Origin of the sequence: Xanthomonas sp. BRIP62415, assembly GCF_003993515.1 — a bacterium.
Taxonomy (GTDB): Bacteria; Pseudomonadota; Gammaproteobacteria; order Xanthomonadales; family Xanthomonadaceae; genus Xanthomonas; species Xanthomonas euroxanthea.
On the sequence record NZ_QEZH01000034.1, the window covers coordinates 115,344 to 211,953 of the forward strand.

Annotated in this window: 80 protein-coding genes, 1 tRNA gene and 1 pseudogene (1 of these 82 running past the window's edge); 33 read left to right on the forward strand and 49 right to left on the reverse strand. The window is 63.7% G+C overall.

Annotated features, from left to right (window positions below; all coding sequences use genetic code 11):
* The 4 genes from EO141_RS18955 to EO141_RS18970 all read left to right on the forward strand — a co-directional run.
* A protein-coding gene (locus tag EO141_RS18955) for a MarR family winged helix-turn-helix transcriptional regulator (RefSeq protein WP_104582845.1) crosses the window boundary here: on the forward strand, positions 1-421 show its 3' portion. It extends 44 nt beyond the left edge of the window; 421 of the gene's 465 nt are visible here — the last part of the coding sequence; its start codon lies off the left edge, out of view; it ends in the stop codon at positions 419-421.
* 36 nt (positions 422-457) lie between these two features.
* A complete protein-coding gene (locus tag EO141_RS18960; RefSeq protein ID WP_127169955.1) occupies positions 458-1,642 on the forward strand; it encodes an FAD-dependent monooxygenase in 1,185 nt (394 codons plus the stop codon).
* Positions 1,643-2,054: 412 nt separating this feature from the next.
* Entirely contained in the window at positions 2,055-4,166 is a 2,112-nt protein-coding gene (locus EO141_RS18965; RefSeq protein ID WP_127169956.1) for a methyl-accepting chemotaxis protein, read from the forward strand.
* 385 nt (positions 4,167-4,551) lie between these two features.
* Positions 4,552-4,956, forward strand: a complete 405-nt coding sequence (locus EO141_RS18970) for a hypothetical protein (RefSeq protein WP_127170006.1) — start codon at positions 4,552-4,554, stop codon at positions 4,954-4,956.
* Between the two features lie 10 nt (positions 4,957-4,966).
* On the opposite strand, the gene EO141_RS18975 is transcribed toward EO141_RS18970, so the two are convergent.
* Complete coding sequence (locus EO141_RS18975; RefSeq protein ID WP_206514824.1) at positions 4,967-5,395, reverse strand: hypothetical protein; 429 nt, start codon at positions 5,393-5,395, stop codon at positions 4,967-4,969.
* Positions 5,396-5,686: 291 nt separating this feature from the next.
* Complete coding sequence (locus tag EO141_RS18980; RefSeq protein ID WP_104582839.1) at positions 5,687-5,980, reverse strand: hypothetical protein; 294 nt, start codon at positions 5,978-5,980, stop codon at positions 5,687-5,689.
* A gap of 545 nt (positions 5,981-6,525) precedes the next feature.
* Here EO141_RS18980 and EO141_RS18985 point away from each other — a divergent pair.
* Both EO141_RS18985 and EO141_RS18990 read left to right on the forward strand, forming a co-directional pair.
* Positions 6,526-7,077 carry a CPBP family intramembrane glutamic endopeptidase gene (locus EO141_RS18985; protein ID WP_104648573.1) on the forward strand — a complete coding sequence of 184 codons (552 nt, stop codon included), beginning with the start codon at positions 6,526-6,528 and terminating at the stop codon, positions 7,075-7,077.
* Between the two features lie 118 nt (positions 7,078-7,195).
* On the forward strand, positions 7,196-7,570 hold the full coding sequence (locus tag EO141_RS18990; RefSeq protein ID WP_127169957.1) for a nuclear transport factor 2 family protein: 375 nt from the start codon (positions 7,196-7,198) through the stop codon (positions 7,568-7,570).
* 139 nt (positions 7,571-7,709) lie between these two features.
* Here the strand turns inward: EO141_RS18990 and EO141_RS18995 are convergent, their stop codons facing one another.
* Positions 7,710-9,503, reverse strand: a complete 1,794-nt coding sequence (locus EO141_RS18995; RefSeq protein ID WP_127169958.1) for a PAS domain-containing methyl-accepting chemotaxis protein — start codon at positions 9,501-9,503, stop codon at positions 7,710-7,712.
* A gap of 315 nt (positions 9,504-9,818) precedes the next feature.
* A complete protein-coding gene (locus EO141_RS19000) occupies positions 9,819-10,895 on the reverse strand; it encodes a catalase family protein (protein ID WP_127169959.1) in 1,077 nt (358 codons plus the stop codon).
* 291 nt (positions 10,896-11,186) lie between these two features.
* Here EO141_RS19000 and EO141_RS21450 point away from each other — a divergent pair, with 291 nt between their 5' ends.
* Entirely contained in the window at positions 11,187-11,825 is a 639-nt protein-coding gene (locus EO141_RS21450) for a DUF6766 family protein (protein WP_164739322.1), read from the forward strand.
* Positions 11,826-12,062: 237 nt separating this feature from the next.
* Here EO141_RS21450 and EO141_RS19010 read toward each other — a convergent pair whose 3' ends face one another.
* From EO141_RS19010 to EO141_RS19025, 4 genes are all read right to left on the reverse strand, one after another.
* Positions 12,063-12,872: an OBAP family protein gene (locus tag EO141_RS19010; RefSeq protein WP_127169960.1), complete on the reverse strand. Its 810-nt coding sequence runs from the start codon at positions 12,870-12,872 to the stop codon at positions 12,063-12,065.
* 39 nt (positions 12,873-12,911) lie between these two features.
* Positions 12,912-15,503, reverse strand: coding sequence for a DNA ligase D (gene ligD, locus EO141_RS19015; protein ID WP_127169961.1), 2,592 nt, complete (start codon positions 15,501-15,503; stop codon positions 12,912-12,914).
* A gap of 13 nt (positions 15,504-15,516) precedes the next feature.
* Positions 15,517-15,693, reverse strand: coding sequence for a DUF3606 domain-containing protein (locus EO141_RS19020; RefSeq protein ID WP_104582953.1), 177 nt, complete (start codon positions 15,691-15,693; stop codon positions 15,517-15,519).
* A gap of 164 nt (positions 15,694-15,857) precedes the next feature.
* The gene (locus tag EO141_RS19025; protein ID WP_104582833.1) at positions 15,858-16,367 is read right to left on the reverse strand and encodes a ferritin-like domain-containing protein; all 510 of its coding nucleotides are present in this window, start codon (positions 16,365-16,367) and stop codon (positions 15,858-15,860) included.
* Positions 16,368-17,398: 1,031 nt separating this feature from the next.
* Between EO141_RS19025 and EO141_RS19030 the strand changes: the two genes are divergently transcribed.
* From EO141_RS19030 to EO141_RS21900, 3 genes are all read left to right on the forward strand, one after another.
* Positions 17,399-20,500: a DEAD/DEAH box helicase gene (locus EO141_RS19030; protein ID WP_206514827.1), complete on the forward strand. Its 3,102-nt coding sequence runs from the start codon at positions 17,399-17,401 to the stop codon at positions 20,498-20,500.
* A 109-nt stretch (positions 20,501-20,609) separates the two neighbouring features.
* Entirely contained in the window at positions 20,610-21,407 is a 798-nt protein-coding gene (locus tag EO141_RS19035; protein WP_127169962.1) for an NYN domain-containing protein, read from the forward strand.
* Positions 21,408-21,606: 199 nt separating this feature from the next.
* On the forward strand, positions 21,607-21,975 hold the full coding sequence (locus EO141_RS21900) for a hypothetical protein (RefSeq protein ID WP_127169963.1): 369 nt from the start codon (positions 21,607-21,609) through the stop codon (positions 21,973-21,975).
* A gap of 45 nt (positions 21,976-22,020) precedes the next feature.
* On the opposite strand, the gene EO141_RS19045 is transcribed toward EO141_RS21900, so the two are convergent.
* Positions 22,021-23,619: a MobA/MobL family protein gene (locus tag EO141_RS19045; protein ID WP_127169964.1), complete on the reverse strand. Its 1,599-nt coding sequence runs from the start codon at positions 23,617-23,619 to the stop codon at positions 22,021-22,023.
* Between the two features lie 258 nt (positions 23,620-23,877).
* On the opposite strand from EO141_RS19045, the gene EO141_RS19050 reads away from it, so the two are divergent.
* The gene (locus EO141_RS19050; protein WP_127169965.1) at positions 23,878-24,132 is read left to right on the forward strand and encodes a hypothetical protein; all 255 of its coding nucleotides are present in this window, start codon (positions 23,878-23,880) and stop codon (positions 24,130-24,132) included.
* 148 nt (positions 24,133-24,280) lie between these two features.
* Here the strand turns inward: EO141_RS19050 and cho are convergent, their stop codons facing one another.
* The 5 genes from cho to radC all read right to left on the reverse strand — a co-directional run bounded on the left by cho (position 24,281) and on the right by radC (position 28,452).
* A complete protein-coding gene (gene cho / locus EO141_RS19055; protein ID WP_127169966.1) occupies positions 24,281-25,144 on the reverse strand; it encodes an excinuclease Cho in 864 nt (287 codons plus the stop codon).
* A 370-nt stretch (positions 25,145-25,514) separates the two neighbouring features.
* On the reverse strand, positions 25,515-26,927 hold the full coding sequence (locus EO141_RS19060) for an XVIPCD domain-containing protein (protein ID WP_127169967.1): 1,413 nt from the start codon (positions 26,925-26,927) through the stop codon (positions 25,515-25,517).
* Entirely contained in the window at positions 26,920-27,195 is a 276-nt protein-coding gene (locus EO141_RS19065) for a hypothetical protein (RefSeq protein ID WP_127169968.1), read from the reverse strand. Before EO141_RS19065 ends, EO141_RS19060 begins: the two co-directional genes overlap by 8 nt.
* Positions 27,196-27,711: 516 nt before the next feature.
* Positions 27,712-27,903, reverse strand: a complete 192-nt coding sequence (locus EO141_RS19070) for a hypothetical protein (RefSeq protein WP_127169969.1) — start codon at positions 27,901-27,903, stop codon at positions 27,712-27,714.
* A 69-nt stretch (positions 27,904-27,972) separates the two neighbouring features.
* Positions 27,973-28,452 carry a DNA repair protein RadC gene (gene radC, locus EO141_RS19075; protein WP_127169970.1) on the reverse strand — a complete coding sequence of 160 codons (480 nt, stop codon included), beginning with the start codon at positions 28,450-28,452 and terminating at the stop codon, positions 27,973-27,975.
* A 309-nt stretch (positions 28,453-28,761) separates the two neighbouring features.
* Between radC and EO141_RS19080 the strand changes: the two genes are divergently transcribed.
* From EO141_RS19080 to EO141_RS19095, 4 genes are all read left to right on the forward strand, one after another.
* Positions 28,762-29,517 carry a hypothetical protein gene (locus tag EO141_RS19080; protein ID WP_164739323.1) on the forward strand — a complete coding sequence of 252 codons (756 nt, stop codon included), beginning with the start codon at positions 28,762-28,764 and terminating at the stop codon, positions 29,515-29,517.
* 707 nt (positions 29,518-30,224) lie between these two features.
* Complete coding sequence (locus EO141_RS19085; protein ID WP_127169972.1) at positions 30,225-31,622, forward strand: site-specific integrase; 1,398 nt, start codon at positions 30,225-30,227, stop codon at positions 31,620-31,622.
* An 88-nt stretch (positions 31,623-31,710) separates the two neighbouring features.
* Positions 31,711-32,355, forward strand: coding sequence for a DUF6338 family protein (locus tag EO141_RS19090; RefSeq protein ID WP_058563000.1), 645 nt, complete (start codon positions 31,711-31,713; stop codon positions 32,353-32,355).
* A gap of 219 nt (positions 32,356-32,574) precedes the next feature.
* Positions 32,575-32,931, forward strand: a complete 357-nt coding sequence (locus EO141_RS19095) for a hypothetical protein (RefSeq protein ID WP_127169973.1) — start codon at positions 32,575-32,577, stop codon at positions 32,929-32,931.
* 3 nt (positions 32,932-32,934) lie between these two features.
* On the opposite strand, the gene EO141_RS19100 is transcribed toward EO141_RS19095, so the two are convergent.
* From EO141_RS19100 to EO141_RS19110, 3 genes are all read right to left on the reverse strand, one after another.
* The gene (locus EO141_RS19100) at positions 32,935-33,435 is read right to left on the reverse strand and encodes a hypothetical protein (protein WP_234878398.1); all 501 of its coding nucleotides are present in this window, start codon (positions 33,433-33,435) and stop codon (positions 32,935-32,937) included.
* 72 nt (positions 33,436-33,507) lie between these two features.
* Positions 33,508-33,897 (reverse strand): hypothetical protein, encoded by a 390-nt coding sequence (locus EO141_RS19105; RefSeq protein WP_127169974.1) that lies wholly within the window; start codon positions 33,895-33,897, stop codon positions 33,508-33,510.
* Positions 33,897-34,805: a hypothetical protein gene (locus EO141_RS19110; RefSeq protein WP_241236690.1), complete on the reverse strand. Its 909-nt coding sequence runs from the start codon at positions 34,803-34,805 to the stop codon at positions 33,897-33,899. Before EO141_RS19110 ends, EO141_RS19105 begins: the two co-directional genes overlap by 1 nt.
* A gap of 102 nt (positions 34,806-34,907) precedes the next feature.
* Here EO141_RS19110 and EO141_RS19115 point away from each other — a divergent pair, with 102 nt between their 5' ends.
* From EO141_RS19115 to EO141_RS19120, 3 genes and pseudogenes are all read left to right on the forward strand, one after another.
* Entirely contained in the window at positions 34,908-35,261 is a 354-nt protein-coding gene (locus EO141_RS19115; RefSeq protein WP_256359922.1) for a helix-turn-helix transcriptional regulator, read from the forward strand.
* Positions 35,262-35,350: 89 nt separating this feature from the next.
* Positions 35,351-35,497, forward strand: a pseudogene (locus EO141_RS21745) (DUF4236 domain-containing protein); the annotation flags it as partial.
* Positions 35,498-35,641: 144 nt separating this feature from the next.
* Entirely contained in the window at positions 35,642-36,484 is an 843-nt protein-coding gene (locus tag EO141_RS19120; protein ID WP_241236694.1) for a hypothetical protein, read from the forward strand.
* A gap of 24 nt (positions 36,485-36,508) precedes the next feature.
* Here the strand turns inward: EO141_RS19120 and EO141_RS19125 are convergent, their stop codons facing one another.
* Genes EO141_RS19125 through EO141_RS19135 form a run of 3 tightly spaced genes read right to left on the reverse strand, consistent with a single transcriptional unit; the run spans position 36,509 to position 39,927 of the window.
* Positions 36,509-38,443, reverse strand: a complete 1,935-nt coding sequence (locus tag EO141_RS19125; protein ID WP_127169977.1) for a hypothetical protein — start codon at positions 38,441-38,443, stop codon at positions 36,509-36,511.
* Positions 38,444-39,253 (reverse strand): PP2C family serine/threonine-protein phosphatase, encoded by an 810-nt coding sequence (locus EO141_RS19130; RefSeq protein ID WP_127169978.1) that lies wholly within the window; start codon positions 39,251-39,253, stop codon positions 38,444-38,446. It abuts the gene before it with no gap.
* A complete protein-coding gene (locus tag EO141_RS19135) occupies positions 39,253-39,927 on the reverse strand; it encodes a VWA domain-containing protein (protein ID WP_127169979.1) in 675 nt (224 codons plus the stop codon). The genes EO141_RS19130 and EO141_RS19135 overlap by 1 nt, the downstream gene beginning before the upstream one ends.
* A gap of 158 nt (positions 39,928-40,085) precedes the next feature.
* Between EO141_RS19135 and EO141_RS19140 the strand changes: the two genes are divergently transcribed.
* Together EO141_RS19140 and EO141_RS19145 are read left to right on the forward strand one after the other, a co-directional pair.
* Positions 40,086-40,700, forward strand: coding sequence for a hypothetical protein (locus EO141_RS19140; protein ID WP_127169980.1), 615 nt, complete (start codon positions 40,086-40,088; stop codon positions 40,698-40,700).
* Between the two features lie 286 nt (positions 40,701-40,986).
* Positions 40,987-41,202, forward strand: coding sequence for a hypothetical protein (locus tag EO141_RS19145; RefSeq protein ID WP_127169981.1), 216 nt, complete (start codon positions 40,987-40,989; stop codon positions 41,200-41,202).
* Here EO141_RS19145 and EO141_RS19150 read toward each other — a convergent pair.
* The 5 genes from EO141_RS19150 to serS all read right to left on the reverse strand — a co-directional run bounded on the left by EO141_RS19150 (position 41,199) and on the right by serS (position 46,570).
* Entirely contained in the window at positions 41,199-41,777 is a 579-nt protein-coding gene (locus EO141_RS19150) for a hypothetical protein (protein ID WP_127169982.1), read from the reverse strand. The two genes, EO141_RS19145 and EO141_RS19150, sit on opposite strands and share 4 nt — an antisense overlap.
* Positions 41,778-41,818: 41 nt before the next feature.
* Complete coding sequence (locus EO141_RS19155; protein WP_164739324.1) at positions 41,819-43,312, reverse strand: site-specific integrase; 1,494 nt, start codon at positions 43,310-43,312, stop codon at positions 41,819-41,821.
* 83 nt (positions 43,313-43,395) lie between these two features.
* Positions 43,396-43,485 (reverse strand) — tRNA-Ser (locus EO141_RS19160).
* A 323-nt stretch (positions 43,486-43,808) separates the two neighbouring features.
* Entirely contained in the window at positions 43,809-44,825 is a 1,017-nt protein-coding gene (locus tag EO141_RS19165; protein WP_016903391.1) for a LysR family transcriptional regulator, read from the reverse strand.
* A gap of 464 nt (positions 44,826-45,289) precedes the next feature.
* Positions 45,290-46,570 (reverse strand): serine--tRNA ligase, encoded by a 1,281-nt coding sequence (gene serS / locus EO141_RS19170; protein WP_104582831.1) that lies wholly within the window; start codon positions 46,568-46,570, stop codon positions 45,290-45,292.
* Between the two features lie 111 nt (positions 46,571-46,681).
* Here serS and EO141_RS19175 point away from each other — a divergent pair, with 111 nt between their 5' ends.
* Together EO141_RS19175 and EO141_RS19180 are read left to right on the forward strand one after the other, a co-directional pair.
* Positions 46,682-47,347, forward strand: coding sequence for an energy transducer TonB (locus tag EO141_RS19175; RefSeq protein WP_164739325.1), 666 nt, complete (start codon positions 46,682-46,684; stop codon positions 47,345-47,347).
* Positions 47,348-47,587: 240 nt separating this feature from the next.
* The gene (locus EO141_RS19180) at positions 47,588-48,166 is read left to right on the forward strand and encodes an energy transducer TonB (protein WP_127169984.1); all 579 of its coding nucleotides are present in this window, start codon (positions 47,588-47,590) and stop codon (positions 48,164-48,166) included.
* A gap of 156 nt (positions 48,167-48,322) precedes the next feature.
* On the opposite strand, the gene aroA is transcribed toward EO141_RS19180, so the two are convergent.
* From aroA to serC, 3 genes are all read right to left on the reverse strand, one after another.
* Entirely contained in the window at positions 48,323-49,636 is a 1,314-nt protein-coding gene (gene aroA / locus EO141_RS19185; RefSeq protein WP_127169985.1) for a 3-phosphoshikimate 1-carboxyvinyltransferase, read from the reverse strand.
* A 126-nt stretch (positions 49,637-49,762) separates the two neighbouring features.
* Complete coding sequence (gene pheA, locus EO141_RS19190) at positions 49,763-50,965, reverse strand: prephenate dehydratase (protein ID WP_104648569.1); 1,203 nt, start codon at positions 50,963-50,965, stop codon at positions 49,763-49,765.
* Positions 50,966-51,032: 67 nt separating this feature from the next.
* Entirely contained in the window at positions 51,033-52,118 is a 1,086-nt protein-coding gene (gene serC / locus EO141_RS19195; protein ID WP_127169986.1) for a phosphoserine transaminase, read from the reverse strand.
* A gap of 178 nt (positions 52,119-52,296) precedes the next feature.
* Between serC and msrP the strand changes: the two genes are divergently transcribed.
* Together msrP and msrQ are read left to right on the forward strand one after the other, a co-directional pair.
* Positions 52,297-53,265, forward strand: a complete 969-nt coding sequence (gene msrP / locus EO141_RS19200) for a protein-methionine-sulfoxide reductase catalytic subunit MsrP (RefSeq protein WP_024940184.1) — start codon at positions 52,297-52,299, stop codon at positions 53,263-53,265.
* 152 nt (positions 53,266-53,417) lie between these two features.
* The gene (msrQ, locus tag EO141_RS19205; protein ID WP_104582827.1) at positions 53,418-54,074 is read left to right on the forward strand and encodes a protein-methionine-sulfoxide reductase heme-binding subunit MsrQ; all 657 of its coding nucleotides are present in this window, start codon (positions 53,418-53,420) and stop codon (positions 54,072-54,074) included.
* Here msrQ and EO141_RS19210 read toward each other — a convergent pair.
* The gene (locus EO141_RS19210) at positions 54,016-54,825 is read right to left on the reverse strand and encodes an FHA domain-containing protein (protein WP_115676699.1); all 810 of its coding nucleotides are present in this window, start codon (positions 54,823-54,825) and stop codon (positions 54,016-54,018) included. The two genes, msrQ and EO141_RS19210, sit on opposite strands and share 59 nt — an antisense overlap.
* Before the next feature lie 174 nt (positions 54,826-54,999).
* Here EO141_RS19210 and EO141_RS19215 point away from each other — a divergent pair, with 174 nt between their 5' ends.
* The 3 genes from EO141_RS19215 to EO141_RS19225 all read left to right on the forward strand — a co-directional run bounded on the left by EO141_RS19215 (position 55,000) and on the right by EO141_RS19225 (position 57,248).
* Positions 55,000-55,275, forward strand: coding sequence for a polyhydroxyalkanoic acid system family protein (locus EO141_RS19215; protein WP_102596972.1), 276 nt, complete (start codon positions 55,000-55,002; stop codon positions 55,273-55,275).
* A 181-nt stretch (positions 55,276-55,456) separates the two neighbouring features.
* Positions 55,457-56,011 carry a phasin family protein gene (locus EO141_RS19220; protein ID WP_104582825.1) on the forward strand — a complete coding sequence of 185 codons (555 nt, stop codon included), beginning with the start codon at positions 55,457-55,459 and terminating at the stop codon, positions 56,009-56,011.
* Positions 56,012-56,243: 232 nt separating this feature from the next.
* The gene (locus EO141_RS19225; protein ID WP_127169987.1) at positions 56,244-57,248 is read left to right on the forward strand and encodes a restriction endonuclease; all 1,005 of its coding nucleotides are present in this window, start codon (positions 56,244-56,246) and stop codon (positions 57,246-57,248) included.
* 41 nt (positions 57,249-57,289) lie between these two features.
* Here the strand turns inward: EO141_RS19225 and hutC are convergent, their stop codons facing one another.
* Together hutC and EO141_RS19235 are read right to left on the reverse strand one after the other, a co-directional pair.
* Positions 57,290-58,027, reverse strand: coding sequence for a histidine utilization repressor (hutC, locus tag EO141_RS19230; RefSeq protein ID WP_104582823.1), 738 nt, complete (start codon positions 58,025-58,027; stop codon positions 57,290-57,292).
* Between the two features lie 40 nt (positions 58,028-58,067).
* Complete coding sequence (locus EO141_RS19235; protein ID WP_164739326.1) at positions 58,068-59,438, reverse strand: formimidoylglutamate deiminase; 1,371 nt, start codon at positions 59,436-59,438, stop codon at positions 58,068-58,070.
* Positions 59,439-59,498: 60 nt separating this feature from the next.
* Between EO141_RS19235 and hutI the strand changes: the two genes are divergently transcribed.
* From hutI to hutU, 4 genes are read left to right on the forward strand one after another with little or no spacing between them, the layout of a single operon-like run.
* On the forward strand, positions 59,499-60,704 hold the full coding sequence (gene hutI / locus EO141_RS19240; RefSeq protein ID WP_104648457.1) for an imidazolonepropionase: 1,206 nt from the start codon (positions 59,499-59,501) through the stop codon (positions 60,702-60,704).
* Between the two features lie 13 nt (positions 60,705-60,717).
* Positions 60,718-62,259 carry a histidine ammonia-lyase gene (hutH, locus tag EO141_RS19245; RefSeq protein ID WP_127169988.1) on the forward strand — a complete coding sequence of 514 codons (1,542 nt, stop codon included), beginning with the start codon at positions 60,718-60,720 and terminating at the stop codon, positions 62,257-62,259.
* A 13-nt stretch (positions 62,260-62,272) separates the two neighbouring features.
* The gene (gene hutG / locus EO141_RS19250; protein WP_127169989.1) at positions 62,273-63,133 is read left to right on the forward strand and encodes an N-formylglutamate deformylase; all 861 of its coding nucleotides are present in this window, start codon (positions 62,273-62,275) and stop codon (positions 63,131-63,133) included.
* 16 nt (positions 63,134-63,149) lie between these two features.
* A complete protein-coding gene (gene hutU / locus EO141_RS19255) occupies positions 63,150-64,817 on the forward strand; it encodes a urocanate hydratase (protein WP_127169990.1) in 1,668 nt (555 codons plus the stop codon).
* Positions 64,818-64,964: 147 nt separating this feature from the next.
* On the opposite strand, the gene EO141_RS21750 is transcribed toward hutU, so the two are convergent.
* Positions 64,965-65,360: a hypothetical protein gene (locus tag EO141_RS21750; RefSeq protein WP_241236691.1), complete on the reverse strand. Its 396-nt coding sequence runs from the start codon at positions 65,358-65,360 to the stop codon at positions 64,965-64,967.
* 45 nt (positions 65,361-65,405) lie between these two features.
* Positions 65,406-66,260 (reverse strand): hypothetical protein, encoded by an 855-nt coding sequence (locus tag EO141_RS21755; RefSeq protein ID WP_241236692.1) that lies wholly within the window; start codon positions 66,258-66,260, stop codon positions 65,406-65,408.
* Here EO141_RS21755 and EO141_RS19265 point away from each other — a divergent pair.
* Positions 66,253-66,981: a hypothetical protein gene (locus EO141_RS19265; RefSeq protein ID WP_127169991.1), complete on the forward strand. Its 729-nt coding sequence runs from the start codon at positions 66,253-66,255 to the stop codon at positions 66,979-66,981. The genes EO141_RS21755 and EO141_RS19265 overlap by 8 nt on opposite strands.
* Before the next feature lie 225 nt (positions 66,982-67,206).
* Here EO141_RS19265 and EO141_RS19270 read toward each other — a convergent pair whose 3' ends face one another.
* From EO141_RS19270 to ligA, 6 genes are all read right to left on the reverse strand, one after another.
* Positions 67,207-69,684, reverse strand: a complete 2,478-nt coding sequence (locus EO141_RS19270; protein ID WP_127169992.1) for a membrane-bound PQQ-dependent dehydrogenase, glucose/quinate/shikimate family — start codon at positions 69,682-69,684, stop codon at positions 67,207-67,209.
* 194 nt (positions 69,685-69,878) lie between these two features.
* Positions 69,879-72,590, reverse strand: coding sequence for a DNA gyrase subunit A (gene gyrA / locus EO141_RS19275; RefSeq protein WP_127169993.1), 2,712 nt, complete (start codon positions 72,588-72,590; stop codon positions 69,879-69,881).
* 209 nt (positions 72,591-72,799) lie between these two features.
* Positions 72,800-73,864, reverse strand: a complete 1,065-nt coding sequence (mtnA, locus tag EO141_RS19280; protein WP_104582814.1) for an S-methyl-5-thioribose-1-phosphate isomerase — start codon at positions 73,862-73,864, stop codon at positions 72,800-72,802.
* 1,001 nt (positions 73,865-74,865) lie between these two features.
* A complete protein-coding gene (locus EO141_RS19290) occupies positions 74,866-75,552 on the reverse strand; it encodes a DUF3011 domain-containing protein (RefSeq protein WP_104582813.1) in 687 nt (228 codons plus the stop codon).
* Between the two features lie 168 nt (positions 75,553-75,720).
* Complete coding sequence (gene epmA / locus EO141_RS19295; RefSeq protein ID WP_127169994.1) at positions 75,721-76,683, reverse strand: EF-P lysine aminoacylase EpmA; 963 nt, start codon at positions 76,681-76,683, stop codon at positions 75,721-75,723.
* The gene (gene ligA, locus EO141_RS19300) at positions 76,680-79,181 is read right to left on the reverse strand and encodes an NAD-dependent DNA ligase LigA (RefSeq protein ID WP_127169995.1); all 2,502 of its coding nucleotides are present in this window, start codon (positions 79,179-79,181) and stop codon (positions 76,680-76,682) included. Before ligA ends, epmA begins: the two co-directional genes overlap by 4 nt.
* A gap of 177 nt (positions 79,182-79,358) precedes the next feature.
* Here ligA and EO141_RS19305 point away from each other — a divergent pair, with 177 nt between their 5' ends.
* Complete coding sequence (locus tag EO141_RS19305) at positions 79,359-80,483, forward strand: pyridoxal phosphate-dependent aminotransferase (RefSeq protein ID WP_119129116.1); 1,125 nt, start codon at positions 79,359-79,361, stop codon at positions 80,481-80,483.
* A gap of 181 nt (positions 80,484-80,664) precedes the next feature.
* On the opposite strand, the gene zipA is transcribed toward EO141_RS19305, so the two are convergent.
* The 10 genes from zipA to EO141_RS19355 form a co-directional block, all read right to left on the reverse strand.
* Positions 80,665-81,396, reverse strand: coding sequence for a cell division protein ZipA (gene zipA, locus EO141_RS19310; RefSeq protein WP_127169996.1), 732 nt, complete (start codon positions 81,394-81,396; stop codon positions 80,665-80,667).
* Between the two features lie 56 nt (positions 81,397-81,452).
* Complete coding sequence (gene smc / locus EO141_RS19315; RefSeq protein ID WP_127169997.1) at positions 81,453-84,956, reverse strand: chromosome segregation protein SMC; 3,504 nt, start codon at positions 84,954-84,956, stop codon at positions 81,453-81,455.
* Between the two features lie 208 nt (positions 84,957-85,164).
* Complete coding sequence (gene rplI / locus EO141_RS19320; protein WP_016904199.1) at positions 85,165-85,614, reverse strand: 50S ribosomal protein L9; 450 nt, start codon at positions 85,612-85,614, stop codon at positions 85,165-85,167.
* A gap of 240 nt (positions 85,615-85,854) precedes the next feature.
* On the reverse strand, positions 85,855-86,085 hold the full coding sequence (rpsR, locus tag EO141_RS19325; RefSeq protein ID WP_005991243.1) for a 30S ribosomal protein S18: 231 nt from the start codon (positions 86,083-86,085) through the stop codon (positions 85,855-85,857).
* 11 nt (positions 86,086-86,096) lie between these two features.
* A complete protein-coding gene (rpsF, locus tag EO141_RS19330) occupies positions 86,097-86,531 on the reverse strand; it encodes a 30S ribosomal protein S6 (protein ID WP_006451585.1) in 435 nt (144 codons plus the stop codon).
* A gap of 879 nt (positions 86,532-87,410) precedes the next feature.
* A complete protein-coding gene (locus EO141_RS19335; RefSeq protein ID WP_127169998.1) occupies positions 87,411-92,408 on the reverse strand; it encodes an FkbM family methyltransferase in 4,998 nt (1,665 codons plus the stop codon).
* The gene (locus EO141_RS19340) at positions 92,408-93,178 is read right to left on the reverse strand and encodes an ABC transporter permease (RefSeq protein WP_127169999.1); all 771 of its coding nucleotides are present in this window, start codon (positions 93,176-93,178) and stop codon (positions 92,408-92,410) included. The genes EO141_RS19335 and EO141_RS19340 overlap by 1 nt, the downstream gene beginning before the upstream one ends.
* Entirely contained in the window at positions 93,175-94,113 is a 939-nt protein-coding gene (locus EO141_RS19345) for an ABC transporter ATP-binding protein (protein WP_127170000.1), read from the reverse strand. The genes EO141_RS19340 and EO141_RS19345 overlap by 4 nt, the downstream gene beginning before the upstream one ends.
* A gap of 27 nt (positions 94,114-94,140) precedes the next feature.
* Entirely contained in the window at positions 94,141-95,811 is a 1,671-nt protein-coding gene (locus EO141_RS19350) for an MBL fold metallo-hydrolase (RefSeq protein ID WP_206514825.1), read from the reverse strand.
* 12 nt (positions 95,812-95,823) lie between these two features.
* On the reverse strand, positions 95,824-96,610 hold a 787-nt coding region (locus EO141_RS19355), incomplete at its 5' end, for a phosphopantetheine-binding protein (RefSeq protein WP_164739327.1).

Genomic DNA, 96,610 nt, shown 5'->3' on the forward strand with positions numbered 1-96,610 from the left:
ACCGGGGTATCTGGCCAACCATGCTGCGCGGGTCTTCAATCGCCTAGTGGATGCGCAACTGCGGCCGCACGGCATGTCGCTGGCACTGATCGGGCCGATCATGCTGCTGTCCTGGAAAGGGCCGATGCTGCAACGCGACCTGGTGATCGCCTCGGCCGTGAAGCAGCCGGCAATGGTGGCCCTGCTGGACAAGCTGGAGGGCCTGAAGCTGATCAAGCGCGCCCCAACGCCGCAAGACCGCCGCGCCGCGGTGGTGTCGCTCACGCCTGCCGGGCGCAGGATCGCCGAGATCGGCGGCAGGATCCTGACCGATCTGAATGCCGATGCGCTGAAAGACTTCTCCCCCGAGGAGGCGCAGCAGACCGTCGCGTTCATGCAGCGCCTGATCGCCAACCTGGAGCAGCGCGACCAGGGCATGTAATATCACCTCTGATATTAATTCTTCGGGTGATCTGTCATGCCGCGTCGCATCCTCATCACCGGCGCAAGTGTCGCCGGCAACACCGTGGCGTGGGCACTGGCCCAACAAGGCCTTGAGGTCACCGTCGTCGAGCAGGCTGAACAGTTTCGCGATGGCGGCCAGAACATCGACGTGCGCGGCGTCGGCCGCGAGGTCCTGCGGCGCATGGGCCTGGAGCAGGCCGCACTCGACCACGGCACCGGCGAGGAAGGCACCGCCTGGGTCGACGAACACGGCCACGCGGCGGCGACCTTCAAGACTGACGACATCGACGGCGATGGCCCGACCGCGGAACTGGAAATCCTGCGTGGCGACCTCGCCCGCCTGCTCTATGCGGCCGCCCGCCAGCACGTGGAGTATCGGTTCGGCGACCGCATCGCCAGCATCGCCGACGACGGCAATGCCGCCACCGTCCACTTCCAGAGCGGGCACAGCGAGCGCTTCGATGCCGTCATCGTCGCCGAAGGAGTCGGCTCGGCCACGCGCGAGCTGCTGTTTCCCGGCGAGAACGCGCCGCGCTGGATGGATCTGACCATCGCCTACTTCACCATCGCACGCACCGCCGACGATGACCGCCTGTGGCGCTGGTATCACACCACCGGCGGGCGCAGCATCTCCTTGCGCCCGGACCGGCACGGCACCACGCGCGCCATGCTCTCGCTGCAGAAAGCCTCAGAGGGCGAACAGGACTGGGACGTGGCGACCCAAAAGGCCTACTTGCGCGAACGTTTAGCCGACGCCGGCTGGCAGGCGGCGCGGGTGCTGGACGGCATGGACAGCACCGAGGATTTCTACTTCGACGCCTTGCGGCAGGTCCGCATGCCGCGCTGGCACGCCGGCCGTGTCGTGCTCACCGGCGACGCGGCCTGGTGCGCAACCCCGCTGGCCGGCATCGGCGCCACCCTGGCGGTCACCGGCGGCTATGTCCTGGCCAACGAGATCGCACGCGCCGCAACGCTGGAACAGGCGTTTGCCGCCTACGCCGCGGCCATGCGGCCGATGGTCGACCAAGGCCAGGGCGTGCCGAAGATCGGCCCACGGCTGATGAATCCGCACAGCCGGCTTGGCATCCAGCTGTTGCACGGCGCACTGAAATTCGCCAGCCAACCCAGCATCCAGAACATCGCCACCAAGCTGATGACGCCGTCGATGCAGGCGCCGGACCTGTCGCACTACGACTGAACCAAATGGATCAGTGGCTGCGCTGCCATGGCGGCAGTGCGCGTGCTGAGCTCCACACCGGCCATCGGCCGCAGTTCCCTTGCAGCGGCCGCCTCCCCGCGCCACCCCTCATCGAGCTGGATCGGCGTATCTCCTGAGGCTGAGAGGCGCCGCAGCGCGTCACTTCGGCCATGCCCGCCGCTTGCGACCTCGCCCGCCCTGGACCGGCGCCAGCGCGAGGCCAACCGTGGATGAATCCCTCCGGCCAGACGGTTTCATTTCCGATGGCCGAAGCCGCTAACGAACAGGTCGAGACATCCTTCGTGCAGCGGCAACGCTGCCGGCCCCATCGGTGTCCCGGGCGCATCGCCTCCCAGCTGTTGCTGGGATTCTCCCCGCTCTTCCGCTCGCCGGATCACCGATCGAACTTCCCATGCCCCTGCTTTCGAATCTGCGTATCGGTCAGCGCCTGGCCCTCGGCTTCCTCGCGATCATTGTCCTGATGGTGCTCCTCACCATCGTCGGCATCCAGCGCGTGCGCAGCATCGACCAGCAGCTCACCGCCATCAACGAAGTGAACAGCGTCAAGCAACGCTATGCGATCAATTTCCGCGGCAGCGTGCACGACCGCGCGATCGCCCTGCGCGATGTCGTGCTGCTGGACGACCCGGCAGACCGGCACACGGCAGAGCAATCGATCGACAAGCTCGCCGCGGACTACGCCCGCTCCGCCAAGCCGCTGGACGACATGATCGCGGCCTCCACGGACGCGGAAGAAAAGGCCATCCTGCAGCGGATCAAGGCCATCGAGCAGCGCACCATGCCGTTGATCGCGCAGGTGCGTGCGTTCCGCAATGGCGCCGACAAGCCGCATGCCGAGCAACGCCTGCTGCAGCAGGCGCGCCCTGCCTTCGTCGCCTGGCTGGCCAGCATCAACGCCTTCATCGACCTGCAGGAAGCCAAGAACCGCGCGGCTGCCAAGGATGCGGTCACCACTGCGCGCGGCTTTGCGATGCTGATGGTGGTCTCTACCGTCATCGCCCTGCTGCTGGGCGCAACGATTGCGTTGTTGCTGACCCGCAGCGTGGTGCTGCCGTTGCGGCAATCGCTGCGGCTGGCCGAACGCATCAATGACGGCGACCTGCGCAGCCAGGACCTGCCCACCGGCAAGGACGAATCCGGCCAGCTGCTGCGCGCCATGCAGCAGATGCAGCGCCGCCTGCAGGATGTGATCTCCGCCCAACGCAGCATGGCGGCCCGCCACGATGCCGGCGAGATCAGCTACCGCACCGACGCCCAGCAGTTCCCCGGTGAATACGGGCACATGGTGCAGGACACCAACGCCCTGGTGCATGCGCACGTGCAGACCCAGCTGCGCATGACCGAGGTCATGGGCAGCTATGCCATCGGCGACCTGGCACCGGAAATCGAGCAATACCCCGGCGAAAAGGCCGCCATCACCGCCACCATGCAGCAGGTCAAGCAGAACCTGCGCGCCATCAACGCGCAGATCCAGCAGCTCACCCAGGCTGCATGCGCCGGCAACTTCGCGCTGCGCGGCCAGCCGGAAAAGTTCGAGCACGACTTCCGCCTCATGGTCGAAAACCTCAACACCATGATGGCCACCTCCGATACCAACCTGGCCAGGTTTTCAGACCTGCTGCGGTGCATCGCCGATGGCGACCTGACCGTGCGTATGACCGGCAACTTCCACGGCGTGTTCGCCTCCATGCGCGACGATGCCAACAGCACCGTGCATCGCCTGACCGACATCGTCACGCACATCCAGACCACCTCCAACAGCATCGGCTTTGCCACCGAAGACATCGCCAGCGGCAACCAGGAACTGTCCCGCCGCAGCGAACAGCAGGCCGCCAGCCTGGAAGAAACCGCCGCCTCGATGGAAGAGCTGACCTCCACCGTCAAGCAGAATGCCGAGCACGCCGGCCGTGCCAATCAGCTCGCGCTGGGCGCCGCCGCCATCGCCTCGGAAGGGCGCGACGTGGTCGGCCAGGTCATCGAACAGATGTCCGGCATCGAGGCCTCGTCCAGGCGTATCGCCGACATCATCTCGGTCATCGACGGCATCGCCTTCCAGACCAACATCCTCGCCCTCAATGCCGCCGTCGAGGCCGCACGCGCCGGCGAACAAGGCCGCGGTTTTGCCGTGGTGGCCTCGGAAGTGCGCACCCTCTCGCACCGCTCATCGGACGCCGCCAAGGAGATCAAACGCCTGATCGACGACTCCGTGCAACGCGTCGCCGACGGTGCAACGTTGGTGCACAAGGCCGGCACCACCATGGGCGAGGTCGTCACCAGCGTCCAGCACGTCACCGACATCATGGGCCACATCTCCGCCGCCTCGCTGGAACAGGCCGGCGGCATCGAACAGGTCAACCGGACCATCGCCCAGATGGACGAAACCACCCAACAAAACGTCAGCCTGGTCGAAGCGGCAAGCACCGCCGCACGTTCGCTGGAAGCGCATTCGACGCAACTGACGCGGGCGGTCGAGGTGTTCAAGGTCAATGCGTCGGTGATCTAACCGGGCGGATAGCGTGGCCTGCCGCCGGTCCGGACCAGAGCCGACGTGCAGCGATTGGTGATCGGCCAACCTGCGCCGCCCGGCGCCGGATGGCCGCTCGGGTAAAGGGGGAAAACGACAACGGCAATCGCACGGGGATGCCGGGACGAGGTGGATCGGCCGCTGATGCGCTGGTTCATGACATCCCGGCTCGCCGGGTCACACAGTGCCGTTGCCAGGTGCACAGATCAGTCGGCCCGCCTTCGCTGCCAGCGCTCGCACACTGCTGGCGCCTGCGCGAGAGCACCACGGCGAAGTGACGCCACATCGCCGTGATGTGATTGCTACCCAGGTGCAGCTCGCCGAACATCAGCTTTTATTTGGACAACATGCGAGCATGACCGCCATGCAACGTATCCGCCTCTTCCGCAGACCAATACTTGTAGCGCTTCTGGCCGTTTCACTTGCCGGATGCGCGGCAGCTGGCTCCATCACTGCACGGCCCATCGAAGGCCCGGTACGGCTGGGAGACATCGCGGCGGTCGATGGCCCCAGGGTACGTCCCGACCGCGTCATCGAAGACAGCCGTTGCCCGGCCGAGGTGCAGTGCGTCGTGGCGGGCCGGTTGATCGTCAGGGCAACCGTGCTCGGCGGGGGCTGGTCCAAACAGATCGATCTCACGCTTGGCGTGCCGGTGGCTGTGGCCGATGGCCAGTTGACGTTGGTCGACGCCACTGCTCCACCAGCAGACTCGGCAACGGCCTCCGCATCCGACATGCGCTTCACCTTCCGCTTTCAGGGTGGCCGTTAATCACACTACTTCAGACCCTCGGCGATGCAGCACGAACACGGGGTCCTGCAGGTGCCAGCACGTCATCCAGCGCTGCTCGTAGCCGTTGAACCGAGGCATATGCCTGCTCTCGCGTTGCAAAGCTCGAGAATCCCATGAGCAAACCGCCCGTCGATGAGGGCCGGATTCGCCACCTGCTCAATGCCTGAAGTGGCAGTCCGTGGGATTGGGCGGCCTGCGCCAGCAACGCATCACGTTGCCCTGTCGCGGGATAGGCCAGCACCTGGAGTCCGCCTGCCTGGGGCTGGATCGCCATGCGGGAACCAAAGATATCGGTGAGCGCATCGACCAGATAGCTGAGCCTCTGACTGTAGAGCGCGCGCATCTTGCGCAAGTGACGGGAGAAGTGCCCTTGCTCCATGAACTCGGCGACCGTGGCCTGTGAAACGAAGGATCCCACGCCGCCAAGCTGCCTGGCTGCATCGGTGAAAACGTTCGATCTGGGCCTTGGGGACAACCAGATAGGCCATCAATGCAGGTTGCCCGCGATGCCTGGCACTGCAGATAACCCATCAAGGCACGGAATGGGAGCTTGCCGGCCGGCAGGAGCCTGATCGGCACACGGTTGCAGTAGCTGCTCACCGTTGCCTTCGCCGATCCAAGCGCGACGTACGGCTCCGCTATGCACCGCGTCGCCAAGTGCCGTGCATCAAGCACGGGCATCGCAAGCGCGGCCTGGTCGCGATCCCAGCTAGGATTGACCTCTGGCCTGGGGAAAACAGCGCTCCATTCGATCCGTCCACGCTGCCAGCTGCTCGAGCGTATACGCCTCGATGGGCTTTGCCATTGTCGACGCGGCTTTATGTTGTGAAGCAGTTGCAATCAACGACGAAGAAAGGCGATCCCAGCAACGCATGAGCAGCACGGGAGATGGATGCGAAGCAACCACTGCCTCAAGCACCGCACCTTGAGCCACCCTTGCTGCCTGCAGGTCGCTCAACGCATCCACAACCGCTGTCATCCATTGCTCGTTCAACTGCTCCATACCTGTCAACAACGCTGTGGGAAGCGCATAGCGTATCCGGATCCACAGGCTATTGGTGGCGCCATGTGTTCCTCGTTGCAAACACAGCTGAACCAGCAAGGTGATGCGGGGTTCAAGCAGAGCGTTGGCCCGACATACGTCTGCAGGCACCGGTGGCCGGCGCAGTCGCTGCGGCATAGACCCATCGCGCGAAGAGATACATGCCAGTGCTACACCGGGCGGGCGTGTTGATGATCGACGCCGGCTGACTGCCTGCGTCATTGGCCGGCCCCATGACGGTGACCGGATCATGGCCGAGACCCTGTCCATGCACCATCCCTCTTCGCAGATAGCAGCCCATGCCCTCTGGCACAGGACGCTTGTCGCTCCTGTTGCTACCGTTCAAGGACCTACTCGATCCTCCTTCCAGCATGTTTCAACAAGGCGACGCAACCGCATATCCCCGCCCGGGCAGTCCTGCGCTGGGACATCCTTTGGCACGCATCGCAGCGATCGCAGTCATCCTCGCGCTGGCGCACTACCGCTGGTTGCAGTTTCCCTGGCGGATGCCGGTGGTCGGCGTACTCGGGATCGCGTTGGTCTGGCTGGAAACGCGCTCGCTGGGTGCCTGCGGACTGCAGCGCCGGCCCTTTCGCGCCTGGCTTGGTTGGACACTGCTGCTGCTCGCGCTCGTCATCGGCTTGGTCAATCCGTTCGTGCAACCGCTGATCGATGCCCTGACCGGGACCAAGGCCGATTACAGCGGCTACGGTGCATTGCGTGGCAACTTCAACGCGGCCGCCCAGCTGGCAGGCGGTGCCTGGCTCAGCGCCGCGCTGGGCGAAGAACTGGTCTTCCGTGCGTTCTTGATGCACCACCTTGATCACGTGCTGGGCCGCTATCGTGGGGGCCAGGTGATGGCGGCAGTGGCAGGGGGAGCACTCTTCGGCGCGATGCACCTGAGCCAAGGTATCTCGGGGGTGCTGCTGACCGGGCTTGTCGGCGCCTTGTTTGGCTATGTCTACCTGCGATCAGGACGCAACCTGTGGGCGACGGTCCTGGCGCATGGGTTGATCGATACCTGGGGCATTGCGACGCTGTACCTGGGCTGGTATTAGGAAGCACGCCCCCTGATCCGCTTGCTCCAGTGCTTGACTGCCAGGAGTCCTTGCCACGTCGTCCGCACCTGCTGTGCGATGGCGACTTGCCTTTCCGACATGAGCAGATTGCCCAGACATGACCACCGATACCGTGCTCTCGATCGTTCAGGCGCAGCTGGACGCCTACAACGCCAAGGATATCGACGCATTGCTGGCGACCTATGCCGACGATGCCGAGCATTACACCCTGCACGGCCCCCGACTGGCGAAAGGACACGCCATGCTTCGCGAGCGCTTTCTCGCCCGCTTTGAAGAGCCGGACCTGCATGCGCGGCTGTTGTCGCGGACCGTCGTCGGCAACATCGTCGCCGATTCGGAGCTGATCACCCGCAACCTTGCTGACGGGACCAGTCTTGTTGAGATGCTCTGCATCTACGAGGTGGCCGATGGAAAAATCCAGAGGGCCTCATTCGCTACCGGCGCACGCATTGCCACTGCACCTGCGCGATGAAACATCCCAGGCGAGCGGTTTGCACCGTGCGCCTTTTCAGGCCGAGCGTAAAAAAGCCACCGACTGCATTCTGGTCTTCAGCGCACCGCCCTGCATCCCGGCATCGCCAGGCCGCAGGGCGGCGCACTGGCTGCATGCGTCATGCAGCCAGTGCGAGCTTCGCCTTGCCACTGACGCTGCGTGAACTGTTCGCAACACTCTCCACCAGCGCGGTCGCCTGATCTTCCAGCGCGCGGGCCGACGATGCCATGGTGTCGACGAGCGCGGAGTTTTGCTGCGTGGCCGCATCCATCTGGGAGATCGTTTGATTGATCTGCTCGATGCCGGCGCTCTGCTCGTGGCTGGCCGCCGCAATGCCACCCATGATGTCGTTGACCTGCCTCACCGACGACAGCAGCTCTTCCATGGCCTTGCCCGCCACGTTGACCTGCTCCGCGCCCTGCCCCACCTTCGCACCCGAATCGGCGATCAGGTCGCGGATCTCCTTGGCGGCCATGGTGCAGCGCTGAGCAAGGCTACGCACCTCCGAAGCAACGACCGCAAAGCCGCGTCCCTGCTCGCCTGCCCGCGCCGCTTCCACGGCCGCATTCAGGGCAAGGATGTTGGTCTGAAACGCGATGCCGTCGATGACGGTAATGATTTCGCCGATCTTGCGCGATGACGCCTGGATCGCTGCCATCGTGCTGACCACCCCATTGACCAGCTCGCCGCCATGCAGCGCGGTCTCTGCGGCCTGGCTCGCCAGCAAATTGGCCTGACGCGCGCCTTCGGCGTTCTTGCGAACGATGCTGGTCATCTCCTCCATGGAACTTGCGGTTTCCTCGAGGGCGGCCGCCTGCTGTTCCGTGCGCCGTGACAGGTCATCGTTGCTGCGCACGATATCGCCTGCCGCGTTGCTGAGCGTGTTTGCCACCTCGCCCAACTGACGTCCGGCTTCCACGTCCATCAACGCGCCCACCGCGCGCAGTGGCGTGCCATCTGCCGCGCGCTTGGTCAGACCGCGTGCGCGGAACCAGCGGTACTGGCCGTTCTTGAGCTGCAGGCGATACTCGATGTCGAAGTTGGTGCGGCCACTGCGGTCGTTCAGATGCGCTGCGAACGCATTCAGAGAACGCTCCTTGTCTTCCGGGTGAAGCCGTGACGCCCAGCTATCGAGCACATTGGGGAACTCCTGCTCGGACTCGAAGCCAAGCAGGTGGCGGAACTGCTGCGACCACCAGAACTCGTTGCTCGGATTGATCGGGTCACCCGCGATCACGCTCATGTCCCACAACCCATCGCTGAGCATCTGCGAGCCGAGCTCGAAGCGCGTCAGCGTGATGTCGAGGAACTGCTCCCGCTCACGGCGCTCGGTGATGTCGGTGAGCGACCCGGCCACACGCAGCGGCAGGCCTTGCGCATCGCGCTCGGTCGTGCCGAATGCGCGGAACCAGCGGTATTCGCCGGACTTCAGGCGCAGGCGGTTTTCCACGTCGTAGGGAGTGCGACCACTGCGATCGGCAAGGTGCGCCGCGAAGGCATCCAGCGTCGGCTGCTTGTCGTCCGGGTGCAGGCACGCGACCCAGCTGTCCAGGACATTGGGGAAATCCTGTTCGGACGCAAAACCCAGCAGCCGGCGCATCTGCGGCGACCACCACACCGGGCTGTCCGGATGCGTGGGATCTCCGCCGATGACGCCGATATCCCAGAGCCCGTCAGTGGTGCCGCTGGCGACCAGTTCGAAGCGCCCCTCCAGATGGCGCAACGCGGTCGTCGCCTCTTCCGCCCGGGCCTGTGCCAGATCGCGCTCCTGTTGCGCCGCATGCAGGGACTCGGCCAGCTTCCTGAGAAGCAGAGCCGGCCCGTTGCTCGGCCATTGCGCAGTGCCGCCGTTCAACGTGGCATCAACCGCTTTGGTCAGCGCGTCCACCTTGTGGCTGTCGGAGAAAAACATGGCGACCTCTGCTACTTGCGTTAGGGATGCGTCCCTAGCGGCAGCGATCGGTCCTTCTTGAGAGTGATGTCTCGATCTGACAGCCCGGATGGGTCCAGCATTCAGCTGGACGCGACCGGCAGCGCTGGTGAAGGGGGCTATTACCAGCAACTTCTCGCCACGCGGGGCCGGGCCAACCCCGGCACACCACGTGGACTGACGTCGTCGTCCATCTTTTGCGAGTTCTCAAACACTCCTGGCTGGCAGCTGCAGTCCGAGGCACGCAGACCACGCGGAGGCATCGGCGCCACACGGCAAGGTCAAGCAACGACCGCGCTAGACGCCAGTTGGCTCGTGGATCGGGCAGCGATTGAACTCGGCGCGGAATCGGCGTGATGCTGCCATCACGACACGGCGCGCCCGGTTGATGGCGCCCAGCGGCCGGTGAGCGGCCAAGGCATGCCACGGCGAGAAGGCGATGCGGTCTTCCAGCCGTTGCGAGTTCTCCCCGTCCCAGCCGGCCTGGCGCTCGACGACCACACGCGCCACTGCGACAAAGGGGCTGATGGATTGCGGCCACTCCGTCGAGGCATCCTCGACCGGCATCTTGTCCACATCCCGGCACAGCTGCACGCGCAGCTCCCACTCGGCGGGGCTGTCCAGGGTGCTGATGGCGTGATGAACGGCATCGCGTTGCGCGTCCTGGGAGTCGCCCACGTCTTCACCATCCAGTGCGAGGAGATTGCTGGACACCGGCGCAAGCGAGAACTTGGCGATATAGCGGCCGTAGAGATACGGCACCTGCGAAAAGAAGGTTTCGCCCAGCGGATGAATCTGCGGCTGCCCGCCCAGCTGCTTGATGCTGCCACTTCCCGCGCCGATCTTCTCAAGGCTGTTTTCCACCCCTCGAAGCACTTTTGAGAGCGCTACCTTGGCACGCGGCGCCTTCTCAGTGGTCGTCGCAAGAACACGAAAATTACGCAGAAAACCGTCAGGACCCGGCGTGGTGAAGGAAGGGCCATTGACCATCAAAAAATCCTGACTGTGCTTTTCGTCTCCACCCTCCACGCGCTCGCCACTCACGCCCAATACCTTCAACGCCAACGCACGCGGAGTCGAAACCGCATCGCTCAACTGTTCTGCAGGCGGCGACGACAAGCGGATATATGAATCGTATTGCCCGGGTTCTGCGAACAGGCCTTGCCGTAGCTCTTCTGGAAGATTGCTGAACACGGTGAGTTTGGCGGTCAGCAGGCCCTGCCCCTTCGCATGGACCGCGCGGTGCGCATGCCCCTCCTTCTCAGCCACGGTCGTTGCCATGTCAACGAACAACGCTTCCAGGGAACGGATGGTTTCCTGCTCACTGACGCTGGGCGTTTCCAGATCGGGGCGGTATTCGACGGGCGGGTTCATGCGGTTCCTGGCTTTATGGCTGGTAAGGCCACTGTGCTACACGCCCTGTTTACGCCCCGTCGAAACCAACAAGCGGATCAACGGTGGATGCTGCGCATGTCGCCTGTCCCGGCCGCCACCGATGGGCGCTCCTGCCCAAGCCCGCCATGCTCACCGACCTGATCAACGCGGCAGGGTTCCCAGATCCCGGCGTGCCCGTTGAGGGGCGGCACGCGATGCCGCTCCTTCACGAATTCCTGCGCTGGCGGGACTAACGTAGGATCGCTCGCTTTACCTCTAGGGCGTATGGGCATGTGGAAACGAAATGGCTTATCGATCGTGCTCCTCTTCTTGCTTCTCTGCTTCTTTGCAGGCCAGGTGTGGACCGGCTTCCTGGCACACAATCAAGAACTCGCTGATACACACCGTGCAACATTGGATCTGTGGAACTACCTGCACAGCGGGCACTTCGTCAGCGCCACCTTCGAGAACTGGGAAAGCGAGTTTCTTCAGATGGGCATGTATGTCCTGCTGACCGTCAGCCTCCGCCAGAAGGGCTCGGCTGAATCACGCCCCTTGGACGAAGCTCAGGAAAAACAGCGCATCGAGGCTGGAACGACGCCTTGGGCCGTTCGCAAAGGTGGGATCTGGAAGACCTTGTATGGTCATTCCCTGGCAATTGCCTTCGGGGCCCTGTTCCTCATGAGCTTCTCCTTGCACCTGGCAGGCAGCTGGCGTGCGGAAGTGGATGAGCAGGTGGCGCTTGGACAGCCCGCCCCCACGTGCTGGGAACACCTCTGGAGCAGCAGCTTCTGGTTCGAGTCCTTCCAGAACTGGCAAAGCGAATTTTTGGCTGTGCTTTCATTGGTCATCTTGACCATCTTCCTACGCCAGAAGGACTCGCCTCAGTCAAAACCACTGGCCGCCCCGCACAGCCAGACGGGCGATTGAGGGAGTCAGGCCGTCCCGCTTTGCTGATCATCCACATGTCCCTGTCTTGTCACTTTGCCGGGGCCAGCAGGGGTAGATAAAACGCGCAGAAGAGCCGCGTTTACGAGATCCGCTTCATGCACGATGGTCCGGGCTTGGACCCGCGTCACCCAGCGGCCCCTATCAACAGACTGCAAGCACCATGCGAGCGGAGCGTGCGCCGGGTGTGGCCGACCACGCCCGCCCAGGCCTCCACAGCTACCGGTGGGTCGAACCATTGGACGTCGCGTTCTCCTTCCGATTGGAGGGCTGCTTATCCCGGCTCTCGGCTCCGTGCGCGTGTCCACTGCTTGGGTCCTGGATTTGGATCACCGTCCCCTGTTGCCAGGCGTCTGCCCCCGGATCTATGTTCGGCACGGGGATATCGGCGCGACGCTTTCGCTTGTCCTCGCTACTGACGCCAAGCCGCGCATCGCGAGTGGCCACCATCTCCGGGTTTGCTTGACCATCGGCAGTGAAGCCCATCATCAGCTGCGGCATGCCTCGCGGAAGGTCCTTGTCCAAGTCGGTGTGCCAGGTGTGCCAGGTTTTCCCGTACGTGCGGATGAGCTTTTCCATGAGTTCATGCTCGGCCATCTCCGGGATCCCTGGCGCGACCAGCTGCCCCGATGTCACCTCCTGGACGTGGCTATGCCAGAGCGCCTTTTCCTGCTCAGGCAGGCCCGCGAACAGCTTCTCGCTGATGATGTACTCCACGCCCATGAGCTTGGCGTCTTTCACATTGCCATCGTAGATGGTGCACTGGATGACATCCTCATTGAGGATTGAGCAGTAGTGATGCGCCTCCATCTGCGCCTTTATCTGACCATTGTAGAAATGAAAGCCGTCCAGGTAGGCGTTGACGGCATCGATCGGCGGCCGATCCTGCATCACTGCCGCACCTGTTTCCAGGGCCTTCGTCTTGGCCGTTTCCTCCGCTCCGGGCGCTTGAACACTGGACTCGGTGTTTCCGCCCCCGCACGCGGTTAGGGCGACGGCTGCCGCAGCGGATAGGATGGATTGACGCATCGGTTCTCTCCCAAATCAGTATCGAGGCAGGCGGCCAGGTCAGGCGTCTTGCGCCCACCGGGCCAGGTTTTGCTGGATCGTGTTGATGTCCGCCCAAGGATCTTTCTTGCGTCTGGCCAACTTCGCCGGCACGTCCTTCATGGTGAACGCGTCCGCACGGGTCAGCTTGGCAAGCTCGCTCCAGGCGATGGGCATGGCCACCGGGGCGCCAGGGCGGCCGCGCAGGGAATACGACGCGACCGCTGTCGCCCCGCGGCCGTTACGCAGGTAGTCCACAAAAATGCGTTTGTTGCGAAGGCTCTTGGTTGACGTGGCCAAAAAACGGGTCGGCTCCGATTGTGTCAACGCGTCGGCAAACCCCTTGGCAAAGCGCTTGGTCAGGTCCCAATCGCATCCCGGGTTCAACGGCACCACCACGTGCAACCCCTTCCCTCCTGACACCCGCAGGAACGACGCCAGTTCCAGCTGTTCGAGCAGCTTGCGGATATCTACGGCTGCCTTTTTGACTTCGGAAAAGGGCACGTCAGGGCCGGGATCCAGGTCAAAGACGACGCGGTCGGCCCGGTCAGGCGCTTCCGCGTGGCTGCCCCACGGGTGGAACTCCAGCGCATTGAACTGCACCAGCTCAAGCAGGCTTGCGGCGTCCCTGACCACCAGGTAGTGGGCGTTGATCCCGCTGTCTTCTTTCAGCCGTACCGCATCCACGAGCTCCAGGCCGGCGGTGTGGTGCTTCTGGAAGAAGCACGGTTTGGCGGTCCCGCTGGGGCACCGGATGATCGACAAGGGGCGGCCGATAACCTCGGGCAACACGTGGTCGATCACGGCGGTGTAGTAATCCCATACGTCCTGCTTGGTGGCCTTGATGTCAGGAAAGATCACCTTGGTCGGACTGGACAGCCGAGGGGGCGTGCGGCCTTGGGTTCCTGTCGGGGCCGTGCTGTGCTTTGCAGCATTGCCGTTCTTTGAATCGCTCTTGAGCTGCTTGCCAAGGCTTTTGAGCTTGGAGGCGTCGACGGGCTCATCGACTGCGGCAGCCCTGTCGGAGTCCGCCAAATCGGCCACATCCTTGTCTCGCCTGACCGCCTTGAGCGAGGCCTGGCGCAGCAGTTGCTGCCCGCCGATGCCGCGATAAAACACCTCCACCACAAACCTCGGCTCAAACCACGTGGCCGAGCGAAGGTCGGTGTCCTTGGTGGGAACATGAGCACTAGGCGTCTTTCCGCCGGCTTGGCCAACCAGTTGGCCCACCTCGTTGATCAGCGCCTCGGAAAAGCCCGAACCCACCCGCCCAACGTAAAGCCAGCCGTGCTTGGGGTCGGGCTTGGCCAGGAGCAACGACCCGAACCCCGTGCGGCTGCCCTTGGGCGCCGTGTAACCCACGACGGCAAACTCGTCGCTGGCCAGCTGCTTGGTCTTCTTCCAGTCCTCGCCCCGGCCTGCGTGATAGGCGCGGTCTGCACGCTTTGAGATGATGCCTTCAAAGTGGCGCTCGCCAGCCAGCCGGTAGGCCGATGCCCCATCGCCCTCGATGTGGGAGCTGAAGGCCAGGTGCCCCGGGCTGCCCTTCAACAACTCCTGCAGCAGTTGCTTGCGCTCCAGCAGGGGCGCATCGGCAATATCCACCCCGTCGATGTGGAGCAAATCGAACAAGACATACGCCAACGTGCCTTGCCGTTCCCCGGACAGGGTGGCCTGGAGGAGGTTGAAGTCCTCTTTGGTGCCGTTGCCGGCGATGAGCTCACCGTCCAGCGCCCCTGACGTCAGCCCGAGGGCAGCGACGGCATCCCGGATTTCGGGAAGCTTTTCGGTCCATTCCAAGGCATTGCGGGACCAAAGGCGCACCTCCCCGTCGGCAATGGTGGCCAGAATGCGGTAGCCATCCCACTTGATCTCATGCACCCAGTGGTCGCCCTGGGGTGGGGCATCGCCGAGCTTGGCCAGCTGCGGTTCGAAGGGACCCTCTGGCGGCTCGGCTTTTTTGGCCTCGGTCAACGCGGCGGCCTTCTTCGACCAATCCTTGCGACGGCCCTTCTTTGGCAGGGCCACGGCTGTGAGCTTTTTCTTATCGGCCTTGCCAGCCCCTGCCCGCTTCAGATCTTCAGCAGGCGGCGAGGCGACGTCGCCCAAGAGATCATCCGCTTCCACGTCGCCGGCAAAGGCATCGTCCTCTTTGAAGAGAAGCCATTGCGGCTGCTTGGCCGGCTTCCCTGACCGAACCAGGTGCCAGCCGCCCTTGAGCTTGGTGCCGAAGAGCTCGAAACGCAGATGTCCCTTGGCGAGTTGGGCCTCCGGGTCGCCCGACGTAGCCCACACCCCATGGTCAAACTGGGCGACGTGGCCGCCACCGTATTGCCCCTTCGGAATCTCGCCTTCAAAGGCGGCATAGTCCACGGGGTGGTCTTCGACCTCCACCGCCATGCGCTTGACCTTCGGGTCGTAGCTGGGCCCTTTGGGAACGGCCCAGCTCTTGAGTGCATCACCGACCTGGAGCCGGAAGTCGTAATGACGGCGGCTGGCATGGTGAAGTTGCACCACGAAAATCGCCCGTTGCCCTGATGGCAACACCTTTCCCGGTTCGGGTTCCCTGGTCTTGTCGAAGCTCCGCTTGCGGCGGTATTCGGTGAGGGACATGCCCTACTCCCGGTTACTTGCCCAGGTGCCTACGCACGGCCGCCGCGGTGGGGCCGACAGCCTTGACCGCCGCCCGAAGCTCCTCGGCGCTGACGCCCAGGGCCTTGGTCCAATACTGCAGCTCGTAGTCTTCATTGACGTTGATGCGATCGCGATCCGGACTACCCGCGTTATTCTTGTCATCGGTCATGGTGACCTCCTCGATGTGTAGCGATCTGCCATCGTGCCGGTGCTGCCTATTACGGTGCTCGCTCTCTGAAAGTTCGGCACCCATGCCTATCGCAGAACCTGGAATGTGGCGCAGAGCAGCGCCCCGGCGGAACGGCCGCCAGGGCGCCGATGGGGATCCAATGGTTACTTCTTTGCCTCGACGCCCGGCGTTGCATCGCGCACCAGGAACTCTTCGGTGAGTTCCGGCAGGTGGGTCGCGAGCCAGTCGGCCATTGCTTCCTCCTGAACCAGAATCTGCTCGCACACCCGTGCCGTTTCCGGGTCGCCGGCGGTCTTGGCCGCAGCGATCAGCGCGGTGTAGGACGCGATTTCGAAATGTTCAAAGACATAGCCGGCCATCGCGCCTTTCACGATTTCGTCCGATGCGGTCATCCCACCCACCGCCTGGCCAAGCGCTGCCATCTTGCCCATCACGTCCTTGATCGTGGAGGGAGAACCGCCCAAACGCTTGATACACCCCTCGAGCAGCTCTCGCTGGCCGATCGTTTCCTGGATGTGCTCTTCAATCCGCGCCTTCAAGACGGGGTAGTGCTCAATGCGGGACGCCTGGCCCCTCAACATGGTTTCGGCCTGCTGCTCCATCGCATGGGCATCGCGGAGCCAATCAAGCAGGTTTTCTCTGGGTTCGGCCATGAGGATATCCTCGTTAGATCAGGGAAACTGCACCCTATCCAGCCAAACATTGAGGAAAAGCGATGTTGAAGTGACGGCGGAGCGAATCCTCGCAACGAAGCGTCGGTTACGGACGTAGCAGCGTGAAGTTCCGAGATTGCGCGCTGCACGTCATCAAGCCGGCATCAGGCAGGTACTTCGCCTTTTCCCCTACCCGCATGACCCAGGCTCTGGATCGATTTCTCCGGCCCATACATCAAGCCGGAACGGGAGGTCGCCCTCGACCAACATGCCAACTATTCTGGTCCCGTCTGCTACGTGCTCGCCCTCGCGCATCGCGTTTTGTCCATGGGCTCGGTTCCATGCTTTACGACATGCTGGCCACCAAGCTCAAGCATGCTCGGGCTACCCGGGAGGACGTCGACACGATTACGGGACACTCCGAAGATGAGGAATGCACATGCGAGCGCTTTCTCTGCATGCTTCCTGCATCCCAATCGACCCCATCAGGATCTTAACTTCAAATCAGTGATTTAAGAGTCGATGGCGGAGAGAGTGGGATCGGATCACCTCCGACCTAAGCCCTTCTCACCGTTGCAGAAAGCCTGCGTGGCAGGTTTCCTTTCAATGTTTCCTCGATCATAGCCTCCACATCGGACCGATTGCTAGCGCTCGCTTGCTGTTGCAGTAGATCGACGCTAACGCTGACTGCCTGCGTAAACTGACGTAGCCATATCACTACCGAGTCAAGGATGAGCCGCCCCCATCTTTCCAGTTCCATCGATCAGCTCGAGGAGCTGTTTTCAACCTCCCAGGATGCCCCCCAGGTCCTCCTGGCCATAGCTACCGAACTGGGATTTAGAAGAACGGCCCGAGCCAAGGAGCTTGAGATCGAGGTCATGCAGACCTTGGCTCGCTTGAGCCCGGTAGCTGGGCAAGAACGTCCTGCGCCACCATCGCAGGCTGAAGTTGCCACTGGAGACCGGGAGCGGCCCTGGTCTCCACCTGACTTGTCACACCTCCCAAAAACTCATGCCAATCGCCCTAATGATGTGCTCGCTGCATGGTCTGCGTTGGAAGTGCTGTCACCGCAAACGTATGACCGCCCTAGCGACCTGGCGAAGGGGGACCGCGCCATCGTTTCCATCAGCAATGGCCACCTGCCTTGGGACAGAGGCCCTGCGAGCTCACGACCCAAGCAAAAAATCTATTTCCATATCGTTTTGGCGACCATTCCTGCCGCGCCCGCTTTTGCTGCATTGATCGACCGCTTCAAAGACTCCCGTCTTGAACGCCCGAGCGTTAAAGGTGACATTGTTCTTGCCTCGTTGCTTGTGGACAAGGGAGGAATACTTGCTGGAGAGACACCCGTCTCGCTGTCCGCGTTCGGATGGGGCTTGCCTGTCGCCCTGGGAGGATCGCTCAAGGACCTGGCTGCCTGGACCCAACAAGAACCGCGGCTGATCGAAGGCCTCACCAAGCAGTTGGGCGTTTCATCAACAGAGACTCCAGTTCCACTGACGTGGGAAGCGCTCCAACGCGCCTCCTCCTGGCTGGTAGACACCCTTGGGTTATCCGGACACCAAGTTAGCGGTCCGACATTCGCAGTCGCTCATTACCTCTACTACACGTTGCGGATTGTTCCAGATCCTCTTCTTCTCAATAGCTTTTACCTGCGCGACTTGGCCAAGGCACGAGAGATCGCCAACAAGGGCGAACTCCCAAAGGCGTTGTGTCTCTATCTTGGCAGCCAGAAGCCAGCAGCACGACGGGACTTGTTGAGAGACGATGCCGCCCTGGAAGGTTCGTTGGCTCCAGCGGGTGTGCCGCTCGGTCGATGGCCCACCCTCGCATCGCATACCCCTGCCCTGTTGCAGCAGGCTGCCGTCAACTCAGCCGGGCGTTTGTCGGGTAGCTCCGGGATTTTGGGTGTCAATGGCCCGCCTGGGACGGGGAAGAGCACCCTACTGCGGGACATCGTGGCGGATCTGCTGACTCGCCGGGCCACAGCCATGTGTGCGTTCACCGACCCAACCCAAGCTTTTAAAGTGAGTTGGACAAAGAGAGCCAAGGGAGAGACGCAGGAGCTTCACTCGCTGGATGACAGCTTGCGGGGATTCGAGATGATCGTTGCCAGCTCGAACAACAAGGCCGTCGAGAACGTCAGTGCAGAAATGCCATCGCTGCAAGCGATCCCCGGCGATTCCCCTCTACGCTATTTCGCGCCATTGGCGTCTGATCTACTGGACCGGGAGGCATGGGGGTTGATGACAGCAGTCCTCGGCAATGCATCCAATCGTTCCGTATTCCGAAAGAAATTTTGGGGAGACTCGCCACGCTCCCTTGAACGCTACCTCAAACAGGTCAGCGGCATCGCACCGCGTGAAGACGGGTCTCCCGAGGGCCTGGCCGAACTTTGCAGTGCGCCATCTACTCCAAAGGAGGCCCAAGACCGCTGGGAGCATGCTCGAAAGCGTTTCAAGCAACTCTCCAGTGCGTGCTCCACGCGGTTGTCTCAGCTGGAAAGCTTGCGACGCGCCTTGATCCAACTGCCCAAGCTGCGGGAAGACGAGAAGGAAAAACGCCAACAACATCTGGAGGCATCCAGTCATGCAAACCAGGCACAGTCGCTGCTTGCTGCCTTGGTTCGAGATACACAGACCGCAACTTTGGCGCTACAGCTGTGTGAGACGGCGCTGTCCGATCATGCGCAAAAGCGACCTAGTTTTTTCAGTCTAAGGCGTCTTTTTGGTGCCCAGTCCGCCAAATCTTGGGAGGTCACGCATGGGCCTCTCAAACATCAGGCTGACATCGCAAAGACGGCGAAGGGCGTCGCTGTAGAAGCCCAATCCAAGGCAGATGGTTTGGCGCGGGCAGCTGGGCAGCAAGCAGTGATTGCTTCACAGGAACTCGAAAAGGCCCGTAAGAAACGCGAAGCGACGGAGCAGCAGTGCCACGAGGTGCAGATCGGCGCTGGAGCTCACGTGCTGGACGATCATTTCCTTTCACTGCCACACGAGCAGAAGCAGCTGGCCGTGCCCTGGCTGGACAGTGAGCTACAGAAGCTTCGAATGGAGGTCTTCGAAGCAGCCATGGAAGTGCATCGGGCCTTCATCGACGCAGCAGCAAAGCCCCTTCTCCATAACATCAACGCCTTGGTCGGAGGAAACTTCAACATTTCACCAGACCGACAGCACTTGAGCGGACATCTATGGAGCAGCTTGTTCCTGGTCGTGCCGGTCATTTCAACAACGTTTGCTTCCGTCGAGCGAATGTTGGGACGTCTTCCCCAGGAAACCTTTGGCTGGCTGCTGGTGGATGAAGCAGGGCAAGCGACGCCGCAAGCAGTCGTAGGTGCCCTGCTTCGATGTCAGCGAGCAGTGGTCGTCGGCGATCCGCAGCAAGTCGAGCCAGTTGTTCCGCTTCCTGACGTGCTGACTGCCGCCGTCCTTCGCGAGTTCGATGCTGACCCAGACAAATTCGGCGCCCCGAATGCGTCGGTCCAAACCTTGGCCGACGAGGCTGGCGACTATTGCGCCACGTTCGATACGGCCGGCGGATTCCGAACGGTGGGATCCCCCCTCCTCGTCCACCGTCGCTGTGCGTCGCCGATGTTCGACATTTCCAACACGATTGCTTATGGCGGGCTGATGGTCCAGGCAAAGCCTCCCAAGGGATCAAACATTCGAGATGTCTTGGGCGCCTCCCATTGGATAGATGTGATTGGAAGTGCGCGGGACAAGTTCTCGCCTGATGAGGGTCAGCAGCTTCTGCTACTGCTTAAGACGTTGCGAAACAACGCGATTCTCCCTGACCTCTACGTCGTCACGCCCTTTGTCGCCGTTCAAGATGGCCTTCGAGAGATGGTGAAGCAGGACGGCGTCTTGCAAGGCTGGGTGGACAATGCCTCCAAGTGGCCATCAGAGCGGATTGGCACCGTCCATACCGTCCAAGGCAGAGAGGCGGAGGTCGTCATCATCGTTCTGGGGGCCCCGGATCCTGGCCAAAATGGTGCCCGGCAATGGGCCGGTTCGACGCCGAATCTGCTCAACGTCGCAGTCACCCGAGCCAAGGAAGCCGTTTACGTGATTGGGAATCGCTCACTATGGTCTGGCGCCGGGAAATTCAGTGCGTTAGATCTAAAACTTTGCTGAGCGAAGCGCTTGAGGCTTGGTCTTCGTGGACGTTGGTGCCCCGCTCCACGCGCCCGATGAGCAAACCAGTATGGACGCACGGATTATTTTTTAAGGGGAACGCGCAAAGATGAGCAACCCACTACTTCCGCATGAAGCTCGCGTGGCTGTATTAGTCGACTGCGACAATGTGCCAACCGACATCGTGGAGCACGCGTTGCTCATGGTGGCCCAGTTCGGTCGGGTCGTGCTGCGGCGTGGCTACGGTAACCACAACATCCTCGCCAATAAATGGCAGGAGGTCCTGGTCCGCCAAGCATTCACCCCGTGCCTTCAATACCAATACGCCTCCGGCAAGAACACGGCTGACATCGCCCTGGCGCTAGATGCCTTGGAAGCACTTTTCGATAGCCGGGCCGACACGTTCTGCCTGGTGACCAGCGACTCGGACTTCTCCTACCTCTGCCGCAAGCTCCGGGAGCGCGGCGCTACGGTCTTCATCGTGGGCGAGCCCAAGACCCCGGACGCCCTGCGCAATGCCTGCGACCAGTTCTTCGAATGGGACCGGACGGCCAAGGAGGTGGCGGCACCCGAAGTCCAGGGCAATGGACTTCCTGTCCTGAAATCGGAGGCAACGAAAGAGGAAGCGCCCCGCGTAGAAGCCAAGCCACTACCCAAGCGCCGCCCGCGGTTCTTGGTAGAAGCCGTGACCCTGCTGACGGGTGACACCTCCGAGGGCAAGGTAGGACTGTCGGCGCTGGGCCAATACCTCAAACGAACCGATCCATCCTTCTCACCCAATGTCCACGGCCACTCCGGCTTGCTCAACATGGTGAAGACCTACGACCTGCTGACAACGCAGCGGGAGGAGACGGGCGATTGGTCGGTTAGCATCGCGCACAAGCCAGAGCCCGCCGATACGGCGTGAACGCCTCAGCGGACCTTGTGCCTCCACAAACGAAAAATCGGGGACACCAACCCAGTTGGAAACGCCCCTATTATTCAAATGGCATACCTGCAATCGAATTTCTTCGCGTATTCAAATTTGTGAAGCAGGGCTCTAAGCGAGCTCTTGCGTAAGAGCGACTAGCTGCTTGGATGAGTGCTTACCCAACACAGGAGCACCCATGCACCACCAAACGCAAATCCAAGTCGCTAGCCGCCTCCTTGGCCACCTCCTTCAGCAGCGCACCACGCGCCTTCCCCCTAACGAAGTAGAGGACATCCAATACGCGCTCGACTTGGCTGCCGAGTTGCTGAGGCTCGGCGGGCCAGGACCGGCCAGTCAAACCCAGGCGTCAGCCATGGCACCTTCTCAACCCATCCTCGTCAAACGAGCGGCCGTGGATCGCAGCGTCGTGCCGACCATGCCCGCGTCAATCGAGGAGTGGCGAGAGGCCCGCAAGAAGAAGAACAAAGACAGCGTCCCCCGCCCTAAAGAGCCCATTGGGATTGAACGCATAGACCTGCGTCCTCGCCCTCGCGCCTGCCGCTAGGGCACAAGGAAGAAAGCCCCGCATCTGCGGGGCTTTCGATATCCATCAGGGCCGCGGCCGCCGGCGTGTTGGTTGCGGCACTGGCATCGGCGCTAGCGCTGGCATCGGGGAGAGCGTGGGCACTGCTGGGGCAGCGTTGATCGGCGCAACAGAGCGAGGAACGGAATCGAACTCTGGACTGGCAAGCATCGCCTCGCTCCACTGCTCCACCTGAGCGGCGCGGGCCTCGATTTCATTCTCGTCGTCGTTCCACCGCTGCTCGGAGACCGCTGCCCGGGCTGTCGCCAGTTCGGCTGTTCGTTTTTCCAGCACGGCCAACCGCCGTCCTCGTCGCGTTTCCCATTCTTGAGAGGACCACTCGCCATCGGGCCGAGGATGGTCGCCGTTGAACTGCTCCCATGCCTGCTCAGCTAGGTGGAAGAGCTTCTCGGCACGCCCCAAGGCGCTGGTTCGTTGGGCGAACTTCACCACGCTGCGCTTGAGGCGGCCCAGTCGTTCGACCAACCCATCAAGCCCTCGGCGAAGGTCGACGTTGTCGACAAACGTCGCCGTTTGCGCCGTCCGCAACAGTCGCTGAGTTGCCACCAGCATCAGGTCGGACCGAGTCGAGAGGATCTCTGCCAGGTCACGAGCCGCTTCCATGACCAACTCACCGATGGAGCGCATTGGTCGAGGTTCCCTCTCTTCTGCAGACCAACCAAGTGCTTCGGACAGGCGCATGCCTCGAAGCCCGTGGATTTCCAATCCAGGCAAAGAAGTCGGGAGATCGTTTCTGGAGCCAGCCCGGCGTCGACGGTCACGCTGCGCTTGGTCGTGGCTATGGCCAATAGAATTTGGAATTGCCCTGCCCTCCTGCTCGGCTTGCGCGAGCAACCGTTCGAAGGCCTCTTCGTTTTCTCGAACGATGCGCGCGTTCTCGGCGCCCAGCTCTGTAAGCACGCCCCGGCGTTCGAGGGCGGAGGCCGCTTTGCCCATGTGTTTCGTGGGCTGCCGGGACAGCACCATGGCTTCGGCCCAGTTACCGCGAGCCAGAGCTTCCTCGGCTTGGACCTCCAGGCGGCGATGGTCGACCCGGGCATCGATTCCCGCGGCTGCCAAATGCGCGTTGATGGTCGAAGCCATGGTTTGGCGGACCCACTCGATCTCAATCTTCCCCGACGCTCCGCCGTCCAACTCCCTCGTTTTTTCTGCAAAACCATCGCTGGTCAACCTGCGCGTGGTGGCCAGCAGATGCACGTGGTGGTTCAGCCCATCCCGTGAGCCCGGGGAGTGGATGCTGGCTTGCACAGCAAACCCGTAGCGGGCGACCAGGGCTTGGCCGATGGCCATGGCGAGCGCGGACCGCTGCTCGTCGTTGAGCTCATGGGGCAAGGCGACCTCGAACTCGCGGGCCACCACCGAGTTCTTGCGGTTCTCCGCCGCCTCGGCTTTCGGCCAGAGCTCTGCGGGGACGAGTGCCCATGCCGGGGCATCCTCGGGGGCCAGACACTCGGACGCGACCACTCCACCGCGGCGGCGGTAGTCGTGGCGCTGGCCGGTGATGTGATCGATGAGAAGCAGCCCACCGCGATAAGCGGCAGCGGCGACAGCGGAATCGCTGCGGGAACGACTAAAAACTTTGACGCGAGAGTGGTAGATGGCCATGCAGAGCTCCAGATGAGGTTGCTCCCTTTATGCCGCGGCTTTTGATTTGCGCAAGCGCTTCGCGCTTGGGGGTCCGGGGGCGTAGCACCTGGCGCGCGCTATGTCGCAGACATTGCATCAGTGCGCTCTTGCTTCTTTCTTTTAAGCCTCGTTTTTCAGGCTTTTCGATTTTCGAAGCGGCCGAAATTCGAGACCACCTCAACGCTTGACGCGAGCCGTTTTCCTGATTGACTCATTTCCAAGCGACAGGAGAAACGCATGACCGCAACGAATCACTACCGAGACCAAATTCAGCGGGCCACCGAGCGCTTAGCACAGCTGCAAGCGAAAGAGCTTTTAGCCAACCAGCGCCGCGAAGCAAAGGCGCAGGAAACAGCAAGGCGCGAAGAGATGAGACGGCGGCAGCGAGTGGCTGACCTAATCTTCCAGACGGGTGCACATGCACTAGACGAGGCAGAACTGGAAACGTTGCTGCTCAATCACATGAGGGACCGGGCAGGCTTGCTCCACTAACCTTGCCCTATCAAGTCAGCTTTTTTGCAAGCCACCCAATGCTCGCCCATAGTCATCCGAGGCCCTTGCTCCTGCTGGACGCTCCCCGGCTGCATCGGTTCCATGACTTGCCAACGGATCTGGCCCTGCTTGATAGTCCGGAAGAGCTCTACGAGCCAAGGACGGTGATGGCGTGAAGTCCCGACTCTATCGCAGCCCTGATGATCCTGTAGCTGTCCCGGTCGAAGCCCAACGGCTCGCCTTTCAGCTTCCTGGCCGCCGTCAGTGTCGTGACGGTGCCCAGGTAGTGCCAGGCATCCAGCACGTGGAGCTGGCGCAAGTTCTCGCCCTTCTCTTCCAACGCAATCCGGCCATGAAAGGGCCAGGTTGAAAGCTCTAGACGAATGAGTGCAGCACGTAAGCGCTCTTCGTGCTCATCCAGGGTCTCACTTCCCGAGCAAGCGCCCGCGCATCGCTTGAGCATGGCGCGAAAGCATGGGCGGCCCAAAGGCAGCCGCTCGAGCCCTACCAGGGAGTAACAGAGCCGGTGGTCATCGGCGATGCGCCGCAAGCTTTTTTGAGCGGACTGCGGGCTGGAGTAGAGCCCGTAGAGCATCGGTGAGGAGGTCACGTCGTATTCCGCCGAGTGAACGATAGAGACCTCGCCCCGATAGAGGCGGATGGAGAACTGCCGCGGGACCTTCCGAAGCAGCTTGTTGTAGAGCGGCATCTGACGCTTGACCATTTGCGCCTCCAGCAAACGTGCACCAACGTCGCCTGCCATGGAGATACAGGAAACCGAGGTCGTTTGACGAAGCAGTGAGGCCTCTTCCGGGGTGCGGCAATGGTCCATCACCCGGGTGCGCACGTTGATGCTCTTACCGACGTAGAGCGGCAACAGGCCTTCCTTCCCGTGAAAGGTGTAGACCCCTGCTGTTTTGGGAAGTGCTTCCACGCAATCGCGTAAATGCTCTGGGTAAGCGTAATCGAAAACATCGGATGCGCGACGGGCGCGCCTGGCACTACTGGGCATGCGGTGTTGTGAAGGCGGTGATGTAGGGGTGACACTCTGGTGCAACGCCGTCTCAGTCTGTGCGACTGCACTCTGTCCCGCCCGCATCGATCCACTCCGAGCTAGCCTCAGCGTAGCCATGTTCAGCAGAACCTTGATGCAGGGACGCCACCAATCAAGTTAGCGGTAAAGCATCAAAGCGCAGCGGGTCTGGTGCTACTGACGGCTGGACCAGTTCAGCCACGGCATCTCAGACATTCCTAAGAACATGCTTTAGATATAGAGCGGGGCAAGGAGAGCCATCTATCAACAACCAGCCTGCCTCTTCGACGCCGTGCGGCGGATAGGAAGGACATTTCTCAATTGAGCCATTCGAGAACGCTCCGCGCGACTACATCGTCATCCTTGGTCCCTGCTCCTGTTGAACGTTTTGCTGCTGCGTCTGTTCGAGCGCCTGCTGGCGGACCTGGTTCTGCTGAATGGTTTCAGCCTGCTGCAGATTCTGCTGGGCCGGCTGCTGGGAGGCTTCTCGTCCATCGACATGGGCATGGAACATGGGCGCGACCCCCACCCCATGTGGAGCGTAGACCGCAAAGACGTTGTGCGCCCCATCTCGGCCTAAGCCCCCGGTGACTTGGTCCACACGTTTCAACAGCGGATCGTCCACCTGCTGCCTGTAGAGCGACGCCGACACGTTGCGGCTCTCCTCGTCGTTCCAGTTGCCCGTGCCTTTGACCCAGTCGTGGATGCGGGCATAGGTCTGATGGTCGGGGTGAGCGGGATTGTCTGCCAGCACCTGCGAAGGTGACCGAAGCGATGGGGGCTCAATGTCCGGGCGATGCTGCGCTGTGCCCAGTTGGCGCACCTCCACTTCCCGCTGCTGACCGTGGGAAGTATCGACGAACCCGAACGCTTTGCCCTGCCCGCCCAAGTTCAGTCCGGCTCCCTCCAGCTTGGCCGTATCGGTGCCGAGCTCTGCGAGGTTGTAACCCAGCCGCGGCAAGGCCTGGGTCGTCGAGCCTGCGCGATCTTTTAGCAACGCAGCCCCTGCGCTCACAGGGTAAGCCGCGTAGTAGCCGGGGTAGTTAGCCGTGCCTTGGCGCCCCATGCTGCTGTCGCTTCTATCGAAGTGGCAAACGGCAACGGCCTCCACAGCCGGGTTGGAAATGCTGTTTCCCGTCCGCTGAAGTCCGCGCTCGTCCAAATGGATGCCTGGCTCAAGCTTTCCGTCTTTCACGCAAGCGGTTGTCGGCTCGACGCGACGCAGAAACTCGGCCTGGTTGAACTCTCCCGTAGTCGTCGTCACTCGACTGGCCACGGAATTCATGCTCACCAACTCGGCCAAGGCTTCGTTCTGCCGAGCGGACGCCACGTATTCCTTGGACAGCGCCGTGGCATCAACGACCGACTCGCCGTATTGGATACCGTCTTTAAGCGCGGCATCGAGCTTGAACACAAAGGTGTTCAAGGAAACCTGCGCCGACGGCGCCATCAGCGCATGCCCAGTCTCGTGCCCCAACGTTCCCGCCAACATGTCTAAGCGGTCGGACCGAATGGACGGCGCGAAAATCGAGGTGTTGATGCTGACGGTGCCCGTCCTGTCATCGTAGTGCCCGCCCTCGTTCGGACGGTTGGACACTTCCAGGCGACGGAGGGTGCCCAGATCGATGGCTTGGGTCATGACCGAAGCAAGGTAAGGCGAAGTATCTATGGCTTCACGGAGGTCACGCATCGCACCTTTGGGGAGGCCCGGCTGCCGCTCCAGGTCCTGGAGCAACCGGTCAATGTCGCGCTGATCAGCCATCACGCGGCTCCATTTCGAGCCTGACCCGCGAAACGCAGTGTGGGTCCTCGTGCTTGTCCGTGCTGACGACAACATACAAGCCAAGCCCGTCTGCGAGTGCTCGCTCAAAGTAGACCGTCGGTTTGAAGCCCACCGCGTTCTTGGTCACACCGAACCCGGCTGCAACCAATGGGTCATGCAGTGATTTAAACGACAGGTCGCAGGCCTCGGACGGCCGCACGGTCAGCTCGATGGTGTGCCCAGGATGACGCGCGTAAGGCTTCCACACAGCGAACTCATAGTGCCCCGCACCTAGTGCGCCCTGGAGCCCTGTGCGCCGCCCTTGACTGTCTGGCGTCACCTCAAGCCCTGACACGTGCGCAACGTGAGCCGGGGCCATGGCTGCTCTGGTTTCGAAAGATTTGGCCATTCGAACGATGGCCTCGACCAATGCACCTGACGTTAGCGCCGGGCCTTGCGGCAATGGTGGGTAATCGCCAGACACCACAGCATTGGGAGCGGCTCGCCGGGTGGCCTCGTCTGCAGCCCTGTCCGCACTAGCAGCGGCTTTGTCTTGCTCGGAGCGCACATTTGCGGCGCTAGGGGGATGTCGTCCTTCCATTGTTTTCTCCTGATTGCCTTGGCTACTCGCCGGCCCTTGAGCACAGGCCATCGTCCCTAACGAAAGAGTAAGCACGACAATGCTGCGAATCAGTAACCGCAAGCTGAGCCTCCGTGAGTGCTCGATGTGCTTCGTTGCCACCAGAGTCTAACCGTCGGGTGCGGCGCGCGTCCCAGAATGGAATCACGCTCTCGGATCACTGGCACCATCAGCACCGTCTACGACAGCGAAGTCACTCACCAGCCATCCGTAAGCATCGCTAAGCGCATCGGCGATGTCTTCTTCGCTCGCGCATTCGACCGTGGCTTCAGTGGGCAATTTAGGACGCTTGCCATCGGTCTCCCAGACAATGCCTTGCACGTGAAACGCCGTCATTCCTGCTCCATGGATGTGGATCTGCCTTGGCAGTCTAGCTTCGGCAGGCGGCACAGGTGAAGGGGCGGACTATGCCCACCCCCTGCTGGCCAAGCTGACGCTCCTCTGGCCACCGATGACCAGGTGGTCGAGGACCCGGATGTCCAAGAGGCCCAGCGCTTGCTGCAGGCGCTCGGTGACCTTGCGGTCCGCTTCGCTGGGCTCCGGATTGCCCGAAGGGTGGTTATGGAAAATGATGAGCGCGACCGCGTTGAGCTCCAGCGCGCGCTTGGCGACGACCCGGGGGTGAACTTCGCAGGCATCGACGGTGCCGGAGAACAGGTGCTCGGTCGCGAGGATGTGGTGCTTGTTGTCGAGGAATACGGCGCCGAAAACCTCGTGCGGCAGGTGAGCGCAACGGGCGACCAGGTAGCTGCCGGCCTGCTCCGGGTTGTGGATCCGGCCTTGGCGCTGAAGCCGCCCTTCGAGGATGTGGGCAGCAGCTAGAAGAATCCCTTCCTCGTCCATCTGAAGTTGATACTGGACTGCTCGGTCTTGGGTGCGCTTCATAGGTTCTTCTCCACCAGCGCGTTGTGCGCCTCGTGGGAACCGACAGGCGAAGCGTCCGGCCCTACCGCACCCGAGAGCGAGCACCGCGCAAGCGGCGCGCAGCGGAGGGCCGCAACAAAGCGCCAGCGACGAGGAGGAGGCTTGTCCTTGTGGTCGGGACAGCGGAGCTAAGGTCCCTTAAGAGGTTCAGCGCTGAGAGGACAAGGCCAATGGCGCAGTCCGTCCACCAGCCGCTGACACCCAACGTATGGACGCATGCAGGGCAGGATTGATGGGGCTAGCATCAATGCCTTCGCACGTGGAAGTCATATGACCGCCCCTCTCTTGGACGTGAACAACCCGGCCAGTTGGCCCGAAGGGCTTCAACAAGCCATTGAGAGACTGCGCCCGGTGTTCAGGGCTTGGGAGCAAGACCTCCCCGAGAAAGCAGCAAAAACGTTCGATGAGGCGATGCAGCAACTCGGCGACGTCTTGAGTCCGTTCGCCATTCGCGGCTTCCATTTCACCCGCCTGACGGATTGCGAGGCCGAGAAGATACGAAGCACGGGCTTGAAGGCGCTGGGCCCTGACTTCATTGAGCGCCGACTTGCGGCTCAAGTCGAGCAAGGCACCCTAACCGCGGACCAAGCTGCACGCCTCCTCAAGACCAATCAAGTCCGGGACGCCAATCGCGTCGGGAAGGCTTGGTTCTGCTTCTACCCACCCTGTGACACGCACGAAAGCGGCGTGAGGCCTCTGCTGGAGCACTGGGGAGGCGAAGCGCTTTACAACCTCAACGCCCGAGATCCCGTTCTCGGTCCGGTGCTGCGCTCTATTGGCAGGCCTGCCCTAGTCCAAGCCCAAGTCCCAGCCATCTATTTGCGAAACAGCTTCGGTCTAGCCGCGGCGGTTTACCAAGCAGATCTGGCCACCTTTGGCATTGAGACAAGAGACGCCCTGGGTCGGTTTGAGGATTACAGCCGGTTCGATCTCGAGCCCGACCGAATCGAGCACATCTTCCTTCACCCGCATGCTGATTTCGTTCGGCTAACCAAAAGCCACAGGTGGTCTTGGACTCCACGATAACGTCACACCTCAGACCAACGCTTAGATCCGGACGACGCGTTGCTTATGATTTCAGGGCCGTCGCGGCTGAATCTCAACGGGCGTCCCGGGCCTCTACGCCATCGCTGACAGCGCTTACCAGAGGGTGTCAGAGGCCAGGTAGTTAAACTACCCGGTCAGAGAGGGTGCAAGGACAGCGCCCCCTCCGATTAGCAGGCCTCAGCTTCCTTTTTTGTGCTTGTGAGGTTTGAGCTCAGGCGTGTTTCCAGGCGTATCTTTATTGTCGCGTCGACGTTGATCGGGCTTCCCGGTAGAGGGCGCAATCGGCTTAGGGCCAGGCTTAATCGGCATAACTTGACTCCTGCAGGATGGGGACCAACCGTTTAAAGCTGCGGCGGAGCCTCCATACATGTCAAGTTAAACTAACAAAAATTTAATGGCGTTTAGTTTTCATTCATTTTTACGTTAGGATATATGCCGATTCCGACGGCCTCTGATTTTTTAAACAGTATGGTTTTGACTACGCAACCGCGAACAACTACCCCTTTAAAACCCTTGCTGCGCATAGGTTCTGTCAAACGAAATAGATCGGATCCGCAGGCCGAGGAAGAACTCCACTTGGTCGTCCCTGGAGTTTGCATCAGGAAATAAAAAGCTGTTCAATTTTGATTGACGTTTGAGCGGTTCGTCGTATCCCTACTTCCATTGTAAACAATGGAAGCAACGCAGTGACTCATCCACTTGACGACATCATCAGCAGTTACATCGATACACCCAACGGCGGCCTTGTCTTGGAAGGGATCAAGATTGGCCGAGTAAAGTTCGAAAAGATCACAATCACCAACCGTGAGGGCGCGTTCAATGCCCAGGACCTTATCAACACGGTGTTGAGCAAGACTGCCCGCATCCGGAGTGGCAAGCATGGCACGCGATACGCCGAGCTGCTGCCACCCGGCAGCCCTGCACGCCTCCTGTCTATCGAGATCGAAGACTTCTCATTACACCAGCGCCGTCGTTACTTGAAATCCGCCGCCGTCAAGGACTATGCCCGGACCTTAAACCTGCTCCTGCTGACGTGCGGCGACATCCCGGTTTCTCGTATTGACCACACCCATGTTGAGCGCCTGTGGGACCTCTTGCGATGGGCACCCTCCGCTTTGCTGCAGGATCCCAAACTGCGCGCAATGACGGTCGACCAAGTGATTGCGCTGGGCCAGGCCACCGGTGTGCAAGGCGTGTCTCACGCAACACTCAAGAAGCACAACCTTTGCCTGACCAACTTCTTCCGACGCCTGGTGGCTACCCGCGCTATTCCTGGAAACCCCATGACGGCGATGGGGAAGATCAAGAAGAACCTAGTGACCGACCCAAACCGTGGCAAAAAAGCCGAGCGATTTTTGGAGGAGGCAGAACTTCAGAAGATCTTCGACCCCAACGCGTTCGTCGCTTGGGCCAAGAAATGGCCCCATCGCTGGTGGTGCCCCATCTTGGCCCTTTACAGCGGCGCGCGTGTCAACGAAATTGCGCAACTCAAGGTCCACGACATCGTGAACGAGAACGGGATCTGGTGTATCGCTATCCAGCTCACGGTCGACGACGACTTGGCAGGCAACGAACACTTCCAGACACGCCAGACAGTGAAAGGAGCGTCGGCCCTCCGTCGGATTCCCATCCATCAAGCGGTGCTTGATGCCGGCTTTCTCGACTTCATCAAGGACATCAAGGCATGTGGCCATCCGCGGCTGTTTCCCCATCTCTCTGCGGGCGTCTGCGAGGCGTCGGGTGAAACGAATGCGCGCTACAGTCAAGGCTTAGTCATCCAGTTCAGCGCCTACCTCAAGAAGCTAGGCTTCGGCAAAGGGCTTGGTTTTCATGCCTTTCGCCACACCCTTTCCACCAAGCTCAAGCATGCCCGGGTTCCTCAGGAAGACGTGGCCACGATTACGGGACACTCCGAGAACAACCGGTTCCCTGTGTTGAACCTCTATCAGACCACGGAGAACCCCGAAGAGCGGGCCCGCCAGGTGGCGGCGCTCCAACGGTTCAACCCACCGGTCGTGCTTCCGAAATACGAGCGCGGTCAGTTCAAGAAGCAGCTGGGCAAGGATGCGAAGTTCTACCCGTAGTAGAGTCGCACACATAAGATTGGGCGTTGGACCTTGCAGTCATACAGGTAGTTCAGGTTTGCGGCTTAACTGGAGCGTGACAACAGAGATGGACAACCTGTTTTCCCAAGCGACGCCGCTGCTGATGTTCCTCCTTCCCGGCTTCCTATCAGCTTGGATCTTCTACGGTCTCACTTCACACCCCAAGCCCAGCCAGTTTGAGCGCACGGTCGAGGCCTTGGTCTTCACTTTTGTCGTCCACGGCGCTACGAAGGTCCTCAAGATCGGGCTTCTTGCGGCCGGCAAAATACAGAGTTTCGGGGTCTGGACCAGTGACTCTCAGACAATATGGTCGATATTATTTGCTGGCCTACTGGGCGTTGGGGTCGCCGCCGCGGTCAACAAGGATACGTTTCACTCTTGGCTGCGCGGCCGAGGTTTCACTTCTCGGACATCGCATCCAAGCGAATGGTTCTGCGTCCTTGATTCGAACCCAGCCTTCGTAATCCTTGAGCTCCAAGATGGCCGCCGGCTCATGGGGTGGCCAAAAGAGTGGCCCGTAAGCCCATCCATTGGACAGTTTTACATTCAGGAGCCTGCCTGGATCACCGAAGGTGGAACGTTGGTTGAACTAACTACCCTCGATGGCATAATCATTCACGCAACCGATGTCCGCTGGGTCGAAGTATTTCCTAAAGAGACGATTGAAGATGACAAATCTGCGAAAGGGCTCGAATCCTCCGCCGCCGGGTAGGCAGCACGTCTTTGACAATGCCAACCCTCCAACCCGTAGCGCGCGGCCAGCGCCGCCGCCGAACCCGCCGCCGCCGCCAAAGAAGCCATGAAAACTGCGCCCCAAAGCCCCGTATTGGGGCTATTTGCCGCTGAAGGGCGTGGACAGATCTGGCCGCTATGAAGAGCTGCCAGCCATTGCTGTGCAGCACTTCTACGTCGCGTCGACCGGTATCCCTTGATGAGTAGCTATACCTTAGAAGATCACGCCAGAGCAGCTGAAGCTCTCTCTTTGTTAAGAACAAAGGAAAACAACTACTCGGGCAACAACCCCAACAAGTTCCGCGCAGACATTGAAAGAGCTAGGGCCACCCTGATCGCAATCGAACTCGCACTAAAAGAAGACGGCACTCTTCAGCGGACTCCAGAGGAGGACCGCGATGCTCAGCTCGACCTAGCGTTTCCAAACGCCCAGTCCAAAGAGGTTGTCACTTGGCAGGGCAAGCACTTCATGAAGTGCTTTACGCCTACAAGCAAGAGCCTTAGCGGAAAGACTGTTTTCGGCTGGAAACCATATTGGAAAGAGCTCGAAAGCTGATAATCAGGCTGGTGGCACGGTCGTGCGATCCCACGCCCGCTTCGCCCAGCCCACGATGAGTGTGGGCACCACGATGACAGGAAGCCCCCACAGAAACGCGACGTAGAAGGCAGCGGTAGCGAGCTCATAGTAGACCGGATGCTCCGCAAACTTCCAGCCAAGCACGGCACAACCGAAGACGATAGCAAGCCCCAATCCGCCGCCCACGAGCGCCCCTTTCAGAAACCCGCCTTTGCGAAAGTAGGGAATGTGGCCGGTCCTGACGTGCCAAGCCCAGACATGCTGGGCACGAATGTGCAACATCAGGCAGAACACCAGGAAGCCGGCGATCAGCAGCCCGCCTGCGCAGTAGACCAAGCCCATCAGCTGTTGGGTTTTGAAAACAGCGTCGAGGCCTGCTCCAAACAAAAGCATGCCCAAAGGCCCGAGAATAACGCAGGGTAGGATCATGGCAGCCGGCCCGGTCGGCGCATAAAGCCGCGGGTAGTTCGCTTGGTGGTTCATTTCTTTTCCTCTGGTAGAAGCAACACCAAGCGGCGTCACGGCAACCGCCTGGCAACTGGTTGCCCAAGGGGGTCAGCCCGCAGAAGTTCCGTTATCGCTCACGTCGACCAATTCCCAACCTTCGCCCGCCGGCCGAAACTTCATCGTCATCTTCAGGCGCATTTCCTTAGCCTTCGGCGTCGTGGGCTGCCCGCCAATGAAGCCCAGTGCATCGACGATCCCGGAGACCCGGCAGTCCTGGTCACCGTTGGGCAGTTTTGTGCAAGAAATCTTCAGCCCGCTCGCTTCCTTGACTTCGAACCGCCAAGTCCGCTGAAGCGTTGCCTGCCTCCCCTGCTCGGTAAAGAACCGATCTACCGCTTTGACCGCGTCCTCCTTGCTCGGCGCATGCTCTGCATTACAGGCCGACAAGCCCAACGCCAAGAAGCACGCTGAAATCCAAACACGTTGAATGGTCCGCATCACGACTCTCCCTTCTTCTGTTTGGTCAGGTCCACGCCGATGACCTCGTTTCGGTAACCCACCTGGACACGTTCGACGTCCACCTCAGCGCGCGGGCCTCCGTTCTCCAACCAGACCCGCTTGACGCTGAAGATGACCAGATCGTCCTTCGCATCCCTGCCCTGCCGGAACAACCCGGTTGCCTCGCTTTCGCTCATGTGGATCGGAAGATGAAAGTGCCCGGCATGCTGGGGCGTCCAAACAGATCGCTCACTGCGAGCACTGGTCGGGACAAACCCCTCGCCCGTGATGCCCTCTACCTGGAATCCGGTGATCCAAGGAATCGGCACGTAGATGTCCAAGATGCCGCGTTGCCGGTCATAGGACGGCTGGTCCACGATGTTGGGGCGAAGAGCAAAACGCTGGATGCCGCGGAAGCGTTCGGCCCGTGCATCGAAGGCAGCGCCATACTTGCGCTCGATGGCTTGCGGCTGCTGTGCGGTGATGCCATTCGGGCCATTCCGTTTTGTATCGATCAGCCACTCGCCATAAAAACACTGCTCGCGCTCGGCCTTGCTCAACCGGTAGCTGGATCGCGTCGATGCAATCAGCCTCGCGTCACACGTGTGGTAACCCGCCGAGGCCGTGGACGCCAGCCCGGCTCGGATGTGTTGCGCGCCCGCTAGTTCGTCCTGGTCGAGGTCCCAGTAGGTGCCCACCGGGTCGAGATAAGGGCTCTTGGTCCTCTCCGTTGATGCCTGCGGAGCCCCGGTGATGGCCCGCCCAATCTGCTGAAGAAAATTCCCCCTGTCCTGCGCTTGCGCTTGCACTGCCATGCTTGCTGCCAGGACGCACGCGCCCATGACCGCTGCCCACTGCCTCTTCATGCCCTGCTCCTTGCGCTCGGTTGCGACATACTTACGTGTCACGTAGAGTCTACCCGTGGCGTAAGGCTTCCGTCATGCTGTTTAGATGCCTGCACTGCATCGATTCAGCCTGTGAAGCCCGCCACTCCCGCCCCCCGGGATGTCGTGGCCGCGCGCCTGCGCCAAGCCCGCGAACGACGGGGCTTGAGTCAGCGCGAGGTAGGGATGCGAATGGGCCTGGACAAAGACACAGCGTCAGCTCGGATATCCAGATATGAATCTGGAGCCATGTCTATCAGCCTTGAGGCATTGTTTGAGATGGCCGAAGCGCTTGAAGTGCCGCCCGCTTTTTTATTGGCCAGCAGCCCTGGCATGGGCGACGCAATCATGGCACTGGGGGAGCAGAGCCATGGTCAGCAAGAGCAACTGGCAAAGGTCTTGGTGGCGCTATCTAAGCTGGAGCCCAAGGTGCGTGCTGCGCACGTCCAGAAGCTACTGAAGCCAAACGCTGACGACTAGCGGAACCATCGAGGCGCCCCGAACCAGCTGCGACAGCGGAGCCACGTGCTATACAAGCATCTGGCACGGAGGCCTTGGGGGGCCTGAGCATGGGACTTTATCTACGTAAAAGCGTGAGGGTTGGACCTCTGCGGTTCAACTTGTCAAAGGGCGGAATTGGCGTCTCAACTGGAATCAAGGGGTTCCGAGTCGGAACTGGTCCGCGGGGCAACTACGTGCACATGGGAGCGGGTGGAATCTTCTACCGCGCAACCTTTCCTTTGGGAGCGACACGTTCTCGCCCGGGGACCCCACTCGGCCCCATTCGTCCCGTCTCTGGCGCCCAGCCCTCTCCAGCGTCACCCCGACAATGGCCTGAGATTTCGCGCACACATGGCCCGATGGTCGACATAGATTCGGCCGACGCGACCACGATTGTGGACTCGTCCTCGCAGGCGTTGCTGGAAGAGCTCAATGCAAAGAAGAAGAGATGGCGAATTTGGCCAGGCGTCGCTGTGGTTTCGGCACTGGTGCTTTTGATTGCGACTGGCAACGAAGCACCAAACTGGGCGCTGGTCATGCTGGCTTTCTTCAGCATAGGAGCCATCATCGCAGCGCATTTGAAGGACCAACTTCGGAAGACGGTAGTTCTGATGTATGAGCTGGACGAGCCGATGGAGAAGGCGTTGGAAGCACTCCACGCAGGAGCCCAAACCATGGCCTCCGCTTATGCCACGTGGCACGTGTCCTCCCACGCCAAGGTCTTCGACCGGAAATACCATGCTGGGGCGGGAACCGTTGTTGACCGCAAGCCAACACGCTTTGCCTCAGCACCGCCCTCATTTGTCAAAACGAACATCAAGACCATCGCCGTCAATGTCGGAGCCCAGGCACTCCATTTTTTCCCGGACCGCGTTCTGATCTACGACGTGAATGGCGTTGGCGCGGTAGGCTACAAAGAGCTACAGGTGCTGGTGTCATCCACTCGCTTTATTGAGGATGGCAGCGTTCCGCGTGATGCAACAGTTGTGGATAGGACGTGGCGTTACGTCAATAAGAAAGGAGGCCCTGACCGCCGCTTCAAGGACAATCGGGAGCTGCCGGTATGCCAATACGAAGAGGTCACCCTGCGCAGCGACACCGGCCTCAACGAGCTACTACAGATTTCTCGTCTAGGATCAGCCGCTGGGTTCGCCTCAGCTATTGCGGGCCTATCCCGAGTCATTCCTAGGGAGCTGCCCTAGCTATCCCCTCTGTCAGCAATGCTTTTAAAGAACCCCGGCAGCCCTAGCGTCCGCTGTCCTCTGTGAGAAATCTTCCACCGCGGCACTCATGGCTTCCTCCAAAGACCTGCGACGAGCCATCGCGGCCTGTCGCATCTGGAGAATGGCACTGCGGCCGGCCACTAGGTCTGCCTCGATTTGGGCCCTTCTTGCTTGAATGGTTCGATCCAGATCCGCGACCTGCCTGGGGTCGATTGCTGAGTTCGGGTTGAAGTGGAATCGTGCCTCTTTTTCCTGCCGCCACTTCATAAGGCGGTCGGTCAGCGCGGGCCCAAACCCCGGAACGTTTAGAACCGCATTGCGATTCACATCTGCTGCCGTCTCGATGCCAAACGATTCCAGCATGACTTTCTTCGCCGCCCCAATGCCCGGAATGGTGGCTCGCTCAATCTCGAACTGATCCAAGAACTGTTTGCGTGCGATCTGTTCGCGATTGCTGGACAGCGCTCGATAACGCTTTTCTCGTTCCGCCTGCAGACCGGCATGCTCATCCCGCAGCGGACGAAGCTGATTCTGCTTCGCCTGGAGCTGAGTGTCCGCTTGCTCTTGCTTCCATCGAGCGACGAGACCGTCGTATTGGGCTTTCGCTTGCTGATAGCCGGACGTCAGTGGCGCTAGATCCGCGCGGCCACGGCTATTGACCCACGCGCCCATCGCCCAGCCCAGACACGCCCACACGGGGGCTAGCACCGCAGAAAGCGCGATGCCAAGCACCACAATAAGCAGCCCCACCAGCCACCCGGTCGTTTTCCAGAAGGTGTGCCTGCGGCCCAATGCTTGAATCTTGGGATTGGCAGGCACTGCCTTCACCTGATGCAGCGCGTGCATGGGTGGCAACACTGCCGCCGTGATATCTCGCCAGATCGCATCCAGGTTGAAGGGGCCTGAGGCCAGCTTGGGGATGACGACAGCTGCACCGCCAAAGAGCGCAATACCTGCGCGTTCAATCGGGCACCACGGACACTCAGTAAGCCCATCGAAATAGAAATGGGACGGCCTGGAAGAACACCGTTTGAAGTGCTGCTCCAGCTTCGTCAGGGCCTGGACCCAATCTTCTGCCTTCGGCCTCCCACCAGGCTTCGCCCCGTCGAAGCCAAAGGCTTTTTCCCAAAGGCCTGCAACCCAAGGCGACGCTGCGGCCGGCGACGCACTGAGCGGCGGAGGCTGCATGCGGGTGCGCGTAGTGTCTTTGCCGTAGGCGTAGCGGAACTCAGGGATCGCCTTTTCGATTGGCATGTCGCCCGGCCCACTGTATCGGCCAGCAAAGGGATGCCGACCGTTCATGAGCATCTGAAAAATCAGGACGGCCAGGCCGAAGTTGTCGTGGTTGGCGGTGCGTGTGACTTGTTTGAAGGCCTTTCCGTGGAGCTCGGGCGGTGTGAAGTCCTGGACGCCGACCTCACAGAGGAAGGTGCGCCCTTGATGCGAAATCTGGAAGCTGTCTGTGTCAATCAGCTTCACGGTCGCATCCGGTGACACCCGCACACCGCCGTGATTGACGTCACCAACCAAGTGACCTGCTTGGTGGATAACCGAGAATGCTCGCGCAGTGTTCAAGGCGGCACGAACCACTAGCCTCCAGTCTGCCTGGGGAAAGTCCGCCAAGCGGCTTTTGGGGCTGTAAAGCTTATGAATGTCCTTCGATGCGCGAAGGTTGGCCATGACAAAGCCACAGACCTTGCCATCGGATTGCCGCAGCACGTCAGTAGGCCAGGCAGTGAGCTGATCCAGCGCAGCGGTCCGAAGGGCAGCCATGGCCACCAGCTTGTCGGCTCTCTCACTGCTTACCGCAGCCAAATAGATTTTGGCAGCCGAGTCCGGCCTCCCCTCGACCTCGAAGACCGTCCCCTCACCCCCCTTGCCCAGTTGCTTTCCCAGCCGGACCGGTCCGGATTTACCAACCAGAGCAGGTGAAACCACTTAGGCGTCCTCTACTGGCGCCGGTGCGTCTGGCAGCTTCGTCAGCCGGCTGGCAAGCAGGAGTGTCTTGTCGTCGTCCGTCCGCTCGCAGATCACTGGCGAGGCAAGATAGGCTTCCAGCTTAGAGGACAAATCTTTGCTGTAGCCTGCCCCCTCTAAGGCACGGACCGGCGCGAATATCTTGTCGAAGAAGGGCGAATGAACGCTCTGCGTGGCTTGGTGGAGCACCAAGGCTTCGATGCCATCGGTGAACACCGCGACCTCATCCACCGCGCCCACATTGCAGGAAAACTCCGCGTTCAACACGGCAGCCGGATCGGTGACGAAAACGGTCGTGTTGATGTATTCCCCGTGCTGGGGCCAAAACACATAGGCCCAATCATCGCCGCGAGGGCGAATAACAATGGCCCCGTCGCCCACCTGGAAGAAGCATGTATGCGTCGGGGAGACGATAGCCGCCACCAACGTGCAAGCATACTCTCTGACCTCCAACCCGTCCGCCGTAGCCCTGTGCGCGATACGGGCCGTAACGCCGGCGAGCCAGTTCAAGACCACGTCCCGCGTTATCTCTTCAACGCCATGGCCGTCTTCAAAGTGGTTGCGCACACAGTCCCGAATCTCCAACGTCGCTAGCTTCGCACCGGTCTCTGATTGAGATGCACTTCCCGCACCATCCGACGCCACCAAGAGCACGGTGCCGTGCTCTGGAAAGAATTCCTGTTCATAGGCGTCCTGGCAGTCCGTTCCAAACTTGATGTGGGATGTGCCAATGGATGAGGCCGCAACGACACGCCAATCCTGGAGATCCATTACACGCTGGCCCAGCCGTCCGGGGCTGCGGGGTTGACCAGGGGCACATTATCTCCAGGGGTCGAACGGGACACCGCGCTCATGGAGTTGGACAGCCACTTGAAGAGTTCCTTGAACTGGAGCCCCTTCAGATGCAGCGGTGCGCGCGTCGAGATTTGGCCGAGGATGTCCATGTCAGCCCCCTGCACGCCAACCGCGAAAAACTGGAAATTCTTCGTTGCCTCCCCTTCCCGGACCAACGCTGCAGCGCGTTGCCATGCGTCGGTCGGCGAACCATCGGTGATGAGAAACACCCAAGGTCGGTAGTAGGAAACGCCGTTGGCTTTGTAGATCTCCTTGCGTTGCCGAACCATCTCCAAGCCTTGCTCAATCGCTGCGCCCATCGGGGTGTCCCCAGTGCACGACAGCACGGGAGGATAAAAGCTGTCTGCCGTGACAAAGTCCATCACGGTCTGGACCGGACCGAAGGTGACAATGGCGACCTCCACCCGCTTGGCAGCGAGCGAGTCCGAGTTCAGTTCTTCCTGAAACTGCAGCAGGCCAGCGTTGAGCTGCTCGATGGGCTTGCCGCCCATGGAACCTGATGTGTCCAGCAGAAGTAGGCACGCGCACCGGTTCTCGGGGTTTTCGGCAAAATCGCTGGCGCCGAAAGGCACCTGTTCAAAATCGTTCATTACGCTGGATCTCCCTGTCCAGTGGCTTGAAGCGCCATCATAGCTCTGCTAATCAACCCAATCTATGATGGGCCATGGTGACTCGCCCTACCCCTACCTCATTGCCAGCTTGGGCGCCGCAAGGAGTCGCGGATTGGACTCCCTTAGCGGTTTCCGCAGTGATTATCCTCACCATGGTGGCGGCGCTAGCACTTCGCCCTGCAGATGTAGAGAGCGTGCCAGATAAGACGACAGTCGAAACCGCAGCGAACTCATCAGTGAGTCCTCCGTTGAACGCAGGAACCCCTGCTTTTTCGACCGCGCGCGTTGGTTCCCTAAGGCTGGTGCCCACCACTCAGCTGCCGCCGGTAAAGCAACCCATGCAGGCGGACGAGCGATGCCCTTTGTCGTCGCTGCCCAACCCATCCCCCGAGGCCAAGGCGGCTATCAATGCGGGCTGGCACGTCAGTGCGGACATGACGTTCAAAGGGTTTCGTTTCGTCATGGTAGACGCCGGCGCGAAGAAGGCTTCCGCTGGCTGCGTGGCCATTGGAGCCAGCGCTTTGGTATTCAATGCCCACGGCCTCATTGCCATTGCTTACGACCGAAACGCCAAACAGTCGTCCAGGTTGAGTTCGTTAACCATTACGGAATCTGGTGCCTTACAGCTCGGAGCCTTGAAAGGACCACTTGCTGAGCTCAGTGTCAGTGACCAGCAAATCGCTCTCAAGTCGATAGCCACGAACAAGTCGAAACGAGCTTCGCGGGCGCGTTCTGGGTCTTCGGGCAGCTGAGCGGGATGCCGACGTTCCTGCTTGTGCTGTATGCGCAGTTGACACAATAGTCGCTATCCAAGGTTCAAGAAGCGGGGACCGCCACACGCAGTTCATTGCATACCCAGCCTTAGTTCATTTAACGGACGGGCTCATCGTTTTCAACAGCGGCAAGCTATCGAGCGGGCCCAGAATCGTCACATATAGTCTCGCTTCGCGACGCGACTAAAAACCCCTGCATTTTTACTCTTGACAAATTCCCATAGGCACATAAAACGTCTTAACCCTACACACCAATCGACCCGCCATGAAAATTCACGAGTTTTGGACGAGCGCTTTCCTCGCCTCCCTGCAGCGCGTGCCTCCAGTCGAGGCACGGACAGAGGCAGATGCCGCCACAGAAATGTGCATCTCAAAATGGCAGGAGCACATTTATGACTGGTCAGAAGACATCGAAGTCAGGTGGCAAGACCAAGAGATTGCTGAGGTGCCATTTATCACGCCTACCCAGCAAGATCGCTAGGATAACTTTTTCCCAGAACCTCTCCCCAACTTCTTGCTCGGCGATAAAGAAAGGTCATCACCACACGGCGCCGGCTTTTTTCTTGAGGCCAAGTAACTTGCCAATGCAGTCAACGCCTCCCTCATGACTGGTTCACCGATAACCATCTTGATCGCACCCCCATTTGCGGGGCTAAATATTACGTATGAAATTGGCATACCCGGAACCGGATCTCCAATCGCATCAAGGATCTCTATTGAGCAAACTGATATCTGATTTTCATTATCAAAATGTATGGGGATGCAGGATTTTACAAATCGTGTAATTTTCTCTTTGGCCGACTTAATTCCAGTCTCTGATAGCGCTGACCTCCTGACACCCCTCATCCACGCCCTAAGATCCTCAGGCGAAGGAACAAAAAACTCTGATCCTAGAGCATCCTTAGTGGCTTCAAAGTTTCCTATCACATTGCCAACAATGCTGGGATGCGACCACTCGATAGCTCGGCAGCCATGCTCAATCGTCCAAAGACCATCATCATCTAGACCTCTCATCCGAGAAATGAATTTCCTCGACATCTTCGCTTTAACTCCCATGAAATGTGACCTCAAAAGTCCTTACGCACACGTGCGAAGCCTTATAAGGCGGCCATAGTAACCATCGATATATCGAACTTCAGCTTTTGAATTCCCGCTGAGGCTCCTACCAGTCCGGTGAGCTTTTCTCTTGCAGTGAAACTTCGGCTGTAGGTCGAATGATGCTCGTCATCGAGTTCATGGCCCACGATCTGCGCACGGAGCTCTGACACCACTCCAGCGCCCTGAAGCTCTTGGATGAAGGTCTTTCTGAGGGAATGGAAGCCTCTTTTTGCAGGCTCCCAACCTTTTCCCACCTCAGCCAGGTGCCGACTGAACGCCTTGGTGATCCAGTTGCCCTGCCCGTTCACCGCCGTGGCCTTTGCGGCAGGAAACACCCTTGTCTGACCTGCCTTGCGCTTCTCATCGATCCATTCCAAGAACCCCATTTTGAGGAGCTCGGGATGGAGGGGCACAGTGCGAATGCTCACCTCAGTTTTTACCTTTTGGTGCTCGCCCTCGTCCGAGATGCGGACGCATGGGATGCCGTCCTCTTCGAACACGTCTTTGACGAGGAGCTGGCCGACCTCCGATGCCCTGGCACCGCTGTAGAGCCCAATGAGCGACGCCCAGCGTGCCGATTCAGACAGCTTGGCCAGCGCTTCGGGCGCGAACAGGGCCTGGATCTGTGCACGGTCATACGCTTTGAAACCCAACTTCTTCCGGGCCCGCTTTTCGCGCTGGGAGTAGCTCACGTGGCCGGAGGCCGGGTTGTCGCCCTTCGGGTAATGGCCCGACGCCATGGCCCATTCGAAGAACCCGCCCTTGCCACCAATGTAGCTTTGCTTGTTCGTGAGCGTCGGCGTGGACGCGCCTTTTTCGCGCATATCTTGATACCAGCGCGCCAAGTCCGAGCGAGTGATGGCATGGATCTTCATCGCAGGTCCCAGGAAGGACACCAGCGCTTCAATGGCGGTCTTCTTGATCGTGTAGGTCTTGGGCAACGTCGAGCTCTTGAGCGTCGCCAGGAATGCGTCACGGGCTTTGCCCAGCGTCATTGTTTCGATGGCCGGTGTAGAAGCCTGCCTTACTGAGCTGGGGTGCGGGGCGGAGCCGAACATGGTCGGCACGGCACCTGGGCCGGCTTGAGCCTGCAAGGCAGCGCCGGCCATAGCCTCCAGCTCCATCAGCTGCCTATAGAGCTTTAGGTCTTTGGGACTGTCGATCTGCCACTGCTCTGTCACCGTCCCATCCGGCTGGCGGGTGCGGTTGAGCGTCAGTTCCTGGAGATTCTCGGCGCTCGTCAGGCGAGCGATGAGCAGGTCAGCGTCCGTCTTGCTCAGCTTGGTCACGCGTTGATCCTTCAACTGTGCGAAGAGCCGAGCATAGCCCGCTCCAAGCACGACCGCACGCACGTGCGCCTGCGCCAAGTCCTTCGTTTGGAGGGTGCGTTTGATAAGCCGGCAGCCCATCACGGTTTGCAAATCGATGGGCACACGTTGGACGAACGACCAGCGGCCAGTGGATGACCGGCTCAAATGATGAGGGGTGCGCATGCGAGTGTTTCCTCTGCATGCTTCCTGCCTCCAATCAACTCGCCTAAAAAATTAATGATTAAAAACAATGACTTAGAAGTGACTGGCGGAGAGAGTGGGATTCGAACCCACGGAAGGTTTGACCCTTCGCCGGTTTTCAAGACCGGTGCCTTAAACCGCTCGGCCATCTCTCCGATGCTGCTTTGCGCGACCGCCGAAGGCGTCGGGTGATCACGCTGGCGCCACATGCGAAACGGGTGACGTCTGTCGATGGACGCTGCATTGAGCGGCGCCATCAACCCGGGATTGCTCCCGGGCGCGCATTCTCGCATGCCCGGACGCGCTTTGCTAAGCGCAGCGTGTTGTTGAGCTGCACAGCTCTGCCAAGCGGTTCCGCTTGCCGGGTTACGCAGCGTTCTCGATTACGCAGCGCTGCCAGGCGACAGCGCTGATGTGCCGACGTCAACGACCAGGCGCAGCGTTTGGCCGGCTTCAGCCACGACCAGAGGCACAGCGATCAGCCGGCTTCGGCCACGGCCAGGCGCGGTGCGGTTGCGGCCGCACGCTTGAGCTTCTCGGCCAGCTCGGCGCAGTTACCGCCGCAATCCAGGCGCGAGCGTTCGATTTCCTGCGGCAGGTGTTCGGCAAGAAAGTCGATGAACACCCGCACCGCCGGCAGCAGGCCGCGGCGCGAGGCGAACACCGCGTGGCAGATGCCCTGCGGCAGCGACCAATGCGGCAGCACCACTTCCAGCTCGCCGCTGCGCACTGCCTGCGCGCACACGGTTTCCGGCAGCATGGTGATGCCGAAGCCATCGCGCGCCATCGACTGCAGCAGCGGGAAGTCGAACCCGGCCAGGCGCGGCTGCAGGTCCACCCGGCGCATCTCGCCGTTGGGGCCGTGCAACTCCCAGCGCTGGTGCGCTTCGTCCTCGCTGGTGCTCATGGTGGTGTGGTTGGCCAGCTCGCTCGGGTCCTTGGGGCGCCCGGCGCGGTCCAGATATTTGGGGCTGGCCACCAGCAACTCCTGCACCTGGCCGAAGCTGCGCATCACCAGGCTGCCGTCATCGTCCAGGCGCGAACGCACGCGCAGCGCGATGTCGTAGCCCTCGTTGATGACATCGACGCGGCGATTGCTGATGTTGAGCTGCAGCCGCACCTTGGGGTACTTGGCCAGGAATTCAGGCAACAGCTTGGGCAACTGGATCTGCGCCAGCGAGACCGGAACGCTCACGCGGACAAGGCCGCGCGGCTCGGCGCTGAGACGGTCCACCACCTCGCGCGCGGCCTGCGCTTCGGCCAGCATGGTCTGGGCATGCCGGTGCACGCTGGTGCCGACATCGGTGACTGCAAAGCGGCGCGTGGAGCGCTGCAACAGGCGCACGCCCAGGTCGGTTTCGAGCTGGCTGATGCGGCGGCTCAGGCGCGACTTGGGGATTCCGAGCGCACGCTCGGCTGCAGCGAAGCCGCCGTGGTCCACCACCATCGCGAAGTAATACAGGTCATTCAGGTCGTGCATGGCGCAGGCATCCATGGATAGAACGATAAGTGACATTTAATCACCTTTATCCCAACAGAGCAACGACCTGATACACCAGAAATGTAGTTTCATGCAATCAGGACCGCGAACTGCTGCGCTCCGAGCTCCATCGGTTTCGCCACGGTAAATGCATAGCTGGCGGCACGCGGCTGGGGTGGAGAAAAAAAACGCTAGAGCGCTTCGCCACGATCGGCGACGCAAAAGGCCGCTGCATGAACATGCAAACGGGGCCATCGCTGGCCCCGTTTCTGTTCCAGGTTTGTCAGTGACGCGGCGGCACATCTGGCAACCCAGCAGTCGCGCGAGTACCACTGCTTAAGTGACTGACGAACGCGGGAGCAGTCGTCAGTGGGAGCTGACGGCACACGCAGCGCCGCATATCAAAGCTGCACGACAACGCCGGGCATCGGCCGCGCCCGCCTGGCAGCTGCGCTGCGTGGCAATTGCGCCGACCGCTCCTACCCGATCCGCTCGATCCCACCCATGTACGGACGCAGCGCCTCGGGCACATCGATCGAGCCATCGGCGTTCTGGTAGTTCTCCATCACCGCGATCATCGCGCGGCCCACGGCGGTGCCGGAACCGTTGAGTGTGTGCAGCAGTTCCGGCTTGCCGCTGGCCGGGTTACGCCAGCGCGCCTGCATGCGCCGCGCCTGGAAATCGCCACAGTTCGAGCACGACGAAATCTCGCGGTAGGTGCCCTGCGATGGCAGCCACACTTCCAGATCGTAGGTCTTGATCGCGGAGAACCCCATGTCGCCGGTGCACAGCAGCACCTTGCGATACGGCAGGCCGAGTTTTTCCAGCACCACTTCGGCACAACGCGTCATGCGCTGATGTTCGGCATCGCTGTGTTCCGGCGCGCAGGCGGTGACCAGTTCCACTTTTTCGAACTGGTGCTGGCGGATCATGCCGCGCGTGTCGCGGCCGCCGCTGCCGGCTTCGGCGCGGAAGCACATCGAGTGTGCAGTCATGCGCAGCGGCAAACGCTCGGCGTCGACGATCTCGTCGCGCACGATGTTGGTCAGCGGCACCTCGGAGGTAGGGATCAGGTAGCGGCGCGATTCACCCACTTCGGTCTGAAACAGGTCGTCCTCGAACTTGGGCAGTTGCCCGGTGCCGCGCATCGACTCGGCATTGACCAGCAGCGGCACGTTGGTTTCTTCGTAGCCATGCTCGCCGACATGCAGGTCAAGCATGAATTGCGCCAGCGCGCGGTGCAGCCGCGCGACCGGCCCACGCAGCACGGTGAAACGCGCACCCGACAGCTTGGCAGCGGTCTCACCGTCCAGCCAGCCGTGCGGCGCGCCGAGTTCCACATGGTCCTTGACCGGGAAATCGAACTGGCGCGGCGTGCCCCAGCGCGCCTGCTCGACGTTCTCGCTCTCGTCCTTGCCCTGCGGCACATCGTCGGCCGGCAGATTGGGCAGGCCCAGCGCAATGGTCTCGAGCTTGGCGCGGATCACGTCCAGCGCTTCTTCGGAGGCCTTGAGCTCCTCACCAAAACCGGCCACCTCGGCCATCAGCGCAGTGACATCCTCGCCCTTGGCCTTGGCCTGCCCGATCGCCTTGGATTTGGAATTGCGCTGGCTCTGCAGTTCCTGCGTGCGCACCTGGATGCGCTTGCGCTCGCTTTCCAGCGACTCCAGTTCCGCGGTGTCCAGGGAGAAACTGCGCGTGCTGCGCAGGCGCTCGGCAAGGTCGGCGGGATGTTGGCGAAGCAGGGCCGGATCTAGCATCGGGAGTCTGTGAGTCAGTGGGAAGCGCGAGATTATCGCCTGTTCCGCCACCTGCTGCGATCGATTCACCGCCGCTATGCCAGAATTGGCCCGATCCTTCAGGTGAGCCCTATGCCCGCGCCCCGCCCTGCGTCCGATCGCCAGATCGTCCTGCGACTGCCCCGCCACACCCTGAAAATTGCCGGTATCGCCTTCGTTGCCGGCCTGTTGTTGTTCCTGCTGGTGTGGGCCACCGGCCGCAAGGACGACTTCTACAAGGCCTCGCCGGCCCACCCGGCTGCCGGTGTGCAGGCCGACGACAGCATCCAGCCGCTACCTGCGCCGCTGCCGGCCCAGGACGGCGCCAGCGACATGCCGCAGGCCAAACCGCCGGAAGACACGCCGACGCTGGTGGAGACCGCGCCGCCGGCTGCGCCTGCCCCCATGCCGTTGCCTGAAGACGCGGTTCCCGGTGCGCCGGGCAGCGCGGCCCCGTCAAGCGCCGCGGCTGCTGCAGGCGGAGATCGCCCGGTGCCGATGCAGGGTCAGATGCCGCCGCCGCGCTATCCCTCGGCGGCCTTGCGTCGCGGCGATGCCGGCGACGTGGTGGTGCGGGTGGACGTGGACGCGGCGGGCAACCCGGGCGGAGTGACGCTGGTGCAGCGCAGCGGCTCACGCGACCTGGACCGCGCCGCAATGGAAGCGGTGCGTCGCTGGCGCTTCCATCCGGCACAGCGCAATGGCCAGCCGATTGCCGGGAGCCTGGATATCCCGTTCGAGTTCAAGCCGGCGCAGTAAGAGGCGCGGCGGTGGGATGCGTCGATTGCCCCGCACGCCGATGACGGCCCGCCTGCCGCAGGCGAGGAGAGCGCCGTGCGTTGACCGGGGATGGCGGATCGAACTGGACCCGGCGCCGGCTTGACCAAGCTGAATGTCTACCGCGCATTGAATCCTCCTGAGTGCCCTGCCTTAGCTGCGCCTCAGGCAAGGCCGACCAGACTGGTCACGTCATCCCAAAGATGCGCCAGGAGGCCGGCCATGTCCTTCATCTCCAATCCCTCGCCACATCCCACGCAGGCATTGCCGCAGCGCTCCGCGCACACCGACGACCGCGTCCGCGACGACGCTGCCGATGGCGCCTCGCCCTGGCTATGGGCGACCCTGCTGGCGGTGCTGATGGTGGTGCCGACCTGGTGGTGGGCCCGACACAGCGACGAATCGTTCGCGACCGATACGCGCCCGGCGCCTGCGGCCAGCCGCCAGATCCTGCCGACGTCGGAAGGCCCGCGCGCCATGACCATGATTGCGCACCAACCCGTGCGCGCGCCGACCAGCACCGAAGAAGCGATTCCGCTGCCTGGCAATGCGATGCCACGCTATCCCTCAGACATCGCACAGGCCGGTATCGAAGGCAGTCGTACTGCGCGCCTGCAACTGGATGTGCAAGGCCGGGTGAGCGATGTGAGCATCGTCGATCGCAGCGGCAGCAACGACCCGCGCCTGGATGCAGCGGTGATGGACAGCTTGCGTCAGTGGCGCTTCGAGCCGGCCACCCGCGATGGCCATGCAGTGGTCAGCAGCGTGCAGGTGCCGGTGGAGTTCACCGCAGAGCGCTGAGTGGGATCACCACTCGAGTGAGCTAGCGGTATCGCCGCACTGAGTGCAAGGCGACACCCGAACCTCGACTGACAGGCGTTGCGCGCCAGCGCCGCCTCGACCGGCAATCCGTGCCGGCCAAGAACTACCGTTTTTGTTCAAACGCTGTCTGTCTACTCAGGCTGTTTCAAGCCCGAAACCGGCACCCCGCGCCAGGCTGTCGAACCCCGGGAACGAGGTGGCGACATTGGCCACGTCGTTGACCCGCACGTCGCCGGTGGACAGCTGGCCGGCAATGGCAAACGCCATCGCGATACGGTGGTCGCCGTGGCTCTCGATCACGCCGCTGCCGATGCTGCCGCCATGAATGGTCGCGCCATCGGGGGTCTCGTCGACCTGCACGCCGAGCGCGCGCAGGCCGGTGGCCATCGCTGCAAGGCGATCGGATTCCTTGACCCGCAATTCGGCAGCGCCGCTGACCACCGTCTGCCCGGTTGCCGCCGCGGCGGCCACGAACAGGGCCGGAAACTCGTCGATCATGTCCGGCACCAGCGCTTCGGGAATCTGCGCGCCTTGTAGCGGCGCATAGCGTATGCGCAGATCGGCCACCGGCTCGCCGCCATGCTCGGCATGCTGTTCTTCGGCGATATCCGCGCCCATCAGCCGCAGTGCCGCCAGCAGCCCGGTACGCCGTGGATTCAGGCCCACCGCACGCAGCAGCACGTTCGAGCCGGGAATGATGCTGGCTGCCACGATGAAGAACGCCGCCGAGGAGAAATCCGCAGGCACCGCGATATCGGTCGCGCGCAGGCGTTGGCCGCCGCGCAGGCGGGCCTTGCCGGGCGAGAATTCGATCTCCACGCCGAATGCGGACAGCATGCGCTCGGTGTAGTCGCGGGTGGGATGCGGCTCGGTGACCGAGGTTTCGCCCTGCGCATACAGGCCTGCCAGCAACACGGCGGATTTGACCTGCGCGCTGGCAACCGGCGAGACGAAGTCGATGCCGCGCAGCGTCTGCCCGCCATGCACGCGCAGCGGCGGGGTGCCGTCGTCTTCGGTGTCGATACGCGCGCCCATCTGTGCCAGCGGGCCGGTCACGCGCCGCATCGGGCGCTTGGACAACGATGCATCGCCGACCAGCGTGCTGTCGAAGCGCTGCGCCGCCAGCAGGCCGGCGAGCAGGCGCATGCCGGTGCCGGCATTGCCACAGTCCAGCGCCTCGCTGGGCGGTTGCAGACCATCCACGCCCACGCCGTGCACGATGCGCTGCGACGCCGACGGCGTGTCGATACGCACGCCGAGCCGGGCGAAAATGGCCGCGGTGGACCGGGTGTCTTCGCCTTCGAGAAAGCCATCGATCTGCGAGACGCCATCGGCCAGGGCGGCGAACATCACCGCGCGATGCGAGACGGATTTATCGCCGGGAATGGCCAGGCTGCCCTGCAAGGCGCTGCCCTGCCGGGCGATCCAGTGCTGCGTGCTGCTGCTCATGCGTGTGATCCGATTGCTGCGGCATCGCCCTGTGCGGCGATACGCGTTGGAGAGTGTCGTGGCGCTGCCGCCACCTCGGCTGGAGACGGCATGCCGGTCAGGCCTGCGCTTGCCGGACGCGCCCGCTCAGGGAATGGCGACCGGGTACGAGCCCAGCACCTTGATCTGTGCCGAGTGCGCTTCCAGTTCGGCCAGCGCCTGCTTCATCGCCTCGTCCTCCACGTGGCCGGCCAGGTCGATGAAGAAGCCATATTCCCACTTGGCCTGATGCGAGGGACGCGACTCGATGCGGTTCATGCTGATGCCATGCCGCGCGAACGGGCTGAGCACGTCGAACAACGCGCCCGGCTTGTCGTGGATGAACACCAGCACCGAGGTGCGGTCATGCCCGGAGGTGGGAAAGATCTGCCGGCCAATCACCAGAAAACGCGTGGTGTTGTCGTCGTCGTCCTCGATCGACTTCATGATGACTTTCTTCAAGCCATACACATGCGCGGCGCTTTCGCCGCCGATCGCCGCGGCATCTTCGGCATTGCGGGCGCGGCGCGCGCCTTCGGCATTGCTGGAGACGGCGATCTTCTCGACCTTGGGCAGGTGCGAACGCAGCCAGCCGGCGGTCTGCGCAAACGACTGCGAATGCGCGTAGATGCGCTCGATGTCTTCCAGCCGGCCATTGCGCGAGAGCAGGTACTGGTGCACGCGCAGCTCGACTTCACCGCAGATTTTCAGGTTCGAGGTCAGGAACATGTCCAGCGTGACCTGGATGGTGCCCTGGCCGGAATTTTCCACCGGCACCACGCCGAAATCGGCATTGCCCGCTTCCACTTCCTGGAACACCTCCTCGATGGTGGCCATCGGCAGGCCCACCGCCGACCGGCCGAAGTGCTTGAGCACCGCCTGCTGGCTGAAGGTGCCTTCCGGGCCGAGATAGCCGATCTTCAGCGGCTCCTGCTGGGCCAGGCACGCGGACATGATTTCGCGATACACGTGCACCAGCACTTCATCGCTGAGCGGGCCTTCGTTGCGGTCCACCACCATGCGCAGCACCTGCGCCTCGCGCTCGGGCCGGTAGTAATCCACCGCCGCGGCGAGCTTGCCCTTGGCCTTGCCGACCTGGTGGGCAAAGTTGGCGCGCTCGGCGATCAACGCCTGGATGGTGCGGTCGATCTCGTCGATCTTGGCGCGCACATCGGCCAGCACCGGTGCCGCCGTGGTCGGCTTGATCGCGCGCTTGTCTGCAGCGTTGCCCGCAGCCTTGGCGGCGGACTTGCCTGCCGGTTTGGTCTTGCCGCCGGTGGCGGCACTGGGCTTGTTGGACTTGGGAGCCATCGCTCGGCATTCCTTGAAATTGCGGCGCATGCGCCTGCGCGGCATGCGCCGCGGTCGAATGAAACACTCAGCCGTGACGCTGCTGGAAGTCGTGCATGAAGCTCGCCAGCGCCTGTGCGCCCGCCACCGGCATCGCGTTGTACAAGGACGCACGAATGCCGCCGACTGCCTTGTGCCCCTTCAGCGCCAGCAAACCGGCTGCCTTGGATTCGCTGACGAACAACGCATCCAGCTGCTCGTCGGCCAGGAAGAACGGGATGTTCATGCGCGAGCGCACCGCCGGGGTGACCAGGTTGCGGTAGAACCCGCCGGAGCCATCGATCGCGCCATACACCAGCGCGGCCTTTTCGGCGTTGCGGCGGGCGAACTCCTCCACCCCGCCCTGCTCCAGCATCCACTTCACGGTGAGTCCGAGCAGATACCAGTTCCAGGTCGGCGGCGTGTTGAGCATCGAATCGCGTGCGGCGTGCGAGGCGTAGTTGAAGATGTCCGCGCGCGGCTGGCCGGCGCGTTCGAGCAGGTCGCGCCGCACGATCAGCACCGAGATGCCGACCGGGCCCAGGTTCTTCTGCGCGCCGGCATAGATCAGCCCATAGCGCGACACATCCAGCGGCTCGGAGGCGATCGAGGAACTGAAATCGGCAAACAGCGGCAGCGTGCCCACCGCCGGCGTGTCGCGGAACTCGACGCCGTGGATGGTCTCGTTGGCGGTGATGTGCACGTAGGCCGAGTGCGGCGACAAGGTCCAGCTGGCCACTGGCGGAATGTCGGTGAAGCCGCCTGCCTGGCCGTCGGCGGCAATGCGTGCATCCACATAGGTGGCCGCCTGCTTGATCGCGGTCTTGCCCCAGTGGCCGGTGATCACGTAGTCGGCGGCCTGGCCGGGTGCGGCGAAATTGAGCGGCAGCAGGGCCTGGATGGTGGTGGCACCACCGGCGGTGAACAGCACCGCATAGTCATCGGGAATCGACAGCAAGCGGCGCAGATCGGCTTCGGCCGCGGTTGCCACGGCCATAAAATCGGCGCTGCGGTGGCTGATTTCCACGATCGAGGCGCCGACGCCGTTCCATTCGACCATCTCCGCCTGCGCCTGGCGCAGGACCGATTCCGGCAATGTCGCAGGGCCGGCACTGAAATTGAACGCGCGTGTCATGGCACACCTTGTCGAGCTAGCCTTCTAGTATGCCGCAGCGCACCGGCCTTGGCAGCGTCGCAGAAAAGTTGCATGTGCATCCTTCTCACTGGCGGAGACGTATGGTTTGCGTAGGCCATCGGCAGCGCCATCACGGTGGTCCGTTATTCTCATCAGCAGCCACTGTCAGGAGCGAGCCATGTCCCTTCGCGATGTCTTGAAGACGCCGTCCAGCGAGATCACCGATGAGGCCGTCTACCGCGACCGACGCCGGCTGCTGCAGCTGTTTGCCCTGACCCCGGCGCTGGGCGTGGCCGGCTGCGCCGAGGCCGATCCGCCGCCTCCGCCCAAGACCGTGGTGACGCCGGCGCAGGCGCGCAGCGGCTTCCGGACCGCCGAGGAACTGACCCGGCTGGAAGACGTCACCAGCTACAACAACTTCTACGAGTTCGGCACCGACAAGACCGACCCGTCCAAGGCCGCCAAGACCCTGAAGCTGTCGCCATGGTCGGTGAAGGTCAGTGGCGAGTGCGAAAAGCCCGGTAGCCTGTCGCTGGACGAGTTGCTCAAGGGCATCAGCGCGGAAGAACGCATCTACCGGCTGCGTTGCGTGGAAGGCTGGTCGATGGTGATCCCGTGGACGGGGGTGCCGCTGGGCGAGGTGCTCAAGCGCTTTGCGCCAACCTCCAAGGCCAAGTACGTGGCGTTCACCACGCTGGCCGACCCGCAGCAGATGCCCGGCGTGCGCTACCGCTCGATCAACTGGCCATACCGCGAAGGCCTGCGCATCGACGAAGCGATGCATCCGCTGACCCTGCTGGCCACCGGCCTGTACGGCAAGCCGCTGCCCCAGCAGAACGGCGCGCCGCTGCGGCTGGTGGTGCCGTGGAAGTACGGCTTCAAGAGCATCAAGTCGATCGTGGAGATCCGCTTCGTCGAGAAGATGCCCGAAACCGCCTGGCACGACCTGCAGCCCTCCGAATACGGGTTCTTTTCCAACGTCAATCCGGCGGTGGACCATCCGCGCTGGAGCCAGAAGACTGAGCGCCGCATCGCCGGCACCGCCAGCAAGCTGTTTGCCGAGCGGATCGCGACCAAGCCGTTTAACGGCTATGCGGACCAGGTCGCCTCGCTGTACGCAGGCATGGACCTGAAGAAGTGGTTCTAGGCAACAAACCCTCTGATATCCATCTGCCGTAGGAGCGCACCCGGGCGCGACGGGCTTTGCTGGTGATGCCCGTCGCGCCCGGGTGCGCTCCTACGTTTCATGTCCGCGCACGTTTCCTGCCCGCGCGGCATCGCTTCCTTCTTCGAGATCGCATGGCCAAGACGTCCGCATCCCTGATCGCCGCCAAGACCCTGGTGCATGTCGCCGCACTGACGCCGATCGCCTTGCTCGGCTGGCAGTTCTGGCAGGTATGGCAAACCGGCAGCGATGCGCTGGGCGCCGATCCGGTGGCCGAGATCGAGCACCGCACCGGGCTATGGGCGCTGCGCTTCCTGTTGATCACCCTGGCGATCACGCCGCTGCGCCAGCTCACCGGCCAGGCGCTGCTGATCCGCTTCCGGCGCATGCTCGGGCTGTACGCGTTCTTCTATGCCAGCGTGCACCTGGCGGCCTACCTGAGCCTGGATCTGCGCGGCTTCTGGACCCAGATCTTCGAGGAGATCCTCAAGCGCCCCTACATCACGGTCGGCTTTGCGGCATGGCTGCTGCTGGTGCCGCTGGCGATCACCTCCACCCAGGGCTGGATGCGGCGGCTCAAGCGCAACTGGGGCCGCCTGCACCTGCTGATCTACCCGATCGGGCTGCTGGCGGTACTGCACTTCTGGTGGCTGGTGAAATCCGACATCCGCGAACCGGCGCTGTATGCCGGCATTCTGGCCGTGCTGCTGGGCTGGCGGATCTGGAAAAAACTCAGCGCGCGCCGAACCACAGCAAGGCGCTCAACGCCGCCGCCAGCAACACCGCGCTGAGCAGCAGCCATGGCCAGCGCGCGACCTTGACCGGCGTACGCGCCGGCTCGCTGGTCGCGCGTGGCAGCGGCTGCGGCTCCGACTCGGGGATGTCCCAGGTGGTGCCGTGGTGGATACGCGGCACCTCGACGACAAAGCGGTGGCGCGCGTCGAACACAACCTGGTCGCCGGCCTGCAACCAACCGTCGCGCACCTGCACGCCGTTGATCCAGCTGCCTTCTTCCGAGCCCAGATCACGGATCAGCACACGGTCGCCGTGACGCTCCAGCCGCGCGTGCTGGGCGGCAAAGGCCGGGTCGTCGATGACGATGTCCGCCGCCGGGTCACTGCCGACCAACCGCGAGCGGTCCAGGGTGAAGCTGCGCCCGTGATGACGGCCGCCGAGCCCGCGCAACAGCAGGCAGACCTCGCTCAGGCCGGTCTCGTCGTCTTGAACATCATTGGCCGGCGCGCTCGACGGCGCACTGCGCAGGAGCATCTCCACGCCGTCGGCGTAGATCGCATCGCCGGGGCGCAGCAGCGCCATGCGCCGCACCGGGCGTCCGTTGACGTGGATGCCACGGATCCCGTTGGCCACCTGCAGCCACAGCCCGCGCTGGTCCAGGCAGAACTGCGCCAACAGCAGCGCTCCCTGCGCATCGGCAACCACCCGCACGCTGCCGGAGGCATGGCGGACGATCCGGTGGACGCCGGGCTTGAGGGAATGATCCGGCTGCTGCCGGTGGGTGAAATGAACTTGCAGATCGCGCACCCGCCGCAGCCTAGCAGGTTTGCCACGCGCCGCGGCCAACAACCTGACCGGTGTCGCCCCGCCCCATGCACCGGGCCGGGGCGTCGTTGCCGCTGCGTGCCACGCGCGCCGCACTTGGAGCCTGGCGCGCGCATGCGCACAATGCGCGCTCCTTTCGTCTTTTCCATGGAACCCATGTCCAGCATCGATATCCGCCACGACCATGCCCTGTCGCCGGCCCAGGCCCGCGCAGCGATCGACGCGGCGGCCCGCAAGCTGACCGACCGCTACGGCGTCGCCTCGCATTGGGAAGGCGATACCTTGCGTATCGCGCGTGCCGGCGTGGATGGGGCGATCGCCCTGTTGCCGCAGCAGGTGCATGTCACCGCCGAGCTTGGCTTCCTGTTGTCGGCGATGCAGCCGATGGTGGAATCGGAGATCCGTCGCCTGCTGGCCGAAAAACTCGCCTGAGCGTGCAGCGCCGCTGATCGGGTCTGATCGCCTGGCTCGGCCTGACTGCACCATCGCTTCAGCAACAAGTCAGCCGCGCTGTCCGTTGCAGGGGGATGCTTCATGGGTGCTTCACCTGCTCGATGCAGTGCCCGGACTAGGGTGAAGGCAACGTCACTTGGCAACCCAACAGGAGCATTCCATGACGACCGGATACGATCAGAACGGCAAGCGCGACGATGCAGCGCACGGCTTCCAGGCGCAGGCAGAACAGATTTCGCGCCGGCTCGGTGAATCGGCACAGACGGTATGGCTGGCCGGGCTCGGTGCGCTGGGTCGGGTGCAGAGCGAGGGGGGCAAGCTGTTCGACTCGCTGGTGCGCGAAGGCGCAGCGTACGAGCGCAGCGGCCAGCGCAAGGCGGCCGAAAGCGTCGACGAGCTGCGCGAAGAGGTGGAAACCCAGTTCGAGCAGGCACGCGACACCGCCGTGCGCGGCTGGGACAAGCTGGGCAAGGCCTTCGACGAACGCGTCAAGGGGGTCTTGCGCACGCTCAACATCCCCGAGCAGGACGAACTGGAAAACCTGCGCCGCGAGGTGGAGTCGCTCAAGGCCCAGGTGCGTGCCAATACCGCCGCGACCAAGCGCGCCAACCGCACCGCCAACCAGGCAGCGCAGGCCGCCAGCAGCGACACCACCGGCGCAGGCACCACCACCGGCAGCGCCACCTCAAACAATGCTGCATTTGATGGTGAATAAGACAGTTCGGCAATGTTGCAAAGCAGCATGATTTTTTAGACAATCGGGAAGGACCCGCCAGTCCTGCATTACGAAGTCCGTTTGCTCCCCTCCCCTCACGGCTTCGGACTGGCGGGTCTTTTGCTGCCTGGATCACGGCGCGTGCCATCACTGCCGCCGATCCATTGACGAACCTACCGCGAAGGATTCTTCTAAGCGCACCGCGTCGTCATATGCGCCATCCCTTCGCTTGATGCTCATGCCTCCCTGGATTGTGGCGCTTGTGGCTTCCCTGCTGCTCTGGCTGGCGGTGTGCGCCTATGTATGGCTGGTGCGCCGCCGTGCCGACGAAACCACCGAGGGCGTGCATGCACTGGCGGCCATGCACTGGCGCGACTTTTCCGGCGTGGTGCTGCGCGTGCTGCAGGAGCAACGCGGTTGGCAACCGACCCAGGTCCCGCAGGACGGCCTGCCGACGGCAGAATTCATGATGCGCACCGGACAAGGCACCCGCCTGGTGGCCTGCAAGCATGGGCGCAGCTACCGCATCGGCGTGGCAGCGGTGAACGAGCTGGGTGCGATGGCGCGGCTGGCCGGCGCAGGCGGCGGCGTGATGGTGACCGAAGGCCGAATGGAACGCGAAGGCATGGCCGCCGCCGAGAGGCAGTCCATCGAAGTGCTGGATGGCACGCGCCTGTGGCCCTTGCTCAAGCCGTATCTGCCGGGCGATGTGGAAGCCGGGGTGGTCCGCATGGCGCGCCGCCGCGCGATCCGTCACAGCCTCGGTGCCGGTGCGGCGCTGGCGACCCTGGCCCTGGTTGCGGCGCTGGCGCTGCAGCCGGCGCAGCCGCCCGTGCCAACACAGCAGGCCGCACTGGTGGCCACTTCGCGCGTTGCCGAATCGGTTTCTGCAATCCCGGCACCGCAGCGCACACCCTCGCGACAGCCAGCACCGCCGACAGCCGCAGCGCCTGCATCGATGCCGCTGGCAGGCACTGCCGAACCGGATGCGGCAACCGTGCAGGGCTATCAACGCGAGGTGTCAAAGGCACTGGCTCGGACGCCCGGCCTGGTGCGCGGCATCTGGATCACCCAGGCGACGCTGGCGGTGGATCGCTCGGTCGAAGACGCCGCGGCGTGGCCGCTGATCTGCCGCGAACTGCAGCGCTACCCGTATCTGCGCACCGTGCGCGTGCAGCTCAATCCGCGGCCGGGCGTGGAGGAACCGGTGCGCTGGCGGCAGTGCACGACGATCTGATGCATGCCTTGGGCCGCCCACTTGCACTTAGCCTCTGAGGCTCAGCGCATTCCCGGCGCAAACCGCGCCACCAGGTCATAGGACCCGCCCAGAAACAATTGACGCACGTAGGTGACCGGCTGGTCGCCGCGCCAGGTGTGGCGATCGATGACCAGGCAGGCCGTGCCATCGTCCACCTGCAGGCGTTCGGCTTGCGCGGCGTCCGCACTGGCGGCGCTGATACGGTGCTCGGCGCGCGTCCACGGCACGTTGCGCAGCAACCAACTGCCCGGCGCCACGTCGGTGAACGGCTGCAGCAATGCCTCGGGCACGGTGGTGGTGTCGATCACCCGCTGTTCCAGCGCGAATGGGCTGCCGTCTGCCAAGTGCACGCTTTCCAGCGCCAGCAGCTTGCCGCTGCTGCCCAGGGCACGCTCCTGCGGCACGCGCAGGCGCGGGTTGCGCAGCCGCCGCGACACCAGCGAGAACGCGTAGACGTGGCCGCGCGCGGTCATTTCCACTTCGATGTCGGGAATCGACAAGGCGACCTGCTCCAGATGCGGATGCGGGCGCGCCACGAACGAGCCGGTGCGGCGGCGGCGTTCGATCATGCCGGCATCGGCAAGCAGGCCGAGCACCTTGTTCACGGTCATCCGCGAACAAGCGTATTGCGCCATCAACTCGTGTTCGGGCGGCACACGGTGACCGGGCGGCCAGTCGCCACTGTGGATGCGTTGTTCCAGATCCTGCCGGATGCGTTGATGCAGGGTGCCGGGCGCGGCGATGGGGGTGGCGGTCAAAGCGGGTCTCCGGTCAGACCTGCATTGTGCGCGTATCGGCTCATTTGCTCAGCAGCGCTCGCAAAACGCCGGCAAAACGCGTGGCAATCCGCGCGCGATCCACATGGCGCCCGTCACGCACCACCGGCCGCCCGGCGCGCCAGACAGTGCGCACCGCACCGCCGCGCGCGGCGAACAGCCAACTGTCCAGCAGCGCATCGTCATCGCGCGCCAGCAGCGCCGGATGGGCCGGGTCCAGCTCCAGCAGATCGGCCGATGCGCCAACCCGGATGCCAGTGTGAGCAATGCCCAAGGCCTGTGCCGCGCCTTCGCCCGCCTGGTCGAACAGCCAGCGCCCGCTCGAGGTACCCGCCTGCGCCAGCACATTGCGCGCCTGCAGCTGCAGACGCTGGCCGTATTCGAGCAGGCGCAGTTCTTCGGCCGCGTCGATCAGGACATTCGAATCCGAACCCACGCCAAAGCGCCCGCCCGCGGCGGCAAATGCCTGCATCGGGAACAGCCCGTCACCCAGATTCGCCTCGGTGATCGGGCACAGCCCGACCACCGCGCCGCTGTCGGCGATGGCCTGCAGCTCGCTCGCGTCCACGTGCGTGGCATGCACCAGGCACCAGCGCGCATCCACCGGTGCGTTGGCGAGCAACCACTGCACCGGGCGCTGGCCCGACCAGGCCAGGCAGGCCTCGACCTCGCGCTGCTGCTCGGCGATATGGATATGGATCGGGCCATCGGTGAGCGGCACCAATGCGGCCAGCTGCTCCGGCGTGACTGCGCGCAGGCTGTGCGGCGCCAGCCCAAGCACGGCATCCGGCAATGCCGTGAGGCTGCGCCCGCAGTCGTCAAGCAACCGCGCGAAACCATCGATGTCGTGGATCAAACGACGCTGGGCTGCGCTGGGCGCGCGGCCGCCGAAATCCGCATGCGCATAGAACACCGGCAACAGCGTCAGCCCGATACCGGTGTTGGCGGCGGCAGCGGCGATGCGCGCGGACATTTCGCCGGCCTGCGCATATGCCGCGCCACCGGGGCTGTGGTGCAGGTAGTGGAATTCGCCGACGCGGGTGAAGCCGCTTTCGAGCATTTCCACATAGGCCTGTTCGGCGACCGCCTGCAGGCTGTCGGGATCGAGCCGGTCGACGAAGCGGTACATCAGCTCGCGCCAGCTCCAGAAACTGTCGCCGCTGCGCCCGCCCACCTCGGTCAGGCCGGCCATGCCGCGCTGGAACGCGTGGCTGTGCAGGTTGCCCAGCCCGGGCAGCAGCAGCGTGACCCGGGTATCGCCGGCGACAGGTGCGCGATCGGCCTGCACCGTGGCGATGCGCCCCTGTGCCAGCGTGATCCGCACATCGCCAGCCCAGCCATCGGGCAGGAGCGCCCGCGCTGCCCACAACGCCTGCACCTGTTGGTCTGCCACTGGACACCCTCGATTGCCGGTTCTATTGTATATACATATCAGACAGCATGAGCCTGCGCCATGTATTGCGACGTCCTCTGGCACAACGCACGGCTGATGACCCTGGACGCGGCCGATGGCGGCCTGGGCATCGTGGACGATGGCATTCTGGCCTGCCAGGACGGCCGCATCGCCTATGCCGGCCCGGCCGCGCAGGCTCCGGCGTTGAAGCCGGACGTTGCGCATGATTGCCAGCGCCGCTGGATCAGCCCCGGCCTGATCGATTGCCATACCCATCTGGTGTACGCAGGCAATCGCGCCAACGAATTCGAGCAACGCCTGCGCGGTGCCAGTTATGCCGAGATTGCCGCAGCCGGCGGCGGCATCGTGGCCACGGTGCGCGCCACCCGTGCCGCCGATGACGCAGCGCTGCTGGCCGCCAGCCTGCCGCGCCTGGACGCGATGCTCGCCGAGGGCGTGACCACGCTGGAAATCAAATCCGGCTACGGGCTGACGCTGGAGGACGAAACCAAGCAGCTGCGCGTGGCACGTCAGCTCGCTACGCTGCGCAAGGTCGAAGTGGTGCCGACCTTCCTCGGCGCGCACGCGGTGCCACCGGGCGGCGATGCGCAAGGCTACATCGACGCCGTCTGCACGCAGATGATTCCGGCGATTGCCGCGCAAGGCCTGGCCGAGGCGGTGGACGTGTTTTGCGAACACCTGGCGTTTTCGCCCGCGCAAGCCGAACAGGTCTTCCTCGCCGCGCAGGCGCACGGCTTGCACATCAAGATCCATGCCGAGCAACTGAGCAACCAGCACGGCGCGCAACTGGCCGCACGCCATGGCGCCTTGTCGGCCGATCACGTCGAATACCTGGATGACGCCGGCGTTGCCGCGATGGCCGGCGCCGGCACGGTCGCGGTGCTGTTGCCCGGCGCGTTCTATTTCACCCGCGATACCCAACTGCCGCCGATCGCGGCGCTGCGCGCCGCCGGCGTGCCGCTGGCCCTGGCCACCGACTGCAACCCCGGCACCTCGCCGCTGACCAGCCCGTTGCTGGCGATGAACATGGCCGCCACGCTGTTCCGCATGACCGTGGACGAGTGCATTGCCGGTTTCACCCGGCACGCCGCACGCGCGCTGGGGCGCGGCGAGCGGCTCGGTCGGCTGCGTGCCGGCATGCACTGCGACCTGGCGATCTGGGACATCGATGCGCCGGCCGACCTGGTCTACCGCATGGGCTTCAATCCTCTTCATGCCCGCGTCTGGCGCGGGCATTCCTGCTGAATCCGGAGTCCTCATGAGTGCATCTGTTGTCCTGCAGCCCGGCCAGGTCACGCTGGCGCAGTGGCGTGCGCTGTATCGCGGCGCCGAGGTCGTGCTGGACGACGCCTGCGCGGCCGCGGTGCTGCGCAGCGCGCAGACGGTGGAGGCCATCGTGGCGCGCGGCGAGCCGGTCTATGGCGTCAATACCGGCTTCGGCAAGCTGGCCAGCGTGCGCATCGAGCGCGAGGACCTGCAGACCCTGCAGCGCAATATCGTGCTCTCGCACGCGGCCGGCGTCGGCGAGCCCACGCCGGTGCCGGTGGTTCGGCTGATGATGGCGCTCAAGCTCACCAGCCTGGCCCAGGGCGCCTCGGGCGTGCAGCCGGGCACGCTGGCGTTGCTGGAGGCGATGCTGCGCCGGGGCATCACGCCGGTGGTGCCCTGCCAGGGTTCGGTGGGCGCATCCGGCGATCTGGCGCCGTTGTCGCATCTGGCCGCGGTGATGATCGGCGTCGGTGAGGCCTTCGTCGGCGGGCAACGCCTGCCTGCCGCCGACGCGCTTGCGCAGGCGCAGTTGCAGCCGCGCGTGCTCGGCGCCAAGGAAGGCCTGGCGCTGCTCAACGGCACCCAGTTCTCCACCGCCTGCGCATTGGCCGGCCTATTCGAGATCGAGACCGTGTTGCAGGCCGCGCTGGTCACTGGCGCCTTGTCGGTGGAAGCGGCCAAGGGCTCGGACACGCCATTCGATGCGCGTATCCATGCCCTGCGCGGCCAGCCCGGGCAGATCGCCACCGCCGCGGCACTGCGCGCGCTGATGGCCGATTCGAGCATTCGCGAATCGCACCGGCTGGGCGATGTGCGCGTGCAGGATCCATACTGCCTGCGCTGCCAGCCGCAGGTGATGGGCGCGGCGCTGGACATCATGCGCCAGGCCGCACGCACGCTGGAGATCGAGGCCAACGGGGTCTCGGATAACCCGCTGGTGTTCAGCGACACCGGCGAGGCCTTGTCCGGCGGCAACTTCCATGCCGAGCCGGTGGCCTTCGCAGCCGACATGCTGGCGATGGCGGTGTGCGAAATCGGCTCGATCAGCGAACGCCGCACCGCGATGCTGGTCGACCCGGCGTTGTCGGGCCTGCCGGCGTTTCTCACCCCGCGCCCGGGCCTGAATTCCGGTTTCATGATTCCGCAGGTCACCGCTGCGGCGCTGGTGTCGGAGAACAAACAACGCGCGTATCCGGCCAGCGTCGATTCGATTCCGACCTCGGCCAATCAGGAAGATCATGTATCGATGGCAGCGCATGGCGCGCGGCGCTTGCTGGCGATGGCCGAGAACGCCGCACACGTGATCGGCATCGAACTGCTGGCGGCCGCGCAAGGCTGCGACTTCCATGCGCCGCTGCGCTCCAGCGCCGCACTGGAAGCCGCACGCGCGTTGCTGCGCGCGCAGGTGCCCACCTTGCAGGACGACCGCTATTTCCATCCCGACATGCTGGCGGCCAGCGCGTTGGTGCGTTCGGGTGCACTTGCGCAGGCGGTTGCCACGGCATTGCCAGGCGTGGAGCAGCAGGCATGATGCGAGACGCCGCATGAGCACCCTGCCCTGGCTCGACATCCACCGCGGCGATGCGCCGTTGATCCTCAGCTTCCCGCATACCGGCACCGAGCTGCCTGACGCGCTGGTGGACCAGTTCGTCTCGCCCTGGCTGGCACGTCGCGATGCCGACTGGTGGGTGCATCAGCTGTACGACTTTGCGCAATCGCTGGGCGCCACCACGGTGCGCACCGCGATCTGTCGCTCGGTGATCGACGTCAACCGCGACCCCAGCGGGGCGTCGTTGTATCCGGGCCAGAACACCACCGGCCTGTGTCCGCTGACCACCTTCGACAACCAGCCGCTGTATGCCGATGGCGCCGAACCCGACCAAGCGCAGATCGCCTGGCGCCGCACGCGCTGGTTCGACCCCTATCACGCGGCGATTGCCGACGAAATCGCGCGCCTGCGTCGGCTACATCCCCGAATCGTGGTGTACGACGCGCACTCGATCCGCTCCTTCATCCCGCATCTGTTCGATGGCGAGCTGCCGCAGTTCAACATCGGCAGCAACGACGACCGCAGCTGCGCTCCGGCGCTGGCCGATGCGGTGGAGCGGCTGTGCCGCAGCAGCGGCTCGAGCACCGTGCGCAACGGGCGCTTCAAGGGCGGCTGGATCACCCGCCATTACGCGCAGCCCGAGCAGGGCGTGCATACGCTGCAGATGGAGCTGGCATGCCGCGGCTACATGCGCGAGCCGGACGCGATCACCCCGCAGAACTGGCCGACGCCCTGGCTCCCCGCGCATGCAGTCGCGCTGCGCGCGGTGCTGCGGCACGTGCTGCTGGCCTGCCTGCAATTTGCCACCGACAGCGCTCAGTCCTCCGACACCACGCCGCCTGCGGCGCACCGTTGATTGCAAGGAAACCGGCATGACCCGTCACGATGCAACCCGCGTCATCCGCGCCGCCACCGGCACCACGCTCACCGCCAGGAGCTGGCTCACCGAAGCGCCGCTGCGCATGCTGATGAACAATCTGGACCCGGACGTGGCCGAGCGCCCGCAGAAGCTGGTGGTCTACGGCGGCATCGGCCGCGCCGCGCGCGACTGGGAATCCTTCGATGCGATCGTCGCCGCGCTCACCCGCCTGGAGGATGACCAGACCTTGCTGGTGCAATCCGGCAAGCCGGTCGGCGTGTTCCGCACGCATGCCGATGCGCCACGCGTGCTGATCGCCAATTCCAACCTGGTGCCACGCTGGGCCAACTGGGACCACTTCAACGAGCTCGATCGCAAGGGTCTGGCGATGTACGGCCAGATGACCGCCGGCAGCTGGATCTACATCGGCGCGCAAGGCATCGTGCAGGGCACCTACGAGACCTTCGTGGAGATGGGCCGCCAGCATTACGGCGGCAACCTGTCCGGGCGCTGGTTGTTCACCGGTGGCCTCGGCGGCATGGGCGGCGCGCAGCCACTGGCCGCGGTGATGGCCGGCGCCTCGTGCCTGGCGGTGGAATGCCGCCGCTCCAGCATCGACATGCGCCTGCGCACCGGCTACCTGGACACCTGGACCGACGACCTGGACGAAGCGCTGCGCCTGGTCGAGGAATCGTGCACGGCCAAGAAGCCGCTGTCGGTCGGCCTGCTCGGCAATGTCGCAGACGTGCTGGACGAACTGTTGCTGCGCGGGGTCAAGCCGGACCTGCTGACCGACCAGACCTCCGCGCACGACCCGGTCAACGGCTACCTGCCGCAGGGCTGGACGGTGGAGGAATGGGACGCCAAGCGCGTGTCCGCACCGAAACAGGTGGAAGCGGCCGCGCGCGAGGCGATGGCCAACCACATCCGCGCCATGCTCACCTTCCACGCCCTGGGCGTGCCCACCGTGGACTACGGCAACAACCTGCGGCAGATGGCGCTGGAAGCAGGCGTCGACAACGCGTTCGACTTCCCCGGCTTCGTGCCCGCCTACATCCGGCCGCTGTTCTGTCGCGGGATCGGGCCGTTCCGCTGGGTCGCGCTCAGCGGCGATCCGGACGACATCGCCAGGACCGATGCCAAGGTCAAGGAACTCATTCCCGACGATGCGCATCTGCACCGCTGGCTCGACATGGCCGCCGACAAGATCGCCTTCCAGGGTTTGCCTGCGCGGATCTGCTGGGTCGGCCTGGGCGACCGCCACCGGCTCGGCCTGGCCTTCAATGCGATGGTGCGCAGCGGTGAGCTCAAGGCGCCGGTGGTGATCGGCCGCGACCACCTGGATTCGGGCAGCGTGGCCTCGCCCAACCGCGAAACCGAAGCCATGGCCGACGGCTCGGATGCGGTCTCCGACTGGCCGTTGCTCAACGCGCTGCTCAACACCGCCTCCGGTGCCACCTGGGTGTCGCTGCACCACGGCGGCGGCGTCGGGATGGGGTTTTCGCAACATGCCGGCATGGTCATCGTCTGCGATGGCAGCGAGGCCGCCGACAAGCGCCTGGAGCGCGTGCTCTGGAACGACCCGGCCACCGGCGTGATGCGCCACGCCGATGCCGGCTACGCCATCGCCACCGACTGCGCGAAGCAAAAAGGCCTGGATCTGCCGGGCATTCTCGGCTGAGGATCCTCGGCCGCTGTTTCGCCGGCAGCGTGTCCGCCGCACCCTGTCGCACTCACCACGCCTACATCACCGGTTCTAGGCGCGCTGTCCGCAGCACGCGCCGACTGGCCGCTACATTCTGTCAGCGGCTTTCATTTCCATCACTGTCTACTGGCAGGCCGATGCAGCAGCAGCCAGCAATGCGCCGTCATCGAGCGCCGGCGCCGCCCGGCTTGCCGGATAGGCGGCTGCGATCGCCTTCGCCGCGCGATCGGCGTGCGCCTGGATATACCACTGCGACGACGGCGGCAGCGAACGCCCGCGCACCGCCTGCTCAAAGCGATACTGTCCCCAATAGATCGCAAGTGGTTCTTCCAGCGCATTGAGCGGGTTCGGCAAGCTGGCCGCACCCGGACACAGCCGCATGAAGTTGGCAGCGAGCAGGCGTTTGCGCGCCGAGGGCTGCACCGCAGACAGGTGATGACTCAATTCGTGCAACACGATCGGCGCCCAGTCCATCGAGGCCGTGCCGGCGAGCGCATCATGCTGCGAATACAGCAGCATGGTGCGTCCGCGTACCTTGGCCTGGGTGGTGTCCGGCTCCGGCCACTAGACGAATCTTGCCTGGAACACCGCAGGCTCCGGCACCGCAAAGAACGCCCGCATCTGCGACGCCAACCGCGCAACGGCGGGGTTGGACAGTTCCTCGCGCAGCATGCGCGCCTGTTGCTCGAAACGGGGGGCAGCTGTGACCAGCCGCCTGGCGCGTGGAACGAAGCGGGCCAGATACGCACGCAGCATCGCCTGGTCATCCGCCGACTGCTCCGCAATGGCGGCGCTCGCTGCAGCCTCGAATTCTGCATCCCCGAGGAAATGCCGCGAGAAAGGATCCACATCACGGGTGGCCTCTGGCGCAAACACACGGTCAAGCACTTCCGGATCGTCGCCCTTTGCCAGCCCCGAGGTGCGGCGGCGGAAATCTGCATAGGCGACCAGTGCTGCGTGATCGGCCTGATCCAGCCCTCCATGGGTTTCGAAGTAATTGCGATACACGGGCACCGTAAAACCCGGCAACCAGTCCGACAGGTTATCCAGCAGATTGAACAGATCCGTGGCTTCGCTGTAACCCACCTGCACCGGTGCCGATGGCGGCACGGGTGGCGCGGCATGCGCGGTGGCATACAGCAACGCCCAGAGCAGTCCCACTGCGCCGATGCCCCGCAGCATTGGCGGCCAGCGATCGATCCATCTGCGCATGCAAGGCTCCGGGCTGGCGAGTGCGCTGATTCGAGCATGCCTGGATACCGCTCGCCACGTGCCGTTCGTCAGGGGGCGGTGAGAGCTTCCGGCATCAGGATGCAAGCGGGGGACATCGTCGTCCATCACATTCCCGACGATTGCCCTCAAGTCCGCGGCGTGCAGGCCGACAAGGTATGCAACGTTTTGAGGAATCTCCATGGGCATCTTGATCTACCTGGTGCCTGCATTCGCGCTCTGGGCGCTGATTGCCACCGTGCTGGCGTTCGTGCGTGGCCGGCAGCTGCGCGCCGAATCCGGCCAGCTCGCCAGCACGCAGGACAGCCTGGCCCGCTACCAGGCCGCGCTCTCGCAGCTGAAGGCGCGCGCGGCCGCCAGCGCGCTGGAACTGGAATCGCTGCAGCGCAGCTATACCGTGCTCAAGCAATCGCTGGAACAGCGGGAACAGACAGCAGCCGAACAGGCGCCGGCCGCTGACAGCCAGGTGATTCCGATGGTGATGGTGCAGCGGCTGGATATCGCCAACGAAATCGGTACGTTGTTCACGCACGTCGCACGGGTGGCACGCAGCCTGCGCCGCTACAGCGCCTACAGCCGCGGCCACACGGCGCCGGAACCGGCCACGGCCCGCTACGACCTGCACTGGCTGGCCGATTGCCTGCACAGCTTCGACCAGATCGGTTATGCCTTGTTGCGCGGCAATGTCGCAGCGCTGATCACCGCCTGCCAGGACCTGATGTCGATGTACGACCATTACCTGAAGGATGGGTCCGGCTATAACAGCCGCGATACCTTCCAGCGCCTGGGCAGCGATGTGCCGCTGTCGGATGCCACCGATGCCATCCGCTCGATCATCGTCAAGGCGACGCTCGCGCAGGATGTGCGCGATGCGGTGATGGAAGATGCGGCCGCTGCCAACGTCGGGTGATTTGGGAATCGGGAATCGGGAATCGGGAATCGGGAATCGGGAATCGGGAATCGGGAATCGTAAGAGCGTGGATGCGGGGTTCTGTTGGGTCAACAGGTAGATGCATGTTGTTTGGCCACGATGCGATTGCCCATGAAAAAAGCGCACCGCTTGCGGTGCGCTTTTCGTTTCAGGCTTCGGAAGTGGCTAGCAAGCCTCAGCTAGCGCATTCGCTCGCTGCGTGCATCACGGTGCCTTTTGCGGCAGCGCGTAGGCCACCACGGCATCACCTGCAGGCGTCTCCATGAAGTGGTGGCCGCCGGCCATGATCACCAGATACTCGCGGCCGTTGTAGGCGTACACCATCGGGTTGGCCTGGCCGCCGGCCGGCAGCTTGGCATGCCACAGCTCCTTGCCGGTGGCCAGATCGATGGCGCGGATCAGGTCGTCGGTGGCTGCGGCAATGAAGATCAATCCGCCGGCCGTCACCACCGAACCGCCATTGTTCGGCGTGCCGATCTCGATCGGCAGACCCGAACGGATACCGAACGGACCATTGCCGCGCGCGCTGCCGAACGGACGGTCCCACAGCGTCTTGCCGCTGGCCAGGTCGATGGCACGGATGCCGCCATACGGTGGCTGCTTGCACAGCAGTTTGGTGAACGGCAAACGCCAGCCCGCATTGACGTTGATCGCATACGGCGTGCCGGCCTGCGGATCGCCTGCGCCTTCTGCGCCACCCGTATCACCACGCACTTCATCGCGCGGCGCCCAGCCCAGCTTGTCGGCCTTGGCGCGCGGCACCAGCAGGTTGTAGTTGGGCATGTCGTTGTAGTTGGCCACGATCACGCCGCGCTGCGGATCCACCGACACGCTGCCCCAATCCGAACCGCCGTTGTAGCCGGGATATTCGATCGAATGGCGGTCGGCTTCCGGCGGCGTGTAGATGCCCTTGTAGCTGGCCTTGCGGAACTGGATGCGGCAGACCAGCTGATCGATCGGCGTCATCCCCCACATGTCGCGCTCGGTCAGATCCGGCTTGCGCAGCGTGTGGTACAGCGAAAATGGCTGGGTCCTGGCACGCATCTGCGGCTCCACGCCGCCACCCGGTACTGCACGTTCCTCCACGCCCACCAGCGGCTTGCCGGTGCGCCGGTCCAGCACGTACAACTCGCCCTGCTTGCTCGGCAACAACACCGCCGGCACGTTGACGCCGTCCTTGGGGAAGTCGATCAGGCTCGGCTGCGAGCCCAGGTCGTAATCCCAGGTATCGATATGCGTGGTCTGGAAATTCCATACCGGCTTGCCGGTGGTGACATCAAGCGCCACCAGCGAGGTCGCATAGCGATTCTCCTGCGGCGTGCGCGAGCTGCTCCAGTAATCGGCGGTGGAGTTGCCCATCGGCAGATACACATAGCCCAGCTGTTCATCGGCCGCGGCGGTGGTCCACATGTTCGGCGTGCCACGCGTCCAGGTCTGGCCCGGCGGCGGTGCGCCGTTCCAGTCCGGATGGGTCATGTCCCAGGCCCAGCGCAATTGGCCGGTCACCGCATCGAAACCCTCGATCACACCGGACGGCTCGTAACGCTTCTGCCCGTCCAGCACCTGATGGCCGGTGACCACCACCCCGCGCACGATGGCAGGCGGCGAATTGATCGACACATACCCCGGCGGCGTCTGCCCCATGCCGGCGGTAATATCAACCTGGCCGTTGTTGCCGAAGTCCGTGCACGGCTTGCCGCTACGCGCATCCAGCGCGATCAGGCGGCCGTCCAGCGTGCCTTCGATGATGCGCGTGCGGCACAGCGCCGAGGCACCGGCTGCCGCCGCTGCGGCGGCATCGTTGGCCGCCGCCGGGACCTGGTAGTACGACACGCCACGGCAGGCGGCCGTATACGGAATCGCCTCGTCCTTGACCTTGGGATCGTAGCGCCAACGCTCCTTGCCGCTGGCGGCATCCAGCGCGATCACCTGGTTGCGCGCGGTGCACAGGTACAGGCTGTCGCCCACCTTCAGCGGCGTGGTTTCCGCACCCCAGCGCTTGCTCGGCAAGTCGCCGGTGTGGAAGACCCAGGCCTGCGTCAGCTGCGCCACGTTGTCGCGGTTGATCTGCTGCAGCGGCGAATAGCGCTGCCCGGCCTGGCTGCGTCCGTACGCGGCCCAGTCGTCGTCGGCAGGCGCATTGGCCGGTTGCCCATCAGAGGCTGCAGGCGATGCAGACGCACTGCGCTTGACCAGGCCCGCAGCCATGCCGGCAGCATGTGCCAGCACACCATCGGCCTCGGTCACTCCAAACGGCACGAAGGCGAGCGCGAAGGCCACCACGAACACCGCTGCCAGGACGCCGGCCACGCTGCGCGACACCGCGCGCGACACCGGGCGCTCCAGCTTCGGCAGCAGCAGCGCCAGCACGAACGCCAGGCCGACGATCAAGCCCAGCCGCGGCACCCAGCGCCAGTAGTCGCTGCCCGATTCCCACCATGTCCACAGCAGTGACGCCGCCACCACGGCGGCAAACCACCATGCGCCCGCATTGCGACCGCGAAACAGCAGCACGCCGGCAATCAGCAACGCCGCGCCCGCAGGCGCGTAATACCAGGAGCCGCCCAGCACGGCCAGCCACACGCCGCCTGCCAGCAGCACGGTGCCCAGCACTCCAATCACGCCTCCCAACGTCGCCAGCGCCCAATGGCCGCGACGGGAAGGACGATGCAATGTCGTCATCAGTTGTTCCTCTTCGATCTGCGGCGACGCAACGCCGCCGCACCACCAACAACCTTCGACCCGCCACGGTGAAAAAGCCGCGTTCTTTGCGACCGGCGTCGAAAAACACTGCGTTGCAGATGTCACCGCGTGCAATAAAAAACGCCGGCTGTGCGCCGGCGTTTTTTTTCAACTGCGTTGCTCGCCTGCTGCGATCACGCTTCGGTCGGTGGCAGCTCGCCTGTACTGGCTGCCGGTACGCCGGCTGCATCGTCCAGCACATCCTCGGCCTCCTCCAGCGAGGCATCCAGGCGTTCGACCGCCTGCAGCTTTTCGCCCTTGGACAAGCGGATCAAGGTCACGCCCTGGGTATTGCGACCCACGCGCGAGATCTCCGAACCGCGGGTGCGCACCAGGGTGCCGCCATCGGAAATCAGCAGCACTTCGTCGGTGGCGCCCAGCAGCACCGCACGCACCAGCTTGCCGTTACGCTCGGTGGTCTGGATGCCGATCACGCCCTGCGTGCCGCGACCCTTGCGCGGGTACTCGGTCAGCGGGGTGCGCTTGCCGTAGCCGTTCTCGGTGGCGGTGAGGATGTAGGCCATGTCGTCGCTCTCGGCGACGTCGATCACCTCTGCCTCGACACCGTCCGTGCTTTCCACCACGTCCTCGACACCCTCGTCCTCGCCATCGCCTTCGATGCCGCCGGCACGCTCGGCCACGATCAGGCTGACCACCTCTTCGCCCTTGGTCAGGCGGATGCCGCGCACGCCGGTGGCGGTACGGCCCATCGAGCGCACCGTGGATTCGCCGAAGCGCACGGTCTTGCCGTTGGAGGCGAACAGCAGCACGTCGCGATCGCCATCGGTCAAGGCCACGCCGACCAGCGCATCGCCCTCGTCGAGGTTGATGGCGATCTTGCCACGTGCCAGACGGAACGCGAATTCGCTCAGCGGAGTCTTCTTGACCGTGCCGTTGCGCGTGGCAAAGAACACATAGCGGTTGTCGGCGTACTCGCGCACCGGCAGCACTGCCTGCACCCGCTCGCCCGGTTCCAGCGGAATCCAGTTGATGATCGGACGACCACGCGCATTGGAGCCGGCCTCCGGCAGCTGGTACACCGGCAGCCAGAACACCTTGCCGCTGCTGGTGAAGGTCAGCAGCGTGTCGTGCGTGTTGACCAGCCACAGCTGGTCGATGAAATCCTCTTCCTTGGTCGCCGCCGCAGACCGGCCACGGCCGCCACGGCGCTGCGCACGATACGCGCTCACCGGCTGGCGCTTGGCATAGCCGGCGTGCGAGAGCGTCACCACCACGTCTTCCGGCGAAATCAGGTCCAGGATGTCCAGATCTTCTTCGCTGTGACGGATCTCGGTACGGCGTTCGTCGCCGTACTCTTCGCGGATGTTGATCAGCTCGTCGCGGATCACCTGCAGCAGCACGTCCGGGTTTTCCAGGATGCGGATCAGGCCCTGGATCACCTCGAGCAACTGCTTGTACTCGTCGGTCAGCTTTTCCTGCTCCAACCCGGTCAGGCGATGCAGGCGCATTTCCAGGATCTGCGAGGCCTGCACTTCACTGAGCTGGTAGAAGCCGTTGGCCAGGCCCACGCCCGGCGCCAGGTCTTCCGGCTTGGAGGCTTCGGCACCGGCAGCGCCCAGCAGAGCGCCCACCAGACCCGGTTCCCAGGTCTTGGCCAGCATGCGCTCGCGCGCTTCCTGCGGGTTGGCCGAGGTCTTGATCAGCTCGATCATCTCGTCGATGTTGGCCAACGCGACGGTCAGACCTTCCAGCACATGCGCGCGCGCACGCGCCTTGCGCAGTTCATAGATGGTGCGGCGGGTCACCACTTCGCGGCGGTGGCGGATGAACGCCTGCAGCATCTGCTTGAGGTTCATCAACTGCGGGCGGCCGTCGATTAGCGCCACCATGTTGATGCCGAACACCGACTCCATCTGGGTCTGCTGATACAGGTTGTTGAGCACAACCTCGGCCGACTCGCCGCGCTTGACCTCGATGTAGATGCGCATGCCGTCCTTGTCGGACTCGTCGCGCAGCTCGCTGATGCCTTCGAGCTTCTTTTCCTTGACCAGCTCGGCGATCTTCTCGATCAACCGTGCCTTGTTCACCTGGTACGGGATCTCGGTGACGATGATCGCTTCACGGCCATTGTCGGCCACTTCCACGTCGGCCTTGGCGCGCATGCGCACGCGGCCACGGCCGGTGCGATACCCGGCAGCGATGCCGGCGGTGCCGTTGATGATGCCGGCGGTGGGGAAATCCGGACCGGGGATGTACTCCATCAGGCCTTCGACATCCAATTCCGGCGTGTCGATCAAGGCGATGCAGGCGTTGATCGCCTCGGTCAGGTTGTGCGGCGGGATATTGGTGGCCATGCCCACCGCGATACCGGCCGAGCCATTGACCAGCAGGCTCGGGAACCGGGTCGGCATGACCGTCGGTTCCAGTTCCTTTTCGTCGTAATTGGGCTGGAAATCGACGGTTTCCTTGTCGATGTCGGCCATCAGCTCATGCGCCAGCCGCGACATGCGCGACTCGGTGTAACGCATCGCCGCGGCGGAGTCGCCGTCGACCGAACCGAAGTTACCCTGGCCGTCCACCATCATGTAGCGCAGCGAGAACGGCTGCGCCATGCGCACCAGCGTGTCGTACACCGACTGGTCGCCGTGCGGGTGGTACTTACCGATGACGTCGCCGACGATACGCGCCGACTTGAAGTAGGCCTTGTTGCTGTGAGCGCCCAGCTCGTGCATGGCGTACAGGACGCGGCGGTGCACGGGTTTGAGGCCATCACGGGCATCGGGGAGTGCGCGGCCCACGATCACGCTCATCGCGTAATCGAGATAGCTCTTGCGCATCTCGTCTTCCAGATTGACCTGGATGATTTCCTTGGCGGTTTCTGCCATTCGGGTTCCGTAAGTGAGGTGGCGGGCCAGCCGGAAAGCCGCGTCGGGGGCGCCTTGGTCACAGGCTGCCAACCCCACGCTCCCGCCGATCGATTCAAGCCCCGGATTGTATCACGAAGGGGCACCACGATGCCGCCGGTTTACCGGCCAGAAACAAGCACTTGCAGGATTTTGACGGGACGATGCGGCGATAGCGCGCCGCACTGGCCTCAGCCGCCGAACGCCGCCTGCATGCGCGCCGGGTCCGGCTGCACGATCACTCCGCGTTCGGTGACGATCGCATCGATCAGGCTGCCGGGGGTGACGTCGAACACCGGATTCCAGGCATGGATGCCATCGGCCACCGTGCGCACGCCGCCGACCCCGAACAACTCGCCCGGATCGCGCTGCTCGATCTCGATCTGCTCGCCGCTGGCGGTGTCCATGTCGACCGTGGACGACGGCGCCACCACCATGAACTTGACGCCGTGGTGGCGCGCGGCGATCGCCAGCTGGTAGGTCCCGATCTTGTTGGCGGTATCGCCATTGGCGCAGATGCGGTCGGCGCCGACGATGACCCACTGCACCAGCCCGGACTTCATCAGATGCGAGGCGGCCGAATCGGCGATCAGGGTCGCGTCGATGCCGTCCTGCTGCAGCTCCCACACGGTCAGGCGCGCGCCCTGCAACCACGGCCGGGTCTCGCCGGCAAACACCTTGGCGATGCGCTGCTGCGCCACGCCGGCGCGAATCACGCCCAGCGCGGTCCCGAAACCGGCGGTGGCCAGCGAACCGGTATTGCAGTGGGTCAGCACGCCGCTGCCGGTGTCGATCAACGCCGCACCAAGCGCGCCCATCTGCCGATTGGCCGCCAGGTCTTCATCGGCGATGGCCTGCGCCTCGCGCGCGATCACCTCGCGCCAGTCGGCGCCGGCAGCGCCCAGCACGCGACGCATGCGCATCAGCGCCCAGGCCAGATTGACCGCGGTCGGACGCGCGGCGTTGAGCCGCAACAGCGCCGGTTCGAGTTTCTGCAAGGCCGCACTACCGTCCTCGGCAGCGATGTCGCGCGCCGCCAGTACCACGCCCCACCCGGCCGCGATGCCGATCGCCGGCGCTCCGCGCACGGCCAGCGAATGGATCGCCTCGGCCACGGCGTCGCTGGTGTCGCAACGCACATGCTCGACCACGAACGGCAGCTTGCGTTGGTCGAGCAGTTCCAGGGCATCGCCGGTCCACAGCAGTGGGCGGATATGGTCGTAGCGGGCGTAGTCGATATGGGCGCTGTCGTTCATGCGGACATTGTAAGTCATGCCCTGCCTGCAACCACGCACGCCGACCGTCGTGACTGGGTCCTTGCCCGCTCACCACCGCGGGACCTTACGCGGCATGGATGCCGCGTGCGCCCACACGGACGTATTTGCGGCGTGTCCTGCGATGGTGGGCGGGCGGGCCCCGCAGCAAACTGACAGCGTCGAGGGCGCGGTGCCCTCACCGCTTGCGGGACACGCCGTGAACCCGTCCCTGGGGGCTCGGTGGCGGCATCCATGCCGCCACACGGTCCCGCAACCGGCAAGGGCACCGCACCAGACAATTGGTCGGCGCTCACCTGAAAAGCCGTCTGTCGTGCGGTATGCATCAGACGTGGAACCGTTGCTCATGATCAAACGAGGCGCTTCCAGCACTGCTCTTCCCATGCACACCGACCATCTCGACTGGTCCTTGCCCGCTCACCGTCGCGGGACCCTGAGCGGCATGGATGCCGCGCCGGAGCCTACAAGGACGTACTTGCGGCGTGTCCCGCGAGGGTGGGCGGGCAAGGACCCTGCAGCCAACTCGCAGCGTCGAGGGCGCGGTGCCCTCACCGCTTCAGGGACACGCCGTGAATCCATCCCTGGGGGGCTCGGTGGCGGCATTCATGCCGCCACACGGTCGCGCAACCGGCAAGGACACCACACCAGACAGGTGGTCGGCGCTCATCTGAAAAGCTGTCTGTCGTGCGGTATGCATCAGACCTGGGGCCGATGCTTCATGATCGGACGAGGCGCATTCAGCACTGCTCTCCAATGCACACCGCCCCTCTCGACCGGTCCTTGCCCGCTCACCGTCGCGGGACCTTAAGCGGCATGGATGCCGCGTGCGCCCACACGGACGTACTTGCGGCGTGTCCTGCGATGGTGGGCGGGCAAGAGTCCTGCGGCCAAGCCGCAGATCGTCCGCGCTACAGCCGGTAAATCCGCAACCCGCGCAATCACCTCTCAAGACAACCGAGGGCTTGAGTTGTTGATCAATTCTCTCAGTCGACGATGAACTCGGCGCGGCAGCCATCGTTGACCCAGACGCCGTCGCGGCTCCAGCCCCAGGTCTGGCCTTCCACGCATTCCTTTTTGGAGAGCTGCCGGCCCACACGCACCCGGCGCTCCACCGAGACGCCGCAGGTGCGACGTGCACCTTTTTTCGATTCGCAGGTCACCATGCGCGGCACTGCCACGAAGCCGGAACCGTCCTCGGCAGCGACTTCGAATTCGCCATCGCAGCCGCGCGAGACCCAGATTTCGTTACGGCGCGCGCCCCAGCTGCGGCCTTCCTTGCACGGCCAGACAGAGCGCTGGCGCAGCAAGCGCACCGGCGCACCACGCAGCACCACCGGGCAGACCACCTTGCCGCCGTTGGAATCGCAGCGCACCACGCGGCGCATCTGCGGGGCATGCGACGCGCGCGCGCTGGCAAACTCCGCACGGCACCCCTGTTCGACCCACACGCCATCGCGTTCGACATCCCACTCGCTGCCGCGGATGCAACTGGTTTCGGACAGCTGGCGCACCAGTTGCACGCCATGTTCGGTATCCATCGCGCAATGCACGCGTGCCATGTCCTTGGACTCGCAGCGCACCACGCCGGAGACGCGATCGACCGCGCGCGCATCGGCGAGCATCAGCAGCGGCACGCACCACAAACCGCATAAGCTGATCAGCCACTTCATGCCGACAATCCTCACCCAAACACACTCTGCGCCGCGCCCCCCGTGGACGCCACGATGAGAGCATCATCGATGTGAAGATAGCAATACGGGGGACATGACAGCGGGATGGCAGCGGGGCGCACCGTGCGCGACGATGCCACGCAGTGGCCGGTGCGGGCCTTGCCGGGGTCAGGCGCGGGCGAACGCGAAGGCCAGCACATCGGCAATCTGCGTGGTGCTGCGCATGGCCATCAACAGCCGGTCCACGCCGACCGCCACCCCGGCGCAATCGGGCAGTTGCGACAGCACTGCCAGCAGCCGCTCATCCACCGGCAGCTGCGGCAATCCGCGCGCCGCACGCACCGCGTTGTCGCGCATGAAACGCGCACGCTGCTCGTGCGCATCGTTGAGCTCGTGGTACCCGTTGGCCACCTCGTAGGCACCCAGATACAGCTCGAAGCGTTCGGCCACCGGCGGGTCGTCGTGGCGGATGCGCGCCAATGCGCATTGGCTGGCCGGCCAGTCGTGCACCACGGTCAGCGTGTCGCTGGCAAAGCCCGGCTGGAGCCGATGGGTCATCAGCAGATCCAGCCAATCGTCGCGGGTCAGGCCCTCCGGATCGATCGCCACATCGTGCAGCGGTGCGCGCAGCGTTTCGATCGGGTCGCGCAACGGGTCGATGCCCAGTGCCTGCACGAACAGCGCGCGATAGCTCAGTACCTGCACCTGCGCCTGGCGCCCGACCAGCGCAAGCGCGCGGCGCACCAGCGCGATGGTTTCCTGCGCCAGCGCGCGATCGTCCCAGCCCACCCGGTACCACTCGAGCATGCTGAACTCGGGATTGTGGCGGCCGCCGGCCTCGCCATTACGAAACACCCGCCCCAGCTCGTAGCAATCGCCCACCCCGGCGGCCAGCAGCCGCTTGAGCGGATATTCCGGCGAGGTGCGCAACCAACGCACTGGCGCGCCGGCATCGACATGGCCGCTGAAGCGCGTGCTGAAACTGTCGATATTCGGCTCGGTGTTGCCGGCCTCCGACAGCACCGGCGTCTCCACTTCCAGCACGTCGCGCTCGGCGAAGAAATCGCGGATCAGCGCATTGAGCCGCGCGCGTAACCGCAGCGCGGCCAGGTCGACCTGCGCTGCATTCATGGCTGCTGGCCGTGCTCGCCGAGGAAGGCCAGCAAGCGCGCCTCATCCCAGATCTCCACACCCAGCGACTGCGCCTTGTCGAGCTTGGACCCGGCCTCTTCGCCGGCCACCAGAAACGCGGTTTTCTTGGAGACGCTGCCGGCGACCTTGGCGCCCAGCGCCTCCAGCCGTTGCTTGGCCGCATCGCGGGTGAGCGCAGCCAGGGTGCCGGTGATCACCACGGTCTGGCCGTCGAGCGGGCCCGTTTGCAGCGCATCGGCTGCGGGCAGACGCGACAGCACCGTTTCCATCGCCTGTTGCGCGGCGCTGGCCAGGGCCGCGTTTTCCGGCCGCTCCAGCCATTGCAGCAGCGACGCCACCACCGGCGCGGGAACGCCAGCCTGCAACAAGGCATCGGACCCGGCGCTGCGCAGCGCATCGAACGAAGCCACCGCGGCAGCCAGTTGCTGCGCACGCACCGGCGTCACCTTGGGAATGTCCATGTCTTCCAGCACGCTGGCAAAGCTCAGCGCCTCGCGCAGCTTGGGCGATGGCGGATGCGCATCGCCGATGCGCACGCCACGCTGCAGCAGGTCGTCGATGGCCTGCTGATTGCCGGGCTGGTCGAGGAAGTGCCCGAGCGAACGCGCCACCTCGCCACCGATGTCCGGCACGCGCTTGAACAGCGGCCACGGCAGATGGCGGATCAGTTCCAGGTCGCCGAACCACGCCGACAAGGCCTTGGCGGTGCTTTCGCCGACATGCTCGATACCCAGCGCGAACAGGAAACGCTCCAACGTGGTATCGCGCGATTGCGCGATCGCCGCGATCAGGTTTTCCGCCCACTTGGTGGCGATCTTCTTGCGATTCCAGTCGAACGCCGGCAGCCCGGCGCGCAACAGATCGGCCTGCCAGGTGTGCGGCACCTCGCGCTCACCGGCCAGGTCCACACCGATGCCGACCACGGTGGTTTCCAGCTGGCCATACGCACCGCTGGCCAGATGCTCGCGCGCCTCACGCAGGAACGCATGCGGGCTCTCGGCGGTGCTGATCAGGCGCAGTTGCAGCAGCTGGTCCACGGTGAGCAGATACAGGTCGGCCACGCCCTGCACCACACCGCTATCGACCAGTACCTCGATGAATTTCTCGCCCAGGCCATCGACATCCATCGCGCGGCGCGAGACGAAATGCCGGAACGCTTCCTTGCGCTGCGCCGGGCAGGTCAGCTCACCGGAGCAGCGCCACACCGCCTCGCCCTCCTCGCGCACGATCTCCGACCCGCACACCGGGCATCGCGTGGGCATCTGCCATGGCTGGGTGCCCGGCGGCCGTTGCTCGGCGACCACGCCGGCCACCTCCGGAATCACATCGCCGGCACGCCGCACGATCACGGTATCGCCCACCCGCACATCCAGCCGCGCGATCTGGTCGGCGTTGTGCAAGGTGGCATTGGTCACGATCACCCCGGCCACGTGCACCGGCTTCAGCCGCGCCACCGGCGTGGCCGCACCGGTGCGGCCGATCTGGATCTCGATCGCCTCCACCGTGGTGGACTGCTCCTGCGCCGGGAACTTGTGCGCAATCGCCCAGCGTGGCGCGCGCGCGACAAAGCCCATCTCGCGCTGGCCGGCCAGATCGTCGAGCTTGTACACCACGCCATCGATGTCGAAGGGCAAGCCATCGCGCGCTTTACCGATGCGCTGGTAGTACGCCAGCAGGCCGTCGCTGCCCTGCACCACCTCGACCAGGGCGCTGACCGGAAAACCCCACGTGCGCAACTGCGCCAGGATTGCCGAATGCGTCTGCGGCAACGCACCTTCGCTCACTTCGCCCACGCCGTAGGCAAAGAAACTCAGCGGACGCTGCGCCGTGATGCGCGCATCTAGCTGGCGCAGCGAACCGGCGGCGCCATTGCGCGGATTGGCCAGCACCTTGCCACCGTGCAGGCGCATCTGCGCGTTGTAGGTCTCGAAGGCGGCGCGCGGCATGTACACCTCGCCGCGCACCTCCAGTACCTGCGGCCAGCCTGCGCCACGCAGGCGCAGCGGAATCGCCTTGACGGTACGCAGATTGGCACTGACATCCTCACCGGTGGCGCCGTCGCCGCGCGTTGCGCCCTGCACGAACTCGCCGTTTTCGTAGCGCAGGCTGATCGCCAGGCCATCGAGCTTGGGCTCGGCCGAGAACAGCGGCTGTTTCACCTCCAGGCGCTCGCCGATGCGCCGCACGAACTCGGTCACTTCCTCGTCGCTGAAGGCATTGCCCAACGACAGCATCGGCAGGGCATGCCGCACTTCGGCAAAGCGCGAGGCGGCCAGGTGGCCGACGCGCTGGGTCGGCGAATCGGCGCTGGCCAGCTCCGGATGCGCAGCCTCCAATGCCTCCAGTTCACGCATCAGGCGGTCGTAGTCGACGTCGGCCATCTGCGGCTCGTCGAGCACGTGATAGCGGTAGTTGGCGTCCTCGATACGATGACGCAGGGCGTCGATACGCTGCGCGGGGTCCGGGCTGACAGTCATGCGATCGCTGGGCTGGCTCTGGGCCGCCCATTCTAACGGGCCATGCCGGGGTGCAAGTGCGACCCGGCAGCTGGCAAACCGTGCGACAGCGAGCCCTGCAACGATTTTCCCGATAGGCAGACAGGCGCAAACCCGCTAGCGTGGCGCCCTCTTTGCCTGCTCGCCTGGAGCTTACCCGTGTCGTTGCCTGTCTCGCGCCGTTCGTTTCTCAGCCTCGCCAGCGTTGGCGTGGCAGTTTCCGCACTGGGGCTGCCCCCTGCGGCCGAGGCAGCCCGCAAACGCGCGGCTGCGCCGGCCAAGCCCGGCGTGGCGCCGGCAGCGGGCGCGGTGTTTCTCAACCTCAACGAGCATCCGCTTGGCCCCGCACCGGCCGCACTGGATGCCGCAACCCGCTCGCTGGCACGCGCGGGCCGCTATCAGGTCGAGATGGAGCAGGACCTGCGCAATCTGATGACCGGCGAGCTGCAGCTGCCCGGCGACCATCTGGCGTTCTTTCCCGGGTCCAGGGATGCGCTGAATCGTGCCGGCAGCCTGTTCACCTCGGCGCGTGCCGGGCTGGTGGTGGCCGACCCGAGCTTCGATCCGATCGTCGACAGCGCGAATGCCCGCGGCGTGCCGGTACGCAAGGTGCCGTTACGGGCCGACGGCGCCCACGACGTCAAGGCAATGGCCAAGGCCGACCCGACTGCTGGCCTGATCTACCTGTGCAATCCCGGCAACGCCAGCGGCGCCATCACCCCGCGCGCCGACATCGAGTGGCTGCTGGCCAACAAGCCGGCCAGCGCCGTGCTGGTGGTCGACGAAGCGTATATCCACTACAGCAACGAGCCGTCCGTGGCCGACCTGGTGCGTCAGCGCCAGGACCTGATCGTGCTGCGCAGCTTCTCCAAGCTCTACGGCATGGCCGGCCTGCGCCTGGGCGCCGCGCTGGCGCCGCCGGGGCTGCAGACCAAACTCGCCAGCCTGGGCAGCAACCCGTTGTCGGTTCCGGCAATGGCCGCCGGCATCGCCAGCCTGCGCGACCCGCAACTGGTGCAGACCCGTCGCGCGGAAAACGCCCGCGTGCGCGACGACACCATCGCCTGGCTCAAGACCAAGGGCTACACCTGCCTGCCCACGCAGGCCAACTGCTTCCTGCTCGACGTCAAGCGCGATGCCGGCGTGTTCGCCGATTCCATGCAGAAACAAGGCGTCATCGTCGGCCGCAGCTGGCCGATCTGGCCCAAGCGCGTGCGCGTGAGCGTCGGCACCGAGGCGGAGATGCTGCGGTTTCGCGAGGCCTTTGCCAAGGCGAAGCGCTGAGCGCACTGCGCTGGGTGGTCATCCCCTCTCCCATCGGGAGAAGGTGCCCCGAAGGGGCGGATGAGGATGCAAGCGAAGCCGCGTGCCGTCCAACTACCCCAGGGCTTCGCCCCGTGCCCTCACCCCACCTACTCTTCCACAGGAGAGGGGCTTTGATGCCCTCTCCTGCGGGAGAGGGAACTCACCAGCGCGGCGACTTGGTCAGCGGCGGGGCCTGGTGCTGGCGGTCGTAGGCGCGCAGCTCGTCGCGGATATGCGCCACCCGTTGACGGCCCAGCGCATTGCGGCTGTCGTCCAGCACCACGCCGTCGAGCAGTTCGGCCATGCGCTGCACGGTCGGCAGCATCTTTTCCCAGGCATCCAGCGCGGTCATCGGCGCCGGCAAGGTGAGGAAGAACGCAATCGCCGGGGTCTGCATCTCGCGGATGTTGGCCATGTCGAAACTGCCGGGCTTGAGGATGCTGGCCATGCTGAAGATCGGCCCGCGCTCCGGATGCCCTTCCACCAGGCGGTGGAACACATTCATGTGCCCGAACACCAGCCCGGTCTTCTCGGCAGCGACGACAATGTCTTCGCCGCGCAGGACCTGGCCGGCCTTGGCGGCAACGAACAGCGACACGATCTTGTCGAAGTCCTGGTTCGGACGCTTGCCGACATCGTTGCCGCCGGTCGCATCGGCATCGTCCAGGTTCAGTTCGCTTTGCTCGGCGCCTTCACTGCGCGCGAACGGGTCGCCCTCCACGCCGGGCTCGCCGGAAATGACCGGTTCGCGGCGCTCGCGCGGCTGCCCGTCGTCCTTGTCGACCCGGCGGCCTTGCGGCGATTTTTTCGGGCGACCAAACAGGAAGATGGCCGCGACCAGCAGCAGTCCAGCGATCAGGATCCCGATCCGGATCATGGCCATGTCGGACATTCAGCGTGCCTCCGCATAAGAGTGACAGGTGTCGATATTCCAACAAGCATGGCACGTCATGCCGCACCCGCCAAACGTGCGGCCTCTTCCAGGTCCACGCTGACCAGGCGGCTGACGCCCGGCTCGCGCATGGTCACGCCCGAGAGCTGACGCGCCGCCTCCATCGTTGCCTTGTTGTGACTGACGAACAGGAACTGCACCTTCTCGCTCATTTCCCGCACCATGTTGGCCAGCCGGCCGACATTGGCTTCGTCCAGCGGTGCGTCCACCTCGTCGAGCAGGCAGAACGGCGCCGGATTGAGCTGGAAGATCGCAAACACCAGCGCCACCGCGGTCATCGCCTTCTCGCCACCGGACAGCAGCGAGATGCTGGACACGCGCTTGCCCGGTGGGCGCGCCATGATGGTCACGCCGGTGTCGAGCAGGTCTTCGCCGGTGAGTTCCAGATAGGCGTGGCCACCGCCGAACAGGCGCGGATACAGTGCCTGGACGCCGGAATTGACCCGGTCGAAGGTGTCCTTGAAACGGCCGCGGGTTTCGCGGTCGATCTTGCGGATCGCCTCTTCCAGCGTCTCCAGTGCGGTGTTGAGATCCAGGTTCTGTGCGTCCAGATATTCCGAACGCTGCGCAGCCTCGCCGTACTCCTGGATCGCGGCCAGGTTGACCGGCTCCAACCGCCGCATGCGCCCGTCGATCTGGCCGACTGCCGCTTCCCACTCGGCCACGTTCGCTGCTTCCGGCAATCCATTGACCACGTCCTCGAGCACGAAGCCGGCTTTCACCACGGCGGCCTCCAGTTGCTCTGCGCTGAGCACCAGCGCCTGTTGATCGAGCTTGCGCTGCGAGATGCGCTCGCGCTGGGCCAGCGCCTGTTCGTCGCGCTGCTGGCGGGTCTGCTCATAGCTGCGCAGCTCGCCATCGATGCTCTCGAGCATGGTGCGCGCTTCGCTCAGCACACGCTCGGTGCGCACACGCTCGCTCAACGCGGCCTGGTGCTCGTGCTCCAGCGTTTCCACCGGCGAGTCGCCGTCGCTGAGCTGGGCGACCAGGTCCTCCAGGCGCGTATCGAGCTGGCCGCGCTGGCTGTCCATGCGCTCCAGCGTCTGGCTCAGCGAGGTGATCTGGGTGCGTTGCGATTCCAGCGTGAGCGCCAATGCGTGCATCGCATCGCGCACGCCACGTGCGGCATCGCGGGCCTGGTCGCGCGCATCGGTGAGCTGGCGGCGTTCGTTCTCCAGCGCCTCGCGGGTCCCTTGCAGATCGCCCATCAGGGTCACCGCGTCTTCGAGCTTGGCGCGTGCCTCGCGTGCCTGCTCGCGGCTGGTGTCCAGCGTTTCCAGCAGCTGCGACAATTCGTTTTCGATGCGTTCGATGCGCGTGCGCGCGGCATCGACCTTGCCCTGCTGGCTCTGCAGCTGGCCGGCCAGTTCGGACACGCTGCGATGCGCCATGTACAACTGGCGCTGCGCATCTTCGCGCTGCTGTTCGGCCGCCAGCAGCTGCTCGCGGAAGCTGCCCAGGCGCTGTTCAAGCTCGGCTTCGCGCTCCTGCAGCGTTTCGATCTGCGCGCGCAGTTCCTGGATCTCGCGCTCGCGCAGCAAGGCGCCCTGCTTGGCGGCGCCGGAACGCGATACCCGCACCCAGCCCTCGCCCAGCCGCTCGCCGCTGCGGGTGATGACCGAATCGCCCTCGGGCAGGCTGCGCTGCAGCGTACGTGCCGCGTCCAGATCCTCGGCCGCGTGCAGGCGCGCGAGCAGGCGACGGATCGCGATCGGCCCCTGCACCTTGGCCGCCAGCGAGGTCGGCGCAAATGTCGCGTTGTCGTCGGCACTGGACACCAGCGCGATGCGGCCATCACCCAATTCGCCCAGCGCATCGACCAGTTGTTCGGGCACCTCCACCAGCACGCCTTCGATCAACTGCCCCAAGGCGCCTTCGACCGCGTTTTCCCAGCCGCTTTCGACCGTGATCCGCTCGCCCACACGCGCGGCAGAATCCAGCCCGCGCGAGGTCAGCCACGCCACCGCCGCGCCCTGCTCCTGGCCGAGTGCGGCCTGCTGCAAGGTTTCCAGCGACGACAGCCGGCCACGCGCGGCCTGCGCCTGCTTGCGCACCTCGGCCAGCTCGCCCTGGCTGGCGCGCTGTTGTTCCTGCAGCCCGCCAAGCGCGTGCTTGCGCGCTTCGACCTGCTCGGTCAGCCCGTCCAGCGAAGTCTTCTGGGTTTCGTGGCGCAGCTCGATCTGCTCGAACGCCTCGGCCAACGCGTCCAGATCCAGCCCGGCGCGCTCGTTGACCAGCGCTTCGCGGCGGCGTTCGGCCTCCAGCGACTGGCGATCGAGATAATCCACACGCGTGCGCTCCACCTCGCCGGCACGCGAGGCTTCGCCGGTGTCGCGGTTATGGGTTTCCCAACGCTGCTGCCAGTCGGCCAGGCGCGCCTCGGCCTCGCGTAGCGACTCCTGGCGGAATTCGTGGTCTTCGCGCAGCTGTTCCAGCTGCGGTTCGGCAGCGTCCACCGCCTCGCGCAACACCGCCAGCCTGGCCGAGTCGCCGCTGATGTGCTGGGTCAGTTCCTGCAGTTGGCTCTGCGCCTCGTCGCGCGCCTTGTGCAGGCGATGCGAGAGCTCGCGCTGGTGCTGGATCTGCTGCTCGATGCGCGCCAACGCACCACCGACCTGATAGACATCGGCCTGCGCCTTGGCCACCGCTTCGGCGGCTTCCTCGCGACGCGCGCGCCCGGTTTCGATCCGCGCCTCGGCATCGCGCTGTTCGGCGATCAGCTGCTGCAGCCGGGTCTCTTCCTGGTTCAATTTCTCGCGCAGGCCCTGCAGCCGCCCATCCAGCCCGCGGTATTCCAACGCCTTCCACTCGGCGTCCTTGATCCGGCGCTCTTCCTGCAAGGCCTGATACTGCTCGGCCTGGCGCGCCTGGCGCTGCAGATGCGCCAGCTGCTTGGTGATCTCTTCGCGCAGGTCGCCCAGGCGATCGAGATTCTCGCGGGTATGCCGGATGCGTGTTTCGGTTTCCTTGCGGCGCTCCTTGTACTTGGAAATGCCGGCGGCTTCTTCCAGGTACACGCGCAGGTCTTCCGGGCGCGCCTCGATGATCTGGCTGATCATGCCCTGCTCGATGATCGAGTAGCTGCGCGGGCCAAGACCGGTGCCCAGGAACAGGTCGGTGATGTCGCGGCGCCGGCACTTGGTGCCGTTGAGGTAGTAGGCGCTGTTGCCGTCGCGGCTGACCAGGCGCTTGACCGAGATCTCGTTGAACGAGGCGAACTCGCCGCTGATGGTGTGATCGGAATTGTCGAAGATCAGCTCCACCGTCGCCTGCGACACCGGCTTGCGCGCCGAGGAGCCGGAGAAGATCACGTCGGTCAGCGAGTCGCCACGCAGGCGGCTGGCCGAACTTTCGCCCATCACCCAGCGCACCGCGTCGATGATGTTGGACTTGCCGCAGCCATTGGGTCCGACGATGCCGGTCATGTTGGTGGGCAGGTGCAACGTGGTCGGGTCGACGAACGACTTGAAACCGGACAGTTTGATCGTGGACAGGCGCATGGGGCTGAAGGTTCCGGGCACCGCACGGGCGAGGCCGGCAGGCGCTTTTTCCTGTGAAGCCGACACCTAAGCCCTTGATCCACAAGATCTGCAGGCCGTGGAACCGGCAATGGAACACGAGTATAGCGGGCCTGCCATCGTTGGCGCGGCCGCACAAAGACGAAGGGCGCCCAACCAGGCGCCCTTCGGGTACAGCGTGCAGCGTGGATCAGGCGTCGGATTCGACGATGACCTTGACCGAGGTTTCCACGTCGGCGTGCAGGTGCAGCACAACGTCGTACTCGCCGACATTGCGGAATGCGCCTTCGCCCAGGATCACTTCGCTCTTTTCCAGCGGCAGGCCGGCGGCGGTGAACGCCTCGGCGATGTCGCGCGGACCGACCGAGCCGTACAGCTTGCCTTCGGTCGACGCATGCGCACCGATGGTGACGCTGGCGCCTTCGAACTTGCCGGCGCGGCTCTGGGCATCGGCCAGGATGGTGTTGGCCTTGGCTTCGTAATCGGCACGCTTGGCTTCAAACGCTTCGACGTTGGCAGCGGTGGCCGGTACGGCCTTGCCCTGCGGCACGAGGAAGTTGCGGCCGTAACCCGGCTTGACGCTGACCTTGTCGCCCAGGCCGCCGAGGTTGGTCACTTTCTGCAGAAGAATCAGATCCATGGTGGTGCTCCGTTATTCGTTAGCGCCGGCGCTTTGGCCGACGCAACGTTTGCTGTCCGAAAAGACGGGATTCGGGAATCGGGATTTGGGAATCGCAACAGCACGATCAACACCGCATCTCGAATGACCGGCCTCTATATTTTTAGTAACCCGCACATGGATGTGCGGGCTCTTGTGAGGGACCCACATACAACTGAGGGACTCACATACAACCGTGCGGGCTATTCCGAGGGACTCGGATTAAACGTCGTGATTGTCCGTGTACGGGATCAGCGCCAGGAAACGCGAGCGCTTGACGGCCGTGGCCAGCTGACGCTGGTACTTGGACTTGGTGCCGGTCACGCGGCTCGGAACGATCTTGCCGTTCTCGGTGAGGTACTGGCGCAGGGTGTTGAGATCCTTGTAATCGATCTCCTTGACGCCCTCGGCGGTGAACTTGCAGAACTTGCGACGACGGAAGAACTTGGACATGACAGCGCTCCTTAAGCGGCTTCGGCGTTGTCGCCGTCGGTATCGGTGGCGGCAGGTGCAGCATCGCCCTCATCGTCATCACGACGACGACGCTCGCTACGCTCGGGCTTGTCGCCCTTCTCGTCCTTGCTCTTCATGATCAGCGACTGCTCGGTGTCCGGGCCGTCGCGCTTGACGACCAGGTGACGCAGCACCGCATCGTTGAAGCGGAAGCTTTCCACCAGCTCGCTCAGCACGGCCTGGTCGACTTCGATGTTGAGCAGCACGTAGTGCGCCTTCACCAGGTTCTGGATCGGGTAGGCCAGCTGACGACGGCCCCAGTCCTCCAGACGGTGGATGGTGCCGTTACCGCCCTCGATCAGCGACTTGTAGCGCTCGATCATGGCCGGGACCTGCTCGCTCTGATCCGGGTGGACCAGGAACACGACTTCGTAATGACGACTCATGTTGTATTACCTTTCGGATGTGGCCACGTGGGCCGGACAGCTCCCCGGTGACCCGCGCAAGGCGGCCGGTGGAGCAAGGATTCCCGCCCGGAACCGGGCAGTGAGCCGGGAAGTATGGCACTGCAAGGCCTACACTGCAAGGCTGCGCATTACAAGCAAGTCGAGCTCTGCCTGACGCGGAGGATGCGCACCAAGGGCACCGTTGCCGCGCCGATGCCGGCCTTGCGGCATTGCCGGCTGAACCGCAGACCACCCGCGCCTTAGCCGACGAAATCACGATCTTCACGCGCGGTCATCCACGCGACGGCCTGCGCTGGGCACTGCCGTGGGCTAAGACCTTGCAGCCAGGCCAGCGCAAGTGTGCGCGCACGTCCCCAATGCATTTGCAACATCTTGGCTGTAGACCTGTTCGCGCCTATGGCCGCATCACTGGCTCGGCATTGACCTGAAGCGGCTGCTCGCGTCCGTCGCACGCGCGATGCAGCACTCCAGGTTGCGACCGATGGGGAAGCTGTTTCGCTGAGCTCCGCGACCGGTATGCTGCCAACCGCACTGTTCTCGGCAAGGAAAGTCTGGTCGAGGCCGCGTCCGGCACGGTCGGCTGCTACCTGGACTTCCCCGCTGCCCGCGCATGCGCTGCGGATGTTATGCAACAGCGCCCGCGCACTTGCGCACCGAGACACGCGCGCGGTTTCTCGGCGCGCAAGTGCGCGAGATCGGCTGCGCGCGGCTGGATCTGGATCCTCAGTTGACGCTGACCCACTATTCGCGGGAATAAAGCATCCCGGAGCGTAGAACAGATGCGAGCATTGCTAGAAAATTGGCTTCCAAAAGCAGTTGTGCCACATCGCGGGAAGGCTTGCTCATGCAACCACTCGATCAACATTGCATACGCTCGGATGCAATCTTCTCCAGCAAAGTGACAAACGTCTGCAGAAACTGTTGCGCTCGCTCCTTGCCCAGGTAGGCCAGGCTGTACTTGAGATTCAGTCCCAGGCCCCTGTCGCAGGCAAAGGTTTCGAGCGCCAGTTCAACCTGCTCCATTTGCTGGTGCAAACCCAGAATCTGGCAGGGCAGTTCCCCGAGACGGAACGGCACAGAGAGCTGCCCGTGGTCACAGAACTGCTGGATGGGGATGCCCGTTTCGTCTGCATGGTAAGAAAACAGCACTTGCACCATCGCTACCCGCCGGCGCCCGGCGGCCACGCCCTGGCTGATCCGATGCAGCGGCAGCGCTTTACCTGACAGCGCGTCGATGAATGCCTCGCGTACCGCCGCATGCAGTATGGAGAAGTCACCATCCGGCACCCGCGCCCGAATGGGCAGCGTGGTGACAAAATTGCCGATCGCTTCGGCATAACGCTCATCCTCGCGCAGCGATACCGGAGTTCCGACCATGAACTCCTTCCGTGCGAAGAACTCGCTACAGTGACGTACGAAGGCACTGAACAGGACAAGAAACGTACTGCTCTTCAGTGCACCCGAACCGTCTGCCAGGCGCTGAAGCGTGGTCGAACCAATACTAGCCGTGGCCACCGCGAATCCGGCAGCGCTGTATGTGGTCTCGTTCGTCACTCGCTCCAACAACGGCGGGGGTGGATCGGCCAGGCGTCGGGCCCACTCGCGGCGCAGCGCGTCCCCTACATCACTTTCCAACGCGCGGCGATGTGCGGCGGCGAACCCCATGAAGTCGTCACGATCCGCGGCACCGTGCGACTCCCGGGCGTCGTCCAGCAGACGGGCCAGCAGCAGTTCCAGCGATCGCAGATCAACGACAAGATGGTGCGAGACCAGCAACAGGACCGTTCGCGCCCCTGTCCAGCGATACAGGTATGTACGCAGCAAGGGCCCTTGCTGCAAGTCGATCGGTTGGCGTGATGCGTCGCTTGCGTGCTCGACGAGTCGAGCCAGCGTCCAATCCGCGGCGTCGACCTCAACCACGGGCAACGTCGCGCCTGGGTCGATCCCTACCACCGTCCGCGCTCCATCCAGGCGATAGCGGCCAGCAAGCACCGGATCGGTCTGCAGCAGGCGTCGCAATCTGAGCTGCAGCGCAGCCGCCTGCACGGGAGCCGACACGCATGCCGCCACTGCGGCAAGGTAGGCCGGCGAGGCGGGGTTGAGCGTATGGATGAACCACAGCCCCTCCTGGGTGGGCGCCAACGCGAGTGCGGAGGCATTCCCGGCAGCCACCGGCTGCGAAGGGCGTCCCAGCCGCTCATCGATCAAAGTGCCCAGTACCGCAAGGCTGGCATTTCCGTATAGGTCGGACAGACGAAGCGCGATGCCGAAATGACGGTTGACCGCACTGACCAGCCTGACCAGTTGCATCGAGGTTCCGCCTGCGACGAAGAAGTCGTCGTCGCGATGGAGCGGACCGGTCCCCAGCACGTCGCGCCAGAGGCTGTATGCCACGTGTTCGGCTTCGGTAGTGCTAGCGGCGTCCGCCTCCTCCCCTTGGCCGCGCGCGCCCCAGATGGCGTCGGCAATACTCACGGCACTGTGGGACACGTCGAAGATCCATCGTTCCCAGCGCGTATCCCACTGCACTTCGTTGCCGGGGGCAGGGTCACCTGCTGCCGGAGCTGGCTTGCCGACGGCCGTAAGTGAGTCAGGGGCGACTGCCATTAACGGTATTTCACGCATCGCGGTCGTCGTAAACGCCGCAGCCCCTACCGCGGCGTCCTGGCCAGTCACTGCGCGGAAGAAGTTCGTAGCCGGCACATTGCGTGCGGTGCACAGCGCCTGGAGCTGGCCGTGCCGTACGCCCTGTTCCTCCAGCGCCGTCGCGAGCAATTGACCCAAACGCTGCTCCACGCCCCGGCCGAGTACCCGGCAACTGAGCAGGATGTTCTCCATGCGGAAGGCGTCCGCGGCAAACTCTCCGTAGCAGGCCCCCACGAGACCATAGTCGCCGAAGCGATCGCGTGCCCGCACGATCCAACCGCGAACCTCGGGTTGGTGCAAGTAGGCGTTCACCATGTCGGCGCTGCGCAGACGCGCATGCAGATTGAACTGGTTGGTTCGTTGCGCGAGTTCGGTCACGCGCGGACCATGCTCGGGGCCGAGAGCTTCTAATTCGACGACCAACTGCAGGCCGTCGACAAAAGCTTTCAGTCCGTCGTGAGCGCGACGGAAAGCCTTGCGCTGGCCTTCTTGCTGATACAGCTGGACACGATCGGTGCCGCCGGGCGAGCGCCGCAACAGATCCAGCTCCCATGTGTGTTGCCAGAATGCATCGATCTGCGTGGGCAACTGGGGGAACACCAGGCAGGAAACCCCGGGATGCGCGCTACCAACCTGCAAGCATTCGGCCGGGTTGTCATCCACAAACACCAGGCTGTCGATGGCCAAGTCGAGGTCGGCAGCGATCTCGGCAATCAGCGTGGACTTGGGTGCCCACCCGATCTTGGCCAGTGCAATGTCTTCGGCGCGCAGCAGCATGTCCGGATGCTGTGCGAACACTGCCCAGACGTCCTCGGCGACGTTGTGGCTGCACAGGCACAGCAACACGCCAGCGTGGCGTTGCGCCCGCAAAAAAGCCTGCCAACGCCGCAATGCCGTCGTAATGACGACCCCACGGGGCCCGTCTTCGGCGCACAGGCCCTGCCAAAGCGTGTTGTCGCAGTCCACCACCAGCACCTTCTTCAGCCCGCGTTGACGCTGCGCATGAGCACGCAACGCCCACATCGCGGTTGCGGCATACCACTCCATCGGAAACGGCACGCCGGCATCCTCGACCTGAGCGGAGACCGCCTCGACCGGCGACACCGCGTAGCGGCGCAGCACCTCGCGCTGAGCTACCACCGAAACGCCCGGAAGCGCGGCGACCGCGCGCCGCAAGCCGGCCGCCACGTGCCGATACTGGCGACGCATGTGCGGAGAAGCAGCGCTGGCCGGATGACTGGTCGCCAGAACGATGGTCACCGGCTTGCCGCTGCGCGCACGAAACGCTTGCAGCGACGCCAGCAGTTCGCTGCAGCGCGACTGCAGTGCGCGAGCGTTGCGACCGATCGATGGCATCGCGCGCATGGGGATGCGAGTGGCGCTGAGCGCAACCAAGCCGGACTGGCGGAGCTTCTCCTCCTCGCGCAGGACTACCGTGTAACCCATCGATTCCAGGAAACGGACGATTCGTGCGGTACGCACGCCGTCCTGGTCATGCACTTCAAGCATCAGCTGACGGATACGCGGCCAGTGCTCTGTACGTATACCGCGCAGGATCGCATCCTCGCTCTTCTCGGCGTCCACCTTCAATAGCCCGACCGACGCCAGGCCGTGCTGATCGATCACGTCGGATACCGAGGTCAGCGCGACCTCGACCTGATGCCCTTCCAGCCGATGCGCTACCAGGTCTTCGACGTAGCTGTCGTGCTGGCCATCCACCTGCGCATCACTTAGCCGATTCTCGATCACCTGCTTGATCGCACGCCGGTCTTCCTGGGGGTCAACGTGAAAGCCGGAGAACACGGTGGAAGTCGCATAGTGAGTAAATACCGCACTGCCTGACGCTTCCGCTACGCCCTGCTGGTAGACCGTCGCCCGGCCCCGCCCCTCCAGATTGGCGCGCGCCACCACCGCGGTCACCGGCGAAGGCTCGAAGGCAAGTATCCGCACGCTGGGGTTGAGATCCAGCACGTGCAGCGAGAACAACCCGATGTTTGCGCCGATGTCCAGCACAACATCGTCGTCGTCGAGGACGATGTTGTCGCGCAGGTAGCTGCGGTCGTCGAATATCTCTTCGTACAGGTAGTCGGTCTCGTATCTATTCAGTCCGAGTACCTGCAACTGGTTGGGCAGCAGCGACACCTTAGCGCCGGCCGCCTGCGCCTGGTGCCACGCGGCACCTTGCGCAAGCAACCCAGGTGCATCCCACTGCGAGAGGTCCACCAGCAGCAACAGTTCGCTGCATTCCGGCGCGTCGGCCACGCCGGTCGGATCGAGCAGGGTCTGGTGTACTTGGTCGAAGTCGGCCGCACGCACGCATAGGCCCGCGCCCTCGGCAAGAGAGTCGAATGCCTCCTGGAACGGCTCCAGGCTGATGTTGCCGGCCACAGACAGCGTCGGACGGTTCCGGGCCAACTGCGCATATGCGACGCCGACGATCTCCGCCACCACCTGGCCGCGACCGTTGCAGACCTGGAGATCGGCAACGAAACCCCGCGCATGCGCATTGCGCAGCCAGCCGGTGGCGAACAGTTGTCCATTCAGGGGTCCCCACACATCGATGCGATCGATCGACTGGATCAAATGCCCACATGTCGGCGGGTGATCGGGCAAGGCCAGCAGCGCGTGCAAGCATGCATCCAGGCAGGCCGCAGCCGGCGCGTCCTGCCCGGCGATCTCGACCCGTATCCGATGCCCTTGCCGGTGCAGGCCCGCGAGCAGACGCAAGGCGGGGAGAAAGGTATTTCCTGCATCCGCCAGGCTGCGGTAGAAGCTGCCGACGTCCAGCCGGTCGCCGTGCTCCGGCAACGCCGCCGTGTCGGTGCACGGCGCGCCGCCTACCGCAAGGGGCCGCGCCAGCAATTCGACCGCCAGCGTGGCATCGCCGTCGTCATGCAGACGCGAGACCCTGACGCCGAGAGCCGTATCGTCCCCGGTCGGGAGAGCGGAGCACTGCAGCGCATCCTCGGCTGCCAGCACAGTGTGGAAGAGCAGACCGCCGAGCTGGCAGGGCGCCCCTTGCGCAGCGACTGTGTCGAGTACGCGCGTCACCACCAGGGCTGCAGGTACCACTGCGCGTTGCCCGACCCGATGCGCGGCGATTACCGCGCGCTCCTGCAGCGACCATGCAGGTAACGCGACCGGTGGGCCATGCGGTGCCACAGCCCGGGTGGCGACATTCTCACGCGATGCCTTGGTGTCCGTGATCATCAATAGTGTCCAAGGGTTCCGTTGCGCTTGGCCTTGCGGAGGGCCATCTGGAACAGCACGCACCCGATGGACAGATACACCACCGCGTTCACCGCCGGGGTCAGGTGGTCAACCGCCGTCGGCTGGTAGCCGGTGGCAAGGACCTGGCGCATCAGCGAAGCGGCCGAGGACAGCGGCGCAAAATCCAGCCACTGCAGCGCCTGCTGGGTACCGTCTCGCTTCTGGAAGAAGACCAAGAAAAGCAGCATGAACTGGCTGAGCCCGATCAGTGCCGTGGCTTTCTTCATCAGCAGGGCCAACGCGCCCATCATCAGGCCAAGCCCGGTCGTACCAAGCACCAGCAACCCTACTGAGGGCAATACCGCCGGAGTGATGTGGAAGCTGGAGCGAGTCAGCAGAAGGATGCAGACCAGCACGGCCAAGGTGATAAGCACATTGATCGACAAGTTGGCGAGCACGCGCAGCACGGTCACCGCCAGAAAGGAGCGATCGGACAGCACCACCTGTTCCAGCGTTCCAATCTTGGCCTCCTGCTCGATTTCACCGGCAACGCCGCTGAAGATGCCCAGTACCAGCATCCAGGCGATGTAGCCGGCCACGATCGAATCGATGCGGGTGCCGAAGTCCTGGCCACCCGCCAGAAAGCGCGCCCCCAGGTACAGGCCGGCGAACATCAGGGCGAGGATCGCGAACACCGCGACCGCCTCCGCGGGATAACGCAGGAACAACTTCCAGGAACGTCGCGTTTCGGCCAGCAGCAGCGTCATCATTGCACGGTCTCCCGGGCGGACTGTGGGGAAGGAAGTTGCCGGGTATACATCCGGTACGCCGCATCCAGGCCAAAGTCGCCGCGGACCAGGCGCAGGATGGGTGTGGGACTCAGTGCTGCCAGCACCTCGTATGCATGGGTCGGCTCGCCGGCGAAGAACATCAGCTGGTCTACGATCTCCACGTTGAGCGCCTGAAGGGCAGCGAGCGTTTCGGTTTGCAGCGGGCCTTGAAACTCGATCTGGTAAGTTTCGCCGGCGAACTCCGCCTTGATGGCGTCAGTCAGTGCGTCTGCCACCTTGCGACCGTCGTGGATAATCGCGATGCGGTCGGAAATCTGCTCGGCCACCTCCAGTTGATGGGTGGTCAGCAGCACGGCCACCCCTTCGGCGCGCAGATCGCGAATCAGCTGCAGCAGGATCTGGGTGCCTTCGTAGTCCACGCCCAGCGTGGGCTCGTCCAGAATCAGCAGGCTCGGGCCGTGCACGAGGGCTACCGCGATGGCGATCTTCTGCTGCATGCCGCGCGACAGCATGCGGATCGGGGTACGGGCCACCTCGCCCAGCCCGAACCGCTCCACCAGCGCCGCGCCCTTGTGGCGTGCCTCACGCAGGCCAAGACCGCGCAATGCCCCGAAGTACTCAAGGTTGTCCAGCGCATTGAGGCGCTGGTACAGGTTCTTGCCGCCTTCCAACACGGCGCCCAGCCGGGCGCCACGCCGAGCGCCGTCGTCCTCGCCGAAGCGCACGGTGCCGGCGTCGGGCACGATCAGCCCGGCGATTACCTTGATCGCGGTTGTCTTTCCCGCACCGTTGCGGCCCAGCAATGCCAGCACCTCGCCCCGGTCGATATGGAACGAGAAGTCGTCCAGTGCGTGCTTGACTCCCGCTTCACTGGAATAGGATTTTCTGAGGTTGTCCACGACTAGAGCCTTCAAGGCGTATCTCCCGGAATGAGGCGAGTATCAGGCGAGCTGGATGGTCTTTTCGCCGAACAGGCGCTCGTGCCGGATGGCATGGTCGGCACAGGCGGCAAGGAGCTTGTTGGACTCCACGATGGGTAGCGAGTCCTCGGTGTAGCTGATGCTGGAGATATAGGTCAGCCAGGGCTCCTTGCCCATCGCGTAGACGTACACCGACTCCGGCGAGAAGCTCTGCACGATATCCAGCGCTCGCTCGTAGTTGGACCCATTCAGACGCCGTGCCTGGTCCAACTTGCGGTCGACTTTGCGGGTGAACAGCGGACCGTACAGCCACGACATAGGCGCGCCCTCGCACTCCATGCCGATGAAGATGTGCTGGATGTTGCCAACGATGTCTCGCAAGTGCTCGTACAGCCGCGGCTCCAGGTTGTTGGAATCGGCGGCGAACAGCATGGTGCTTCCCTCTAGGCTGACGTAGAACGCCTGCTTGCTGCGGATGTGCAGGTCGCCATGCTCGCCGAAGAACGGTAGCCCCATAATCTCGCCACCGGCGACCGAGACCGATTCCAGCTCGTCGATCTCCAGCACGTTCTCGAACCCCACCGTCTTGAGCATCAGCTTAAGCGACGGATCCTGCAGCGTGCCGCCACCATTCTTCGGAACCACGACGGTGCCGATCCGATGACGAATCTGCAGCAGCGTTTCGAACATCACATGATCCTGGTGCGCGTGCGTCAGCAGGACGTAGTCAATACGGTCCGGCAAGTCGGCATAAGAAAAGCGCTGAACGCCGCCTTCCAGTGCGTAGCTGATGACCGGATCGGTCATGATGGTCACATTGGCACTTTCCACCAGCACCGTGGCGTGCCCGAAGTAACGAATACGCACGCCGGAACCAGCGAAGTTGCGGTCGGCATTGCGCACCGGTGCGGTATCGGTGAAGTAGCCATAGAACATCTCGCGCTTGGCCGGATCGACGATGTACGACTCTGCAAACTGGCGAACGAACGCCTCGGAGTCGCCGTGGTCGCGCATGGCAAACAGGCGGTCGATGTCTCTGGAACGATAGGGAAGATCGACCATGATGTTTTCGTCCGTGCTAAATCGCGGCGTACTCAGCACAAACGGACGGTGATCCCCTTCCAGCAGCGATAGAGAGAGTCCCTGCAGATCCTCGCGGTAGTACTTGCTGCGATACGCCACGCCTTCCAGCATGCGGAAGGAGGGATTGTGGTGCAGGTCGTAGCCCAGCTCGACATAGCCCTTGAGCACATCGGGAACCCGCGGATACAGCTCCTCCAGCGACGACCCCTGCGCCTCTGACTGCAGCATCTCGTCCAACGCCTTGACCGCGTCGGTGATCTCGCTGGCGAAACCCATGCGGCGGCGGGTGTCGGCAATCAGCTGGTGCACCACCTCTAGCGGCCCTTCGTAATCCATGAACGGTCCACCGCGCATGGCAGGATTCTTTGCCGCCGCCGCATGCAAGTCCGGCGCCTTTAGGTAGGAGTCCATGATCCGCATATGCAGATTGGTCACGATCATCGAGGCAGTGATCGGCTGGATCAGCAGCGGCCATACGTACCAGCCGTTGAACAGCGGTTCCATCATCACGTTGTCCTTCAGGTAGAGCGGTCGTTCCATTGCGGTTGCCTCGTTGACTTCGATGGTTGACAGTGTGTTACCTGCTGCTTCCGCTTCGATGGCCGGCATCGGAGTGCGGAGCTACTCCGTATTGAGCTTCACTAGCAATTGCGCATCCCGCTCCAGCGACTCGGAATCGTGTACAAGCGCACTGGCGGCTACACAGAAGTCCTGCAGTCGCGGGGCATCCAGCACCACCACTAGGCCCAGTTCCGTGCGGAAGATCGTGTTGAAGCGGGCAATGAAGCGGATCGCCGCGATCGAATGGCCGCCAATTGCGAAGAAGTCGTCGTCCAGTCCCACCTGCGCGTAGCCGAACTGCTCTTCCCACAGCGCCGCAACCACCTGTTCGAGCCCCGTCCGGGGTGGGCGGTGGGCAGCTGCATGTGCCTCCTCGGACAATCCAGACAGAATTGCCGCGTGATCCACCTTGCCGGACACGGTCAATGGGAGGGCTGCGGTGATCCAGATCCGCGCAGGGACCAGATAAGCCGGCAACCGGGCGCGCAACTGGGCCCGCATCTCCGCTCCGGTGAGGCCGGCATCGGTGGCAACGCAGGCATACAGGGCGTCGCCACCGTCCCCGCCGCGCTGCACGCCGACCGCTGCATTGCGGACGCCTGCACACCCAGACAAGGCTTTCTCGATCTCGCCCAGTTCGATGCGGTGGCCGTTGAGCTTGATCTGCCGATCACTGCGGCCCAGGAACAGCAACCGGCCATGGATGTCGTGCCGACCTAAATCGCCGCTGGCATACAGACGGCTGCCCGCAGCACCGAACGGATTGGGCACGAAGCGCTCGGCGGTGGCGGCGGCACGGCCGACATAGCCATAGGCCAGGCCGCTACCCTCGATGTACACCTGGCCC

Excerpts from the sequence above, each read along its gene's own strand:
- EO141_RS18960 (WP_127169955.1), top strand. The coding sequence starts at position 458 with ATGCCGCGTCGCATCCTCATCACCGGCGCAAGTGTCGCCGGCAACACC.
- EO141_RS18965 (WP_127169956.1), top strand. The coding sequence starts at position 2,055 with ATGCCCCTGCTTTCGAATCTGCGTATCGGTCAGCGCCTGGCCCTCGGC.
- EO141_RS18970 (WP_127170006.1), top strand. The coding sequence starts at position 4,552 with ATGCAACGTATCCGCCTCTTCCGCAGACCAATACTTGTAGCGCTTCTG.
- EO141_RS18980 (WP_104582839.1), bottom strand. The coding sequence starts at position 5,980 with ATGGAGCAGTTGAACGAGCAATGGATGACAGCGGTTGTGGATGCGTTG.
- EO141_RS18985 (WP_104648573.1), top strand. The coding sequence starts at position 6,526 with ATGCCGGTGGTCGGCGTACTCGGGATCGCGTTGGTCTGGCTGGAAACG.
- EO141_RS18990 (WP_127169957.1), top strand. The coding sequence starts at position 7,196 with ATGACCACCGATACCGTGCTCTCGATCGTTCAGGCGCAGCTGGACGCC.
- EO141_RS18995 (WP_127169958.1), bottom strand. The coding sequence starts at position 9,503 with ATGTTTTTCTCCGACAGCCACAAGGTGGACGCGCTGACCAAAGCGGTT.
- EO141_RS19000 (WP_127169959.1), bottom strand. The coding sequence starts at position 10,895 with ATGAACCCGCCCGTCGAATACCGCCCCGATCTGGAAACGCCCAGCGTC.
- EO141_RS21450 (WP_164739322.1), top strand. The coding sequence starts at position 11,187 with ATGTGGAAACGAAATGGCTTATCGATCGTGCTCCTCTTCTTGCTTCTC.
- EO141_RS19010 (WP_127169960.1), bottom strand. The coding sequence starts at position 12,872 with ATGCGTCAATCCATCCTATCCGCTGCGGCAGCCGTCGCCCTAACCGCG.
- ligD (WP_127169961.1), bottom strand. The coding sequence starts at position 15,503 with ATGTCCCTCACCGAATACCGCCGCAAGCGGAGCTTCGACAAGACCAGG.
- EO141_RS19020 (WP_104582953.1), bottom strand. The coding sequence starts at position 15,693 with ATGACCGATGACAAGAATAACGCGGGTAGTCCGGATCGCGATCGCATC.
- EO141_RS19025 (WP_104582833.1), bottom strand. The coding sequence starts at position 16,367 with ATGGCCGAACCCAGAGAAAACCTGCTTGATTGGCTCCGCGATGCCCAT.
- EO141_RS19035 (WP_127169962.1), top strand. The coding sequence starts at position 20,610 with ATGAGCAACCCACTACTTCCGCATGAAGCTCGCGTGGCTGTATTAGTC.
- EO141_RS21900 (WP_127169963.1), top strand. The coding sequence starts at position 21,607 with ATGCACCACCAAACGCAAATCCAAGTCGCTAGCCGCCTCCTTGGCCAC.
- EO141_RS19045 (WP_127169964.1), bottom strand. The coding sequence starts at position 23,619 with ATGGCCATCTACCACTCTCGCGTCAAAGTTTTTAGTCGTTCCCGCAGC.
- EO141_RS19050 (WP_127169965.1), top strand. The coding sequence starts at position 23,878 with ATGACCGCAACGAATCACTACCGAGACCAAATTCAGCGGGCCACCGAG.
- cho (WP_127169966.1), bottom strand. The coding sequence starts at position 25,144 with ATGCCCAGTAGTGCCAGGCGCGCCCGTCGCGCATCCGATGTTTTCGAT.
- EO141_RS19060 (WP_127169967.1), bottom strand. The coding sequence starts at position 26,927 with ATGGCTGATCAGCGCGACATTGACCGGTTGCTCCAGGACCTGGAGCGG.
- EO141_RS19070 (WP_127169969.1), bottom strand. The coding sequence starts at position 27,903 with ATGACGGCGTTTCACGTGCAAGGCATTGTCTGGGAGACCGATGGCAAG.
- radC (WP_127169970.1), bottom strand. The coding sequence starts at position 28,452 with ATGAAGCGCACCCAAGACCGAGCAGTCCAGTATCAACTTCAGATGGAC.
- EO141_RS19080 (WP_164739323.1), top strand. The coding sequence starts at position 28,762 with ATGACCGCCCCTCTCTTGGACGTGAACAACCCGGCCAGTTGGCCCGAA.
- EO141_RS19090 (WP_058563000.1), top strand. The coding sequence starts at position 31,711 with ATGGACAACCTGTTTTCCCAAGCGACGCCGCTGCTGATGTTCCTCCTT.
- EO141_RS19095 (WP_127169973.1), top strand. The coding sequence starts at position 32,575 with ATGAGTAGCTATACCTTAGAAGATCACGCCAGAGCAGCTGAAGCTCTC.
- EO141_RS19100 (WP_234878398.1), bottom strand. The coding sequence starts at position 33,435 with ATGAACCACCAAGCGAACTACCCGCGGCTTTATGCGCCGACCGGGCCG.
- EO141_RS19105 (WP_127169974.1), bottom strand. The coding sequence starts at position 33,897 with ATGCGGACCATTCAACGTGTTTGGATTTCAGCGTGCTTCTTGGCGTTG.
- EO141_RS19120 (WP_241236694.1), top strand. The coding sequence starts at position 35,642 with ATGGTCGACATAGATTCGGCCGACGCGACCACGATTGTGGACTCGTCC.
- EO141_RS19130 (WP_127169978.1), bottom strand. The coding sequence starts at position 39,253 with ATGGATCTCCAGGATTGGCGTGTCGTTGCGGCCTCATCCATTGGCACA.
- EO141_RS19135 (WP_127169979.1), bottom strand. The coding sequence starts at position 39,927 with ATGAACGATTTTGAACAGGTGCCTTTCGGCGCCAGCGATTTTGCCGAA.
- EO141_RS19145 (WP_127169981.1), top strand. The coding sequence starts at position 40,987 with ATGAAAATTCACGAGTTTTGGACGAGCGCTTTCCTCGCCTCCCTGCAG.
- EO141_RS19150 (WP_127169982.1), bottom strand. The coding sequence starts at position 41,777 with ATGGGAGTTAAAGCGAAGATGTCGAGGAAATTCATTTCTCGGATGAGA.
- EO141_RS19155 (WP_164739324.1), bottom strand. The coding sequence starts at position 43,312 with ATGCGCACCCCTCATCATTTGAGCCGGTCATCCACTGGCCGCTGGTCG.
- EO141_RS19165 (WP_016903391.1), bottom strand. The coding sequence starts at position 44,825 with ATGGATGCCTGCGCCATGCACGACCTGAATGACCTGTATTACTTCGCG.
- serS (WP_104582831.1), bottom strand. The coding sequence starts at position 46,570 with ATGCTAGATCCGGCCCTGCTTCGCCAACATCCCGCCGACCTTGCCGAG.
- EO141_RS19175 (WP_164739325.1), top strand. The coding sequence starts at position 46,682 with ATGCCCGCGCCCCGCCCTGCGTCCGATCGCCAGATCGTCCTGCGACTG.
- EO141_RS19180 (WP_127169984.1), top strand. The coding sequence starts at position 47,588 with ATGTCCTTCATCTCCAATCCCTCGCCACATCCCACGCAGGCATTGCCG.
- aroA (WP_127169985.1), bottom strand. The coding sequence starts at position 49,636 with ATGAGCAGCAGCACGCAGCACTGGATCGCCCGGCAGGGCAGCGCCTTG.
- pheA (WP_104648569.1), bottom strand. The coding sequence starts at position 50,965 with ATGGCTCCCAAGTCCAACAAGCCCAGTGCCGCCACCGGCGGCAAGACC.
- serC (WP_127169986.1), bottom strand. The coding sequence starts at position 52,118 with ATGACACGCGCGTTCAATTTCAGTGCCGGCCCTGCGACATTGCCGGAA.
- msrP (WP_024940184.1), top strand. The coding sequence starts at position 52,297 with ATGTCCCTTCGCGATGTCTTGAAGACGCCGTCCAGCGAGATCACCGAT.
- msrQ (WP_104582827.1), top strand. The coding sequence starts at position 53,418 with ATGGCCAAGACGTCCGCATCCCTGATCGCCGCCAAGACCCTGGTGCAT.
- EO141_RS19215 (WP_102596972.1), top strand. The coding sequence starts at position 55,000 with ATGTCCAGCATCGATATCCGCCACGACCATGCCCTGTCGCCGGCCCAG.
- EO141_RS19220 (WP_104582825.1), top strand. The coding sequence starts at position 55,457 with ATGACGACCGGATACGATCAGAACGGCAAGCGCGACGATGCAGCGCAC.
- EO141_RS19225 (WP_127169987.1), top strand. The coding sequence starts at position 56,244 with ATGCTCATGCCTCCCTGGATTGTGGCGCTTGTGGCTTCCCTGCTGCTC.
- hutI (WP_104648457.1), top strand. The coding sequence starts at position 59,499 with ATGTATTGCGACGTCCTCTGGCACAACGCACGGCTGATGACCCTGGAC.
- hutH (WP_127169988.1), top strand. The coding sequence starts at position 60,718 with ATGAGTGCATCTGTTGTCCTGCAGCCCGGCCAGGTCACGCTGGCGCAG.
- hutG (WP_127169989.1), top strand. The coding sequence starts at position 62,273 with ATGAGCACCCTGCCCTGGCTCGACATCCACCGCGGCGATGCGCCGTTG.
- hutU (WP_127169990.1), top strand. The coding sequence starts at position 63,150 with ATGACCCGTCACGATGCAACCCGCGTCATCCGCGCCGCCACCGGCACC.
- EO141_RS21750 (WP_241236691.1), bottom strand. The coding sequence starts at position 65,360 with ATGCTGCTGTATTCGCAGCATGATGCGCTCGCCGGCACGGCCTCGATG.
- EO141_RS19265 (WP_127169991.1), top strand. The coding sequence starts at position 66,253 with ATGGGCATCTTGATCTACCTGGTGCCTGCATTCGCGCTCTGGGCGCTG.
- EO141_RS21755 (WP_241236692.1), bottom strand. The coding sequence starts at position 66,260 with ATGCCCATGGAGATTCCTCAAAACGTTGCATACCTTGTCGGCCTGCAC.
- EO141_RS19270 (WP_127169992.1), bottom strand. The coding sequence starts at position 69,684 with ATGACGACATTGCATCGTCCTTCCCGTCGCGGCCATTGGGCGCTGGCG.
- gyrA (WP_127169993.1), bottom strand. The coding sequence starts at position 72,590 with ATGGCAGAAACCGCCAAGGAAATCATCCAGGTCAATCTGGAAGACGAG.
- mtnA (WP_104582814.1), bottom strand. The coding sequence starts at position 73,864 with ATGAACGACAGCGCCCATATCGACTACGCCCGCTACGACCATATCCGC.
- EO141_RS19290 (WP_104582813.1), bottom strand. The coding sequence starts at position 75,552 with ATGAAGTGGCTGATCAGCTTATGCGGTTTGTGGTGCGTGCCGCTGCTG.
- epmA (WP_127169994.1), bottom strand. The coding sequence starts at position 76,683 with ATGAATGCAGCGCAGGTCGACCTGGCCGCGCTGCGGTTACGCGCGCGG.
- ligA (WP_127169995.1), bottom strand. The coding sequence starts at position 79,181 with ATGACTGTCAGCCCGGACCCCGCGCAGCGTATCGACGCCCTGCGTCAT.
- zipA (WP_127169996.1), bottom strand. The coding sequence starts at position 81,396 with ATGTCCGACATGGCCATGATCCGGATCGGGATCCTGATCGCTGGACTG.
- smc (WP_127169997.1), bottom strand. The coding sequence starts at position 84,956 with ATGCGCCTGTCCACGATCAAACTGTCCGGTTTCAAGTCGTTCGTCGAC.
- rplI (WP_016904199.1), bottom strand. The coding sequence starts at position 85,614 with ATGGATCTGATTCTTCTGCAGAAAGTGACCAACCTCGGCGGCCTGGGC.
- rpsR (WP_005991243.1), bottom strand. The coding sequence starts at position 86,085 with ATGTCCAAGTTCTTCCGTCGTCGCAAGTTCTGCAAGTTCACCGCCGAG.
- rpsF (WP_006451585.1), bottom strand. The coding sequence starts at position 86,531 with ATGAGTCGTCATTACGAAGTCGTGTTCCTGGTCCACCCGGATCAGAGC.
- EO141_RS19335 (WP_127169998.1), bottom strand. The coding sequence starts at position 92,408 with ATGATCACGGACACCAAGGCATCGCGTGAGAATGTCGCCACCCGGGCT.
- EO141_RS19340 (WP_127169999.1), bottom strand. The coding sequence starts at position 93,178 with ATGATGACGCTGCTGCTGGCCGAAACGCGACGTTCCTGGAAGTTGTTC.
- EO141_RS19350 (WP_206514825.1), bottom strand. The coding sequence starts at position 95,811 with ATGCCGGCCATCGAAGCGGAAGCAGCAGGTAACACACTGTCAACCATC.